82 protein-coding genes and 1 riboswitch (1 of these 83 cut by a window edge) are annotated in these 83,797 nt (G+C 36.5%); of the genes, 14 read left to right on the top strand and 68 right to left on the bottom strand.

Features of this window, described 5'->3' with window-relative positions; all coding sequences use genetic code 11:
* The 21 genes from JM172_RS04285 to rpiB form a co-directional block, all read right to left on the bottom strand.
* Positions 1-711: the 5' portion of an NADH-quinone oxidoreductase subunit C gene (locus JM172_RS04285; RefSeq protein ID WP_214480857.1), read on the bottom strand. It extends 486 nt beyond the left edge of the window; 711 of the gene's 1,197 nt are visible here — the first part of the coding sequence; the start codon lies at positions 709-711; its stop codon lies off the left edge, out of view.
* Positions 712-714: 3 nt separating this feature from the next.
* The gene (locus JM172_RS04290) at positions 715-1,227 is read right to left on the bottom strand and encodes a NuoB/complex I 20 kDa subunit family protein (protein WP_214480858.1); all 513 of its coding nucleotides are present in this window, start codon (positions 1,225-1,227) and stop codon (positions 715-717) included.
* Positions 1,218-1,592, bottom strand: a complete 375-nt coding sequence (locus tag JM172_RS04295; RefSeq protein ID WP_214480859.1) for an NADH-quinone oxidoreductase subunit A — start codon at positions 1,590-1,592, stop codon at positions 1,218-1,220. Before JM172_RS04295 ends, JM172_RS04290 begins: the two co-directional genes overlap by 10 nt.
* Before the next feature lie 206 nt (positions 1,593-1,798).
* Positions 1,799-2,203 carry a F0F1 ATP synthase subunit epsilon gene (locus JM172_RS04300; protein ID WP_214480860.1) on the bottom strand — a complete coding sequence of 135 codons (405 nt, stop codon included), beginning with the start codon at positions 2,201-2,203 and terminating at the stop codon, positions 1,799-1,801.
* Positions 2,204-2,228: 25 nt separating this feature from the next.
* Positions 2,229-3,650 (bottom strand): F0F1 ATP synthase subunit beta, encoded by a 1,422-nt coding sequence (gene atpD, locus JM172_RS04305; RefSeq protein WP_214480861.1) that lies wholly within the window; start codon positions 3,648-3,650, stop codon positions 2,229-2,231.
* A gap of 42 nt (positions 3,651-3,692) precedes the next feature.
* Positions 3,693-4,550, bottom strand: coding sequence for an ATP synthase F1 subunit gamma (gene atpG, locus JM172_RS04310; protein WP_214480862.1), 858 nt, complete (start codon positions 4,548-4,550; stop codon positions 3,693-3,695).
* A gap of 104 nt (positions 4,551-4,654) precedes the next feature.
* Positions 4,655-6,163 carry a F0F1 ATP synthase subunit alpha gene (gene atpA, locus JM172_RS04315; protein WP_214480863.1) on the bottom strand — a complete coding sequence of 503 codons (1,509 nt, stop codon included), beginning with the start codon at positions 6,161-6,163 and terminating at the stop codon, positions 4,655-4,657.
* Between the two features lie 15 nt (positions 6,164-6,178).
* The gene (locus JM172_RS04320) at positions 6,179-6,724 is read right to left on the bottom strand and encodes a F0F1 ATP synthase subunit delta (RefSeq protein WP_214480864.1); all 546 of its coding nucleotides are present in this window, start codon (positions 6,722-6,724) and stop codon (positions 6,179-6,181) included.
* Positions 6,721-7,251 carry a F0F1 ATP synthase subunit B gene (gene atpF / locus JM172_RS04325; protein ID WP_214480942.1) on the bottom strand — a complete coding sequence of 177 codons (531 nt, stop codon included), beginning with the start codon at positions 7,249-7,251 and terminating at the stop codon, positions 6,721-6,723. The genes JM172_RS04320 and atpF overlap by 4 nt, the downstream gene beginning before the upstream one ends.
* Positions 7,252-7,434: 183 nt before the next feature.
* Positions 7,435-7,659: a F0F1 ATP synthase subunit C gene (atpE, locus tag JM172_RS04330; RefSeq protein WP_214480865.1), complete on the bottom strand. Its 225-nt coding sequence runs from the start codon at positions 7,657-7,659 to the stop codon at positions 7,435-7,437.
* An 87-nt stretch (positions 7,660-7,746) separates the two neighbouring features.
* Positions 7,747-8,481: a F0F1 ATP synthase subunit A gene (atpB, locus tag JM172_RS04335; protein WP_214480866.1), complete on the bottom strand. Its 735-nt coding sequence runs from the start codon at positions 8,479-8,481 to the stop codon at positions 7,747-7,749.
* A 7-nt stretch (positions 8,482-8,488) separates the two neighbouring features.
* Positions 8,489-8,869, bottom strand: coding sequence for an ATP synthase subunit I (locus JM172_RS04340; RefSeq protein WP_214480867.1), 381 nt, complete (start codon positions 8,867-8,869; stop codon positions 8,489-8,491).
* 2 nt (positions 8,870-8,871) lie between these two features.
* Positions 8,872-9,096 (bottom strand): AtpZ/AtpI family protein, encoded by a 225-nt coding sequence (locus JM172_RS04345; RefSeq protein WP_214480868.1) that lies wholly within the window; start codon positions 9,094-9,096, stop codon positions 8,872-8,874.
* 195 nt (positions 9,097-9,291) lie between these two features.
* Positions 9,292-11,547, bottom strand: coding sequence for a S8 family serine peptidase (locus tag JM172_RS04350; RefSeq protein ID WP_214480869.1), 2,256 nt, complete (start codon positions 11,545-11,547; stop codon positions 9,292-9,294).
* A 590-nt stretch (positions 11,548-12,137) separates the two neighbouring features.
* Positions 12,138-13,283 (bottom strand): non-hydrolyzing UDP-N-acetylglucosamine 2-epimerase, encoded by a 1,146-nt coding sequence (wecB, locus tag JM172_RS04355; RefSeq protein ID WP_214480870.1) that lies wholly within the window; start codon positions 13,281-13,283, stop codon positions 12,138-12,140.
* Between the two features lie 178 nt (positions 13,284-13,461).
* Positions 13,462-14,091 (bottom strand): uracil phosphoribosyltransferase, encoded by a 630-nt coding sequence (gene upp / locus JM172_RS04360; protein ID WP_214480871.1) that lies wholly within the window; start codon positions 14,089-14,091, stop codon positions 13,462-13,464.
* 330 nt (positions 14,092-14,421) lie between these two features.
* On the bottom strand, positions 14,422-15,663 hold the full coding sequence (locus JM172_RS04365; protein WP_214480872.1) for a serine hydroxymethyltransferase: 1,242 nt from the start codon (positions 15,661-15,663) through the stop codon (positions 14,422-14,424).
* Between the two features lie 116 nt (positions 15,664-15,779).
* The gene (locus JM172_RS04370) at positions 15,780-16,232 is read right to left on the bottom strand and encodes a GNAT family N-acetyltransferase (protein ID WP_214480873.1); all 453 of its coding nucleotides are present in this window, start codon (positions 16,230-16,232) and stop codon (positions 15,780-15,782) included.
* A 197-nt stretch (positions 16,233-16,429) separates the two neighbouring features.
* On the bottom strand, positions 16,430-16,753 hold the full coding sequence (locus tag JM172_RS04375; RefSeq protein WP_214480874.1) for a DUF2621 family protein: 324 nt from the start codon (positions 16,751-16,753) through the stop codon (positions 16,430-16,432).
* Positions 16,747-17,319 (bottom strand): TIGR01440 family protein, encoded by a 573-nt coding sequence (locus JM172_RS04380; RefSeq protein WP_214480875.1) that lies wholly within the window; start codon positions 17,317-17,319, stop codon positions 16,747-16,749. Before JM172_RS04380 ends, JM172_RS04375 begins: the two co-directional genes overlap by 7 nt.
* A 21-nt stretch (positions 17,320-17,340) precedes the next feature.
* Entirely contained in the window at positions 17,341-17,778 is a 438-nt protein-coding gene (rpiB, locus tag JM172_RS04385; protein WP_214480876.1) for a ribose 5-phosphate isomerase B, read from the bottom strand.
* A 244-nt stretch (positions 17,779-18,022) separates the two neighbouring features.
* Between rpiB and JM172_RS04390 the strand changes: the two genes are divergently transcribed.
* Positions 18,023-18,577: a YfiT family bacillithiol transferase gene (locus JM172_RS04390; RefSeq protein ID WP_214480877.1), complete on the top strand. Its 555-nt coding sequence runs from the start codon at positions 18,023-18,025 to the stop codon at positions 18,575-18,577.
* A gap of 524 nt (positions 18,578-19,101) precedes the next feature.
* Here JM172_RS04390 and JM172_RS04395 read toward each other — a convergent pair.
* From JM172_RS04395 to spoIIR, 5 genes are all read right to left on the bottom strand, one after another.
* A complete protein-coding gene (locus JM172_RS04395; protein ID WP_214480878.1) occupies positions 19,102-20,400 on the bottom strand; it encodes a methyl-accepting chemotaxis protein in 1,299 nt (432 codons plus the stop codon).
* A 204-nt stretch (positions 20,401-20,604) separates the two neighbouring features.
* Positions 20,605-21,039, bottom strand: coding sequence for a low molecular weight protein arginine phosphatase (locus JM172_RS04400; RefSeq protein ID WP_214480879.1), 435 nt, complete (start codon positions 21,037-21,039; stop codon positions 20,605-20,607).
* Between the two features lie 278 nt (positions 21,040-21,317).
* The gene (locus JM172_RS04405; RefSeq protein WP_214480880.1) at positions 21,318-21,869 is read right to left on the bottom strand and encodes a manganese efflux pump MntP; all 552 of its coding nucleotides are present in this window, start codon (positions 21,867-21,869) and stop codon (positions 21,318-21,320) included.
* A 235-nt stretch (positions 21,870-22,104) separates the two neighbouring features.
* Complete coding sequence (locus tag JM172_RS04410; RefSeq protein ID WP_214480881.1) at positions 22,105-23,148, bottom strand: L-threonylcarbamoyladenylate synthase; 1,044 nt, start codon at positions 23,146-23,148, stop codon at positions 22,105-22,107.
* A 376-nt stretch (positions 23,149-23,524) separates the two neighbouring features.
* Positions 23,525-24,142, bottom strand: coding sequence for a stage II sporulation protein R (spoIIR, locus tag JM172_RS04415; RefSeq protein ID WP_214480882.1), 618 nt, complete (start codon positions 24,140-24,142; stop codon positions 23,525-23,527).
* A gap of 81 nt (positions 24,143-24,223) precedes the next feature.
* On the opposite strand from spoIIR, the gene JM172_RS04420 reads away from it, so the two are divergent.
* Both JM172_RS04420 and JM172_RS04425 read left to right on the top strand, forming a co-directional pair.
* Positions 24,224-24,394, top strand: coding sequence for a hypothetical protein (locus JM172_RS04420; RefSeq protein ID WP_214480883.1), 171 nt, complete (start codon positions 24,224-24,226; stop codon positions 24,392-24,394).
* Between the two features lie 98 nt (positions 24,395-24,492).
* Positions 24,493-24,708 carry a hypothetical protein gene (locus JM172_RS04425; protein WP_214480884.1) on the top strand — a complete coding sequence of 72 codons (216 nt, stop codon included), beginning with the start codon at positions 24,493-24,495 and terminating at the stop codon, positions 24,706-24,708.
* Between the two features lie 42 nt (positions 24,709-24,750).
* Here JM172_RS04425 and prmC read toward each other — a convergent pair whose 3' ends face one another.
* From prmC to JM172_RS04475, 10 genes are all read right to left on the bottom strand, one after another.
* Positions 24,751-25,620 (bottom strand): peptide chain release factor N(5)-glutamine methyltransferase, encoded by an 870-nt coding sequence (gene prmC, locus JM172_RS04430; protein ID WP_214480885.1) that lies wholly within the window; start codon positions 25,618-25,620, stop codon positions 24,751-24,753.
* Positions 25,613-26,686: a peptide chain release factor 1 gene (gene prfA / locus JM172_RS04435; RefSeq protein ID WP_214480943.1), complete on the bottom strand. Its 1,074-nt coding sequence runs from the start codon at positions 26,684-26,686 to the stop codon at positions 25,613-25,615. Before prfA ends, prmC begins: the two co-directional genes overlap by 8 nt.
* A gap of 451 nt (positions 26,687-27,137) precedes the next feature.
* Complete coding sequence (locus JM172_RS04440) at positions 27,138-27,758, bottom strand: thymidine kinase (protein ID WP_214480886.1); 621 nt, start codon at positions 27,756-27,758, stop codon at positions 27,138-27,140.
* A 115-nt stretch (positions 27,759-27,873) separates the two neighbouring features.
* Positions 27,874-28,074, bottom strand: a complete 201-nt coding sequence (gene rpmE, locus JM172_RS04445) for a 50S ribosomal protein L31 (RefSeq protein ID WP_214480887.1) — start codon at positions 28,072-28,074, stop codon at positions 27,874-27,876.
* Positions 28,075-28,297: 223 nt separating this feature from the next.
* Positions 28,298-29,581, bottom strand: a complete 1,284-nt coding sequence (gene rho, locus JM172_RS04450) for a transcription termination factor Rho (RefSeq protein ID WP_214480888.1) — start codon at positions 29,579-29,581, stop codon at positions 28,298-28,300.
* A gap of 819 nt (positions 29,582-30,400) precedes the next feature.
* Positions 30,401-31,363, bottom strand: a complete 963-nt coding sequence (glpX, locus tag JM172_RS04455; RefSeq protein WP_214480889.1) for a class II fructose-bisphosphatase — start codon at positions 31,361-31,363, stop codon at positions 30,401-30,403.
* 215 nt (positions 31,364-31,578) lie between these two features.
* Complete coding sequence (locus JM172_RS04460) at positions 31,579-32,865, bottom strand: UDP-N-acetylglucosamine 1-carboxyvinyltransferase (protein WP_214480890.1); 1,287 nt, start codon at positions 32,863-32,865, stop codon at positions 31,579-31,581.
* A gap of 227 nt (positions 32,866-33,092) precedes the next feature.
* A complete protein-coding gene (gene fsa / locus JM172_RS04465) occupies positions 33,093-33,740 on the bottom strand; it encodes a fructose-6-phosphate aldolase (RefSeq protein ID WP_214480891.1) in 648 nt (215 codons plus the stop codon).
* 359 nt (positions 33,741-34,099) lie between these two features.
* Positions 34,100-34,963 carry a class II fructose-bisphosphate aldolase gene (locus JM172_RS04470; protein WP_214480892.1) on the bottom strand — a complete coding sequence of 288 codons (864 nt, stop codon included), beginning with the start codon at positions 34,961-34,963 and terminating at the stop codon, positions 34,100-34,102.
* Positions 34,964-35,231: 268 nt separating this feature from the next.
* Positions 35,232-35,615, bottom strand: a complete 384-nt coding sequence (locus JM172_RS04475; RefSeq protein ID WP_214480893.1) for a response regulator — start codon at positions 35,613-35,615, stop codon at positions 35,232-35,234.
* Positions 35,616-36,049: 434 nt separating this feature from the next.
* Between JM172_RS04475 and JM172_RS04480 the strand changes: the two genes are divergently transcribed.
* Positions 36,050-36,583 carry a DUF2529 family protein gene (locus tag JM172_RS04480; RefSeq protein ID WP_214480894.1) on the top strand — a complete coding sequence of 178 codons (534 nt, stop codon included), beginning with the start codon at positions 36,050-36,052 and terminating at the stop codon, positions 36,581-36,583.
* Positions 36,584-36,805: 222 nt separating this feature from the next.
* Positions 36,806-36,934: riboswitch (cyclic di-GMP riboswitch) on the top strand.
* Positions 36,935-36,957: 23 nt separating this feature from the next.
* Positions 36,958-37,122, top strand: coding sequence for an anti-repressor SinI family protein (locus JM172_RS04485; protein WP_214480895.1), 165 nt, complete (start codon positions 36,958-36,960; stop codon positions 37,120-37,122).
* 317 nt (positions 37,123-37,439) lie between these two features.
* On the opposite strand, the gene JM172_RS04490 is transcribed toward JM172_RS04485, so the two are convergent.
* The 9 genes from JM172_RS04490 to JM172_RS04530 all read right to left on the bottom strand — a co-directional run bounded on the left by JM172_RS04490 (position 37,440) and on the right by JM172_RS04530 (position 51,670).
* Positions 37,440-39,041: a CTP synthase gene (locus JM172_RS04490; protein WP_214480896.1), complete on the bottom strand. Its 1,602-nt coding sequence runs from the start codon at positions 39,039-39,041 to the stop codon at positions 37,440-37,442.
* Between the two features lie 313 nt (positions 39,042-39,354).
* Positions 39,355-39,861 carry a DNA-directed RNA polymerase subunit delta gene (rpoE, locus tag JM172_RS04495; RefSeq protein WP_214480897.1) on the bottom strand — a complete coding sequence of 169 codons (507 nt, stop codon included), beginning with the start codon at positions 39,859-39,861 and terminating at the stop codon, positions 39,355-39,357.
* A 561-nt stretch (positions 39,862-40,422) separates the two neighbouring features.
* The gene (gene icmF, locus JM172_RS04500; protein WP_214480898.1) at positions 40,423-43,680 is read right to left on the bottom strand and encodes a fused isobutyryl-CoA mutase/GTPase IcmF; all 3,258 of its coding nucleotides are present in this window, start codon (positions 43,678-43,680) and stop codon (positions 40,423-40,425) included.
* Positions 43,670-44,305 (bottom strand): TetR/AcrR family transcriptional regulator, encoded by a 636-nt coding sequence (locus tag JM172_RS04505; RefSeq protein ID WP_214480899.1) that lies wholly within the window; start codon positions 44,303-44,305, stop codon positions 43,670-43,672. The genes icmF and JM172_RS04505 overlap by 11 nt, the downstream gene beginning before the upstream one ends.
* Before the next feature lie 153 nt (positions 44,306-44,458).
* Positions 44,459-45,598 carry an acyl-CoA dehydrogenase gene (locus JM172_RS04510; protein ID WP_214480900.1) on the bottom strand — a complete coding sequence of 380 codons (1,140 nt, stop codon included), beginning with the start codon at positions 45,596-45,598 and terminating at the stop codon, positions 44,459-44,461.
* A gap of 33 nt (positions 45,599-45,631) precedes the next feature.
* On the bottom strand, positions 45,632-46,765 hold the full coding sequence (locus tag JM172_RS04515; RefSeq protein WP_214480901.1) for an acyl-CoA dehydrogenase: 1,134 nt from the start codon (positions 46,763-46,765) through the stop codon (positions 45,632-45,634).
* Between the two features lie 23 nt (positions 46,766-46,788).
* Complete coding sequence (locus JM172_RS04520; RefSeq protein ID WP_214480902.1) at positions 46,789-47,640, bottom strand: 3-hydroxybutyryl-CoA dehydrogenase; 852 nt, start codon at positions 47,638-47,640, stop codon at positions 46,789-46,791.
* 46 nt (positions 47,641-47,686) lie between these two features.
* Positions 47,687-48,868: an acetyl-CoA C-acetyltransferase gene (locus tag JM172_RS04525; protein ID WP_214480903.1), complete on the bottom strand. Its 1,182-nt coding sequence runs from the start codon at positions 48,866-48,868 to the stop codon at positions 47,687-47,689.
* A gap of 684 nt (positions 48,869-49,552) precedes the next feature.
* Positions 49,553-51,670, bottom strand: a complete 2,118-nt coding sequence (locus JM172_RS04530) for a (Fe-S)-binding protein (protein ID WP_214480904.1) — start codon at positions 51,668-51,670, stop codon at positions 49,553-49,555.
* Positions 51,671-51,854: 184 nt separating this feature from the next.
* Here JM172_RS04530 and cls point away from each other — a divergent pair, with 184 nt between their 5' ends.
* Entirely contained in the window at positions 51,855-53,057 is a 1,203-nt protein-coding gene (cls, locus tag JM172_RS04535) for a cardiolipin synthase (RefSeq protein ID WP_214480905.1), read from the top strand.
* A 64-nt stretch (positions 53,058-53,121) separates the two neighbouring features.
* Positions 53,122-53,259 (top strand): hypothetical protein, encoded by a 138-nt coding sequence (locus JM172_RS04540; RefSeq protein ID WP_214480906.1) that lies wholly within the window; start codon positions 53,122-53,124, stop codon positions 53,257-53,259.
* A 734-nt stretch (positions 53,260-53,993) separates the two neighbouring features.
* On the opposite strand, the gene argS is transcribed toward JM172_RS04540, so the two are convergent.
* The 4 genes from argS to speE form a co-directional block, all read right to left on the bottom strand.
* Positions 53,994-55,664, bottom strand: coding sequence for an arginine--tRNA ligase (argS, locus tag JM172_RS04545; protein WP_214480907.1), 1,671 nt, complete (start codon positions 55,662-55,664; stop codon positions 53,994-53,996).
* Entirely contained in the window at positions 55,661-56,107 is a 447-nt protein-coding gene (locus JM172_RS04550) for a YwiB family protein (RefSeq protein WP_214480908.1), read from the bottom strand. The genes argS and JM172_RS04550 overlap by 4 nt, the downstream gene beginning before the upstream one ends.
* A gap of 437 nt (positions 56,108-56,544) precedes the next feature.
* A complete protein-coding gene (gene speB, locus JM172_RS04555) occupies positions 56,545-57,420 on the bottom strand; it encodes an agmatinase (RefSeq protein WP_214480909.1) in 876 nt (291 codons plus the stop codon).
* 39 nt (positions 57,421-57,459) lie between these two features.
* Positions 57,460-58,287 carry a polyamine aminopropyltransferase gene (gene speE, locus JM172_RS04560; RefSeq protein WP_214480910.1) on the bottom strand — a complete coding sequence of 276 codons (828 nt, stop codon included), beginning with the start codon at positions 58,285-58,287 and terminating at the stop codon, positions 57,460-57,462.
* A gap of 289 nt (positions 58,288-58,576) precedes the next feature.
* On the opposite strand from speE, the gene JM172_RS04565 reads away from it, so the two are divergent.
* Positions 58,577-60,643: a transglycosylase domain-containing protein gene (locus JM172_RS04565; protein WP_214480911.1), complete on the top strand. Its 2,067-nt coding sequence runs from the start codon at positions 58,577-58,579 to the stop codon at positions 60,641-60,643.
* A 377-nt stretch (positions 60,644-61,020) separates the two neighbouring features.
* Here JM172_RS04565 and JM172_RS04570 read toward each other — a convergent pair whose 3' ends face one another.
* Positions 61,021-61,536: a YwhD family protein gene (locus tag JM172_RS04570; RefSeq protein ID WP_214480912.1), complete on the bottom strand. Its 516-nt coding sequence runs from the start codon at positions 61,534-61,536 to the stop codon at positions 61,021-61,023.
* A gap of 78 nt (positions 61,537-61,614) precedes the next feature.
* Entirely contained in the window at positions 61,615-62,280 is a 666-nt protein-coding gene (locus JM172_RS04575; protein ID WP_214480913.1) for a site-2 protease family protein, read from the bottom strand.
* Positions 62,281-62,625: 345 nt separating this feature from the next.
* On the opposite strand from JM172_RS04575, the gene JM172_RS04580 reads away from it, so the two are divergent.
* Positions 62,626-62,844 carry a 2-hydroxymuconate tautomerase gene (locus tag JM172_RS04580; RefSeq protein WP_352222906.1) on the top strand — a complete coding sequence of 73 codons (219 nt, stop codon included), beginning with the start codon at positions 62,626-62,628 and terminating at the stop codon, positions 62,842-62,844.
* Between the two features lie 115 nt (positions 62,845-62,959).
* Here the strand turns inward: JM172_RS04580 and JM172_RS04585 are convergent, their stop codons facing one another.
* The 3 genes from JM172_RS04585 to JM172_RS04595 form a co-directional block, all read right to left on the bottom strand.
* Positions 62,960-63,466: a YwgA family protein gene (locus JM172_RS04585; protein WP_214480915.1), complete on the bottom strand. Its 507-nt coding sequence runs from the start codon at positions 63,464-63,466 to the stop codon at positions 62,960-62,962.
* A 119-nt stretch (positions 63,467-63,585) separates the two neighbouring features.
* Positions 63,586-64,899 carry an HD domain-containing protein gene (locus tag JM172_RS04590; protein ID WP_214480916.1) on the bottom strand — a complete coding sequence of 438 codons (1,314 nt, stop codon included), beginning with the start codon at positions 64,897-64,899 and terminating at the stop codon, positions 63,586-63,588.
* Positions 64,900-65,065: 166 nt separating this feature from the next.
* Positions 65,066-65,293, bottom strand: coding sequence for a YuzB family protein (locus JM172_RS04595; RefSeq protein WP_214480917.1), 228 nt, complete (start codon positions 65,291-65,293; stop codon positions 65,066-65,068).
* Between the two features lie 429 nt (positions 65,294-65,722).
* Between JM172_RS04595 and JM172_RS04600 the strand changes: the two genes are divergently transcribed.
* Positions 65,723-66,358 (top strand): RsfA family transcriptional regulator, encoded by a 636-nt coding sequence (locus tag JM172_RS04600; RefSeq protein WP_214480918.1) that lies wholly within the window; start codon positions 65,723-65,725, stop codon positions 66,356-66,358.
* Positions 66,359-66,659: 301 nt separating this feature from the next.
* Here the strand turns inward: JM172_RS04600 and lipL are convergent, their stop codons facing one another.
* Positions 66,660-67,502: an octanoyl-[GcvH]:protein N-octanoyltransferase gene (gene lipL, locus JM172_RS04605; RefSeq protein WP_214480919.1), complete on the bottom strand. Its 843-nt coding sequence runs from the start codon at positions 67,500-67,502 to the stop codon at positions 66,660-66,662.
* A gap of 26 nt (positions 67,503-67,528) precedes the next feature.
* Positions 67,529-68,506: a phosphate acetyltransferase gene (pta, locus tag JM172_RS04610; protein WP_214480920.1), complete on the bottom strand. Its 978-nt coding sequence runs from the start codon at positions 68,504-68,506 to the stop codon at positions 67,529-67,531.
* A gap of 485 nt (positions 68,507-68,991) precedes the next feature.
* Between pta and hemQ the strand changes: the two genes are divergently transcribed.
* From hemQ to gerQ, 3 genes are all read left to right on the top strand, one after another.
* Entirely contained in the window at positions 68,992-69,735 is a 744-nt protein-coding gene (gene hemQ, locus JM172_RS04615; RefSeq protein ID WP_214480921.1) for a hydrogen peroxide-dependent heme synthase, read from the top strand.
* Between the two features lie 217 nt (positions 69,736-69,952).
* Complete coding sequence (locus tag JM172_RS04620) at positions 69,953-70,375, top strand: cell wall hydrolase (RefSeq protein ID WP_214480922.1); 423 nt, start codon at positions 69,953-69,955, stop codon at positions 70,373-70,375.
* 28 nt (positions 70,376-70,403) lie between these two features.
* Positions 70,404-70,820, top strand: coding sequence for a spore coat protein GerQ (gerQ, locus tag JM172_RS04625; RefSeq protein WP_214480923.1), 417 nt, complete (start codon positions 70,404-70,406; stop codon positions 70,818-70,820).
* A 473-nt stretch (positions 70,821-71,293) separates the two neighbouring features.
* On the opposite strand, the gene JM172_RS04630 is transcribed toward gerQ, so the two are convergent.
* From JM172_RS04630 to JM172_RS04685, 12 genes are all read right to left on the bottom strand, one after another.
* Positions 71,294-71,665, bottom strand: a complete 372-nt coding sequence (locus JM172_RS04630; protein WP_214480924.1) for a DUF423 domain-containing protein — start codon at positions 71,663-71,665, stop codon at positions 71,294-71,296.
* A 19-nt stretch (positions 71,666-71,684) separates the two neighbouring features.
* Positions 71,685-71,936 carry a YwdI family protein gene (locus JM172_RS04635; protein ID WP_214480925.1) on the bottom strand — a complete coding sequence of 84 codons (252 nt, stop codon included), beginning with the start codon at positions 71,934-71,936 and terminating at the stop codon, positions 71,685-71,687.
* A gap of 233 nt (positions 71,937-72,169) precedes the next feature.
* Entirely contained in the window at positions 72,170-73,168 is a 999-nt protein-coding gene (locus JM172_RS04640; RefSeq protein ID WP_214480926.1) for a potassium channel family protein, read from the bottom strand.
* A 466-nt stretch (positions 73,169-73,634) separates the two neighbouring features.
* Positions 73,635-74,315, bottom strand: a complete 681-nt coding sequence (locus JM172_RS04645) for a uracil-DNA glycosylase (protein WP_214480927.1) — start codon at positions 74,313-74,315, stop codon at positions 73,635-73,637.
* 42 nt (positions 74,316-74,357) lie between these two features.
* Positions 74,358-75,404 (bottom strand): LCP family protein, encoded by a 1,047-nt coding sequence (locus JM172_RS04650; protein WP_214480928.1) that lies wholly within the window; start codon positions 75,402-75,404, stop codon positions 74,358-74,360.
* A gap of 500 nt (positions 75,405-75,904) precedes the next feature.
* Entirely contained in the window at positions 75,905-77,086 is a 1,182-nt protein-coding gene (locus JM172_RS04655) for a toxic anion resistance protein (protein ID WP_214480929.1), read from the bottom strand.
* Between the two features lie 50 nt (positions 77,087-77,136).
* Positions 77,137-77,808 (bottom strand): 5-bromo-4-chloroindolyl phosphate hydrolysis family protein, encoded by a 672-nt coding sequence (locus JM172_RS04660; RefSeq protein ID WP_214480930.1) that lies wholly within the window; start codon positions 77,806-77,808, stop codon positions 77,137-77,139.
* Positions 77,809-78,225: 417 nt separating this feature from the next.
* On the bottom strand, positions 78,226-78,681 hold the full coding sequence (locus tag JM172_RS04665) for a cytidine deaminase (protein ID WP_483297242.1): 456 nt from the start codon (positions 78,679-78,681) through the stop codon (positions 78,226-78,228).
* A 135-nt stretch (positions 78,682-78,816) separates the two neighbouring features.
* Positions 78,817-78,990, bottom strand: a complete 174-nt coding sequence (locus tag JM172_RS04670) for a XapX domain-containing protein (RefSeq protein ID WP_214480932.1) — start codon at positions 78,988-78,990, stop codon at positions 78,817-78,819.
* 50 nt (positions 78,991-79,040) lie between these two features.
* Positions 79,041-79,694: a deoxyribose-phosphate aldolase gene (gene deoC / locus JM172_RS04675; RefSeq protein ID WP_483297243.1), complete on the bottom strand. Its 654-nt coding sequence runs from the start codon at positions 79,692-79,694 to the stop codon at positions 79,041-79,043.
* Positions 79,695-79,772: 78 nt separating this feature from the next.
* Positions 79,773-80,987, bottom strand: coding sequence for a NupC/NupG family nucleoside CNT transporter (locus JM172_RS04680; RefSeq protein ID WP_214480934.1), 1,215 nt, complete (start codon positions 80,985-80,987; stop codon positions 79,773-79,775).
* A gap of 502 nt (positions 80,988-81,489) precedes the next feature.
* A complete protein-coding gene (locus JM172_RS04685; RefSeq protein ID WP_214480935.1) occupies positions 81,490-82,431 on the bottom strand; it encodes a DNA-binding transcriptional repressor DeoR in 942 nt (313 codons plus the stop codon).
* Between the two features lie 510 nt (positions 82,432-82,941).
* On the opposite strand from JM172_RS04685, the gene JM172_RS04690 reads away from it, so the two are divergent.
* Complete coding sequence (locus JM172_RS04690; protein WP_214480936.1) at positions 82,942-83,304, top strand: hypothetical protein; 363 nt, start codon at positions 82,942-82,944, stop codon at positions 83,302-83,304.
* Positions 83,305-83,797 lie beyond the last annotated feature (493 nt).

The raw sequence follows: 83,797 nt of genomic DNA on the forward strand, positions 1-83,797 counted from the left end.
TTTCTCTATTGTTTGATCTGACTCTGTTGCACCACTTGCTTTTGCTTTTGCTGCTGCGGCAGCCTTCGCTTTTGCCTTTGCTGCTGCAATCGCTTTCGCTTTTGCTGCTGCGGCATCATCATTTTCTACTTTCTCATTGCCACTATCTCTCTGTTGCTTTGCTAAAGCAGCTGCTTTTGCCTTTGCTGCTGCGGCGGCTTTTGCTTTTGCTGCGGCTGCCGCCTTTGCTTTCGCTTCATCACCTTCAGGAGCTTTTTCGTTTTTTTCTTTTGCTTTTTGTTTGGCTAACGCAGCTGCTTTCGCTTTTGCTGCTGCAGCAGCTTTTGCTTTCGCTTCATCACCTTCAGAAGCTCTTTCGTTCTTTTCTTTTGCTTTTTGCTTGGCTAACGCAGCTGCTTTTGCTTTTGCTGCTGCGGCTGCCTTTTGCTTTTCAAGGTCTGTTACATCATTAGAACTACTTGTAACCGCTTCCTTTTGTGCTGATTTTTCGCCCTCATTTTTTTGCTTTGCAATCTCTTTTTGTTTGGCTAATGCAGCAGCCTTTGCCTTCGCTGCTGCGGCAGCTTTTGCTTTAGCCACATCAATATTTGAATCATTTTCATCTTCTTTAAGACTAGCATCGTTAGCTTTCTTCTCTGCTAGTTTTTTTAATGCTAGTTCTTTAGCTTTTTTTGCAGCTTCCTTCTTTTGTTGGTCAAGATCTTTGCTCATTTGCTACATCACCTTCTTCCCTGTCTTAGCTTCGTAGCGAATTTTTTCCTTTAATTTATTTATTCCATAAATAAGTGCTGCTGGATTTGGCGGACACCCAGGAATGTATACATCGACAGGTACAATCTGGTCGACCCCTTTGACAACTGCATAAGACTTAACATATGGTCCTCCCGCTGTTGCACAAGACCCCATTGCTATTACCCACTTAGGTTCAGACATTTGATCGTATAACCTCTTAACGATAGGCGCCATTTTCTTTGTTACTGTCCCAGAAACAATCATGACATCAGATTGTCGTGGAGAGGTACGAAAAAAAGAGCCAAAACGGTCTAAGTCATAATGTGATGATCCAACACCCATCATTTCGATACCACAACAAGCGAGTCCCATTGTTAATGGCCATAAAGAATTACTTCTCGCCCAACCCTTCAATTGTTCAAGTGTTGTAAAAAATATATTGCGTTTTAATTCTTCCATTTCTTCTGCTGAAATGTTTTCTATTTTTAAATCCATTTTAACACCTTCTTCTTCCATGCATATATTAACCCGATTAATAACATAACGACAAAAATAAGCATTTCAATTAATGCGAAAATACCGAGTTCGTCATATGCAACTGCCCATGGGTATAAGAAAACTGTTTCAACATCAAAAATCACAAACATTAAGCCAAAAATATAATACCTTACGTTAAACTGCACACGTGAATCATGGAATGGTTCAATACCGCTTTCGTACGTCTTTTGTTTTTCACTGTTAGGTGCATGCGGCCGTAAAAATCGCCCTGCTGTTAATGCAGCTACAGGTAACAAGACTCCTAGACATAGAAAAACGAATACGATTAAATAATTGTTGATGTATAAGTTAAATTGCTCCATGTTCCCCCTCCGTTTGTCGTGCCTTGTAATGAAAAAAATATTTTATTTAACCGTTAACATTATAGCAAATACCAATATTTGTGTCGATAAAGCATGGACGAAATATTGAATTTTCCATCAGCAACATTACTCATTTTCCAGCCGATCGTCAATGACAAAAATCACAAACAAAAAGGCTTTCTGTATGATACAGAAAGCCTTTTTAATTAAAAGTGTTTATTTGTAACGTTCAAACGATTAATCGCACGTTGAAGAGACATCTCAGCTCGTCTAAAGTCAACATCTGACTGTTGAGCTCTTAGACGTTGTTCAGCTCTTTCTTTTGCTGCTTTTGCACGTAATACATCAATATCAGCTGCAACTTCCGCAGCTTGTGCAAGTATCGTTACTTTTTCAGGTCTAACTTCTAGAAAGCCTCCACTAACAGCCACAAGTTCAGTGTCGGTTCCCTTTTTTAGACGAACTACCCCAATTTGTAATGGAGCAACCATCGGAATATGACCAGGTAAAATACCAAGCTCTCCACTTTGAGCCTTTGCAATTACCATCTCCACATCTTCTTCTAAAACCGGGCCATCGGGAGTAACTACATGGACTTTAACCACTTTCATTTTATACCCTCCTAGGTCCCAATAATTATACTTCTACGCCCATTTTTTTCGCTTTTTCAACTACTTCTTCAATACGTCCAACTAAGCGGAACGCATCTTCAGGAAGGTTGTCATACTTCCCTTCAAGGATCTCTTTAAATCCACGAACTGTTTCTTTAACTTGAACGTAAGAACCAGGTTGGCCTGTAAATTGCTCAGCCACGTGGAAGTTTTGAGATAAGAAGAATTGAATACGGCGAGCACGATGAACGATTAATTTATCTTCATCAGAAAGCTCATCCATTCCAAGGATCGCAATGATATCTTGTAATTCTTTATAACGCTGTAGTGTTGATTGTACTTGACGAGCAACTTCGTAGTGCTCTTCTCCAACAATTTCAGGTGCTAAAGCACGTGAAGTTGATGCAAGTGGGTCAACCGCAGGGTAAATACCCATTTCTGAAAGTTTACGCTCAAGGTTTGTCGTTGCGTCTAAGTGAGCAAACGTCGTTGCTGGAGCTGGATCAGTATAGTCATCGGCAGGAACGTAAATTGCTTGGATCGATGTTACAGAACCAACGCTTGTAGATGTAATACGCTCTTGAAGCTGACCCATTTCTGTTGCTAATGTTGGTTGATAACCAACGGCAGAAGGCATACGACCAAGTAATGCTGATACCTCAGAACCTGCTTGAGTAAAGCGGAAGATGTTATCCATAAAGAATAACACGTCTTGACCTTGGTCATCACGGAAATATTCAGCCATTGTTAAACCTGTTAATGCAACACGCATACGTGCACCAGGAGGCTCATTCATCTGACCAAAAACCATTGCTGTTTTCTTAATAACGCCTGAATCAGTCATTTCATGGTATAAATCGTTTCCTTCACGTGTACGCTCACCTACACCAGCGAATACTGAAATACCACCATGTTCTTGTGCGATATTATTGATTAATTCCTGAATTAAAACGGTTTTACCAACACCTGCTCCACCAAATAGGCCGATTTTTCCACCTTTAATGTACGGTGCTAATAAGTCAACTACTTTAATTCCTGTTTCTAAAATTTCTACTTCTGTAGAAAGCTTCTCAAAAGACGGTGCTTGTCTGTGAATCGCATCACGACGAGCATCTTGTGGGATTGCTTCATCTAGATCAATGTTTTCACCTAGTACGTTAAATACACGTCCTAATGTAACATCACCAACTGGTACAGAAATTGCTGCTTCAGTATCAATTGCTTCTAATCCACGTACAAGTCCATCTGTAGATGACATTGCAATCGTACGTACAGAATCGTCTCCAAGGTGTAGAGCAACTTCTAATGTTAAGTTAATATCAACTTCATTTTCATTACGTGCTTTATGCTCAATTTTAAGGGCATTATAAATTTCAGGAAGATGGCCGTTATCAAATTTTACATCAACAACCGGTCCCATTACTGAAAGAATGCGTCCTTTATTCATCGTTTTCCCTCCTAACTTGCTTGTGAAAATCTATGATCTTTCCTATTCAAGTGCAGATGCACCAGCAACAATCTCAGTAATTTCTTGAGTAATTGCAGCTTGACGCGCACGGTTGAATGATAGTGTAAGACCTTTAATAAGCTCGTTTGCATTATCCGTAGCGTTTTTCATTGCAGTCATACGAGCTGCATGTTCCGCTGCCTTACCATCTAATAAGGCACCATAGATGAGACTTTCAGCATATTGAGGAAGCAACACTTCTAAAATATCTTCTTGAGAAGGTTCAAATTCATAAGAAGAAAGCTTGCTCTCAGCTGCTATATCCGTTAATGGTAGTAGTTTCTTTTCTGTTACTTCGTGCTGGATGACACTAATAAAGTGATTATAGTACAAATACAACTCATCAAACGTACCATCTACAAAAGAATCAATTGTTTGACTTGCAATATCTTTAATTTCTGTAAAAGAAGGTTGATCAGCAAGGCCAACAATATGGGAATTAACCGGTATTCCTCTCTTTAAAAAGAAATCGCGACCGATACGACCTAGTGCAATGACAGCATACTCATCTGTAGAGCTATGACGTTCTTGAATTTTTTGATATACAGAACGTAAAACATTACTATTGTATGCACCTGCAAGACCACGATCAGAAGTAATGACAATATAACCAGTCTTCTTCACAGGTCGGCTCATTAACATCGGATGGCTAACACCGGTACTACCTAATGCGATACTAGCTACAACCTCTTGAATTTTTTCCATGTATGGTACAAACGATTTAGCATTATTTTCAGCCCTATTTAACTTCGAAGCTGAAACCATCTCCATCGCTTTCGTAATTTGACTCGTTTTCTTCGTTGAGGTAATTCTCGTTTTTATATCACGTAAGGATGCCAAAGGTTCTCACCACCTTTTTAAGGTTGTTCAAAATAAGAAAAATTTTTATATAATTAGCGGCGATCGTATGTTTACAAATGTAAGACCTCGCCGCTTAGCATCAATTATTCAGAAACAGCAAACGTCTTCTTGAAATCTTCAATAGCTGCATCAAAATCAGCCTCTTCAGGAAGGTTTCCTGTTGAACGAATATGCTCAAATAACTCATTGCGATTATGCTCAATCCAAGAGAAATATTCCTCTTCGAAACGTGAAATATCTGCTACTGGAATATCATCTAAGAATCCACGAGTTAATGCATATAGAATAGCTACTTGTTTTTCTACTTTTAGAGGTTTATGCAAACCTTGTTTTAATACTTCAACTGTACGTGCACCACGATTAAGCTTCGCTTGTGTTGCCTGATCAAGATCAGATCCGAATTGAGCGAAGGCTTCAAGCTCACGGTAAGACGCTAAGTCTAAGCGTAATGTACCTGATACTTTCCTCATCGCTTTCACCTGTGCAGATCCACCAACACGAGAAACTGATAAACCAGCATTCACGGCAGGGCGTACACCAGAGAAGAATAGATCAGATTGCAAGAATATTTGCCCATCTGTAATCGAGATTACGTTTGTAGGGATATATGCTGACACGTCACCTGCTTGCGTCTCAATGAACGGAAGGGCTGTAATTGAGCCGCCACCTTTTGCATCACTTAATTTCGCAGCACGCTCTAATAAGCGAGAATGTAAATAGAATACGTCACCAGGATAAGCTTCACGACCTGGAGGACGGCGAAGTAATAGTGAAAGCTCACGATACGCAGAGGCTTGCTTCGTTAAATCATCATAAATAACGAGCACGTGTTTACCGTTGTACATAAACTCCTCACCCATCGTTACTCCTGCATATGGCGCTAGGAATAATAATGGTGCAGGTTGAGATGCAGATGCAGTAACAACGATCGTGTAATCTAATGCACCGTGCTTTCTTAATGTTTCAACAACACCACGAACAGTAGATTCTTTTTGCCCGATGGCTACATAAATACAAATCATATCTTGATCTTGCTGGTTAAGAATTGTATCAATCGCAACCGCTGTTTTACCTGTTTGACGGTCTCCGATGATCAATTCACGTTGACCACGTCCAATCGGAATAAGTGAGTCGATTGCTTTAATTCCTGTTTGTAAAGGTTCATGAACCGATTTTCTATCCATTACCCCTGGAGCTGGGCTTTCAATAGGACGAGTTTTGTTCGATTCAATTGGTCCTAAACCATCGACAGGTTGACCAAGTGGATTCACGACACGACCGATTAGTTCCTCTCCAACAGGAACTTCCATAATACGTCCTGTACGACGAACCTCGTCTCCTTCACGGATATCTCTGAAAGGCCCTAAAATAACGATACCTACGTTATTTTCTTCTAAATTTTGTGCCATTCCCATGACACCGTTAGAAAATTCAACAAGCTCCCCAGCCATGGCATTATCGAGGCCATGTACACGTGCGATACCGTCACCTACTTGGATAACTGTACCTACATCATTAACTTCAACTTCTGACTGATATTCTTCGATTTGTTTTTTCAACAGTGAACTAATTTCTTCAGCTTTGATGCTCATGAATTTCACCCCTATCTACGATCTATTTCCTACGAGCTGACGTTCAATACGCTCTAGCTTGCTGCTAACGCTCCCGTCATATATACGATTACCGATGCGGATTTTAATGCCCCCGATCAGTGTATGATCAACTATATTTTCAATATTAAGAGACTGCTTACCAACCTTTGTCGCAAATACATTTGATAACGTATTTTTTTCTACATCCGATAAAGGCTTAACAGTAAATACCTTAGCATCTGCAACACCGCGCTCATCATTTGACAATGATAAGAACTCATTCACTACATCAACAACGATGTTTAAGCGATGGCGTTCTACTAATAGAGAAAGCGTGTTCACCACGATTGAAGAAGCAGATTTGAAAGCCTCTTGTAGCGATGCCTTCTTCTTAGCAACAGATACCTTAGGGTGATGCAGAACAGAAAGAAACTGCTCATTGTCTGTAAACACTTGTTTAACGACGCGAAGTTCCTCACCAATCTGATCAAGGATATTCTGTTCCTTTGCTAATTGGAAAAGAGCCAGCGCATATCGTTTTGCTACGATTTCTTTGCTCATCGCCCTTCTCCTACTTCTTGAATGTAATCATTTATAAGTTTTTCTTGATCTTGTTCATTTAGTTCTTTTTCAATTACTTTCGATGCAATAAGAACAGATAACGATGCTACTTGTTCACGTAATGCAGCAATAGCTTGTTCTTTTTCTTGCTCAATTGCTTGAGTTGCAGAATCTTTTACACGCTCAGCTTCGATGCGGGCAGCATTAACGATATCGTTTTTCTGCTCCTCACCAATTTTCTTCGCACCTTCAATAAGTTCCTGCGCTTCTTTACGTGCATCCTTTAATAACTGACGCTGTTCTTCAAGAAGCCCCTGAGCTTCTTTGCTACTTTGTTCAGCAGTCGTAATTTCGTTAGCAATATGTTCTTCACGTTGTTTCATAATGCCCATTAGTGGACCCCATGCAAACTTCTTTAATAGCAATAATAGGATAAGGAAGATAATTAATTGTGCGAGAATATCTCCACCATTAAAAAGTGGTATGTCACCGCCTTCTCCACCAGCTCCTGCTCCTAATACCAACATGTCTAATTTGAACATATCTTCGTTCACTCCCTTCAAGAGATTTCATGAAGACGTTCAAAAACCTAATGTCTTTGAACGATTGTATGTGTAAGAAAATTAAAATTATATTATTTAAACAAAAGGAATGGCGAAGGTTCTCTGAACATGTTCTTCGCCATTACCCCACTAATCAAAGATCTACTATTATGAACCCATTACCATAAATGCGATAACAACAGCGATGATAGGAAGTGCCTCAACTAGTGCAACCCCAATGAACATTGTTGTTTGTAACATACCACGTGCTTCAGGCTGACGAGCCATTCCTTCAACTGTACGAGATACGATAAGACCGTTACCAATACCAGCACCTAGTGCTCCTAAACCAATTGCAATTGCTGCTGCTAATAAACCAACAGAACCTGTCATAATAAAAAGTCCTCCTTTAATTTGTGAAAGTAATAGTATGAATTAAAAAGATGTGTCCAAAAATTAATTTTGAACGAGTAGATTTATTTAATGGTCATGGCTCACTTTGTGTGCCAGATAAACCATTGTTAACATTGTAAAGATAAACGCTTGAATTGCACCAACGAATATACTGAAACCTTGCCAAGCTAACATAAGCGGAATAGAAGCTAAAGTTCCAATAATTCCAGAACCGATACTTGCAGCATACCCACTTGTAGCCAAACCTGCTAGTAATCCTAGAAGGATTTCACCCGCGAATATATTACCATAAAGACGAAGACCCAGTGTTAATGTGTTAGCAAACTCTTCGATAATCTTAAATGGCAACATAAAAGGAAATGGTTTGATAAAGTCTCTACCATATTCTTTTACACCTTTCATTTTCACACCATAATAGTGTGACAATCCAACAACCATTATCGCTAATGTTAGCGTAACGACTGGATCAGCAGTCGGTGATTTCCACCATAGCTCACCATTTACTTGAACCGCAAATGGTAGACCTAACATATTGGCAACAATGATGTATAGGAATAACGTTAATCCTAACGTTAAGAATCTTCCACCAGTTTGCCAATCCATCGAGCTATTTATAATTCCTTTAATAAAGTCTACTACCCACTCGATGAAGTTTTGCTTACCTGTAGGTTTCATAGATAGAGAACGAGTACAGATGACTGCGATAATAAATACAATTGTAGCAGTAACTAGCATCATTAATACATTACTTAAATTAAAATTAAGGCCTAAAAATTCTTCAATTGGAGCTCCATGATTCATTTATTATTCACCTCTCTTCCCCGCGATGAATGAGTTGAAAAAAATAATCTATTATAATGACGATATAGATCGTCATTAATCCCAAAATTGCTGAGTATAAATGAATCTTGTCTGGATATTGTAATGCAATATACACGACAAGTGCAGCTGAAGCCATCCGGTTAAATGTTCCTAGTGAACGAACTTTAGTACCTTCTTCCACCGCTTTAGTAAACCGATTTGACCGGCGAACCATGATCCATAAATTATACAAACTTATTATTGTACCAAATATCAACCCTAAAAAAACCGATTGATATGGTGTGAACCCCCAACCTAACACGTAGATTGAAAGCAGAAATAATATGTATTTTCTATAACGTATAGACATTTGCTGCAAATCTTGCATAATTAGGAATCTCCCGAAAAATAGTGGTTGATCAGGCGCACCATAGCAAATACACCAGCTGCTAGTCCAATAAGAAGACCAATAATTAAAAACAATGGTGCCGTTTCCAATTTACTATCGATCCATCTACCAGAAAAAATGCCAAATAAAACTGAACCTACTAGTTGCGAGAGAATGGTCGACATTAGTGCCATCGCTCGTAAAGGGTGTCGTTGGTTTTGACGCATTCCGACATAAACCTCACAATAATACTTTTCAAAACAGCATTAAAAAATGTCTGAAAAGTCTTGTTTTTACCCGCTTGTAAGCCTTATTTTTTACATCCTTTGTAAGCATACAATAGCACATAGTCAATGTCAATCTGTTTGTTGTGAAATGTTCACATTACATAAGCCGACAAAATGTTATATTATTAGATTACACTATTTTTCGTTGTTAGCGATGTCTTCTATGACTACCATTGTTTCAAACGAATCCTCCCTCCCCTCTTTTTTGGCAAAGACAATTGCTTTATAAACACCTTCTGCTGGAACTTCATCGAACGATAATGTTTTTTCAAATAAACCTCGCTCTACATCCTTTTGCCAGTCTAAATATGTAATAAAATGAAATGTATCTGGGTCATACAAAGCTATAGCTAATTCTTCAGCACCACCAGGCAAATATAGCTCATATTGATATGTAGCTGGTTCGTCTCCAATTGTAAATTCAAAGCCCATCACCCTTGGATAATCCGGTTCATCTACTACAAAGAGATAAGGTAATGTAATACGTTTGTTATTTTCTCTTATGACAAATGCTCCTGTATGTAAGCCACCCTCAAACATATTTGGTGTAATATCAAATTTAACATCAACTTGCTTCTTCTCTTTAGGCTGTAATGTAAAGGACATAGGCAAACCCCATTGTAGTCCAGCCTGATGCTTTGGATATTCGAATGAATAATAAGCACGCTTTGTAGATTGATTTTCAATGGTGAGTGTCACTTTTTTCTTTTGCCGAACATCCTCTGTTTGAAATTGCCCGAAGGCAACTGAACTAGGATATACTAAAGTACTTGCTCTAATGGCTTCGGCAAGTTGAATTCTTCCAGCTCCTTGTTCATAGGGCTTATATAAACTCCCATCCTCCTTCGTTAGCGTTTTAGCTGTATTCATCAAAGCTGCCTTTACTTGCTCTGGCGTCCAATCAGGATGAGCTTGTTTTATTAACGCACATGCCCCTGCCACATGGGGCGCGGCCATACTCGTGCCTTGTAATTGTAAATAGCCATTCGGAACCGTACTATCAATTGCCACGCCTGGAGCGACAATATCAGGCTTAATACCCCAAGTATATGTAACAGGTCCTCTTGAACTAAAGTCAGCTAACACATCCTTACTAGGTCGTTGAGACGTATACAATAGCCTCTTACCTTCATCATGCCGTGCCTTTAGCCATATGCCTTCTTTTTGTGACATTGATACTACAGGAATTGTTGGCTGCTCCTCAAGAGTTCCTAGGAAATCTCCTTCTTTATGATTATAAATAATTACTCCAACCGCACCTTCTGCTTGAGCATTTAATGCTTTTTCAGTAAAGGTAATCTTTCCGCGCTCAATGAGGACAATTTTCCCCTTCACATCAACTAGATCTTCTTTGGTACCAAGACCGCCAAGAACAAATGAAGTCGGTTTGTTTATGTCCCAAGCATGTGAACCCTGCATGGTAGATAACTCGATCTCTTCATCGTGAAAAGCGACCTTAATAAAAGGATTATGCATTGGAGGCGTTGACGCACCAACAGAAATCGATTTTAAGGACGTACCAGGTGAGCCGACCGTCCATATGCTAGGACCAGAATTACCACTTGACGTGACAGCAATGATGCCCTGTTCAACAGCTTTATCAAGCGCTAAACTAGTAGGCCAATCCGGACCGTTCACTGTAGTTCCAAGAGATAGATTAATAACATCTACTTGATCTTCAATCGCTTTTTCAATAGCTGCAATGACCTGATCGCTCGTACCAACTCCTCCTGGACCTAATGCACGATATGCGATAATTTCTGCTTCTGGTGCGACTCCTTTCACCTTTCCATTCGCTGCAATGATTCCAGCTACGTGAGTACCGTGCAGTGTAGGTAATCCTTCAGCAGCAATCGTCTCCATTGGGTCATTATCATCGTCAATAACATCAAATCCTCCTCCGTAGTTTTTTTGTAAATCTGGATGTGTATAATCTACCCCTGTATCAATGACCCCGACTCTCATACCCTTTCCAGTTAATCTTACATTCTCAGGATCAAACAGCCCCCTTACTTCGTGACCACCGATAAAAGGGACGCTCTTTTCAAGCGTTACACGATATGTGGAAACTGAAGAAGAGTGCTTCACCCATGATTTCTGTAATAATTTATGTATATCCTGTGACTTACCTTCTACAGCAAACCCTTTAAATGCTATTTCATATATTTGATTAACCCTTATTGATGGAAGTGAGTTGGATAGTTGCTTTTTTGCTCTTTCAAAATGCTCTTCCTCAACGACAATAATAGCCTTCTCTTGTTTATTCGGAACAAATTTTGGTATAGGGGGTCTGTCAGGGTAAGTTATAACTTGATTTACTGCTTTAAACTCCTCATGCTGATAAGTAAGATTCAATGTTATAAGTAAGATAAGAAGAAATAGTAGATTCATTTGCCTGAATACTCGCATAGCATCACCTCAGGCTTTAGTTTTATACGAATGGAATCATTTTATGTGAGGGATACATGTTAATTTCGAGTAAAATGCGGTGTTTTTGTCCAAAACTCTTACTTTACTGTCGAAACTTCTAGGTTTACTGTCCTAATCAACAGGTTTACTATCCTAATCAACAGGTTTACTATCCTAATCAACAGATTTACTATCCAAATCAACTGGTTTACTATCCTAATCAACAGATTTACTATCCTAATCAACAGATTTACTATCCTAATCAACAGATTTACTATCCTAATCAATGGGTTTACTGTCCAAATCAACTAGTTTACTGTCGAAGCTGTACCTGTTACAGTCCAAGCAACGACTTTTATTGCCCAAACTAAAAAAGACTGACACTCATCAGTCTTTTTTAATGGCTGTATTCGCATTAAATGTTGCTTTTCGTACTAAGAGCCAAACACAATTAAACAAATAGAGTTCGTGGCATCTTTTCTTCTGTACAACAATGACTAACCATATAAAACAACTTTTTTGGTTCTAACAATAGCTACAAAGTTTACGAAAAGAGCCTATATTAAAAATTTCTATATTAAATAATCTGCTGGTCTGTTAGCTAATTGTTTAAAATAATACTTTATGGCTTCCGCTATACGCTTAGATGCTTCACCATCACCATATGGATTACTCGCTTGTGCCATTTTCTCATATTCTTCCTTATTTGTGAGAAGTTCAGTTGCTAATTGATGGATCGTGTCTGCATCAGTTCCTGCTAATTTTAATGTACCTGCATCAATGCCTTCAGGGCGTTCGGTTGTGTCACGAAGTACAAGGACAGGTACTCCTAAGGAAGGCGCTTCTTCTTGAACACCACCTGAATCTGTCAAGATAAGGTGAGCTCTTGAGGCAAAATTATGAAAATCAATCACATCTAATGGTTCAATTAAGTGAATGCGCGAATCATTTCCTAACACGTCATTAGCCAGCTCTCTTACAGCAGGATTTAAGTGAACAGGATACACAACTTGAACATCACTGTGTTCTTCAACAAGACGTTTCACCGCTCGGAATATATTCCGCATCGGTTCGCCAACATTTTCGCGACGATGTGCTGTTAATAAAATTAGTCGATCATGACCGAGTTGATCTAAAATAGGGTGTGTATACTGATCCTTCACTGTCGTTGTTAACGCATCAATCGCAGTATTCCCTGTAATAAATATTCCTTGTTCCTCTTTATTTTCATTTAAAAGGTTAGATTGTGCTTTAGAAGTTGGAGCAAAGTGTAAATCAGCTAATACTCCCGTTAACTGCCTGTTCATTTCTTCTGGAAACGGTGAAAACTTGTTCCAAGTACGAAGTCCAGCCTCTACGTGACCGACAACAATTTTGTTATAATATGCTGCAAGACTCGCCACAAAAGTCGTTGTCGTGTCACCGTGTACAAGCACGATGTCCGGTTGTACTTTTTTCATTACATCTTCTAAGCCTTCAAGCCCTCTCGTTGTAATGTCAGTTAACGTTTGACGTTCCTTCATAATATTCAAATCATAATCAGGCGTAATCCCGAAAATATGTAAAACTTGATCAAGCATTTCTCGATGCTGAGCGGTTACAGTTACAATTGATTCAAAATGCTCGGATTGTTTTTGCAACTCTAGTACTAGCGGTGCCATTTTAATTGCTTCAGGACGAGTTCCAAAAATCGTCATCACTCTTATCCGTTTAGTCATCTCCAGACGCCTCCACTAACAATGTTATCTTAGTTATACCATTTGAATAACTTAAACGAAAAAGGTCAAATTCAATAACTCTCAAGCGCAAATACAATACATTAAGAGGAATCAGACCCTTAACAAACCTAGAAAATCAAGTAAAGTCTGCTCTACTTGATTTTCAAAAAATATTAATTTATTTCGTTCCGAACAATCGATCACCAGCGTCACCTAAACCTGGAACAATGTAGCCATGATCATTAAGTTTTTCATCTAAAGCAGCAAGATATATGTCAACATCAGGATGTTCAGTTTTAACTACCTCAACGCCCTCAGGAGCAGCGATTAAGCACATTAATTTAATGTTTTTGGCACCACGTTTTTTTAATGAATGAATTGCTTCGACTGCTGACCCTCCAGTTGCTAACATCGGATCAACTACAATAAAGTCACGTTCAGCTACATCAGAAGGAAGCTTCACATAGTATTCAACTGGTTGCAATGTTTTTGGGTCACGATACAGTCCAATATGTCCAACTTTTGCAGCAGGAATCAACTTTAGGATGCCATCTACCATTCCTAAGCCAGCTCTTAAAATAGGAATAATACCTAATTTTTTCCCCGTTAATATTTTTGAGTTTGTTTTATTAACAGGTGTTTCAATAACCGTATCTTCAAGTGGAAGATCACGCGTAATTTCAAATGCCATGAGAGTTGCTACTTCATCAACTAATTCACGGAATTCTTTCGTACCTGTATGTTTATCTCGAATATATGTAAGCTTATGTTGAATGAGGGGGTGATCAAACACATATACTTTCGCCATCTTAATATCTCTCCTTTTCGTTTTCACTTCAATTGATTTTACAGAAAAACCTCCAACAGTTCAAGCTTCACTTAAGAAAAGGACTAGCTCCTCAATCCCAGCTCATATAAGGGGGCATTATCATATTAAATATTATGTTAAATGCTCTATAAAAAACCATTTGGATGGGAAAGGCATGATAAATAACATCTCCTAATAACACCTCTTCAAACGAGGTAAGTTTTCTTTTTTTATAGCAGTCTCAAAGTTAATCGAATAATTACCTAAATTTAACACTTTACCACAAACAAAAAGCTAGACTTGCAAAAATGCAGTCTAGCTTATGTCATATTATTTATCTTCATATAATGGGAATTTTTTAATTAAAGTTGCTACACGTTCTTTCGCTTCTTCCAGCTTTTCTTCATTATCATGGTTATTGAGCGTAAACGCAATGATTGCTGCCGTTTCTTTCATAGCCTCTATATCAAAGCCACGGCTTGTTACAGCAGCTGTACCTATACGAATTCCGCTAGTAACAAACGGACTTTCAGGATCAAATGGTATTGTATTCTTGTTAACTGTAATACCTACATCATCAAGGATTTTTTCAGCCAATTTACCTGTAATATTTAACGAACGGACATCTAGTAAAACAAGGTGATTATCAGTACCATCGGAAACGAGTGTGATACCTTCTTCTTTTAAGCTTTCAGCAAGTTGCTTAGCGTTAGCTATAACATTTCCTGCATACTGTTTAAAGCTGTCTTCAAGTGCTTCACCAAATGAAACTGCTTTTGCAGCAATGACATGCATAAGCGGGCCACCTTGAATTCCTGGAAAAATTGATTTATCAATCTTCTTACCGAACTCTTCCTTACATAAAATCATACCACCACGTGGTCCACGCAATGTTTTATGTGTTGTCGTTGTAACAAAATCTGCAAACGGAATTGGATTTTGGTGTAAGCCTGCAGCTACCAAGCCTGCAATATGAGCCATATCAACCATTAAATAAGCCCCTACTTCATCAGCAATTTCTCGGAAACGTTTAAAGTCTATTTCTCGTGGGTATGCACTTGCTCCTGCAACAATTAATTTTGGTTTGTGCAGTTTAGCTTTCTCTAGAACATCCTCATAATTAATACGATGAGTATCTTGATCTACACCATACTCTACGAAATTATATTGGACTCCACTAAAATTGACGGGGCTACCATGAGTTAAATGACCACCGTGGGATAAATTCATTCCTAACACTGTATCGCCATGTTCAAGGATCGTAAAATACACAGCCATATTCGCTTGTGCACCTGAGTGTGGTTGCACATTTGCATACTCAGCACCAAAGATTTGTTTTGCGCGGTCACGCGCAATATCCTCAACAACATCAACATGCTCACAGCCTCCGTAATAACGTCGACCAGGATAACCTTCCGCATACTTATTTGTTAATACAGATCCTTGCGCTTCCATTACTGCCTCACTTACAAAATTCTCAGATGCAATTAATTCAATTTTTGTACGCTGTCTAGTCAATTCTTCATTCATTGCTTTAAAAACGGTTTGATCTTGCTGCGATAAGTTTTTCATGTAAATCCCCTCCGATGGCTTCTGCCCATATGTTTTTTCCGAAAATTAATTTCTATTATAGCACATGATTATACCCCGATCCACGAAAAAAAGAACAAAAAACACTTATCATGGTGTTATTGTTCGGAACTACGAACATTCAAACCTTTTCCCATTAATACATGCGGAATGCCGTCCTCCATAAAAACATCAGACAATATATCATAACCAAGCTTTTTGTAAAAGCCTTCTGCTTGTGTTTGACCGTGTAACTTCACTCTTGTTATTTGTTTATCCTTTGCTATTCCTTCAAGTGCTTGAATAATGACTTTTCCAACACCAAATTTACGGTATGGAGCTAAGACACATATTCTTTCAAGTTTGCCTTGTCCATCAACAAAACGAATTCTACCAGTCCCTATAGCTTCATCGTTGATAAAAACAAGAACATGATCACATTTTCCGTTTAATTGATCATATTCATCAAATTCATCTTCTAACGGTACCCCTTGTTCCTCTACAAACACTGTTGTTCTAATATGAAATGCCGTTTTTAATTCATTCTCCGTTGTTATCCGCTTTGTTTTCATCATGTATCCTTTCTTGTAGAAACGATGCTATCCCTATGTTTCGTTGGATGTTGTCACCTAAAAGAACAATTTCATTGTTAAAAACATAGATCACCTACGAAAAGCCATGTTAATCAATGATTTTACTGTTTTAACAACATCGTTATTGAAAACATTTTATCATCAACCCAATAACAGATTGAAAAACAGTTAACAAACTACCCCACTATATCCTTGTACGGGGTAAGGTCGATGTTTTTCGATTTTAACACATCAATGACACGCCCCTTCATATTTCCAGGTGCTGCCATAAGATACCCTCTTATAACTTCATCCATTGATATTTTATTAACTGATATTTCAAGGATTCTTCTTTCAATTCCTTTTTTAGCCATTGGTCGAGCAAAAACTGGGATTAGCTTAAGTAACTCCTCATATAGTTCTTTTGCATCATTTTCCCATTCCATTATTGTCATCATCCTTCCATTTAATATTAATAAGAATCCAGCAATAGTGCTGTTATAACAAAATAAGATTAACATTGTTTATTTTCTTTGTTACTCGCATAAACAGCTCTTTCACCACCGATAAGTTTTGGTCTTGATTTAGCAAGGGTGACATGAGCATGTCCAATTTGATTGATGGAGCACCGAACTGGAACAGCCACATGCTTAATATGCATTCCGATAAAAGTATCACCGATATCAATACCAGCATCTGCTTTTATAAACTCTACAACAACCGGATCAATGAAATGGTGATAAGCATATGTAGGTACCGACCCACCTGCAGAGCGAATAGGTGTTACTGTTACTTCTGTAAGCTGTTTGTCTAATGCTGTTTGTCTTTCTACAACTAACGCCCTGTTCAAATGTTCGCAGCATTGAAATGCTATTTGGAAACCATACATCTCTTTTAATGCCATACATTCTTTTACGACCATCTCTGCAACTTCCATCGTACCAGATGTTCCAATTCGTTCGCCTAAGATTTCACTCGTACTGCAACCAACGACTAACAGCTGTTGATTCCCTAGCGATGCAATTTGTTGGAACTCACTTAAAATCATATGTAATTGCTGCTGCCATTTTAATATATCAGCACTCATGTCGGCTCGCTCTCCTTCGTGTTATTTTTCGTATTTAGTAATTTTGTTAATTCGATTCTCATGTCGTCCACCTTCAAAGTCAGTAGTCAACCAAACTTTCGCAATCTCTCTTGCTAGTCCAGGGCCTATTACTCGCTCACCCATAGCCAAAATATTGCTATTATTATGTTCACGCGTTGCTTTTGCGCTGAATAAGTCATGGACAAGAGCACATCGAATTCCTTTCACCTTATTAGCTGCAATACTCATCCCTATCCCAGTACCACATATTAATATACCTCTATCAACCTCTCCACTCACTACTTTCTCCGCAACTGGTAGTGCATAATCAGGGTAATCAACTGATTCGCCACATTCACAGCCTAGATCAACATAATCTATGTTCATCTCTTCCATTAAGCCTTTAATTTCTTCACGAATATTTACTCCACCATGATCTGATGCAATTGCTATTTTCATTATTAATCCTCCATTTACGTATTATTGCCCCAAAGAGGTATCCGTCTATATGATAGTGTATTTGGAATAGAACAAGCAAATACTTTATGCACATTGTTACACGTGAATTTTCAAACTCTTCTGAGCTGAGAATAATTTGTTCGGTAAAAAGACCATATAGTTTTGATTTAACTTTTAACTACTTGATAAACTTTCTTGGTGTAAAATAATGTTAAAGATTCTATTGAAGTAAGGAGGAAGAAAGATGGAAGATTTACGATACCCGATAGGTAAACCTAAGCTAGACGATAATTTAGCCAAAGAACAACTAGATTTATGGATTAATCAAATAGAAAAAACACCTTTAAGGCTTCAACAAACTGTAAAAGGTTTATCGGAAGCACAGTTAAATACCGCGTATCGACCAGAGGGATGGACAGTAAGACAGGTTGTACATCATGTGGCAGATGCTCATATCAATGGTTTTATTCGATTTAAGTGGACGCTGACTGAAAATGACCCACATATTAAAGTTTATGATCAGCAAGGGTTTGCACAGTTACACGATTCTTCATCAGCACCTATTGATTTATCACTTGATCTATTAACAGCTTTACATAAAAAATGGGTAGTATTATTGCGCTCATTACAACCTAGCGATTTAGAAAAGCAGTTTATCCATCCAGATTCAGGAGTAGTTAAATTGAAAACAGCTATTGGTATTTATGCTTGGCATGGGCGTCATCACATCGCTCACATTACAAGTTTAATAGATAGACGAGGTTGGAAAAATAACGAAAAAGTAATTGATAGAGGATAATAGGTATAACAATCTATAATGCACACAGTGTTTATAATAAGGCCGCTTCGGCATTAATTATTGCACACACTAAAGCTGGCACTTTTTTCTAGTAAACATATACAAAATGACTAAAGCTTCTTTAGTAACAGTAGTAACACATTTTATGAACAGGAATTATGAAAAAGCTCTCTTCGTAAACCTTGTTGCTAAAATGAACTGTATGATGAGCTTTATGAGAGCTCAATTATTTTAAAAGTAGCAAAGATGCTACGAACGCTAGATGTATACGTGCTTATCTCTTATAACGAATAGCACAATTATGTGAAAGTTACCTAGCAAAAAAGTTTTAGTTTGCTATAAATATACGTATAGCTAACTAAAACTCTTTTGCGCTATGTATTTAATTGATAATTTTTTAAACTTATCGACGTTGGTTATTGTTCGACCTACTCACGATTAAACCAAAATAGGATCTTTTGTGCTGCTCTCATTTTGTATCTTTTCATGTGTGTAATTCGACATTAGCTCACTATAATACGTAATTAACAATTAAATTGTTGTATCGTTTTTTTCAAATTATCAGCTTGTCCAGATAATTCAGTTACGAGTTTATCAATATTTTCGATAACTAATGCCTGTTCGTTCGTGGAGGCTGCTACTTCTTCTGCTCCTGCTGATGTTTGCTCAGCAATTGCAGCGACCTCTTGTGATTGTACAGCAGTATGATTAATACTATCCATCTGACGCATCACGTATTTAGTAATATATTTGACCGCTTCAACAACTTCATTTACTGATTCAGTCATTTCTGCAATGGCTTCGTTTGTCTCTGATCCTTTATTCGCCTCGTTGTTTGCTACATTTACTTGATCTGTGATTTGTTGAACGACATTCTGAACCTCAAGCTGAATATTTTTGATTAACTCCGTTATTCCTTGGACAGCTGTTCCACTCTCATCCGCAAGCTTACGAACCTCTTCTGCTACAACTGCAAAACCTTTCCCATGCTCCCCTGCACGAGCAGCTTCTATGGATGCATTCAACGCTAACAAATTCGTTTGCTCAGCAATATCGCCAACTAATGAAATAATATTTTCTACTTTATTTGCATTCTCTTCTAATCTACCAACCGCTTTTAAAGATTGTTGGTTATTTTCCGCTAAACTTTGAATTCCTGAAACGAGAGAGTGTATAACTACTTTACTATCATTTAAGCGGTTAACCATCTCTTTAGAAAGGTGTTCAGATGCAACAGCTTTATCTTGTACTTCTTTTGCCAACATCAATACATCATCAACAGATTCTGCTGTACTTTGAACAGCAACAGCTGAACTATCTGCTCCTTTAGAAATCTCCTCGATCGTGTGAGCAATGTTCTCAGCTTGTACCGAAGCAGAATTAGTAGCAGTTGATATTTCTATTACTTTGTTATTTGTATTTGCAAAATTATCTTCAATATTATGTACCATTTCTCTTAAACTCTTTAGCATCTTATTAAATGCAATAGATAATGATCGAATCTCATCATCAGCTTTTTTTACGGGAACATCTTCATTAATTTGGCCATTCGCTGCATTCATTGCAACCGCTTCTAATTTTTGTAATGGTTTAGTTATAAGCCCAGCAATGAAATATGCCAAAATACTAGACCAAAGGATTCCTAACACTAAAGTGATAATCGTGAAAGCTCCTTCACTTAACGCAAAGTAACCATTAACGAAATCATAAAAATAATAGATGCAGATCGCTGAAGTAGAGTATGTAATTAACGCTACAGTGGTAATAAACAATACAAGCTTAAGTCTTAAACCAAATTTATACCGTTTCTTCTTCTCTCCCATAGTAAGACTCCCCTTCCCATAATAAAACAATAGATCCCCTTGTTGATTCAGTTTGCACATTGATGTTATTTTGTGCTAAGAAATAAGTACTCCAAATAGTGCTTCGTGTCATCTTTTCTTCTATAAAAAGATGACAATCGCGTAAAACCTCATTTAACTATTCGGGTTTTGCGAAAATTATATCAAAGTTTAAGAAAAGTAGCTTTATTTAAGTTTTTTATATAACTTCTCAATTAACTGCTCTAACTCATTCATCGTTTGACGATACGTCTGTACCGAACCACCAAATGGATCACTAATATCTCCACCTTCTCCTTCAACAAATTCTTTTAATGTATAAGTTTTGTATATAGCTTCAGGAAATGTATTCACAATGAGATGCTTATGGTTGCTCGTCATCGTCAAAATATATGTGGACCAATCAATATGTTCCTTTTCAAGCTGACAAGAAATATGATCTAACACAATTTCCTTTTCTTTCAGTACTTCATTGGCGTTAGCTGATGCAGCGCTTCCATTGTTTGCATAAATACCCGCTGATCGAACTTGAATGTTGCCCATGTTTTTATGTTTTAATAATGCTTCTGCCATTGGGCTACGACACGTATTCCCAGTACATACAAATAGTATCTTTGTCATTCTAATCCTCCGATGCTATTAGATCTATATATGACTTTCGTTCTAGCTTCTATGGTGTTTGAACTTCTTTGATTTACAACAGTATTTTACAAAAAATTATACCATCACTACCATTATAATCGAAATTTGTCGCATTATATAGGTAATAATATACATTTATTTTTATTTTATGCAAAAAAAATAAGCTTATGGTAGCTAAAGTTACTAAGGAAGAAAAGTATAAAGACCCAAGACGGATGAACTAGAATTTTCTAACTATGCTATTTATCATTATTTCTTCAAGCGAAAAGTAATTTAACACCAAAAGCGAATAAAATACTTCCCCCTAATGCTTCTCCATATGTCCCTAACCACCTTTGAGCTGATCTACCTAGTAGCAACCCTGTCCAAGTCAAGACCATACTCACCAAGCCAAACATACATATAGTAATTGCTGTTCGCGCTCCAAACATCCCTAAACTTAAACCTAAAGAAAAACTATCTAAACTCACGCTTAAAGCAAAGATAAGTAAACCGAGTCCAACAGGGGTTATTAGTGATGATTCATCTTCTTTTAAGGACGATATAAACATTTGGATACCGAGTAGTAATAATAACACCCCACCAGCATAGGTAGTAACTGCACCGAACTGCTCGGACAACAGCCTTCCAATAACCATTCCTACCAATGGCATCCAAATGTGAAAAAAGCCTATCGTAACACCAATATAAAAAATTTGCTTTAGACGTAGAGGGATTAATCCCATCCCAAGACCTACAGAAAAAGCATCCATACCTAAAGCAAATGCCATGATAAATAAAGTAACTATTTCCCCAAATATCGTTCCCATTGCCCTCCTACCTCCTACACTTGATCTAGTAAAGGAAGTTCAAACATCCCTAAGACCAGTCTAGATAAACATATGCAAAGGCTGTTTTCGATTTGATTGTTAATTTTCGTAATAGTTCGTGTCATCTTTTTATTTAAAGCGACGACATAACAACGCAAATAAAAATAGCCTATATAATTACATAACGACTTTCTTAAACATATGCTTGTACTGTTGGAAATAGAAGAAAAGGGTACTATTTTTGTTCTATTGTTTGATGTGCTGCAGCTTTCATTAAACGATTCATAATTGCATGGCCAATTCCTTCATAAGGAAAACTCTCACTTAAAATAACATCTGCCTGGGTGTCATCAAATTTTCTAAGAACACCATATAAATTACTAGCAACACTGTACAAATCATTCCTTTGTCCACAACTTAAAATGATATCTGCATTATATTTTTGTTTATTTTCATCAGTAGTTATCACACCAACGCGTTTTCCACTAGCTCTTTGTTTATCAATGTTCAATTGCAAAAAATTACTTGTTCCCTGCACAATGAACAGTGGTGCTTGTGGAGCATAGTGGGTATATTTCATTCCAGGTGACTTAGGTGTTTGACCTTCCTCAACTAAGGCATGATCTATGTCCACCTTACCCACAACCTCCTCAAGCTGCTCTTTTGTTATACCACCAGGTCGGAGTATTACTGGTATTTGGCCTGTACAATCTAAGACAGTTGATTCTACACCTACTCCAGTAAGACCACCATCTAATATTCCAGCTATCTTGCCGTTTAGATCATCGTGTACGTGTTTTGCTGAGGTAGGACTTGGCCGCCCAGATAGATTCGCACTGGGAGCAGCAATAGGTAACTGACTCGTTCTAATTAACTGTAAAGCAATTTCATGATTAGGCATTCGAACCGCAACAGTACTTAAACCAGTTGTAACTTTATCAGATATTCCTTCTTTTTTCATTAAAACAATCGTCAATGGACCTGGCCAAAAATAATCTATTAACTTCAACGCTACATCCGATACATTTTCCGCAATATCAAACAACTGCTTTTTCTCGGCAATGTGAACAATAAGTGGATTATCGCTTGGACGTCCTTTAGCAGTAAAAATTTTAGTCACAGCCTCGTCCGACAAAGCATTTGCCCCTAATCCATATACAGTTTCAGTCGGAAAAGCTACAACTTCATTTTGATTAAGCAATCGGGCCGCTTGCTTAATTTGTGGATAACTTTGTGGATTAATTCCCTTGTCATCCACAACCCAAACTTTAGTACTCAACCATCTCACTCCTATCTTCTTAGCTGCAGTAATTACTTATAAGTATTATTATTTCAACATTAGTATCTTCATCAATATACTATCTTAATTTATAACCACCATGTTGATAAGCTATTAAAACTATAAAATATTCAACACTATAAAACAAGCTTTATCCACAAAATGTGGATAAAGCTCATGTTATAGTGGATAACTTGTGGATTATTAAAACTAGAATATCATATAAAGAGATCATTTCATTTATCAACATGAACACATTGCTATTAATTAAGCCTGTCAGGTACCTTCTCTTCTTTGTAAACAATGGCTATTTGCTAAAATCAACATCTTGCCGCATCAATTAGTTATCATAGAAACAAAGTTCACGAAGTGAATCCTAATCAAATAACTTTGAAATCCATTCAATAAGAAAAAATCTCACTTTGACCTTTTCATTTTTTGTTTCTTTCGTTTGCTTAAGCTCATTCTCACTGTTGTCATTCATATCAACTGCTTCACCGTTGGAAAAATCTAAAAAGCATAAAGGAGGAAATAAAACACACCACCAATTAGCTCCAGCTCCATCACCTAACGTAATTAATATTGCCTCATATTCACCTGCAGGATACAAATAGTTTCCATATAGTTTCGTCGGAAAACTTACTTCGTCAAACTCTACGCTAGCATTTTGTTTGCTACCTTGGTTACTTAGTACCGATTCAACAATTTGCTCTATCATGTGAACACGGGTATTGATTAGTTTTCTTGCCTCTTCAATCGAAGTCAACTCTTCAACCCATAGTGTAATTTGTTCATTTACCTTATCTCGAATGAGCCTTTTCAAAGCTTGGTCTTCACTAGAATCACTATTAGCAAGTATGCGTAAACGAATCGCCTCATCTGGAATAATGACAGTATCATTTGCCTGGACATTTGTTTGCTCTCCATAAAACACAATATTAACTCCAAAAACTAATAATAAAATATATATAATAGCAATGTTTTTCTTCGCCATTTACTAGCACCGCCCCTTCACTAAAACAGTGTGGACAATATAAAAAAATCTTAAACTAGTAAAATGAAAAAAATCTAGTAGATGAACAGAAAAGCGCAAGTGCCTTGGTCATCCCCGACAAGCACTGGAGCCATTTCATATGAAGGCGCTTTTTGCCTTCTTATTAAATGGCGAAGTGACCTCGAGGGGATTGGCACTGGAGCTAGACATCTAGAAAGGCAGAAGACGCATGCTTATCGGCGACAAGCATAAGGCGAGCTGGCTAGAAGGTTGCTTTTTAACCTTCTCGTCAGCTTGACTTATGACCTCGAGCCGATTGCGGCTGGAGCTAGACATACAGAAAAGCAGAAGTGCCTCGGTCATCCCCGACAAGCACTGGAGGCATTTCATATGAAGGCGCTTTTTGCCTTCTTATTAAATGGCGAAGTGACCTCGAGGGGATAGGCACTGGAGCTAGACATCTAGAAAAACGCAAGTGTCTCGGTCATCCCCGACAAGCACTGGAGGCATTTCATATGAAGGCGCTTTTGGATTTCGTATCTATGATTGAAGTGACCTTAAGATAAATAAGGGCCCTTTTCGTCCATTTTCACATTAATACCTTTATATTAAGATATCTCAGCAAAGACCATTCTATCTTTGCCGTTAATATCAAATACAACCTCAACAACTGCATTTCTAAAAGTTTGTTGTAGTAATGATTGAACGCTCTTACCTTGTCCAACCCCTACTTCAAAAGCAATAATTGCCTTCTCACTTAATACGTAAGGCAATTGCGTCATAAAACGACGATAAAAATCAAGTCCATCCTCACCACCAGCTAAAGCACGCATAGGGTCGTAATCCTTTACAACTGGAGATAGTTTGTCAATCTCATCGTTAGGGATATAAGGAGGGTTCGAGACAATCACATCAAAAGTTGTATCACTATTCATAAAAGGCGTTAGCAAATCCCCTTGAATAAACGTAACCTCTGTCTCGAGGTTTTCAGCATTTAATTTCGCAATGGCTAGTGATTCTTTTGCAATATCAGTAGCAGTGACATGTAATGATTTCCGCTCAGAAGCTAATGTAATGGCAATGATACCACTCCCAGTTCCAACATCTACTACGTTAACACGATTTCCATTTGGAAATAACTTATCTATACGTTGCAGGACACCTTGCACTAGCTCTTCTGTTTCTGGACGCGGGATTAATACTTCTTTGTTTACACGAAAGGTTCTTCCGTAAAAATGTTCATATCCAATAATGTGTTGAACCGGAACACCATTACAATGAGTGTGTATATCTTCTGTAAACTTTCTATCTATCTCAGTATCGATGTCCATTCTCATGTTGCTAAACAGTTGCGTTCTCGACATTTGAAGGTGATGAAGTAACAATAATTCGCCTACATTGTCATCCCTATTTGATTCCTTTAAAAAAGAAGAAGCCCAATTCAGGGCTTCATATATTTTTCTCTTTTGCTTACTCATTATCGTCTTGCTCCATTTTTTTGGATTGATCTTCTAATATAAGCGCATCAATAAATTCATCTAGCTTACCTTGTAAAATTTGGTCTAGCTTTTGAATTGTTAGGCCAATTCGATGATCAGTTACACGATTCTGAGGAAAGTTATATGTCCGTATACGCTCTGAACGATCACCAGAGCCTACAGCTTGTTTACGATTTTGATCATATTCAGCTTGTGCTTCTTGCTGAAACTTATCGTATACACGTGCACGTAAAACTTTCATCGCTTTTTCTTTATTTTTTATTTGTGACTTTTCATCTTGACAAGATACTACTGTACCTGTTGGTACATGTGTTAAACGTACAGCTGACATGGTTGTATTTACACTCTGTCCACCTGGCCCACTTGAAGCAAAGGTATCTACTCGAATATCCTTTTCATGGATATCTACTTCAACTTCTTCTGCTTCAGGTAAACACGCAACAGTAGCTGTTGACGTATGAATACGACCACCAGATTCAGTTTCAGGAACACGCTGTACGCGGTGTGCACCGTTTTCAAATTTCATCTTTGAATAGGCACCTTTACCATTTATCATAAAAATAATCTCTTTAAAGCCACCAATTCCCGTTGAACTAGCTTCTATGACTTCGGTTTTCCACCCTTGAATCTCCGCGTAACGAGAATACATTCGGTATAAATCACCTGCAAATAGAGCTGCTTCATCTCCACCTGCTGCGCCGCGTATTTCCATAATTACATTTTTATCATCATTAGGGTCTTTAGGAATAAGAAGAACTTTCAAATGCTCCACAATTTCAGACTCATTACTTTCAAGTTCACTAATCTCTTCCTTAACCATATCTCTCATATCTGCATCAAGCTTTTCTTCAAGCATTGCTTTTGCATCCTGAAGTTGCTCGCTAACAGATTTATATTCTCTATATTTTTGAACTGTTTCCTGTATATCTGATTGTTCCTTAGAATAATCACGTAATTTTTTAGGATCATTTACGATTTCAGGATCACTTAATAGCTCATTCAATTTTTCAAAACGCTCTTCTACAGCTTGCAAACGATCAAACACATCATTCACCTCAATTTTAGTCCATAACATTGTAATTATATTATACGTTAACAAAGGAGTCAAAGAAATGTCGTCATTTATGATAGCTCTCGTTATCCGTCAGAGGTGTCCCACTAGGCAGATACATTACATAGTAACAACAAAAGGATATTTTTATATCGTTTGTTTTTTTCTAGAAACCTTAATATTAAGCTGTTTTCACATTGATTGTAGTTTTCTTATTAGGGAATAAACACGTACACAACTAGAATTCTGGGCGTCTTTTCTTCTATCATAACGACGACTTAAAATTTATAACCACTTTGTTGTTTTTGTTACTAACCTTATGACGATAGCAACAAAGTTGATGAAAAGAGTCTCAATAAAAATAGCAATAAATTCTCAAAAAGAGACTTAAAATGAAGCGTTATGTAATTTAGCCAATAAAAAATGCACAACTATTTGCTGCGCATTATTTTCCGACATTGTTACTATTTATCCCCATATTCATGCTACGTTTACCTGGTACTTCATGATGATGACGACACCGAGGTTCATATGATTCTGATGCTCCTACTAAAATAATTGGTTCATCATAATAAGCAGGATTACCATCTATTAATCGCTGAGTTCTACTCGCTGGTGAACCACAAATGGCACAAACAGCTTGCAACTTTGTCACTAATTCAGCAATAGCCATTAGCGCAGGAACAGGCCCGAACGGTTCTCCTCTAAAATCTTGATCTAGACCAGCAACGATGACACGATGACCTTGGTTGGCTAATTGTGTAACAACTTGAATAATGTCTTCATCAAAAAATTGAACTTCATCAATTGCTACTACATCTGTTGTAGACGTTACATTCGAAATAATATCTTGTGAATCTTTTACAGAATGAGCAATAATAGATGTCCCATTATGAGATACTACTTCTTCATCACTATAACGATTATCTATAAGTGGTTTAAAAACTTGAATACTTTGCTTTGCAAATTGCGCACGTCTCACTCGTCGAATTAATTCTTCAGACTTCCCAGAAAACATGCTGCCACAAATTAGTTCAAGCCAGCCAGTTTGCTTCATAACATACATGAAACGGCGTCTCCCTTTTTTCTGTAATTTCATATCAAATATTTTTATATTTAACTAAGTATAAAACAAAGTAAAAAACAGGCAAGATATGGAATAACTCGCCTGTTTTACTTGATTACTTAAGGCCGTATTTTTTGTTAAATTTATCTACACGTCCATCTGCAGAAGCGAATTTTTGACGTCCAGTATAGAATGGATGACAAGCTGAGCAAATCTCAACACGCACCTCTTCTTTTACAGAGCCACTTTCGAACTCGTTTCCACAAGCACATTTAACAGTTACTTTTGAATAATTTGGATGAATTCCAGCTTTCATTATTTTCATCTCCTTCCGCCCTGAATCATCTGAGACAGAGTTATCGAGGTTATTAAAAAGTGCAAAAGAAATGTTTAGAACACTTCTTATTCATCTAGAATGGAGCAAAATAGGAAATAACCCCATTAACAGATTCCATCTAGAAACACACATGAGAAATTATAACAAGGGTTCTCATCTTTTGCAACTACCTGATACTAACAATTCTTTTTTCATCAAAAATTTAAACTCGCCTAGATGATGAATGCCCCATCGCTTTCCATTCTTCTTCAAGCATTTGAAAAAATTCTTGATTTGATTTTGATTTCCTTAATTTTCTTAAAAACTTCTCTGCAAAATCAGGTGAATCTGACATAGATTTTCTGATCGCCCATAACTTATCAAGGTGATCCTTAGGAATTAATAATTCTTCCTTACGAGTTCCTGAACGACGAATATCAATTGCAGGGAAAATTCTTTTCTCTGCTAATGAACGATCCAAATGAAGCTCCATATTACCAGTTCCTTTGAACTCTTCATATATGACATCGTCCATTCTTGAGCCGGTATCAACTAATGCAGTAGCTAATATCGTTAAGCTTCCACCTTCTTCAATGTTTCTAGCAGCTCCAAAAAACCTCTTAGGACGATGGAAAGCAGCTGGGTCAATACCACCAGATAATGTACGTCCACTTGGTGGGATAACTAAGTTATACGCACGTGCTAATCGTGTGATGCTATCCATTAAAATGATTACATCTCTCTTATGCTCAACAAGTCGCATCGCACGCTCTAATACAAGCTCTGCAACCTTTATATGATTTTCTGGTACTTCATCAAACGTTGAACTAACAACATCTCCTGCAACAGACCTTTCAATATCTGTTACTTCCTCTGGTCTTTCATCAATTAACAGTACAATAAGCTCAGCATCAGGTTGATTTGTCGTAATACTGTTAGCAATTTCTTTTAACAGCATGGTTTTACCAGCCTTTGGAGGAGCTACAATTAAACCACGTTGTCCAAAGCCAACAGGTGCTGTAACGTCCATAATGCGTGTCGACAATTTATGTGGAGCTGTTTCAAGCTTAATTTGTCTATTTGGATACAAAGGAGTCAATGCAGGAAAGTGTACACGTTCTTTAGCTGTTTCGGGATCATCCCCGTTAACTGCCTCTACGTGTAGTAATCCATAATATCGCTCATTTTCCTTAGGAGGCCTTACTTTTCCAGAAACTTTATCACCGTTTCGAAGGTCAAATCGACGAATTTGCGAAGCTGAAATATAGATATCCTCTGAGCTTGGAGAATAATTAATTGGTCTTAGAAATCCAAAACCTTCAGATTGAATGATTTCTAAAACACCTTCCATGAATAATAATCCGTCTTTCTCCGCCCTTGCTTTTAAAATGGCAAAGATTAATTCCTTTTTCGTAAGCTTACTATAATAAGTTATTTTAAATTCACGAGCAAGCTCGTACAATTCCTTTAACTTCATTTCCTCTAACTTTCCAATTGTTAGACTCATATAAACACCACTCTTTAAATGTTATTATTTCCTCTAAATAAGTAGGTAAAAAATGGAATGAATAATAATTAGGTGAGCTATCTTATTAAAGAGGTAGAATTAATGATAATTCTTTTTCCGCATTGCTTGTTCATTTTTCATTAGTTTATTTGTTAGTATTGAAAAACGAAGGTTTGGAAGGCTTTCACATGAAGCAAAAAAAGAAGAATACAAGTTTTTCTTTTACGTAGCACTTTCTATTTTACCCTTTTTTCGTATACATATTCAACTATTTTTTAATTATAACAGCAAAACATATCTAATTATGCGTCTCACGAGCATATTTCCCGTAGAAAACAGTGCATGGAAAATGTCTAGTTTACTTACTTAACTTATGACTGTTGAAGAATGAACAATGTACAGTAAGGTATATGAAATGAGTCATTCAGCATGATTTTGAAGGCTCTTCCCATATACTTCTTTGCTAAACTTGAACAATTAGATGTGATTTTAGTATAAGTTATCGTGATAACGAGGAGAGATACTACTCACTATGTATCATACATGTTTTTTACAGAAACCACCTTTTACAGTGAAAAAATTTCATAATTGTTAATTTAATTCTTTAACAATCATGGCAAAGACAGTTTTTTTAAAAGAAAAGGCTCTTTTCGTAAACTTTGTTGCTATCGTTATCCAATTAAAAGTGGTGAAAAGATACCACACCCCAATTGTGTACGTGTTTGACTGTTAGTACGAAAAGCTACAAATCATGCGAAAACAGTCAAAGAAAACGAGGGTTGTTAAGAAAACCCTCGTTTTAGCTAGTTAATAATTATATTACTTAATGACAAGGTTTGGCTTTTTCTTCAAGCTATGCCTTCCCTCTACGAAACGAACCGTTCCAGATTTTGCACGCATGACAATCGAATGAGTAGAACCATAGGTGCCTTTAAATTGAACCCCTTTAAGAAGCTCACCATCTGTAACACCTGTTGCAGAGAAAATAGCATCATCACCACGAACTAAATCTTCCATACGTAAAACTCGACTAACATCAAGTCCCATAGATTTACAGCGTTCTACCTCTGCATCATCCTGTGGTAGGAGTTTACCTTGAATCTCTCCCCCTAAGCATTTTAAAGCAACTGCAGCTAGAACACCTTCCGGAGCGCCACCAGATCCAAATAAAATATCAACACCAGTATGATCAAACGCAGTGTTAAAAGCTCCTGCTACATCTCCATCATCGATCAGCTTTATTCTCGCTCCTGCTTCACGAAGTTGTGCAATAATATGGTCATGTCGAGGGCGGTTCAAAACTGTTGCAACAACATCTTGAATATCTTTGTTTTTCGCCTTTGCAACAGCCTTCAAATTATCAATTACAGGCGCATCGATATCAATATGTCCTACAGCCTCTGGACCGACAGCTATTTTATCCATATACATATCAGGCGCGTGCAATAGATTTCCGTTATCAGCAACAGCTAATACTGCAAGCGCGTTCCATCCACCTGAAGCAACAATGTTAGTGCCTTCGAGTGGATCAACAGCAACATCCACACGTTGTCCATAACCAGTTCCAAGCTTTTCACCAATGTATAACATCGGTGCTTCGTCCATTTCACCTTCTCCAATCACAACAGTACCTTTCATAGGTACAGTGTCAAATACGTCTCTCATTGCAGAAGTTGCAGCATCATCTGCTTCATCTTTTTTCCCACGACCCATCCATCGCGCTGATGCTAAAGCAGCTGCTTCAGTTACCCGAACAAGCTCCATAGATAAACTTCGTTCCATACGTGCTTCCCCCCAAAAAATTGCCTTCAACTTTACAGTTTACTTTAAAAAGCGTAAGTTGAAAAGCAGTGAGCATATATTAAACTGTATCAAAGGTTCTATTTCGTATACCTTGTTACTATTTTCTCTTACTTTTAAACGGTTAGTTACATATTATATAGTTGCTATAGTTTTTATGTTTATATCTTATAAATGATCAAATGTAAACATACTATTTATAAGTTTTGTAACTGTTCTATTTCTTCTTGAGTCATTTTCTCTCTCCATATCGTCGCACCGAGACCTGAAAGCTTATCCTCAAGGTGACTATAACCACGATCAATATGCTCTAATCCAGTTATTTCTGTTATACCATTAGCGATTAAACCAGCTACAACCAATGAAGCTCCTGCTCGCAAATCACTCGCTCGCACTCTTGCACCTTGTAATCGAGCTGGACCAGAAATAATGGATGAGCCACCTTCTACTTTGACATTCGCATTCATACGCCTCAATTCATCAATATGCTTAAAGCGTGCACCATAAATCGTATCAGTAACAATACTTGTACCTTGTGCTCTTGTTAGTAAAGAAGTAAAAGGTTGTTGTAGATCTGTCGGAAAACCGGGATACACAAGTGTTTTTAAATCGACTGCCTTTAAATTATTTGAACTAGAAATTAGCACTTGATCATTACTTGTTTCAATTGAAACACCCATTTCACGTAGCTTAGCAATAAGTGATTCGAGATGTAACGGAATTACATTATCTACCAACACTTGTTCTCCAGTTGCCGCTGCAACGATAATGTATGTACCAGCTTCAATTCTATCCGGTATGATTGAGTGGCGGCACCCACGAAGATGCTCTACCCCGTCAATTCGGATGACATCAGTTCCTGCACCCTTGATTTTTGCACCCATACTAGAGAGTAAAGTGGCTACATCAATAATCTCAGGTTCTTTTGCAGCATTCTCAATAATCGTTCTCCCTTTTGCTCTGACAGCTGCCAACATAATATTAATCGTTGCACCAACACTTACTACATCTAAATATATTCTGGCACCCCTTAGCTCATTAGCACGTAAATAAATCGCACCTTGTTCGTTGGTTACTTGAGCTCCAAGTGCTTCAAAGCCTTTAATATGCTGGTCAATTGGTCGAGGTCCCAAGTGACACCCTCCTGGCAACCCAATTACAGCCTTTTTAAATCGACCAAGCATCGCACCCATTAAATAATAAGAGGCACGTAATTTTTTCACTTTACCATTTGGCAAAGGCATAGAGATCATATTAGTAGGATCAATAGTCATCTCTTTATCATTAAGTACTACGTTACCACCGATTTCCTCTAATAAACCACCTAACATTTGTACATCCGAAATATTTGGTATACCTTCAATTGTGACAGGTGAATCCGCCAAGATCGTTGCTGGGATAAGAGCAACGACGCTATTTTTAGCTCCACTAATTTTCACTGATCCCTTTAACGGATAACCACCAGCTATTTTTAACTTTTCCATGTTTTTCTCCCTTCTAAGTGGATCATCAAAAGTTCCTCAAAAAACTCGGTTCGATATATTCCTTCAACACTTATTTTTTGCCTCCCTTTTCATCCACCATAGCGAAGTAAACTATATATTAATTTATAATAAATTGGTATATTTACCCATATGAATTAAGTATTATCTAATAGTTTACACGAAAAAGCAAAAATAATGTATGGAAATGATCCTCTTAAAAATATTTTCTAGTCATTTTTTTTATTCCAATCTGCTAGAAACTTTTCAATACCTTGATCTGTCAACGGATGATTACAGAGTTGCATAATCAAGTTATAAGGAACAGTTGCTATATGAGCACCATTTAGCGCAGCTTCTGTTATATGCATTGGGTGACGTATAGAGGCAGCAATAATTTCCGTCTCTAGATTGTGCACATTAAAAATTTCTGCAATCGTTGCAATTAAGTCCATACCATTATGTCCTATATCATCTAAACGGCCAAGGAATGGTGATACATAAGTAGCTCCAGCTCTTGCAGCAAGCAACGCTTGATTTGCATTAAAAATAAGCGTAACATTCGTTTTGATTCCTTCATCAGAAAAAGCTTTCACAGCTTTTAAGCCTTCAATAGTCATCGGAACTTTAATCGTAATATTTGGAGCGATCTTAGCGAGCTCTTTGCCCTCTTCAATCATTTCTGGTGCTGTTGTAGCAATAACCTCAGCGCTAACAGAGCCGGGTACGAGTGAAGTTATTTCACGTAGACGATCGTGAAAGGAAACATTTTTTTCTTTTGCAACTAAACTTGGGTTTGTCGTTACACCAGATAAAATTCCAACTGAATGAGCTTCACGGATTTCTTCAATGTTTGCAGTATCAATAAAAAATTTCATTATCATTCTTCCTCCTAAAATAATATAATAAAACAATGTTTTCGAATTATTCGTTTATTTCGTAATAATAAATATACATGAGTTCTAGTCATTTTACACGCAATAAAACTACTTCTAACCTAATTTGGGAGCTATCGCAGCGAATCATATGAAAAAAAGCCGAAGAAAAAACAAAACCGCCCTTCATTTCAAGTATCTACAAAGATAATGAAATAATGCACAATAGTTGTGCAAAGGCGGTTTCTCTGTGTATAGAAATTATTTGGCTAGCCTACCATTTCATATGAACAATCATTATATGAAAATGTTATAAGAAAAACACGCAATATAGAAATGATGTGTAATTCCTTTGGTAAGATTTACGCTTTATCTGATGAACCAAATTCCTTCATTTTACCTTTTACAGTCTCTTTAATAGCTTCACGAGCTGGTCCTAAATATTTACGTGGATCATACTCTTCTGTTTTTTCAGCTAATACTTCACGAACGACTTTAGCTGAAGCAATTTGGTTTTCAGTATTTACATTAATTTTTGATGTTCCTAATGAAATAGCCTTTTGAATATCTTTCGTAGGAATTCCTGTTCCACCATGAAGTACTAAAGGAATACCTGTTAATTCCATAACTTCTTTCATGCGGTCAAAGCCAAGATTAGGTTCACCTTTGTATGGTCCGTGGACAGATCCTAGAGCTGGCGCAAAGCAGTCTACTCCAGTTTCACGAACAAGTTGATCACACTCAGATGGAATAGCATACATTGCATCTGCATCATCAACTACTAAATCGTCTTCTTGACCACCAATACGGCCTAATTCTGCTTCCACAGAAACTCCGTGTAGGTGTGCAAGTTCAACAACTTTTTGCGTAATAGCAATATTTTCTTCAAGTGGATGGTGAGAACCATCAATCATAACGGAAGTAAAGCCTGCATGGATTGCTTCAGCACATTTTTCAAAGCTTGAACCATGGTCTAAATGAATCGCCACAGGAACTGTAATGTTATAATCTTCAATTAATCCTTCAACCATCTTTACAACTGTTTTAAATCCACCCATATAACGAGCAGCACCTTCAGAAACACCACAAATAACAGGTGAGTTTTCTTCTTTAGCAGCTTGTAAAATTGCTTGTGTAAACTCTAAGTTGTTCAGGTTAAACTGTCCAACTGCATATCCTTCATTTTTTGCTTTGTTAAGCATTTCAGTCATAGAAACTAAAGGCATATCATTATCCTCCTTAAGGCAGCTAATTAGTATATTTTCCTATAAGTTCATCATATGTAGAGTATCCAAATTCATCAATTACTATGTACTGTCCAAATGTTATTAGAGTCATTCACAAAATTTATTGAACAGTGCAGTTTTTATCCTTTGAAGAATACTCACATTTGATCATAACTTAGTTACATTTCATAGCATACCAACTTACTTGTCAAAGCTCAATAGTTTCGCTTAAGTAGTAATCGCTTACATCGCAATTTTCACTAAAAATTCATTGTTTAACAGAACCAATTGACAATTGCTCCTTCACCGCTACACGAATTTCATCGATATCAAAAGGTTTAGCAAAATGAGTAATCGCTCCTAAATCCTTCGCTTCTTGAATCATGTCCAACTCCCCATATGCTGTCATAATAATGACTTTGACCTTTATATCTTGATCGTCTACCCTCATTCTCTTTAATATCTCTATTCCATCCATACCTGGAATTTTCATATCTAGCAATACTAAGTCAGGTGAGTGCTTTTTTACAATATCTAATGCCTCAACTCCATTAGAAGCTTGAAATGTTACATAGCCTTCTTTTTGAAATACTTCGTTAAGTAATATACGAATGCCATACTGATCATCGACAATTAGTATTTTGTGCCCCATTCTTTTTCACTCCTCTAAATAAGTTTCCCTACTTAACTACTTTGTATTTCTCGTTAACTTCACATTTTCCTTCTTTATATTGATTTTATTTTACATTCCTTCCTAGATTATTCAATTTTATTCAAAAGTCCTTTTCTTAAACAAATTACTATTTTTACTAAATTAGCTTAGATTTAAGAGCTTTTATGGGGTTTTAACAGTTGTAAAGGAAAGGTCTGTTAACCCCTCGTTTTGTATTTGAGTTTATCCCTTATTATAAAGCAACCTATGTGAATTAAATAGTTGGAACGATACAATTTAGGAATTTGTATTTAAGCACAATTGCAGTTAAACTTGCTAAAGAAAAGTAAAGCAATAAGTAATTAATTCGAAAGTTTTTATTACCAATTTGACTTTCTGGCTTGATTTATAAACCATTGGAGGATTTACATAAGATGCTAAAGATATTTACTACTCAGCTAAGCGGAATATTTACTAAAATTATTAATAATGAAGAGTTCCAAATTGAGGATGGAGCTAGATTATTGGCACAAGCAAAATTCGGTGATGGTTCAATATACCTACATGGAGTGAATGAAATGGAAGCAATTTCAATTGAATCCTCAATTGGTGCGGAGCCATTATTACACATAAAAGAGCTACCCTCAATCAATCACTTCAATTCCCTTAATGAGACAGATAGAGTACTATTGATCACGCGATTCTCAACCGATGAAGCAGCAATTAATATAGCATTAGCATTAAGAAAAAGAGGCATCCCTACTGTTGCAATATGCAACGTCGCAACACCAGATAACGATGAAATTACACTCTCTAACATAGCAGATATTGTTATCGATACGAAGTTAGCTAAACCTTTAATTACCAATAGCGATGGAACACGATTTGGCTTTCCTACAACTATGATAGCTTTATTTACTTATCATGCGCTAGCTTATACAATGCAAGAGATATTAGATGAATACTAAATCTTAACAAAATATATACCTTTCAGAATTATCGACAAAATTACATTGTCGGTTTTTATGACTTTTTGACTATTTTTTTGCTCATAAAAACAATAGAAGTGTGGATAAGTCTTATCAAACCCACATTCAAAAAATTTTTTAACCCATGACAGGTTTCTACACTCTTTTTGTAATTTTTGTAATAAACTTACCTTATTATAAATTTTATAACTGATATAGTCCTCCAGTAAATGGCTAACTTGTTGAAAAATAAGGGCGCAAAGTTACAGGTCTAAAGTTTCTTACCTCTCCCTAAAACTATTCAAATAGTTTTTGAGAAGAGGAAGTAACAATGATGGCTGTGCTACCTGGATTATTTTCTAAGGGAGGAAAAAATGGAGAGTGTAAAAAATAATTTTCGTTTAGATCGTGAATGGGTTGACTTAATATGTGAAGCATTAGATAGTAAACTTACAGTTGCAGAAATAAAAGAATTTTTACAACAGAATCAATCTCCTCAAAAAGAATTGCATACGAAAAAAGAATGCATAAAAGCCTAATGGAATTTATCCTCATTAGGCTTTTCTTGTTTTTTATTCACATTAACTCTTCGATGAACGTAGGCTGAAGTGGCATTAAGTCATCTACTCTTGAATATAACTAGCTTCGATTCCTCATACTTCATCATTTCACTAGAAGGCAAAAGGCTCCTTCTGGTGATATGCTTCCAGCGCTTGTCGGAACTACCAGTCGGCTACGCTTTTGTTACTATCCAGCTCCGCCTCCTAGTCCCTCGAGGTCGCTTCATCATTTCATCCGAAGGCAAATTACACCTTCATATGAAATGCTTCCAGCGCTTGTCGGAACTACCAGTCGGCTACGCTTTTGTTACTATTGAAGCTTGGATGAAGTCATGGAATAATCGTTGAGGCCTAGTTGGTCGTGACGTAAATTCCGGATGAAATTGTGATGCAACAAACCAAGGATGATCTTTTAATTCGATTATTTCTACAAGACGTCCATCAGGACTTGTCCCAGAAAATACAAACCCTTTTTCTTCAAGCATTTGGCGATATTGATTATTAAATTCATAGCGGTGACGATGGCGTTCATAAATTACTTCATCTTTATATGCTTCAGAGGCTTTTGTTCCATCTGATAATTTACATGGATAAAGACCTAATCTTAATGTGCCACCCAAATCCTCAATGTCCTTTTGCTCAGGCAATAAATCAATGACAGGATGCGGTGTTTCAGGATCTATTTCTGCAGAATGAGCACCTTGCAAGCCAACAACATTACGTGCAAATTCAACTGAAGCTAATTGCATCCCTAAACATATTCCTAAAAATGGAACCTTATTTTCACGCGCATACTGAATCGCTAAAATTTTTCCTTCAATACCACGGTCTCCGAAACCACCCGGTACCAAAATACCATCTGCTTCTGATAGTAGATTAACAACATTATCTTTCGTCACATGTTCTGAATTAATCCACTTAATATTGACATCTGTATCAAATGCATAACCTGCATGACGCATTGCCTCAACAACTGATATATATGCATCCTGTAATTCAACATACTTACCAACAAGGGCAATTGTTGTTTTATTCGAAAGGTTTTTCACCTTATTAACAAGCTCTTCCCATTCAGTCATATCAGCAGGTTTACAAGGTAACTTCAGGTGATCACATGTAATTTGATCCAGCTTTTGCTCTTGAACTGCAAGTGGTACAGAATACAATGTATCTGCATCACGCATTTCTACAACAGCCTTCGAATCAATATCGCAGAACAATGCAATTTTATCTTTCATATCATCAGATATCGGCATTTCTGTTCTAACAACGATAACATTAGGTTGAATTCCTAAGCTACGAAGCTCTTTTACACTATGTTGTGTAGGCTTTGTTTTCATTTCGCCAGCTGCTTTAAGGTATGGAACTAATGTACAATGAATGTACATTACATTGTCTCTTCCGATATCACTCTTAATTTGTCGTATAGCTTCTAAGAATGGTAAAGACTCGATGTCCCCTACTGTTCCACCGATTTCTGTAATAACAACATCAGCGTTTGTTTCTCGCCCAGCCCTAAAGACACGTTCTTTAATTTCATTCGTGATGTGTGGTATAACTTGAACAGTTCCACCTAAATAATCACCACGTCGTTCTTTTTTTAATACAGTTGAATAAATTTTCCCTGTTGTTACATTACTGTATTTATTCAAATTTATATCTATAAATCGTTCATAATGACCTAAATCTAAATCTGTTTCAGCTCCATCATCAGTAACAAAAACTTCTCCATGTTGATATGGACTCATCGTTCCAGGGTCGACATTAATATATGGATCAAACTTTTGAATGGTTACATTTAATCCTCTATTTTTTAATAATCTTCCCAATGATGCTGCTGTAATACCTTTCCCTAATGATGATACAACTCCGCCAGTAACGAAAATATATTTTGTCATTGTTTTTCCCCTTTCAAAATCCTATATATATGAGGATGTTCAAAAAGCACGATAAAAATTACTATTTAGTATCATTGCTTGTCGTTCACCCTTGCTTAATAGGTCCGCTAGATTGTATAAAACGGCAAAACCTTTATAACAGGGGATAATCATTTTTAGTGCACAGCACCATGGATTTCTTATCCTAAAAAATAAAAAATGCCCCTCTTACGAATATTCGTAAGGGAGCAGGATATTTTAATAGTTAAGATAAGTTCTTTTTTAAAGAGCCCAAAAAAGATTCTACCTAGTTCAATTATAAAAGTCAAGCGTATTATAAATCTTCCTCGTCATCTAAATCAAGATCTTCATCATCTTCTTCAAGATCGAAGTCTTCTTCAAGATCATCATCAGATTCCTCATCAAGGTCATCAATGTCATCTAAATCAAGCTCGATATCTTCTTCTTCAATATCGTCAAGGTCATCGAAACTCTCTTCTTCTACTTTTTTAGTAGCTTTTTCAGATGCTTTTTTCGATTTTTTCTTTTTCGATTTTACCGTAGGAGTTACTTCTTCTTCAATTTTTTCATAAGGGTACCAAGACCTTAATCCCCATAGATTTTCACCAACACAAATAAACCGCCCATCAATATTTATATCAGTATAAAATTGAGAAATTTTTGCGTTAATTTCATCTTGGGATAAATGAAGAGAAGCTGTAATGTCATTTACTAACTCTTTAAATATAATAGGTTTTTTTCTGCTTGATAAAATGTCAAATGCAATCTCAATAAGTGACATTTCTTTTAATTGGTCCAACGAATATTGTTTTAAACTCAAAAGGGACACTTCCTTTCATTGCTTCCACTCTAAGTAATACCATTCATTATAAACAAATTCAACCACTTTATGCTACTCAATTCTATGTATTTGTGAAAAATGTTAATTAATAGAACGAAAAGTCATACAGACAGTTCCCTCGAAGGCGCTTCAGCCATACAACCTGAAGGTAAAATAAACCTCCTTGTGTTGAGGGACCAGCGCCTTTCCCTCGAGGTCATAAGTCAAACCGACGAGAAGGTTAAAAAGCAACCTTCTGTCCGGCTCGCCTTATGCTTGTCGTCGATAAGCGGGCGCCTTTCGCTTTTCTTTTTGTCTAGCTCCGCCTCCTTGCCTCTCGAGTCGTTTCACCTTTTCACCAGAAGACATGAAGCGTCTTCAGTTGAAAAGGTTCCAACGCTTGTCGAGGCAGTTCAAGTCGGCTCCGCTTTTCTTCCTGTCCAGCTACAGTGCCTATCCCCTCGAGGTCACTTCGCCATTTCACCTAAAGGCAAAAAGCGCCTTTATATGTAATGACTCCAGTGCTTGTCGGGGATAAACAAGGCACTTTCGCTTTTCTTTTTACATATTACGGCGGTATTGGCCGCCTACTTCGTAGAGTGCTTTTGTAATTTGGCCTAGACTTGCTACTTTTACGGTTGTCATTAATTCTTCAAAGATATTTCCTCCGTTTTTTGCAGTAGACTTCAAATTTTCCAGCGCTTTATCTACAACATTTTCGTTCCGCTTTTGGAAGCTTGTTAAATTATGAATCTGCGTTTCTTTCTCTTCTTTAGTGGCTCGAGCTAGCTCCATATTATTAATATCATCTTCAGATGGAGGATTAGGATTCACGTACGTATTTACACCAATGATCGGCAAATCTCCAGAATGCTTTTTCATCTCATAATACATCGATTCTTCTTGGATTTTTCCTCGCTGATATTGTGTTTCCATCGCACCTAACACGCCACCTCGATCGTTGATACGATCAAATTCCTGTAGAACAGCTTCTTCAACTAAATCTGTAAGTTCCTCTACAATAAAAGATCCTTGCATTGGATTTTCATTTTTAGTTAATCCATGTTCTTTCGTAATAATCATTTGAATCGCCATTGCACGTCTTACAGATTCTTCAGTTGGAGTTGTAATCGCTTCGTCATACGCATTAGTGTGTAATGAATTACAATTATCATGAAGTGCCATCAGTGCTTGCAAAGTAGTCCGAATATCATTAAAATCAATTTCTTGGGCATGTAATGAACGCCCTGAAGTTTGAACATGATATTTTAGTTTTTGACTTCTTTCGTTTGCTCCATATTTATCACGCATAACAGTCGCCCAAATACGGCGAGCAACTCTACCAATTACAGTATACTCAGCGTCAAGACCATTGCTGAAAAAGAAAGAAAGATTTGGTGCAAAGTCATCAATATTCATACCACGACTCAAATAATACTCAACATACGTAAATCCATTGGATAACGTAAAGGCTAGCTGTGAAATAGGGTTTGCTCCCGCCTCAGCAATATGATAGCCAGAAATTGAAACAGAATAATAGTTTCGTACATTATTATTTATGAAATACTCTTGTATATCTCCCATCATTCGTAAAGCAAATTCTGTTGAAAATATACACGTATTTTGACCTTGGTCTTCTTTTAAAATATCTGCTTGAACAGTTCCACGAACATTGGCTAATGTTTTCACTTTAACTTCTTCAAGCTCATGTTCTGTCAACTGTCTTGATAATTCATGTTCAATTCTTTCGACTTGTTGGCTTATTGCAGTATTCATAAACATAGCTAAAATGATTGGAGCAGGGCCATTAATTGTCATAGAGACAGATGTGGAAGGGTGACATAGATCAAAACCTTTATATAGCTTGTTCATATCATCAAGCGTACAAATGCTTACACCACTTTCTCCAACTTTTCCATAAATATCAGGGCGATAATCTGGGTCCTCCCCATATAATGTAACTGAATCAAATGCTGTACTTAACCGTTTTGCCGCGTCATCCTTTGATAAATAATGGAACCTTTTATTTGTTCGCTCTGGTGTACCTTCACCAGCAAATTGACGCTTCGGATCTTCATTTTGACGTTTAAACGGAAATACGCCAGCTGAATATGGAAATGCCCCAGGTACATTCTCTTTGAAAACCCAGCGTAAAATCTCTCCAAAATCCTCGTATTTCGGCAAAGCGATTTTAGGTATGTCTAAGCCTGACAAGCTTTTCGTAGTTAACTCCGTTACTATTTCTTTCCCCCTAATCAATGAGGTAAATTGTTTAGAAGAATATTTTTTCTGTTGTTCGCCCCAACCTTCTAATATAGCCTTTGATTCCTTCGTTAGCATATTATCGAATTCATTTTTAATCGCTGTTAACGAGGAAATAACAGCCTCATTTCCTTCTTTTTCTTTCACACTTGCTATTGCACCATCAATTTGATAGAGCTTTCGAGCAATTTGCACTTGCTGTTCAGCCTTTTGATGATAGTCTCGCACTGTATCAGAAACTTCTCTTAAGTAATGACGTCGATCATTCGGAATAATGATATTCTGCTTTTCAACATCTGTTACCATTTGCAAATCAGTCGTCCAATTGGTACTATATTTTTCATTAATTTTGTTAACTAAAGCAACAAATAAAGTATTCGTACCAGGATCATTAAACTGACTAGCCATTGTAGCAAAAACTGGCATTTTATCTAGCTCTTGATCATACAACATATGACTGCGTTGATATTGCTTTTGCACTTGTCGTCTAGCATCCTCAGATCCTTTTCTTTCAAATTTATTAATGACTACCATATCTGCAAAATCTATCATATCAATTTTTTCTAACTGTGAAGGTGCGCCAAATTCACTCGTCATTACATACATGCTAAGATCACAAATTTCCGATATTTCTGCATCTCCTTGACCTATTCCACTCGTCTCTACGATGATAAGATCAAACCCAGCTGCCTTCACAATAGCTATTGAGTCATGAATAGCTAATGACAGCTCAGATTTTGAACCTCTTGTAGCTAAACTTCTCATATAGACGTTAGGAGAAAAAATTGCATTCATGCGTATACGATCTCCTAAAAGTGCTCCTCCAGTTTTTTGCTTTGTAGGATCTATAGATAAAACAGCCACTCTTATATTTGGAATTTCATTTATAAAACGACGAATAAGCTCATCGGTTAACGAGCTTTTCCCTGCACCTCCAGTACCAGTTATCCCAATAACTGGTACATGCTGTCCTAAATCCTTTATGCGTTCTAGAGTAGTAGAAACTAACTCGTCAGTTTCATTCACATTTATTTCGGCAGCAGTAATCATTTTAGCTATAGACCTACTATTTGTTGATTTTACCTCTTCTACTTCATCCGCTAACGAAGACGACATCGTAGGAAAATCACATTCTGCTAACATTTTGTTAATCATTCCTTGTAACCCTAAGTTCCTCCCATCATCAGGAGAAAATATTCCAGCAACGCCATACTCTTGTAGCTCTTTTATTTCACTTGGAATGATTACTCCACCACCACCACCGTATATACGGATGTGTGAAGCTCCTTTTTCTTTCAATAAATCGTACATATACTTAAAATACTCAACGTGACCACCTTGGTAAGAAGATATCGCTATACCTTGAACGTCCTCTTGAACAGCAGCATTTACTACCTCTTCCACAGATCTGTTATGACCAAGGTGAATGACCTCTGCGCCACTCGCTTGAAGAATTCGTCTCATAATGTTGATTGATGCATCGTGCCCATCAAACAAACTGGACGCTGTCACAAAACGAATATGGTTTGTTGGACGATATACTTGTTCAGTATCCATGGTGCCCCCCTCTTATTCCCTTTAGTAATAATTCCGTCTGAAGTTCTATATACTCCTCTAAACTATATAATTTCTGAAGTGCCCAGCGTCGAAAGCCCCACATTTGGCCTTGCACAAAGATATTATGTGCTAGCAACTTTATCGCCCTATCACTTAGATGAAATTCATTGTTTTCTACACAGCGATTGATAACACTTTCAAACATGCCAACCATCTCTATTTCTTTTTTTAGCACATAAGGCAACGCATCCTTAGAAAGTGATTTAGCCTCCTGATACATAACGAGTACTTCATCCTGCATTTCATCCATGACTTTAAAATAAGATGAAATAGCTAGTTTTAAGCTTTCAGTGGTCCCTTGCTTTGTATCGATATTTTCTTCTAAGCGGTTATGCACCTCATCATAAATACTGTCACATACTAAATAGAGAACATCCTCCTTCGTTCTGATGTATTCATATAAAGTTCCGATACTAAAACCAGAAGCCTTTGCTATCTCTCTTGTAGTTGTCCTATGAAAGCCTTTCGCCTTGAAAAGTGTTACTGCTCCTTTAATCATTTGGCTTCGTCTCTTTTTAACGAGTTGCTCATCCTTAACAGAAGCAAGCACCTCTCGTTTATTCATTGAATCACAACCTTCAGCCGAGATATATCTAAAGCATCGTTTGAAGAGTATATACCCTACCTCTACTACGATTATTTAAAAAGGTGGTGTGAGGATGAATCTACTCACACCATAAATTGGTATTATGCCATTACATTGTAGTTACCTAATTAGTTATTTCGTTAACATGCGTGATATTACAAGGCGTTGTATTTCTTGTGTTCCTTCATATATTTGGGTAATTTTTGCATCTCTCATAAAACGTTCAACTGGATATTCCTTCGTATAACCATACCCACCAAATACTTGTACAGCTTCAGTTGTCACATTCATAGCAGCATCTCCTGCAAATAACTTAGACATAGCAGACTCCTTACCGTATGGTAAACCCTCTGACTCTAACCAAGCTGCTTGATAAGTCAATAATCTAGCTGCTTCAATACTTGTTGCCATATCCGCTAGCTTAAAGCCTATCCCTTGCTGGGCAGCTATCGGTTTACCAAATTGATGCCTTTCCTTTGCATATTCAGTCGCCGCATCAAGTGCTCCCTGAGCAATACCAACTGCTTGCGCAGCAATGCCATTTCGCCCACCATCAAGTGTCATCATAGCAACTTTGAAGCCTTCTCCCTCTTGACCTAATAAATTCTCCTTAGGTACACGACATTCCTCAAAAATAATTTCAGTTGTTGGTGAGGAACGAATACCAAGCTTACTCTCCTTCTTACCTATAGAAAACCCTGGGAAATCTTTTTCAACAATAAACGCACTCGTGCCTTTATGTTTATGAGAAGGATCAGTTACTGCAAAAACAACGTAATAGTCTGCTATTCCACCATTCGTTATGAAAATTTTGGAGCCGTTTAGTACATAGCTGTCACCATCAAGTCTTGCAGTCGTTTTCATACCTCCTGCATCCGACCCAGATCCTGGTTCTGTTAAACCATAAGCACCTACCGCACTTCCTTGCGCCATTGGTGTTAAGTATTTTTGTTTTTGCTCTTCATTACCAAACTTAAAAATTGGCCAACCCGCTAAAGATGTGTGCGCAGATAATGTCACTGCTGTAGAAGCACATACCCGAGATAGCTCCTCTATCGCGATACAATAAGCCAAATAGTCACTACCAATTCCTCCGTATTCCTCTGGCCAAGGAATACCTGTCAAACCTAACTCTGCCATTTTTTTAAATATACCATGATCGTATCGTTCCTCTTCATCACGTTCTGCAGCAGTAGGCGCAACCTCATTTTTTGCAAAGTCCCGGACCATTTTGCGAATCATTTCATGCTCTTCAGATAATTTGAAATGCATATCAAAATCCCCCTTAAATTAAATAGAAAACGTTTACAAATGTTTGTTAATTACAATCCGTTGTATTTCACTTGTTCCCTCATAAATTTCAGTTACTTTGGCATCACGAAATAATCTTTCGACAGGATACTCCTTCGTATATCCATATCCACCAAATATTTGAATGGCTTCTGTTGCATTTTCCATAGCCGTTTTGGAAGCGAACAACTTAGCAATCGATGCTTCCTTGCTACATGGCAACTGATTTTCCCGTAAAAATGCAGCTTGATAGACAAGTAGTTTTGCAGCTTCAACATTTGTAGCCATATTTGCAAGTTTAAATCCGATCCCTTGCTGTGCAGCTATCGGCTTACCAAATTGTTGTCGTTCTTTGGCATAAGCAATTGCATGTTCTAAAGCTGCTTCTGCAATTCCTAGTGATTGAGCAGCAATGCCAATTCTTCCTACGTCAAGGTTTGCCATTGCAATCTTAAATCCTTGACCTTCTTCACCTAACAAGTTTTCAGCAGGAACCTTCATATCTTCAAAAGAAAGCTGGACTGTTCTCGACCCGTATAAACCCATTTTGTGTTCATCTTTACCAATTATTAAACCAGGTGTATCTTTGTCAACGATAAACGCTGAAATCCCCTTACTGCCTATATGATCTTTATTAGTGCGGGCAAATACGATATACGTGTCTGCTTCCCCGCCATTTGTAATAAAAATTTTCGAACCATTTATAATATAATAATCATCTTGCTTTTCTGCTCTCGTTTTTAAACTAGCGGCATCAGACCCTGCACTCGGTTCAGTCAAACAAAACGCTCCTAAATATTTCCCTGATGCAAGCTTAGGTATATATTTTTGTTTTTGTTCTTCATTCCCAAAATATAGAATCGGATTTGTTCCGACTGAAGTATGCACAGATAAAATGACTCCAACCGTAGCACTTACTTTAGACAGTTCGTGAATGGCAATAATATACGATGTAAAATCCATCGCAGCACCGCCATATTGTTCAGGAATAGTAATCCCCATGAGACCAAGATCCGCCATTTTATTTATGATGTGCCGAGGAAATACTCCTTGCTCCATTTGTTCAATGGACGGGGTAATTTCTGCTTGTGCAAAATCTTGAACCATCTTCCGCATCATTTCTTGTTCTTCTGTAAAATTCAGGTTCATTTTCTGTTCCCCCTTATCACTAATTACTCATACACATAAAAGCCACGGCCAGTTTTCTTTCCTAACCACCCAGCTTTCACATACTTTCTTAATAATGGGCATGGACGGTATTTGTCATCACCAAACCCTTCGTGTAATGTCTCCATAATGTACAAGCAAGTATCTAAACCAATGAAATCTGCAAGCGTTAAGGGGCCCATTGGATGGTTCATCCCTAACTTCATCACTTGGTCAATTGCCTCTTCGGATGCTACACCTTCATATAACGTATAAATCGCCTCATTAATCATAGGCATGAGAATTCTATTTGAAACAAACCCTGGAAAATCATTGACTTCTACAGGTGTTTTGTTCAGTTGGTGTGTCATCGCTTCAATCGCTTCGTACACCTCGTCGCTTGTAGCTAAACCACGAATAATTTCTACTAACTTCATAACTGGTACAGGATTCATAAAATGCATACCAATCACTTGTTCTGGACGTTTCGTTGCTGCAGCTATTTCAGTAATTGGAAGTGATGATGTATTTGTTGCTAAAATAGCATGTTCAGGAGCAATTTGATCGAGCTCAGCAAAAATTTGTGTCTTCACTTTCATATTTTCAACTGCTGCTTCAATGACTATATCAATGTCTTTTGCATCTTGTAATTGCTCTGAAGGAGTAATTCGATCTAATATCGTTTGTTTTTGTTCTAACGACATACGGTCTTTTTCTACTTGTCTCGATAAATTTTTCGAAATATTAGCTAAGCCGCGATTTACAAATTCTTCTTTAATATCATTGAGTATGACTGAGAAGCCTGCTGTCGCACATACTTGAGCAATACCAGACCCCATCTGTCCTGCTCCAATGACCATAACTTTTTTTATATTCATTTCTATACCCCCATACCTAAAGCTTAGTTAACAGCATTTATTGACCTTATTTAACTTCAACCATGATTGCATCCCCTTGGCCTCCACCGCTACAAATAGCAGCAATTCCTAAACCACCTCCACGACGCTTTAGCTCATGAATGAGTGTAATAATAATCCTAGCTCCACTAGCTCCAATTGGATGCCCAAGTGCTACTGCACCCCCATTTACATTCACTTTTTCTTGGTCAAGTGATGCTATTTTTCCACTTGCTAATGCCACAGCGGCGAATGCTTCATTAATCTCAAATAAATCGATATCGCCCACTGTTTTTCCAGTTTTTCGAAGGATTTCATTTATGACTAAACCAGGTGTCTTCGGAAAGTCTTTAGCTTCAACAGCGATAGCTGCATGCCCAACGATTGTTGCAAGAGGTTCTCTGCCTTCACGATGTGCCCTCTCTTCACTCATAAGAACTAGAGCTCCAGCTCCATCATTAACGCCTGGAGCATTACCTGCTGTAATCGTGCCAGTTTGGTCAAATACTGGCTTTAAAGTTGACAACTTTTCGATAGATGTATCTTTTCTAGGTGCTTCATCTTGCTCAACAATGATAGATTCTCCTCTTCGTTGAGGTACTTCAACAGATACTATTTCTTCAGCAAGCTTACCTGATTCAATTGCCGAAATAGCGCGTTGATGACTTCTGAAAGCCCATTGATCCTGCTCTCCTCTGCTAAGTTCAAATTCTACAGCTACCCCATTTCCATATGTACCCATATGTACTCCCGTGAAGCTACATGTTAAACCGTCGTGAATCATCAAATCTTTGACATCCGCATCACCCATTCTCATACCCCATCGAGCTTTTGGCATCATGTAAGGTGCATTACTCATCGATTCCATCCCACCAGCAACGATCACTTCTTCATCTCCAGCACGAATAATTTGATCAGCTAAAGTGACACTGCGTAAGCCTGATGCACAAACTTTATTGATCGTTTCAGTTTTTACCTCCCAAGGGATTCCAGCTAATTTAGAAGCTTGGCGTGAAGGAATTTGACCTTGTCCCCCTTGTAGCACAGAGCCTAGAATCACTTCATCTACATCTGAAGCTTCCACATTCGCACGTACTAGTGCTTCCTTTACAGCTATAGCGCCTAAATCAACAGCTTTTTTAGAACTTAGACCGCCTCCAAACTTTCCAAAAGGTGTACGAACCCCACTTAAAATAACTGTTTTCCCCATGTAAATCCCCTCCATAAATTTTGTGGTTTATTTAGTAAGCGTTTTCATTTTTGCATTAAAAAACTGTCTTCACATGAATCCGAAGCATCTGTTCTTGCTAATAACAATACCCATCCTATGGAATGTGGTTTGCTGGCGTAATTTGTACCAAAGCTACGAAAAGAGCCGAATAAGTAAAGGTCAATTCTCTCCTATACCACCTAAAACCGACCTACGTCTTGTCAGCAACGGTAGCATGTCGTTAACTATGATTCCTTTTATGAACCGATTCTTTACTTAGGAGGTGTAGAATGAAGCGACTCAGTACAGCTAGAACATGTACCAGCACCTTATGCTTGCCAAAAGAACTGCTCTGTATAGCTGACTGAACGCTCGCTCATTCATCTCCATTTGAAGGAGGTGTACTTAAGCACACCTCTAGATTACTAACTTTGATTTAGGGCGTTTTCGAATCAATTGTTGTTATTCGTATTAAGAAATAAACCGTACTCAACTAGTGTTCGTGGCATCTTTTTTTCTGTACAAAGATGACTAACAATATAAATCCAGTTTTGTGGTACTAAATTGATAACAATAGCAACAAAGTTTACGAAAAGAGCCTTAATTTATAACTCTATTGTACTGAAAAATAGTCAAAATAGAAATACTTTACTAAATTTTCTATCTGTTTTATGTTACTAAAATTTAAGATGCTACTTCTTCCGCACTACCAATGACTGATTTTTCTAGAAGTTCTGCAACATCATATGTTCCAATACGCTCTTCAACTTCCTTCGCCTTCGTGCCATCACTTAACATCGTTAAACAGTATGGACATCCAGAACTAATGACAGTTGGATTCACAGCTAATGCTTGCTCAGTTCTAGCCACATTTACGCGATTTCCTGTCGTTTCTTCCATCCACATCAGTCCTCCACCTGCTCCACAACACATACCTGTTTCGCGCTTGCGTTCCATCTCAATAAGCTCCACACCAGGGATAGCTTTTAAAATATCACGAGGTGGTTCATACACTTCATTGTATCTACCTAAATAACAAGAATCATGGAATGTAATTGTTTCTTTTACTTCGTGCTTAGGTACTAACTTCCCTTCTCTTACTAATTGATCTAATACCTCAGTATGATGGAATACTTCAGCTTCTAATCCGAAGTCTGGATACTCATTTTTGAAAGTATTATAAGCATGTGGGTCAATTGTTACAATCTTCTTCACATCATGTTTTTGTAGCTCAGCAATATTATTCGTAGCTAGTTCTTGGAATAAAAATTCGTTACCTAAGCGTCTTGGCGTATCACCTGAGTTTTTCTCTTTGTTACCAAGGATAGCAAATTTTACTCCCGCTTCATTCAATAGCTTAGCGAATGAAAGAGTTATTTTTTGGCTTCGATTATCAAACGCTCCCATCGAGCCCACCCATAATAAATATTCAAACTGTTCTCCAGCTTTTTTCATTTCTTTCACAGTTGGGATATTCACATCTTCACGAATATCACGCCATTTGTCTTTTTCTTTACGATTTAATCCCCATGGGTTACCTTGTCGCTCGATATTCGTCATTGCACGTTGCGCATCTGCATCCATTTTTCCTTCTGTAAGAACTAGATAACGGCGAAGGTCAATAATTTTATCTACATGTTCATTCATTACAGGACATTGATCTTCACAGTTCCTACACGTTGTACATGCCCATAACTCCTCCTCCGTAATGACATCACCAATTAAGCTCGGGTTATATGCAAGCTCTACAGCTGCTGCAGATTCATTCACACCTTTTCCAGCGCCAGATACAGCTAATTGATTCCCTTGAGTATTTGAAAATGCAAATGTTGGCACCCAAGGAGCTTGTGAAGTAATAGCTGCTCCCTTATCAGTTAAATGATCTCGTAGCTTTAAAATGATATCCATCGGTGAGAGCATTTTTCCTGTCCCTGTTGCAGGACACATATTCGTACAGCGTCCACACTCAACACATGCGTATAAATCAATTAATTGTGTTTGAGTAAAGTCTTCAATTTTCCCTACCCCATAAGTTTCTTGCGTTTCATCTTCAAAATCGATCTTTTCAAGCTTTCCAGGGTTTGATAAACGATTAAAAAATACATTGGCAGGACCTGCAATAAGATGAGCATGCTTAGATTGTGGTACGTAAACTAAAAACGTTAATAAAATAAGTAAATGAATCCACCATGACACATAAAAGACAACGATTGAAGCTGTTTCACCAATCCCTCCAAAAAGGTATGCTATCGACGAAGCAACTGGCTCACTCCACGATAACTCTTCACCATGCCATACTAGCCCCATGCCATTACCAAGAAGAACTGAAAGCATTAAGCCACCGATAAATATAAGCACTAAACCTGACTTAAATCCTCTTTTTAAACGAACAAGCTTTTCAATATAACGGCGATAAAATGCCCAAATAACGGCAACTAAAATGACTAAAGTAACAAGCTCTTGAAAAAAAGTAAACGCAGGATATATAGGTCCTAGAGGTAAATGAGAACCTGGCTTTAATCCTTTCCAAATAAAATCAATCGCTCCAAATTGAACGAGGATAAAACCATAAAAGAACATGACATGAATTACGCCACTTTTTTTATCCTTCAATAATTTTTTTTGCCCAAACACGTTTACCCATATTTTATTCAGGCGTTCTTTATATTTTTTATCAAATTCAACCTTCTTTCCTAACTTTATATACGCAATTCTTGTTTTCACAAGGTATGCAAATAAATATAAACCGTAAGCGGTTACAAGTAGGAATGCTATTAAATTAATGATTAGTAGATTCTCCACGGTAGTAATCTCCCCTCAAATAATTAATTTTCTGACTAATATTATAATTCCATTATATAATGAATGAGCATTCAGTCAATATTTTTTATATAAATAATGAACTCTTATTATTTTTTGCAAAAAATAAAATCAGCTAAAATCGGTAAAAATAACACAATGATGTATTGGATGGAGGGATAAATGAATGAAATTTGTTCTTTTTCTAGCAATTTTGTTGTTACTCTTAATTATGTGGGTACGTTTGGATTTAAAACTTGGACGACATAAGTATATGAAAAAAGTAACGGATAAAACATATCCATTACATCAAGGTGAGTTAACTTTGTTTACAAATGGTCATGAATTCTTCAATGATTATTTTCAATACATTAGAAACGCAGAAACACACATTCATGTGCTATTTTTTATTATTAAAAATGATGAGATTAGCTCAGAATTTTTCTCATTATTAAAGCAAAAAGCAAGGGAAGGCGTTGAGGTTCGTTTACAAGTAGACTGGCTCGGTGGTTTTAAAGTTTCTAAACAAATTGTACGGTCTTTACGTGAAAATGGAATCTCCTTCTCTTATAGCAACACCCCTAAGTTCCCATTCTTTTTTTATACACTAAATAGACGTAATCATCGAAAAATAACAATTATAGATGGAAAGGTTGGCTATCTAGGTGGGTTTAACGTTGGAAGAGAATACTTAGGGAGAGATCCTAAAATGGGATTTTGGCGTGATTATCATTTAAAAATTATCGGAGAAGGAGTTGTTGACTTACAAAAACAGTTTAATAAAGATTGGTATTCGGCAACAAAAGAAAAGCTTAAAGACGAACCAAAGAAGATAAAGTTAAACGATGATTCCATTGTATTACACCGTATCGTACCATCTGATGGTGCATTTCTAAAAGAATCTTTCATTACAATGATAAAACAAGCTAAAAGAGAAATTTATATAGGGACCCCCTACTTTATTCCTGGTAAAGAAATTGTCAATGAATTACTTGCTGCAGCAAAGAGAGGAGTGAACATCAATATTCTCGTCCCAATGAAAGCTGATCATCCATTTGTTAAAGAAGCTGCATATCCATTCTTTAAGCCATTGCTCGTTGCTGGTTGTCATATATTTCGGTTTTATAACGGATTCTATCATGCAAAAGTCGTAGCAATCGATGATGACATATGTGATATCGGGACTGCAAACTTTGACAAAAGGAGTTTTTTTATCAACCATGAAATCAACTGCTTTATTTATGATGAGAAATTTAATGAACAAGTGAAGACGACAATAAAAAAAGACATTCAGCTTGCAGAACCATTAACAATTGATTACTTTACAAAACGCTCGTTACTAGATCAAGGTAAAGAATCTTTTTCAACATTAATCAATGGTTTTTTATAAGAAAAGCGAAAGTGCCTTGTTTATCCCCGACAAGCGCTGGAGGCATTTCTCAAGAAGTCGCTTTTTGACTTCATGTGAAATGGTGAAGCGACTCGAGGGGATAGGCACTGTAGCTGGACAGAAAGAAAAGCGAAAGTGCCTTGTTTATCCCCGACAAGCACTGGAAGCATTTCATAAGAAGGCGTTTTTTGCCTTCGGATGAAATGGTGAAGTGACCTCGAGGGGATAGGCACTGTAGCTGGACAGGAAGAAAAGCGGAGCCGACTGCTTAGTCCCGACAAGCACTGGAGTCATTTCATATGAAGGCGCTTTTTCGCCTTCGGATGAAATGGTGAAGTGACCTCGAGGGACTAGGAGGCGGAGCTGGACAGGAAGAAAAGCGGAGCCGACTGCTTAGTCCCGACAAGCACTGGAAGCATTTCATAAGAAGGCGTTTTTTGCCTTCGGATGAAATGGTGAAGTGACCTCGAGGGACTAGGAGGCGGAGCTGGACAGGAAGAAAAGCGCAGCCGACTTGAACTGCCTCCACAAGCGCTGGAACCTTTTCAACTAAAGACGCTTTATGTCTTCTGGTGAGAAGGTGAAACGACTCGAGAGGCAAGGTGATGGAGCTGGACAAAATACAAGCGGAAGCACCTTGGTCATCCCCGACAAGCGCTGGAAGCATTCACGAGAAGTCGCTTTTTGACTTCATGTGAAATGATGAAGCGACTCAAGGGGATAGGTGATGGAGTTGGACAAAAAGAACAGCGGAAGCTCCTTGATCATTCTCTATAAGCGTTAAATCATTTTTTATTTCATGTGAAATTGCAAAGTACGAATCCATAGACAACCCAACAGAAAGACGCTGAATCCTAAACAAACGAAAGGATAGTATTTTTACTATCCTTTCGTTAATATAATATACTATAAAAATCGTTGACCACTTGCGATAAACTACATTTGCTCAGGTGCTGAAACTCCTACTATAGATAGTGCACTCCGTAAAGTTATTTGCACTGCTTTCATAAGCGCAAGGCGAGCTTTACTTTGTTCTTTATTTTCTATGTTTATCACTTTTTCAGCATTATAAAAACTATGCAATGCTGTAGAAAGATCATAAATATAATTTGTTATACGATGTGGAATGCGCTTTTGTGCTGCTTCACTTACAGCTATTGGATATTCCCCTAACTTTTTGAGAAGGTCAATTTCCTTTTCAGATATAATGTGTTGTAAAGCAATTTCTTCATCAATTAATAAGCCTTGCTCCTCACCTTGACGTAGCATACTACAAATTCGTGCATGAGCATATTGGGCATAGTATACGGGATTTTCATTAGACTTTGATACCGCTAAATCAAGATCAAAATCAAGGTGTGAATCTGGGCTGCGCATCGCAAAGAAATAACGAACTGCGTCAAGACCAACCTCATCAATGAGCTCTCGCATTGTAACAGCTTTACCAGTACGTTTACTCATTTTGACCTTTTCCCCATTTTTAAATAAGTTAACCATTTGTATGATTTCTACTTCAAGTGTATCTTTTTCATACCCTAGTGCTTGTATAGCTGCTTTCATTCTTGGAATATAACCGTGGTGATCTGCTCCCCAAATATTAATCAGCTTTTCAAAGCCACGATCCAACTTATCTTGATGGTAAGCAATATCTGGAGTTAGATACGTATATGAGCCATCATTTTTGATTAACACGCGATCCTTGTCATCACCAAAAGTTGTGGAGCGGAACCATGTTGCACCATCCTCTTCATATACATGTCCATTTTCACGCAATGCATTAAGTGCTGTATCAATTTTACCGTTTTCATATAATGAAGTTTCTGAGAACCATTTGTCAAAGGAAACTCTAAACGCTTCAAGATCCTTTTGCAGTTTACTAAGCTCAAACTGTAAACCATACTCGCGAAAATATGTAAATCGTTCATTTTCATCCATATGAACAAATTTATCACCATGTTGCTCTGCAAGCTCTTTTCCAATTCCAATAATATCTTCCCCATGATAACCGTCTTCTGGCATGTCTTGCTGCATCCCAAGTGCCTGCATGTACCGTGCTTCTACAGAGTAAGCTAAATTATTGATTTGGTTGCCAGCATCATTTATATAATATTCTCTACTAACATCATATCCTGCCTTTGCCAAAACATTAGATAATGTATCACCCACCGCTGCGCCGCGTGCATGACCTAAATGAAGATCGCCTGTTGGATTCGCTGATACGAACTCTACTTGAATGGTTTCTTTTCGACCAACATTTGTCTCTCCATATGAATCACCAGCCTTTAATATCGTTGGAATTAACTCGGTTAAATAGCTGTTGTTCATGTGAAAATTAATAAATCCTGGGCCAGCTATGTCAATTTTTTCAATAGATGCCTTTGATTTGTCGAAATTATTCACTAGCTCTTCTGCAATCATTCGAGGAGCTTTTTTAGCGATTCTAGCAAGCTGCATTGCCATATTTGTAGAATAATCACCGTGTACCTTCTCTTTAGGTATTTCTAGAATAACCTCTGGAAGTTGCTCTCTTGTAGCTAACCCTGCCTTAACGACAGCTTCAGATATTTCATCCTTCAATCGATCCTTTACTTGCTCAACAATGTTCATATTTGTTCCTCCCTAAATTGTATCGTTACATTGTACCGTCCAGCTAATTCTCCTTGTATTCGTAACAAATATGTTAACAACAAGTATCCACTTTTCTTATCTTCAGTCCACTCGTACTTTATTTGTTCAGTTGTAGTAACCATTTCAAATAAGCCAATTTCATTTCGATACTTTCCGTATGTTTCCTTATGTTGCTGAAAATACTGCTTCATTGATACGGCACCTTTACGCATAATCAGCACATCACCATGTTCATTTATTTTAACAATCGTTTTAATTTCATGTGGTGCTTCACTTTCATTAAAAGACAAATATGTAGTTTTTCCTTTTATGTAGTATAAACCATTTGTCGTAAAAGCAACACGATCGCTTTTTGAGCCATCTTTTATTTCAGAAACAAAATTAACTTTAATTGGAATACCTTTTCCATCTGATTGAACCAAAATATACACTTCCTCAAACGTACGTTATTGACTTAAATAGTATAATGATTCTTAAAAAAAAGTTCAAATACATTTGCTAGTTTTCACTCGGATTTGCTGTTTCTATCCGATTGTTCAATTTCCATTATCAACTTTTCCAGTTAATCTTAATGTTACCATTTCAAATTAGTAGTTAATACCAGATCATTGACTTACTATAGTAAACTTGAGCGCTTTTATTAGCCGAATTATACCTCTTACTGTTCAAATTGAGTCGTTTATTGTCCATACTCGGCGCTTTACTGTCCAAAATAAAGACTTTACTGTCCGAACTCATTTCGCTATTAAAGAAAAAACTGAACTTTTTTAACAAATAGTTCAGTCTTTACACAAATTTTGAATGGATTTAAATTCAATAACATCAAAGCGCAGGATACGTAATTACTGTCTTTGAAACATTACTTCTTTACCCAACCGAGTAAAATTTCACGCACGAATTTACTAGCAGCAATTTGTGTTTGTTCAGTTGGATCATACGCAGGTGCTACCTCTACTAGATCAGCGCCTATAATATTTAGCTTAGAATTAGAAATAAGTGTAATGGCATCCAATAGCTCTTTTGAAGTAATTCCTCCCGCTTCAGCAGTACCTGTTCCAGGAGCATGGGCAGGGTCTAAGACGTCAATATCTATCGTTACATATACATTCCGACCAGCAAGTTTAGGTAATACTTCTTTCAAAGGCTCAACCACATCAAATTTAGCCATATACATGCCTGAATCCTTTGCAAATTGGAATTCTTCCTTCATTCCTGAACGAATGCCGAAAGAATACACATTTTCTGCCCCAATCAGTTCACATGCTTTTCGAATTGGAGTTGAATGTGATAAAGGCTCACCTTCATATTCTTCTCGTAAATCAGCATGTGCATCTATATGAATAATTGCCATATCCTGATATTTGTTGTACATCGCTTTAAAAACCGGCCACGAAACAAGATGCTCGCCACCTAATCCAAGTGGAAACTTATTAGCTTGTAGTACTTTCGTTACAAATTCTTCAATCATTTCTAGACTTCTCGCGGGATTTCCGAATGGAAGTGGAATGTCTCCAGCATCGTAATATTTCACTTCATCTAAATGCCTATCTACATACGGACTATACTCCTCTAGCCCAAGTGACACTTCACGAATACGAGCAGGACCAAATCTTGATCCTGGTCGGAAGCTAACTGTCCAGTCCATTGGCATTCCATAGATCACAGCATCACTTTCTTCGACTAGTGGATGGCTGTTAATAAAAACATTTCCTGAATAAGCTTCATCAAAACGCATTTTGCTTCCCCCATTCTAAAGATACTTCATTATTGTAAACTACTTCGTTAAGTCACTAACAAATTTCGGAAGGACAAAAGCTGCTTTATGAAGCTCTTGCGTATAATATTTCGTATCAATATCATGAAATCTACCATCTTCTACTTGAAGTGGATCATATTTCTTTGAACCTAATGTAAATGTCCATAGACCGCTTGGATATGTCGGTATATTTGCAGTATATAGACGAGTTAGTGGGAAAATTTCTTTCACATCTTTTTGTACAGTTGCAATTAATTCTGGCTTAAACCATGGATTATCTGTCTGAGCAACAAAGATCCCATCCTCTTTTAAGGCTTTTGAAATCCCTGCATAAAAACCCTTTGAAAATAGATTGACTGCAGGTCCAACTGGTTCAGTTGAGTCTACCATAATAACATCATACTCATTTTCACTTTCGGCAATATGCATGAAGCCATCACCGACTATGACTTCTACTCGTGGATTGTCAAAGTGGCTCGCAATGCTCGGTAAGTATTTCTTTGAATACTCAATAACTTTACCATCTATTTCCACTAAAGTGACTTTTTTTACACTTGGGTGCTTAAGAACTTCACGGATTACCCCTCCATCTCCACCGCCTACAACTAGTACATTTTCTGGATTAGGGTGAGAAAATAACGGTACATGGGCAACCATTTCATGATAAACAAATTCGTCCTTTTCAGTTGTCATAACCATGCCATCAAGAACGAGCATATTTCCAAATTGTTCAGTTTCGTTCATATCTAATTTTTGAAAGTCAGTTTGCTCTGTATGTAAAGTACGCTTAATTTTCGCTGTTATTCCATAACTCTCAGTTTGTTTTTCTGTAAACCATAGTTCCATTTATTCCTCTTCCTTTCTATCTTTAAGCTTCTATTAGTTTTCCCAAACATGATCAGGAAATGTAAATAAGAAAAGCACAACGCGCAATTCCACCGTTGCTCACACCTTGCGAGTAACGGTGGAATGTTGTCATTCAAATCTTATAAGGTACTTGATACCGTCAGCAAGATATTAGCTAAAAAAAGTATAGATGAATCTAGCAAAATTGCAAGCAAATTTTTTAGCAAGGTATAAAAAAGAAAAATCCACCCCATACTGTTCTTGTGATAGAAAGATGAGGTGATTGGTATTGGAAATCATCACAAATCAACGATTTAAAAAAGCACTTAAATATTTTAGAGCTCTTATTTTTGTTACTCTTATACTACTAATCTTCATGTCGGTAACTTTAATTTCTCTTTTTACGTATGCAACCGTTAAAGGTGCCCCACCGTTAACTGTACCGCAATCTACAATTTACTATGCAAATGACGATGTCATCATCGGAGAAAGCCATAGCAAAGAAAAGCGATACTGGATTTCACTTGATCATATTTCTCCTTCTTTAATCGCAGCAACGATTGCGATAGAAGATCAAAGTTTTTTTTCACACCCTGGATTTGATTTTAAGCGAATTGCAGGTGCTGCGTTAGCAGATATAAAAGCCTTAGCAAAGGTTCAGGGAGCAAGTACAATTACACAACAATATGCGAGAAACTTATTTTTAGAGCATGATAAAACTTGGAGAAGAAAATTCGATGAAGCACTTTATACCATACGTTTAGAAATGAACTATAGCAAAAATGACATTTTAGAAGGTTATTTAAATACGATATATTATGGGCATGGGACTTATGGAATTGAAGCAGCTGCTCAATACTATTTTGGAAAGTCAGCTAACGATTTAATGTTAAGTGAAGCAAGTATGTTAGCTGGGGTTCCAAAAGGACCCTCACATTATTCACCACTTATTAACGAAGAAAAAGCAAAAGATCGGCAATGGACGATATTAAATGCTATGGTTAATAACAACTACATTACAGAAAATGAAGCAAGCAAAGCCTATGAGCAAGAATTACAATATATCGAACAGCAAAAGGTTAAGCATGAAGAAGTAGGGCTCTATTTCCAGGACATTGTGAAGAATGAATTAGTGAACAAACTAAACATCGATGAACGGATTATTGAAATGGGCGGACTTCACGTGTATACAACACTTGATATAGAGCTGCAAAAATTAGCTGAAGAATCAATTTCTAACACCATTAATCCTTCATCTGATATACAAGTCAGTTTCGTAGCTTTGGATCAATATACCGGTGAAGTAAAAGCATTGGTTGGAGGAAGAGATTATGATGAAAGTCCCTTTAATCGGGCTGTTCAAGCAGAAAGGCAGCCAGGGTCAACTTTTAAACCTTTTTTATATTATGCTGCATTAGAAAAAGGTTTTACTGCCTCAACAAAGTTACGAAGTGAACAAACAACCTTTATCTTTGATGAAGGTAGAGCGACTTACACACCTCATAATTATAATAATTATTACGCAGATGATACGATTACATTAGCACAAGCAATGGCTTTGTCCGATAATGTATATGCAGTAAAAACTAATTTATATTTAGGGAATAACATTCTTGTAGAAACTGCTAAGAAATTGGGGATTACAAGTAAACTAGACAATGTACCGTCACTAGCTCTCGGTACTTCTCCTGTCAGGATGATTGACATGGTACAAGCGTATGCTACTATTGCTAACAATGGAAAACAGATACACCCTACGTACATCACAAAGGTTATTGATCATCATGGTAATATTATTTTTGAAGAGGCTCCATCACCTGAACAAGTTCTTGATCCGGACCTAGCATTTGTTACGACGCAGTTAATGAAAGGAATGTTTGATGAGAAATTAAACGATTACACGAACGTAACAGGTAGCATTATTCAAAATGATTTAACTAGGCTATATGCTGGCAAATCCGGCACTACAAAGACGGATAGCTGGATGATTGGTTATTCACCACAAATAGTAACTGGCATATGGACAGGATATGACAGAGATTACACTATTGATAAAGTAGATGAAAGGGCTTATTCAAAACGTATATGGGCTAATTTCATGGAACAATCATTAACAAAAGAACCTGTGCTCACTTTTCGAAACTCAACCGGAAATCTTAAAAAAGTGTACATTAACCCCGACAATGGAAAATTAGCCACAAATGATTGTCCTATTACCTTACAAATGTATTATGTTAAAGGGACTGAGCCAGAGGAATATTGTGATGAACACTCACAAAAGCCGCCACTTGATAAAAAACAAGCACCTATTGAGGATAAAGGTTGGTTTAAACGGTTTATTGACTGGTTTAATTAGGCTGTTTTCGCTTTAATTGTTGTTTTTTCATATTAGAAAAAAATTAACACATAAATTGCTAGAGTTTGGTTTCAATGATATTACATTAAACGAGCATAGCATGACATTAGATAAGTAAAAAACCCTTAACTAATCATACATAGTTAAGGGTTTTTGTCCTAGTTTTTACATGTGAATAACATTAAAACTAAGTTTACTCCGGTTCGCTTATAACATCAAGATTTATCATTATAAAATTTGGCGCTTATTAATCAAGATGAGAAGATGTGGTAAGTAAGTTACAACAGAAAAAAGAAACAACAAACTCTAGAAGCATGTGTTACTTCTTAATACGAAAACAATTATAAATTAAGATGACTCGATAGAATATAATAGCACTATGATGATTGTAGGTCTTTCTTTAGCTGCTCACCAGATCTATTCCACATATCAATATTATGCTCTTGTAAAAATTCTGCTAGCACTTGCTTTGAAGATACATCCATATGTTCAACGATAATCTGGCGCTTAAGCGATCTATCCATATTATTTACATGTTCAGGAAGCGATTTATAACCACGACGTATGTCACGATCAACAGTCATTTCACATGCAGTTACACCTGTATAAAACGGTCCTTCCTGATTCTGTTCTATCGTAACCCAAACGAGCCAATATGATTTCCCATTAGGTACTTCATCTCTGTTTGGTAGAAATTTTATCCCTCTTTCTACATCACTACGCGCATGCATTGCACCGATATCAACAACAGCAGATTTTTCTTCTACATCAATAATAACAGGTGATATATTATCTAAGCTTAAAACACCTACTCCAAACCCACCATGGCCATCTGTCGAATCACTTTTTTTTATAATTGTAAACCCAACTTTTTTCTTGTTATCTTTTTCCATACCATATCTTCCTCCTTTGCGAAACTGCTATATTGAAGTTACTTCATTACACTGTAGTAACATGCCTTACAAAATACACTAAAATATAATATTCATTATGGTTGCTAGTATGTTATTAACAAAAGGAATAAACGTATTAAAAATCGGTTGAATTGTATATCTGTCTAAAGGTGTTATGACTAATATTAAAAAAATGAGAGCTCCATAGTTTTCATACTGTGTCAATTTTGCCCGAATATCAGGTGGTGATAAGTCTTCAATGACGCGATACCCATCAAGTGGTGGAAATGGTAACAAGTTAAATACGAATAGAAGAACATTTAAATTTATTAGTATAATAAAAAACGAATATAAGCTGTCACCAAACCCTATTGGTAAAAGGCCAATGATCCCAAAATGAACCATAGCATTCAAAATGAATAGCCCAACAAAAGCTATTACCAAATTACTTAAAGGTCCAGCTATTGATACTAAAACACCAGCCAAACGAGGATTTTTAAAGAAGTAACGATTAACGGGTACTGGTTTAGCCCAGCCAAAACCTGCAATAAATATTAATAAAGTTCCTATTGGATCCAAATGTGAAAGTGGTGAAAGTGTAAGTCTACCTTGATTTTTTGCTGTCATGTCACCAAATTTATATGCGACATAAGCATGAGCAAATTCGTGTAAGGTAAATGCTATTACTAAAGCAATCACTACATATGGGATTTGTTCAATAGGAAATGCTAAAAAATTGCTCACTATGTTTCTCCTTTTTGTTCACTTTTTATATATGCAATAATAGTATACACAATTGACTATGAAAATTCGAATTGTTAAATTAAACGTGGTAGAATTAAAACGAAAAGCGGAGATAATACATAAGTGTATTTTGTACATAGAGCGTTAAGCAAAAGTGAACCCAAGGATAGGGCAAAAGAATGTCGAAACGGTCTTAACATTCCATTAACAGCGGAGTCCTCATGCATGGAGTGCTTTCCTTCCGGTAAAGTGGTTTGACCTCTACTTTGAAAAGCCCGTCCATATGGCTAGCGTCCATACTATGAATGTAGCTCCTCCGCAAAGCTTACACATGTTAATTTTTATATACCTTACTACTGTAAAAAGGAGAGACATCAAATGCCATATATTACTGTCAAAATGCTTGAGGGACGTTCAGAAGAACAGAAGAACCAGCTTGTTGAAAAGGTAACTGCTGCTGTTTCTGAAACAACAGGTGCACCTGCTGAAAAAATTGTAGTATTTATAGATGAGATGACTAAAAGTCATTATGCTATTGGTGGAAAACGTTTAAGTGATGAATAAAAGGTAGACATTAAAGGGATGAGTGATTAGCTCATTCCTTTAAGCTCTAAGTAAACTCTGTTACTACTATTTCTAATAGCAAAAGTGCCATGAAACAAGCAATGCGAAAACAGCCTTAGCTTGTTACTGACTTTCTTAAGACGTCAATATATGTTATTGCTTCTTCAAATTCTTCCTCTGAATAGTTTTGCTTACTTTTTATCGTGAATACCTTTTCCTTCACTTCATCCTTACTTAAATCTTCAAAATAAATAATCGTAGATACAAGCTCCAAAAATCTAGCATTTTGCTCATTTAAATCACAGATCCAATTTTGCAAAAAAGGCATGTCCAATTCATAGTGATTCAAGAATTGTTCTCCTGATTCAGTTAGTGAATATCGATACTGGGAGTATCCTGCTTTCTTCTCAATTTCTTCATGTATATAACCTAAATTACAAAGCTCTTCAACTCGTAATGTAAGTTCTTCGGAATAAGGTCCGTAAAAATGAAAATTATATTTTTCATAAAATGGATCTTTCATTTTTTTTGCGATAAAAATCATCTTTTGAAGCTTTTTACGTCCGACTATCTCTCCTGCTTCCGAGAATGCTTTCATAACTTTTGCATGTTCTAATAACAATTCCGTTCATCTCCTAACGCCCTTTTAACACACCTTAAAAAAAGAATGGAAAAATGGAAAAATGGCTAAATTTATATAGGATATACTTACGACAATGTTGTCGTCCCTTTTAAATACATCTATGACTTAACCTTCGTATATAGTAATTCTGTTATTTTTTTCTTAATATTTGGATTGGATGAACGATCTTCTAACAAATCCTGAGGGAAATAAAGTTTATGGTCAGTTCTACGCTTTCCAGAAATCGCTTCAACAATTGCTGACTCTCTCGATAGCTCATGGATTTCTTCATTCGCCATTAATAATTGGATAGGTAATCTTTCCTCTTCTTCACCAGGACGGTAAAAATCATAAGGTAAGTCTGATGAGGAATCAACTACTAAATAATATTCAGGGTCAATGCCTGCTTCATTAAAAAGCTTTGTTAATTCAATTAATTTAGTCATTTCGTCATTCGATGGATTGAACTCGACATACTTGAATAGATTTCGATTTAAAAAACGTTGACACAAATCACGTAAAATAGCATCTTCTTCCTCTTGCCACTCCTGAAAATAGTACAAGATCACACCTTCGTCTAATTTCAGATAGTCAGCAAGCTCAAGTTTATTCTCGAACAATGAGTAAAAATGTACAGGTGGGCTTTTAAATGAGTAGTTTTCTTTGTATAAGTGCATAGCTCGATGCAATATCTTAGTTAAAATAACTTCAGCACTGCGAGTAACCGGATGAAAATATACTTGCCAATACATTTGATAACGACTCATAATATAATCTTCTACCGCATGCATGCCACTTTGTTTTATTACTACTTGATCTTCACGAGGTCGCATCACACGAAGTATTCGTTCCATATCAAAGTGTCCATAACTAACGCCCGTATAATAAGCATCTCGCTGTAGATAATCCATACGATCTGCATCTATTTGACTTGAGATTAAACCGACTACTAACTTATTTTCGTATGTTTTTGCTATCACTTCAGCGACCTGTTTTGGGAAATGTTGGCCAACCTTTCGCAAAACACGGTTCACCTCTGTATCCTCACGAATAATTAATTGAGTAAAATTTTCATGATCAAGGTGAAAAACCTTTTCAAAAGAATGTGAAAATGGGCCATGACCTAAATCATGTAACAGTGCTGAACACAAGCAGAGTAGCCTCTCTTCACTATTCCATTCTGGCCGGCCGTCAAATACATCATCTATAATTCTACGAATAATTTCATAAACTCCCAGTGAATGACTAAACCGACTATGCTCTGCACCATGAAAGGTTAAATAAGTTGTACCTAACTGTTTAATTCGCCTTAAGCGCTGAAACTCTGCAGTTCCTATTAAATCCCAGATGACTTTATCGCGTACGTGGACATATCGGTGGACAGGGTCTTTAAAAACCTTTTCCTCCGTCAGTTTTTCATTGGCATATGTCATCCAATTCCCTCTTTTCGTTTGACATATTTTATATTATATCTCCTAATCAATGACAAAAAAACTCTTGATTTTATCATTATTTATCTCACTAAAAAAATTTATAAGCACATGGGAATAATCCGTTACAAAAGTAAAAATCACCTTATTCATAAAACAAAGGTGATTTTTACTTTTTCTTCATTTTTTTCTCTACCTTCTCGAGTAACTCATTTTCATCCTTTGCGGAAATAGGACGATTATTTACAAATGCAAATGCTTTTTTTCTCCCAGGTCCACAGTAGGACTGACAGCCTATATCTATGCTTGCATTTGGATCTATTTTCTTTAAACGAGGTAGCAATGTTTTAATATTTGTTGCTTGACAATCGTCACAAATACGAAATTCATTTGCCATACAGTACAGCCCCTTCTAAAACCTTCTTCATGAATAATAATAAAAATATATATTATTTCGTCAATGGCTAAAGGGTATTTTACATTTAATTGATTGGTAATGCAAGTGCTGAGTTTTAATTACACCATTTGCCAGAGATAATATCTTAATCTACTTGGAAATAATTATATGCACTATCGATAATAAGCTTCGCAATAGCTTTGTTGCTTTTGCCGCTTACATTTGAGTAACTGATGTGTAATATATGAATTTTATAGCTTTTATAGGAGGAAAAGTGACCCGAACGCTTGTTATATTCGTCTTTAGCACTAATGATGAAAGAAGCAAACAGCCCAAAAGCAACCAAAATACAAAAACAGTAAGTATAAAGAAATTTGAACTTGTCAATGCTATTAATAAAATATTTTATAAAAATTGGGAGTTGAGAGTATGAAAGAAAGACAGGATGCATGGACAGAAGAAGATGATTTATTATTAGCTGAAACAATACTAAGGCATGTTCGTGAAGGTAGTACACAGTTAAATGCCTTTGAAGAAGTTGGAGACAAATTAAACCGCACATCGGCAGCATGTGGCTTTCGTTGGAATGCAGTCGTACGTAACAACTATCAGAAAGCGCTAGAGTTAGCAAGAAAGCAACGTAAGCAACGGCAACGCTCTTTAGGAAAACACCAACAGGTTAAAAAGACTCTATTATATAAACCGACTGTTCCTTCTATTAAAGACTTAAATATAAATGCTATAGAAAGTAACAAGGACGTTACACTAGATCAGGTGGTCTCTTTCTTACAATCATTACAACAAAACACTAGTAATATCGATTTTCTACGTAAAGAAAATGAAAGATTACGACAAGAAAATGAAGAAATGTCTAAACAAAATAAAACATTTTCTGAAAACATTTCAAAACTACAGCAAAGTTCTATTTCAATACAAGAAGATTACGATACGCTAATGAAAATCATGAATCGTGCAAGAAAGCTAGTTTTAATTGAGGAAGAACAAAGTCCGGCTACAGCCTTTAAGATGGATAAAAACGGCAACCTAGAAAAAATGGCGAAGTAGGAAGAAAGGCGCAAGGTGCCCGCTTATCGGCGACAAGTAGAAAAGCGAAGCCGACTTGAACTGCCTCGAAAAGCGTTGGAACCTTTTCAACTGAAGACGCTTTATGTCTTCTGATGAAAAGGTGAAACGACTCGAGAGGCAAGGAGGCGTAGCTAGACAAAGAGAAAAGCGCATGCGCCTTGATCATCCCCGACAAGCACTGGAAGCATTTCACTTGAAGGCATTTTTTGACTTCAAGTGAAATGCTTACGCGCCTCAAGAGGATATACAATGGAACTAGATATATGAAAAAGCACCTAACCTAGATGTTAAGTGCTTTTTCATTGCGTTCAATGACTCTCTTATAATTGTGTTCAAATAATGCTAATTCATCTGCTGTTAATTGAGAAGAATAGATAGACGTACTCATATTCTTTAGCGTAGTTAACAATGCTAACATCATATCTTGAATTGTGCTTGATTCACCTGTCAATTCGTTTAATGAAGCCATCGTTTCAGGCTTTACGTCAGGGTAAACATATTTAGTTTCGATGCCTTTGATTGATTTGTTATAAAAATCCTTAATCAAATTTGCACGCTCTCCCCCACTACCAGTCACACAAAGATAAATTTGTACCGCCACTCCACCTCTAACCCTTCGTTGAGAAATTCCTGCAAATTTCTTTCCTGCTACACTTAGGTCGTAACTTCCAGGACAATATGAACCGATGATTTCCTTAGCCTCGATCTGTAAATGAAAAGGAGAAAGCATATGCTTTACTAGTTCCACCATGGCATCATAGCCCCTATTTATATCGATCCCTTTTTCTGTATCAGGGAAAATGAGAGATATATTCAAAACTCCTTCATCTAAAACAACTGCTAAGCCCCCTGAATTTCTTACAATCACTCGATATCCTTGCGACTGCAAATAACGAACGCCATCAGTTAGGTAAGGGAGCTTTGTATCTTGAATACCCAGCACAATCGTATTGTGATGAACCCATGAACGTGCTGTTGTCACAGCTTCATTTTTCCCTACAGAAGAGCATAACGTATCATCAATAGCAAAAGATTGGAGCGCATCAAAATGTGGACCTACACTAGATTGATCAATGATTCTCCATCTATTTTGCTCTAATAAGCTCTTTGACTGAGTATACATGATATGCGTCCCCTAACATATTTTCATTATTTTTGCAGTGCTTGAGCTGCTGTAATAAGAGCTAATTTATATACATCCTCTTGGTTACAACCACGGGACAAATCGTTGACAGGCTTATTTAACCCTTGCAATATTGGACCTACCGCTTCAAAATTCCCTAATCTTTGAGCAATTTTATATCCAATATTCCCTGCTTCAAGGCTCGGGAATATAAACACATTAGCATCGCCTTGAATAAGCGCATCAGGTGCTTTCTTTTGTGCAACAGAAGGTACAAATGCTGCATCAAATTGCAATTCTCCCTCAACCATTAATTCAGGGTTTCTTTCTTTTGCCAAACGAACTGCTTCAATTACCTTTTCGGTTTCAGGTGATTTGGCTGAACCTTTTGTGGAAAAGCTGAGCATAGCAACTTTTGGTTCAATATTAAACATTTGTGCTGTATAGGTACTTTCTATTGCAATTTCAGCTAAGTCTTGACTATCAGGTGCAATATTAATTGCACAATCAGCAAATACATACTTTTCGGTATCACGAACCATGATGAATACACCCGATGTCTTCTTAACACCTTCTTTTGTTTTAATTATTTGTAATGCCGGACGAACTGTATCTGCTGTAGAATGGGCTGCGCCACTTACTAACCCATGAGCTTTTTCTGTATATACAAGCATTGTACCAAAATAATTTTCATCTAGTAACATTTTGTATGCTTGTTCTTTTGTAACTTTGCCTTTCCTTCTCTCAACAAAAGCATCGACTAACGTGCTCATTTCATCATATTGTTCAGGATCGTATATTTCGACTCCACTCAACGATACTTCTAGTGCTTCAGCTTTTGCTTGGAGTTCACCTGGATTCCCAATAATGATTGGTTTAATAATTTCCTCTTGTGCTAAACGGCTTACAGCTTCTAAAATTCGATTATCATTCCCTTCTGGAAAGACAATACGGATGTTTTCACCCTTAATTTTCTCTTCTAATATGTTGAATAACTGTGACATATGTTTTTCCTCCTTTGCTCTCATCATTACTCGTTATATTTAGAATACTTGACTATTACTGAAAATCAATAAATCTATCTTAAGATAACGCTTACATGAAAGAAGTTTATCTTTTCATAATTCACAAAAAAAACACATTTATACGTAAGTAGAGGTAAATTTGTCAAAACTAATATACGTAGTCACACTTCGTTCACACATATTACAGCGTTAGCCTTTTCAGAAAGCTCTTTATTATTATTTTGCTGAATTATAAAAACCAAAGAAAGTTCATGCAAGTGTCATCTGTTTTATAGAAGGATAGCTGGCCACAAACTCTAGGGATGTACGTGTTAGTACGAAACACTAATGAACAAAAATGTTTCGTGTTTCTTAGTAATGCATAAACTGTGGTATATTAGAAATGCTATATATTTTATATCATGATCTAATTAGAGTAAACTATAATTGTCATATCATACATAATGAAGGAGATGGGTATCAATATGAGTGAAGCAGCTAAAACGTTAGATGGCTGGTATTGTCTACATGATTTACGTGCAATTGACTGGTCTTCTTGGAAACGACTAACAAGTGATGAGCGTCAAACCGCAATTCATGAGTTTGTTGGTTTACTTGAAAAATGGGGTCTTGTTGAAGAAAACCAACAGGGTAGCCATGCATTCTATTCAATTGTTGGGCAAAAAGCAGATTTTATGCTCATGATTTTAAGACCTACAATGGAAGAAATTAATGAAATAGAAAATGCATTTAATAAAACTAAACTTGCTGAGTATACCATTCCTACATATTCGTATGTGTCAGTGGTTGAGTTAAGTAACTACTTACCAGCTGATGAAGACCCGTATCAAAACCCTGAAATCCTAAAAAGGCTATACCCTACCTTACCTAAAGCAAATCATATTTGCTTCTATCCTATGGATAAGCGTCGTCAAGGTGATGACAATTGGTATATGCTCCCGATGGAGGAACGTCGAGCATTAATGCGTTCACATGGCATGATAGGTAGGAAATATGCAGGAAAAGTTAAACAAGTAATTTCAGGTTCAGTCGGCTTCGATGATTACGAATGGGGTGTAACACTTTTTGCAGATGATGTTTTACAATTTAAGAAGTTAGTGTACGAAATGCGTTTTGATGAGGTAAGTGCTCGTTATGGTGAATTTGGAACGTTTTTTGTCGGTAACATTTTGAATGAAGAAAAATTAAATCAACTACTACACGTGTAAATATCTATACTCATTCAAACAAAAGGAAAGTGGCTCATATACATATATGGGTCATTTTCTTTTTACTTGAATTTAATGCATATCTAAAATGCTCAACTCATATCTATTAAATAGAAATCATCATTTTTCAAAAATAAGGAACCATTTTCACTTACTTAAATAGAGTAATATTGTACGAAATTGTAGGTGGATACCTATTTGTAAGTGAGGTGAGAAGATGGCGGTAATTCCTTATACAGAAAAAGATGTAGATTTACTTGCACGCTTAATTCGTGCAGAGGCAGAGGGAGATGGCAAACTCGGTATGTTAATGGCCGGTAATACTAGTGTGAACCGAGTTAGAGCCAGTTGTTTAGATTTTAGAGACATTACATCAATACAAAAAATGGTCTTTCAGCGCCCGGGTGGATTTGAAGCAACCATAAAAGGATACTTTTATCAGCGTGCAAGAGAATCTGACAAACAGCTAGCTAGAAGACTCATAAATGGAGAAAGATTTCACCCTGCAACAAATACATTATGGTTTTTCAGGCCTGAAGGCGATTGCCCAGCACAATGGTTTAATCAATGGAATACCGGACGTTTCAAATCCCATTGTTTTTTTGCACCGACTCAGTCGGAATGTCCTAAAGTGTATTAAACCTATTTTGATGTAGAGGAGGAATTTGATGACAAATAATTATAATCAGGGGAACTATGGAGTTTATCAATCCCAAACATCATACCCATATAGATACCCGTACCAATATGGACAGCAACAACAAGTACCACAACCAACTTCTGCCCCAACAACAGGTCCACAAGTACCAGATATGTTACCACTTGAAGAATCTTATATTGAAAATATACTACGATTAAATAAAGGGAAGGTAGCAACTGTTTATATGACCTTTGAAAATGGTCGAGAAGGAAGAACACAAATATTTAAAGGAATGATTGAGGCTGCTGGGCGTGACCATATCATACTTAGCGATTCTGAGTCGGAAAAGCGCTATGTATTATTGATGGTGTATCTAGATTATATTACCTTTGATGAAGAAATAGAATATTACCCAGATAGAATTGTAAGCTACTCTCCTAGGTGATAAAAAAACTAAACTAACTACAATTTCACCTAGAAGCAGCCCTCTTCTTGTGGGCCAGGTGAAATGTCATTAACCATGACTTCTCCTAACAAGCATTCGATCCATTTCAGATGAAGGCGCATTTTGCCTTCGGATGGAATGGTGAAGTGCCCTTGAAGGACTCTGGTGGCTTCGCTACGATAGCATTTAGGATAAATATCCATAAGATATGTAATCCTAGGCAGTGAAAAAAAGCAATAAAGTTTATGAAAGGCTCTTTTTCGTAAACTTTGTTGCTATTTTTATCAAATTAGTACCATAAATATGTTAGTCATCTTTGTACAGAAGAAAAGATGCCACGAACGCTAGATATATACGTGCTTACACCTTAGAACGAAAAGCAAGAATCAATGCGAAAACAGCCTTATGAAAAGAGCTTTACCAATAGAAAAGGGGAGTCTATTTGTCGAAATTCGACTTAGACACCCCCTTTTTTACATATGTTTCATGACTGCATATCCGAGAAGAACCCATCCAATTAAGAACGCCACACCACCTAATGGTGTAATTGCTCCTAACACTTTTACTTGAGTAACACTTAGAACATAAAGACTTCCGGAAAATAAAATAATTCCAATTAACATAAACCAACCTGCCCACGTAAGAGAAGGTGTATTTGGAAATTTACCTGCAATCAAAGCGATAATCATGATTGCCGTAGTATGAAACATTTGATAAGTGACGCCAGTTTTCCATGTCTCTATATACTTTGCTGGAATTTTGCCCTCTAAACCGTGTGCACCAAATGCTCCTAGTGCTACCGCTAAAAAACCATTAATTGCTCCAATCATTAGCAATATTTTCATGTTTGTTAGTCCCCCAATTTTAAAAATCTAGTAATGAATCTCCATTTGCTTCATCTACATTTACTTTATTATGTTGTTTAATTGACATTTGTTGTATTTCTGGAATCGTTTTTTTACGATTGCCCTCTACAGAATTAGATGATAATACGACATCACACAAAGAGTGGATACTAGCAATATGTTCGCGAAGTCTGCCTTCATCATTTGACTGGTTTGCTTTTGACAGCTCTTCACCAATTTTATCAAGTATCATTTGAACTGGTACCTTCAAACTCCCCACCTCCTGAGTTCATATTTTTTAAGAAGGCTCTTTTCGTAATCTTTGTTGCTATTGTTATTCAATTAGTACCAATAAAAAGTGGTTTTACTTGGTTCGTCATTGTTGTACAGAAGAAAAGATGCCACGAACACTAATTATGTGCGTGTTTGGCTCTTAGTACAGAAAGCAACAATTAATGCGTAAACAGCCTTTAAGAAAGTTCCAAAGTATAGGATAAATGATTATTATATACTAGATTTTGTAGCTTCTTCAAATTTCACTAATTGATCCTTTGCACCAAACACTATTGTTAAGTCACCTTCTTTTAATCGTTCATCTGGGTGAGGGTTACTAATTAGCTCATGTTTTCTTTTTATCGCTACAATCGTTACACCGTACACACTGCGAATATTATTATCTCGTAAAGAGCTATTGACAACTTTTGATCTAGGTTGGATGATAATTTCTTCAACCCCATATTCGTCTTTACCTAATTGTAGAATCGTATCTATGTAGTCAACACTAATAGGTTTTACAACTGACATTGCCATCCTCCTCCCCCCTAGTGAGGAAGGATTAATAACTTTGCTTGCTCCAGCAATGCGAAGCTTTTCTTCAGATTCAACTTTCTCTGCTCTAGCCACAATTTGAATCTTTGGGTTTAATCCTTTTGCAGTTAATGACACAAATACATTTGAAGCATCATCAGGTAGCGTTGCTACTAACCCTTTTGCTCGTTCTATTCCTGCATTATATAAAACCCGATCCTCAGTTGCGTCACCTACTATGTATAGAAAATTCTCTTCTATTTGTTCCACTCTTTCTTTATCACGTTCAATAACAACAACTTGAACCCCTTCTTGTATAAATCTCTGCAGCACTTGTTCACCTACACGACCTATTCCGCAAATAATCATATGATTTGATAGATTGTCAATTTGTTGATGCATACGACGCCTCCATACACTTTGTGATAACTTTCCTTCAATAATTGCAGCCGACATTGCTGCTAGTGTATACCCTACTAGTCCAACTCCAATAGGAATAATGAGCAAGCCAAATATGCGCCCGCCTATTGTTTGAGGTATAATATCACCGTAACCTACCGTCAGTACGGTAATTGCTGTCATCCACAAAGCATCAAAAAAACTAATCCCTTCAAGAAAGGCAAACCCAAGTCCTCCAACGATAATAATTATCGTCATTCCTATTAAAGAAATAACGATATGTTTGGATACTTTCACCACGCCCCTCCTTCTATCAAGACCCTCTTTTTCTCTTCTCCTGAAATTTCATGCACGACTTCCCTGAGGATTGGAATACACGTAAGGATGGAATAATGTCTGTTTTAAAATTAAAAGCTTTGCAGCCTCTTGGGAATTTTGGATCCCACGTTGTGTAAAAATGGGTACAATTAAAACAATTTACTCTTTGGTCACTCATATTATTTCACCCTTTATGCTCCCCATTAATTATATTGTGTTTTTATTGTATCACTATCATCTTCACGGTTCAGCAAATATACCTTTGATAGTATACCTAGGGTATTTTTGTAAACTCCATTTATTTATTCTAAACCTTTTACAATTAGATACATTTTATCTAAGCCACATAATTTTTATAGTAAACAAAAATACCGCTAACGTTAGATATATGCGTGTTTTTCCCCTTAATATGAAAAACTACGATCAATGCGTAAACAGCCTTTATCTATGTATTTAGTGGATCGATTTGCCAATCAATTTCTTCGCTATCAATTTGCCGTAAATAACTATTTGCTTTCGAAAAGGGGTTACTGCCGAAAAAACCACGATTAGCAGAAAAAGGACTCGGATGAGGTGACTCAATGATAAAGTGATGACTATTTGAAACTAGTTTTTGTTTTTCTTGAGCATGTCTACCCCAAAGAATAAAAATTACCGGCTTTTCACGTTCATTTAATACTTCAATTATTTTGTCTGTGAACAATTCCCACCCAAGCCCTCGATGGGAGCTGGGCTGTCCTTTCCTCACAGTTAATGTTGTATTTAACAACAATACCCCTTCTTCTGTCCACTTTAATAAATATCCATGGTTCGGTATAGTGCAACCGATGTCATTTTGTAATTCTTTATATATATTTTTTAACGAGGGTGGAACAGGAATACCAGGTTGAACCGAAAAGCTTAAGCCATGTGCCTGATTTGGACCATGATAAGGGTCTTGTCCAATAATGACAACTTTCACTTTATGATAAGGTGTATGATGTAAAGCATTAAATATACTATACATATCAGGGTAAATCGTTTCAGTATTATATTCGTGTTTCAAATTTTGACGTAGCTTTTTATAATACGTCTTGTTAAATTCTTCCTCTAATAATTGTGACCAGTCATTATTAAGTATTGTCATTCAAAACCACCTATCAACTTTCATAGCATCACTACTAATATATTATTCTTTATTGAAATGTTTCAACAGTTCATTCATCTCATTCACATCAGGTATCCAATAATACAATCGCGAATTAACTAAAGGATCCATCGCATATCCTTCATTTCCTGGTAATTGAAAATAGGAGATATCTTCGGTTGTAATCCCTTTAAACAGCATAGCCATACTAAAGATATCACTTTCAGATACGTTTGTATCAATTATTGCTTGTTTAACGTTTCGATAAATGGTAGGTACCTTTGGAATATTCTTTGGCTGGAGGGCTGTCTTGACTAATGATTTTAGTACGAGTGCTTGATGTTGCTGGCGCCCAAAATCTCCTTCAGACAATGATTTACGTTCTCTAACAAGTGACAAAGCTAGATCCCCATCAAGATAAAGAATATTTTTATTATCAAGCGTAATATTTTTATCTGTCAATGTTATAGGTTCCTTTAGCTCTATTTCAATACCACCCACGGCATCCACAACATCTATAAAGCCTTCAAAATTTGTTTTCACATAATAATTAATTGTGCACTTACATAAATTACTTACCGTTTGTATTGTAGCTTCCGTCCCAGATCCATTTCCGCCTTCAAGCTCTCCAAGTAAATGAGCGTGATTAATCTTAGTGGCACCTACACCTTCTACTTGAACTAATGTATCGCGTGGAATAGATAAAACAGTTATCTTTTCTTGTTCGGGATGGATATTTGCAAGCATAATTACATCTGTACGTGAAGCTTCTTGTTTACGTGCGTCAAGACCTAGAAGTAACAAATTAAAGCTATCAATTTGTTTGTATTTCTTATCTAAATTCTTTTTTTGTAAGTGAATGGCCTTCCTACCTTTTGTAATATCGGCATTTTCTTCTTGTTTCTCTCCTTCTTCATTACTTTGAAGACTGTCTTGCACTTTTAATTCGTCTACCTTTTCGGGTGTTGCGATTTGCGGTATTTTATGTTCAGCAAAATGATTTACCGGCTTAAGTTTAATATAATAATATCCGCCTATACAACCGAATAAAACAATAACAAACAGCGTTATTCTTATCCCCTTTTTCATTGTTATTCAGTCCCTTTACTCGTCCTATTTACTTATATATATTACCCCTCACCTATTCAAATTACAGCTTATTTTACAAGTTCTTAAATAAAGACTCTTTTTGTAAAACTTGTTTAAATTTCAACTAAATTAGAAGATCAAAATGGTAATTATATCCATTTATATAAGATACCAGGAACGTTAATTGTGAACGTTTTTAATACCTTAATAAGTAAATTAACCATGAAGGCGACAATATAAAAAATTACCAAAGCCTGTTTTCATCACTTTTTGCTTTATAAACACTAGAACGTCTAGGGCGATTTTGTGCGGCTATCACAATTGGACATATGGTAAAAAATTAAACAAAATTAGGTCAGAACAAACCAGCCCACGATAAAGTACAACGACTAGCTTGTACCTTATTGTGGGCTGACCCTTTATAGTGTTCATTTATACATTGCCTGTTCAAATATTGCATCTAAAGCAACAAAGGTTATAAATAGCATCTTTCAAGCAAATTATGCGTTTTTCATCGATAATAACTTGTTTTTTAAATCCTGTTCCATTGTTGTAATATCCTTTTCAATTTGCTGGCGCTTCATTCTGCCTTCTTGCTGAATTTTTAACGTTTCTTCTAATGTTGTTAATAAATTCGTTTGTGTTTGCTTTAGTGTTTCAATATCTACTACTCCCTTTTCATTTTCCTTCGCAACATCAATTGTGTTTGCTTTAAGCATATCAGAGTTTTTTAATAGTAACTCGTTCGTTGTTTTTGTTACTTGCTTTTGCGCCTCAACAGCTTTCTTTTGTCGGAAAAGAGTAATAGCTATAACAATTTGATTTTTCCATAATGGAATCGCAGTAAGTATTGAAGACTGAATACGTTCAACTAATGTCTGATTCATATTTTGAATCATTCGAATTTGTGGAGCAGTTTGAATTGTAATTTGCCTGCTGAGCTTTAAATCATGAGTTCGCTTTTCTAATCGATCAACAAATTGCATAAGGTCATTTATTTCTTGAATCTCCATTTGATTACCAGAAGATTGTGCTTTTTGTTGCAAGATGGGGATTGTATTCGTTCGAAGGTCTTCTAGCTTGACTTCAGCTGCGGCAATATAAATGTTTAATGCTTCAAAATACTCCTTATTTTTCTCGTATAAAGTATCAAGCATCATAATATCTCGAAATAGCATTTGTCGGTTTTTTTCAAGCTTGTCACCTATTTTATCAATTTCAAGTCCAATCTTCTGATACTTTGACAGTATATTATTAACCGATTGAGCAAAAGAACCAAATACGCGAGAGAAGAAACCACGTTTTTGTACTTCGAAGTCTTCTGGATTTACCTCTTTAATTCTACTCATTAATTCTGTTATTACTTCTCCCACTGGACCTGCATCTTTCGTTTGCACATGATTTAACATATCATGAGAAAACTTAGATAACTCTGCCTGAGCCGCTACACCATATTGAACAATTGCTTGTTGATTAGTAGGGTCTATTTGCTCAGCTAATGATTTGGCCTTTACTTGATGTTCGGGCTTCAAAGTTAAAATAAGCTTTGATGGTTCTACTGTTTCAGTACTTTGTTCGTTCATTAATGAACGCTGTGGGTCACCAAATGGGTTTTCTAGTAGTGTATCAATATTAGCTGTATCTAAACGATTCATTTGAAGGTTTAATTCTTTTTCATTCATTCTTTTTTCCCCTTTCTTTTACTATAGCGAATAGAGCCTAGCAATATCGTTCATTTAATAATGTTGTTTTTTGCTGAAGCAGTCTGTTCTTTCGTACGCTCTTCAAATGAATAACCAGTTTCCTGAAGTGACTGCTTTACTAATTTACATTCTATATCAAGGTCTGTAATGTCATCTGAAAGGATTTGTAGGAGTTCTTTTTCTATGGATGCTGCTAATTCTTCAAGTGTTTCCTCCACTTCTCTCATCGATATATACAATTCCTTGTTTTTGACTGGTTGTGAAGCTAACTCAGAATATTTTTTTACAATAAGTAATGTTGAGTCCACATACGTTGTAAAAACAGATTGAACGTTTCTATATCGCTGTGGTTCTCTTTCAGCTATCTCTAAAATTTGCTTAAGAATTTTATGAACCTTATTTACTGTTTGATATACTCTAATAGAGCGAACTTTGTATCGATAGCTCCCAATTTCTTTAACTTTAGGTTTTATCTCACGAATATTTTTCTTAACATATGCCCTTTCTTCTTTTACAACGTCCTGATTGGCCGGTAGAAATTTTCTACGAAATATTGCCGAAACAAGAAAGTAAGTGGCACCCCCACCTAAAATAGCTGCCCACCATATAAAACCAGTCACAAAGAAAAGTACAACCGCACCAACAACACTTATACTAAATGAAATAGCTATTCTTATAGTATGAAGGATCAATTTTTTCATGTTCACTCTTCTCCTAACTATAGAGTTCAAAATGTAACATTGCACATAAAAAATTCGAATATTAAGGTTATTTTTCCCTTATATTAGCATTGTTACATTTTGTAAACAAGTTTATTCCTGTTATATTTTATACGTATCGTTAAGGCAATTAGTTTCAAAACATGGAGAAAAGTTTTTAACCATTTTTACCGATGGAAAATTAAGTATTCATCAAGGTTCTTTTCGTAAACTTTGTTGCAATTTTTATAAAAATGGACAATATAATGAGTTTTATCAGAGTTAAATAATAATGTACGAAAAACAACAATCTATGCCGAAAGCAGACGTATATAGGTATTCTTCAAATTATTAACTAACCGTTTCCATACAAAAAGCAGACCTATTATTGTTAGGCCTGCCTATTAGTTTTGCGACATATTATTGTTTTTCTAAATCTTTTGGTGAGAATCCACCTGGCAATAAATCCTGTACAGTGGTTTCTTGAACATCACCATTTAGATTGGTTAATACAACTTCCATATCTGGGTTACACAATTCTGATATTACTTGTCGACAAGCACCACAAGGTGGAACAGGTCGTTCAGTATCAGCGACTACAACTAAAGCTTTATACTCTTTATTACCATCAGAATAAGCCTTAAAAAGGGCTGTTCTTTCTGCACAATTACACATACTGTATGCAGCATTTTCTATATTACACCCATGATAGACTTGATCATCCTTTGTTAATAAAGCAGCGCCAACCTTAAATTTTGAGTAAGGCGCATATGCGCGCTCTCTCGCCTTTTTCGCCTCTTGAATGAGAGTTTCTTTGTTCATCTGACTCATCCCTTCAACCCTTTTTTGGAGTTTGTTCAAAAAGTCAAGCAACATGATCAGAATGGTCAAAATTGTTTAATCCGTATTTGCCATTGAAAGATGCAATTCTTAGTTGGACTTGCTTTTACATTTGCACTCTTTTTGAACACTCACTAATAGATAAGAAATAAACCCTTTTCTAAACTCAATTTAGCTTTGGAAAAACATACCGAATAACCAGTTTGCTACAATTCCCCCAAGATACACACCGAATACGCCTAATACGCCTGCTAAAACAGGTGGAGCTGGTAATGGAAGTTTTAATGCTTTAAATACAATGCCGATTATCATACCAGCTAATAAACTTAAGACTAGTTCTTTCATTGTTAACCCTTCTTTTCAAATATTTTGAATAAGCACTAAGAAAATGAGACTTAATATGAAGTCGTTGATTCTTCGCCTTTTACTAGTTTCACGCCAGAGCTCGTTCCGATACGAGTTGCACCAGCTTCTGTCATTGCGTCAGCATCTTGTAAGTTTCGAACGCCTCCAGATGCTTTCACACCGATATTAGGTCCAACCGTTTTACGCATTAGTGCGACATCCTCAACAGTTGCGCCTCCCGTTGAAAAGCCTGTTGAAGTTTTTACAAAATCTGCTCCTGCACGAACTGATAATTCACAAGCGCGGACTTTCTCTTCTTCAGTTAATAAACATGTCTCAATAATAACCTTTGTCAATGCTTTCCCTTTTGCTGCTTCAACAACTGCTTTAATATCTTTTTCAACTAGTTCATCGTTCCCACTTTTTAATGCACTAATATTGATAACCATATCAACTTCTGTTGCTCCATTTTCAATCGCATTATTCGTCTCAAATGCCTTCACTTCAGGAGTTGTTGCACCTAAAGGGAATCCAATTACTGTACAAACTTTTACTTCTGGCGTATCCTTTAACATTTCAGCTGATAGCTTTACCCACGTTGGATTTACACATACTGAAGCAAATTTGTATTCCTTCGCTTCATTTACTAATTTCTCGATTTCTTCTTGACGAGTTTCAGGTTTTAATAAAGTATGATCGATCATTTTTGCTAAGTTATTATTCACTATATTTTCCTCCATTTTATGAAATTACTAAACCCTCTGAAATTTGTATATTCTAATCTATAATAACATTCCAGCGATAGCGGCACTAAGCAATGACGCAAGCATTCCTGCTAACACTGCCTTTAATCCCATTCTTGCTATATCACCACGACGATTTGGCGCTAAATTTCCTAGCCCACCTAAGAGAATTCCTAATGATGATATATTTGCGAATCCACAAAGTGCAAAACTTATAACAGCAACTGTTTTCGGAGTTAGGTCTTCAATTTGTGGAGCGAAAGAAGCATATGCCACAAATTCATTTAACACTAACTTTTGACCGATAAATCCTCCAGCAGTTACAGCTTCGGCCCAAGGTACACCTATTGCAAAAGCGATTGGTGCAAATAAATACCCTAAAATTATTTCAATCGTTAAACCTTCAAAGCCTAATAGATTTCCTACCCCACCTAATAAACCATTCAATAATGCAATTAATGCAATAAATGCAAGTAACATTGCACCAATATTTAACGCAAGCTGAAGACCAACACTTGCTCCTCGTGCTGCTGCATCGACGACATTAGTTGATTCTACATCTTTCTCCATTTTAATATCATCAGTCGTCTCAGATTTTTCAGTTTCTGGCATCATGATTTTTGCTATGATCAGACCTGCTGGTGCAGCCATGAAACTTGCAGCAAGTAAATACTCTAGCGGAACACCTAATAATGAATATCCGACTAAAACTGATCCGGCAACTGAAGCAAGACCTCCCGTCATTACCGCAAATAACTCTGATTGAGTCATCTTCGCTAAAAACGGTCTAACAACTAGCGGAGCCTCTGTTTGTCCAACGAAAATATTGGCAGCTGCTGATAATGATTCAGCTTTACTTGTTCCTAATAGTTTGGAAAGCCCCCCACCAATAAATTTTATCACGAGTTGCATAATACCTAGATAATAAAGCACCGATATTAAAGAAGAGAAAAAGATTACAATTGTTAAAACGTTAAAGGCAAAGACAAATGTAATTTCTTCTGCGGCAAATAATCCACCAAACAAGAAGTTAACACCTTCGTTAGCGTAATTAATGATTGCTTGAACGCCTTCAGAAAATGTTTGCAAACCTCTTTTTCCAGCTTCCCATTCTAGTACTACAAAAGCAAATGTAAACTGGATTAACAAACCTATCAAAACAGTTTGGATCTTAATTGATTTTTTACTACTTGAAAACAAAAATGCGATTCCTAATACTACAAGGACACCAATGATACCCCATAAAAAATTCATGAAGAACACCCCTAAGACAGTTTTCTTGATGCTTACGATGCTTAGTATTCTTAAATAATTATTTTTTAATCCCTATAGTGGATTTATAATTACTTGTTAAACATTGAATCATTTATGAACATTTGTTCATGAACCATTTAAGAATACAAAATAAAAACAAATCTTGTTCTATTGTCATAAACCGTTTTCATTTCTAAAAAAGCTGGTTTATGCTAAAAGAGAATCATATTGTATTAGCTTCATGCTCCAAAAATAAATTGAACAAAATTTAATTTTCGATATTACTATAACAAGGTATTGAACAAATGTAAACACAATATTGAACAAACGTTATGTCTATTATTTGACAATGTTATAAGAATCAACAATAAAGAGTCACTCGTTTCTATGTCAAAACGAGTGACTCTTTATATTTCATCGACCTTCTTCGATATATCATAATCATATTCTGCTAAATAACGCACAAATGTCATTTGAATAACTTACCATATTCGAGGTTTAATTATAGCTTTTCCAGCAAAGATTTAGCGGTAATTTGATCTGTAATTAACACATTGGCGTATTCTCCCATTAAAGCACCATAAATTCCTTCTAGTCGATCAGCTCCCCCTGCAACGAGAATGGACTGTTCTTTATTTCTTAAATCGTCTAATTCAATTCCTAAAGTTCTAGCATTCAAGCTCTCATTACATATTTCCCCATCTTTTGTAAAAAACCTAGAGCAAATATCTCCTACAGCATTGGAGAAAATCATGTCTAAATCCTCTTCTGTAAAATAGCCTAGTCTGAATAACAAAGATTCTGATCGAATGGGGCCTACAGTAAATAAAGCGATATTAGCATTTTTACCAAGCTCCAAAATGCGGTGGATGTGTCGGTCTGCCACCATTGCTTGTTTAACAACCACATGATCAACGATTGCTGGAACTGGTAAATAATGAGGTGTGGTGTTAAAGGCTTTGCCAAATAAATGAAGAATTTCATCAGCATAAGTATTTGTCTCTGAGTGACCAACTGCCCCTTTCAGTTGAACAACTTGCACATCTTTTAAATTTTGTTGATTTAACTTATTAGCAATATTATATAATGTTCTACCCCATGTGAGGCCTATGATATCACCATCTTTGACTGTTTCATGTAAATATATTGCAGCTTGTTCTCCTAGACTGTTATGGATGACGCTTTTTTCATAATGAGGAATAGATGTTACAACCGCTTTTTTTAATTTGAACTTTTGTTCAAGTTCTTCAGATAAAGATTCAACATCCTCTGTAGGATCATTGATTTTAATTTGAACGATCCCTTCGTTTTTTGCTTGTTGCAAAAGTCTTGATACCGTTGGCCTTGATACACCAAGTTTTTTTGCAATATCGCTTTGATTATAATCTAATAAGTAATATAGTTTTGCTGCCTCAATTACTTTCTTTAATTTATTTTTTTCCATAATTTCACCTTTTGTACTTTTTAAGTATTGTATGAAATTAATTTTACCAAAAAAATGAACGTTTGAAAAATATATCAAATGTTTATCCATATTCTTAAAATGAGTATAACTCTATCCATCAAACCTGTATTATTCATTTATTATATTCTGTATTAGTTTAATTTCTCTACTCATTATAAAATATAATCATTATCTAGTATGCTTGTATAATATAAAAGTTACTCATCATCTATATTTCACACATGATCGCCAACACATATCTATAATTATTTTTTTAAAATAGTACAATAAACTTCCTGATTTTTGTTATCTATTATTTTTTTATCTGTTATAGTTTTTTTGTATCTATTGTTATATTTTTATTTGGGATTTTTTAGAAATAAAATAAGTGAAAAAGAGGGAGAAAAGAGGTTGAGTTAATGAATGATTTTCCAAAAACTGTAGGCACAAATCCATAGTGTAAAACATATATTGTTCTAATTCTAACTAGTAGAAAGGAGATTTTTTATCATGCATTTTTTTAGATTCCCACCACCACGTCCCCATCCCCATATTCATCCAGGAGGTAGTATGTTACCCTTCCCTGGATCGACGCCAATTCATGGCACCCAAGCTCTCCATCATGCTCCTTCTGCTCCACCACCTTCTTTTGTACCTCAGCAACATCAACCTGACTTACAAGCTATTGACCCACGAGCACTTATTAGATGTTTATATCGATACACGTATATTTGGCTTCGAGGTAGAAGATCATTTTGGTTTTATCCTACATTTATTGGAAGAAAATCAGTTTCAGGGTACAGATGGACTGGAGTAAGGTGGGTATATTTTGGCATTGATGCACAAAGAATCATATCATTTCAATGTTTTTAAATGTTCCTTTTCGTAAGCTTTGTTGATATTTAACTAAAAAAGCATTGCTAGATGAGAATTTAATGAAGCTTCATCGTTATATCAAGAACTGTAATTAATTACTTAGTAGTCTTTTTAGGTCGAATACAGTTTTGTTAACAACAAAGGGTTTGCAGAAATGACCATCATAGAAAGCCCTATCCCACATGAAGGTACTAACTTCCTTCATGTGGAATGCCTGACGCTTGAGTTAGCCAATTGAAGCTAACAAGCTATCTAATCAAGGTAAGGAAAAACATTCGATCTAAATGTGGTTTCGTTAGGATGACAAATTGAATATGACCTATAGGAGGAAGTATCGCAAAACAAATAACAAAGACGCAGACACTCTGATCACCAAATTGAGAAGAGACTAATAAAAAAAAGGGTCACTATTTTGAACTGCCCCCTGTCTAGTAGACAGCGGAAATAATAAAAAGTCACTTAAGCGGCTTTAGCTCTATATTCCATAGGG

Source organism: Bacillus sp. SM2101 (assembly GCF_018588585.1).
GTDB lineage: Bacteria > Bacillota > Bacilli > Bacillales > SM2101 > Nanhaiella > Nanhaiella sioensis.

What these genes read in the sequence shown, in the direction of transcription:
- JM172_RS04290 (WP_214480858.1), bottom strand. Translation starts at nt 1,227, where the DNA reads ATGGATTTAAAAATAGAAAACATTTCAGCAGAAGAAATGGAAGAATTA.
- JM172_RS04295 (WP_214480859.1), bottom strand. Translation starts at nt 1,592, where the DNA reads ATGGAGCAATTTAACTTATACATCAACAATTATTTAATCGTATTCGTT.
- JM172_RS04300 (WP_214480860.1), bottom strand. Translation starts at nt 2,203, where the DNA reads ATGAAAGTGGTTAAAGTCCATGTAGTTACTCCCGATGGCCCGGTTTTA.
- atpD (WP_214480861.1), bottom strand. Translation starts at nt 3,650, where the DNA reads ATGAATAAAGGACGCATTCTTTCAGTAATGGGACCGGTTGTTGATGTA.
- atpA (WP_214480863.1), bottom strand. Translation starts at nt 6,163, where the DNA reads ATGAGCATCAAAGCTGAAGAAATTAGTTCACTGTTGAAAAAACAAATC.
- JM172_RS04320 (WP_214480864.1), bottom strand. Translation starts at nt 6,724, where the DNA reads ATGAGCAAAGAAATCGTAGCAAAACGATATGCGCTGGCTCTTTTCCAA.
- atpF (WP_214480942.1), bottom strand. Translation starts at nt 7,251, where the DNA reads ATGTTGGTATTAGGAGCAGGAGCTGGTGGAGAAGGCGGTGACATACCA.
- atpE (WP_214480865.1), bottom strand. Translation starts at nt 7,659, where the DNA reads ATGACAGGTTCTGTTGGTTTATTAGCAGCAGCAATTGCAATTGGTTTA.
- atpB (WP_214480866.1), bottom strand. Translation starts at nt 8,481, where the DNA reads ATGAATCATGGAGCTCCAATTGAAGAATTTTTAGGCCTTAATTTTAAT.
- JM172_RS04340 (WP_214480867.1), bottom strand. Translation starts at nt 8,869, where the DNA reads ATGCAAGATTTGCAGCAAATGTCTATACGTTATAGAAAATACATATTA.
- JM172_RS04345 (WP_214480868.1), bottom strand. Translation starts at nt 9,096, where the DNA reads ATGCGTCAAAACCAACGACACCCTTTACGAGCGATGGCACTAATGTCG.
- JM172_RS04350 (WP_214480869.1), bottom strand. Translation starts at nt 11,547, where the DNA reads ATGAATCTACTATTTCTTCTTATCTTACTTATAACATTGAATCTTACT.
- wecB (WP_214480870.1), bottom strand. Translation starts at nt 13,283, where the DNA reads ATGACTAAACGGATAAGAGTGATGACGATTTTTGGAACTCGTCCTGAA.
- upp (WP_214480871.1), bottom strand. Translation starts at nt 14,091, where the DNA reads ATGGCGAAAGTATATGTGTTTGATCACCCCCTCATTCAACATAAGCTT.
- JM172_RS04365 (WP_214480872.1), bottom strand. Translation starts at nt 15,663, where the DNA reads ATGAAAAACTTATCGCAGCAAGATCAAACCGTTTTTAAAGCAATGAAT.
- JM172_RS04370 (WP_214480873.1), bottom strand. Translation starts at nt 16,232, where the DNA reads ATGAAAACAAAGCGGATAACAACGGAGAATGAATTAAAAACGGCATTT.
- JM172_RS04375 (WP_214480874.1), bottom strand. Translation starts at nt 16,753, where the DNA reads ATGTTAATCTTATTTTGTTATAACAGCACTATTGCTGGATTCTTATTA.
- JM172_RS04380 (WP_214480875.1), bottom strand. Translation starts at nt 17,319, where the DNA reads ATGAGTGCTGATATATTAAAATGGCAGCAGCAATTACATATGATTTTA.
- rpiB (WP_214480876.1), bottom strand. Translation starts at nt 17,778, where the DNA reads ATGAAAATAGCAATTGCATCAGATCATGGTGGAGTAAATATTCGTGAA.
- JM172_RS04390 (WP_214480877.1), top strand. Translation starts at nt 18,023, where the DNA reads ATGGAAGATTTACGATACCCGATAGGTAAACCTAAGCTAGACGATAAT.
- JM172_RS04395 (WP_214480878.1), bottom strand. Translation starts at nt 20,400, where the DNA reads ATGGGAGAGAAGAAGAAACGGTATAAATTTGGTTTAAGACTTAAGCTT.
- JM172_RS04400 (WP_214480879.1), bottom strand. Translation starts at nt 21,039, where the DNA reads ATGACAAAGATACTATTTGTATGTACTGGGAATACGTGTCGTAGCCCA.
- JM172_RS04405 (WP_214480880.1), bottom strand. Translation starts at nt 21,869, where the DNA reads ATGGGAACGATATTTGGGGAAATAGTTACTTTATTTATCATGGCATTT.
- spoIIR (WP_214480882.1), bottom strand. Translation starts at nt 24,142, where the DNA reads ATGGCGAAGAAAAACATTGCTATTATATATATTTTATTATTAGTTTTT.
- JM172_RS04420 (WP_214480883.1), top strand. Translation starts at nt 24,224, where the DNA reads ATGAACAGAAAAGCGCAAGTGCCTTGGTCATCCCCGACAAGCACTGGA.
- prmC (WP_214480885.1), bottom strand. Translation starts at nt 25,620, where the DNA reads ATGAGTAAGCAAAAGAGAAAAATATATGAAGCCCTGAATTGGGCTTCT.
- JM172_RS04440 (WP_214480886.1), bottom strand. Translation starts at nt 27,758, where the DNA reads ATGTATGTTATGAAGCAAACTGGCTGGCTTGAACTAATTTGTGGCAGC.
- rpmE (WP_214480887.1), bottom strand. Translation starts at nt 28,074, where the DNA reads ATGAAAGCTGGAATTCATCCAAATTATTCAAAAGTAACTGTTAAATGT.
- rho (WP_214480888.1), bottom strand. Translation starts at nt 29,581, where the DNA reads ATGAGTCTAACAATTGGAAAGTTAGAGGAAATGAAGTTAAAGGAATTG.
- glpX (WP_214480889.1), bottom strand. Translation starts at nt 31,363, where the DNA reads ATGGAACGAAGTTTATCTATGGAGCTTGTTCGGGTAACTGAAGCAGCT.
- JM172_RS04460 (WP_214480890.1), bottom strand. Translation starts at nt 32,865, where the DNA reads ATGGAAAAGTTAAAAATAGCTGGTGGTTATCCGTTAAAGGGATCAGTG.
- fsa (WP_214480891.1), bottom strand. Translation starts at nt 33,740, where the DNA reads ATGAAATTTTTTATTGATACTGCAAACATTGAAGAAATCCGTGAAGCT.
- JM172_RS04470 (WP_214480892.1), bottom strand. Translation starts at nt 34,963, where the DNA reads ATGCCTTTAGTTTCTATGACTGAAATGCTTAACAAAGCAAAAAATGAA.
- JM172_RS04475 (WP_214480893.1), bottom strand. Translation starts at nt 35,615, where the DNA reads ATGGGGCACAAAATACTAATTGTCGATGATCAGTATGGCATTCGTATA.
- JM172_RS04480 (WP_214480894.1), top strand. Translation starts at nt 36,050, where the DNA reads ATGCTAAAGATATTTACTACTCAGCTAAGCGGAATATTTACTAAAATT.
- JM172_RS04485 (WP_214480895.1), top strand. Translation starts at nt 36,958, where the DNA reads ATGGAGAGTGTAAAAAATAATTTTCGTTTAGATCGTGAATGGGTTGAC.
- JM172_RS04490 (WP_214480896.1), bottom strand. Translation starts at nt 39,041, where the DNA reads ATGACAAAATATATTTTCGTTACTGGCGGAGTTGTATCATCATTAGGG.
- icmF (WP_214480898.1), bottom strand. Translation starts at nt 43,680, where the DNA reads ATGGATACTGAACAAGTATATCGTCCAACAAACCATATTCGTTTTGTG.
- JM172_RS04505 (WP_214480899.1), bottom strand. Translation starts at nt 44,305, where the DNA reads ATGAATAAACGAGAGGTGCTTGCTTCTGTTAAGGATGAGCAACTCGTT.
- JM172_RS04510 (WP_214480900.1), bottom strand. Translation starts at nt 45,598, where the DNA reads ATGCATTTCAAATTATCTGAAGAGCATGAAATGATTCGCAAAATGGTC.
- JM172_RS04515 (WP_214480901.1), bottom strand. Translation starts at nt 46,765, where the DNA reads ATGAACCTGAATTTTACAGAAGAACAAGAAATGATGCGGAAGATGGTT.
- JM172_RS04520 (WP_214480902.1), bottom strand. Translation starts at nt 47,640, where the DNA reads ATGAATATAAAAAAAGTTATGGTCATTGGAGCAGGACAGATGGGGTCT.
- JM172_RS04525 (WP_214480903.1), bottom strand. Translation starts at nt 48,868, where the DNA reads ATGGGGAAAACAGTTATTTTAAGTGGGGTTCGTACACCTTTTGGAAAG.
- cls (WP_214480905.1), top strand. Translation starts at nt 51,855, where the DNA reads ATGAAATTTGTTCTTTTTCTAGCAATTTTGTTGTTACTCTTAATTATG.
- argS (WP_214480907.1), bottom strand. Translation starts at nt 55,664, where the DNA reads ATGAACATTGTTGAGCAAGTAAAGGATCGATTGAAGGATGAAATATCT.
- speB (WP_214480909.1), bottom strand. Translation starts at nt 57,420, where the DNA reads ATGCGTTTTGATGAAGCTTATTCAGGAAATGTTTTTATTAACAGCCAT.
- speE (WP_214480910.1), bottom strand. Translation starts at nt 58,287, where the DNA reads ATGGAACTATGGTTTACAGAAAAACAAACTGAGAGTTATGGAATAACA.
- JM172_RS04570 (WP_214480912.1), bottom strand. Translation starts at nt 61,536, where the DNA reads ATGGAAAAAGATAACAAGAAAAAAGTTGGGTTTACAATTATAAAAAAA.
- JM172_RS04590 (WP_214480916.1), bottom strand. Translation starts at nt 64,899, where the DNA reads ATGACATATGCCAATGAAAAACTGACGGAGGAAAAGGTTTTTAAAGAC.
- JM172_RS04595 (WP_214480917.1), bottom strand. Translation starts at nt 65,293, where the DNA reads ATGGCAAATGAATTTCGTATTTGTGACGATTGTCAAGCAACAAATATT.
- JM172_RS04600 (WP_214480918.1), top strand. Translation starts at nt 65,723, where the DNA reads ATGAAAGAAAGACAGGATGCATGGACAGAAGAAGATGATTTATTATTA.
- lipL (WP_214480919.1), bottom strand. Translation starts at nt 67,502, where the DNA reads ATGTATACTCAGTCAAAGAGCTTATTAGAGCAAAATAGATGGAGAATC.
- pta (WP_214480920.1), bottom strand. Translation starts at nt 68,506, where the DNA reads ATGTCACAGTTATTCAACATATTAGAAGAGAAAATTAAGGGTGAAAAC.
- hemQ (WP_214480921.1), top strand. Translation starts at nt 68,992, where the DNA reads ATGAGTGAAGCAGCTAAAACGTTAGATGGCTGGTATTGTCTACATGAT.
- JM172_RS04620 (WP_214480922.1), top strand. Translation starts at nt 69,953, where the DNA reads ATGGCGGTAATTCCTTATACAGAAAAAGATGTAGATTTACTTGCACGC.
- gerQ (WP_214480923.1), top strand. Translation starts at nt 70,404, where the DNA reads ATGACAAATAATTATAATCAGGGGAACTATGGAGTTTATCAATCCCAA.
- JM172_RS04630 (WP_214480924.1), bottom strand. Translation starts at nt 71,665, where the DNA reads ATGAAAATATTGCTAATGATTGGAGCAATTAATGGTTTTTTAGCGGTA.
- JM172_RS04645 (WP_214480927.1), bottom strand. Translation starts at nt 74,315, where the DNA reads ATGACAATACTTAATAATGACTGGTCACAATTATTAGAGGAAGAATTT.
- JM172_RS04650 (WP_214480928.1), bottom strand. Translation starts at nt 75,404, where the DNA reads ATGAAAAAGGGGATAAGAATAACGCTGTTTGTTATTGTTTTATTCGGT.
- JM172_RS04655 (WP_214480929.1), bottom strand. Translation starts at nt 77,086, where the DNA reads ATGAATGAAAAAGAATTAAACCTTCAAATGAATCGTTTAGATACAGCT.
- JM172_RS04660 (WP_214480930.1), bottom strand. Translation starts at nt 77,808, where the DNA reads ATGAAAAAATTGATCCTTCATACTATAAGAATAGCTATTTCATTTAGT.
- JM172_RS04665 (WP_483297242.1), bottom strand. Translation starts at nt 78,681, where the DNA reads ATGTTGCTTGACTTTTTGAACAAACTCCAAAAAAGGGTTGAAGGGATG.
- JM172_RS04670 (WP_214480932.1), bottom strand. Translation starts at nt 78,990, where the DNA reads ATGAAAGAACTAGTCTTAAGTTTATTAGCTGGTATGATAATCGGCATT.
- deoC (WP_483297243.1), bottom strand. Translation starts at nt 79,694, where the DNA reads ATGATCGATCATACTTTATTAAAACCTGAAACTCGTCAAGAAGAAATC.
- JM172_RS04680 (WP_214480934.1), bottom strand. Translation starts at nt 80,987, where the DNA reads ATGAATTTTTTATGGGGTATCATTGGTGTCCTTGTAGTATTAGGAATC.
- JM172_RS04685 (WP_214480935.1), bottom strand. Translation starts at nt 82,431, where the DNA reads ATGGAAAAAAATAAATTAAAGAAAGTAATTGAGGCAGCAAAACTATAT.
- JM172_RS04690 (WP_214480936.1), top strand. Translation starts at nt 82,942, where the DNA reads ATGCATTTTTTTAGATTCCCACCACCACGTCCCCATCCCCATATTCAT.